The organism is Mycobacterium sp. DL (assembly GCF_039729195.1).
In the GTDB taxonomy this organism is placed as follows: domain Bacteria; phylum Actinomycetota; class Actinomycetes; order Mycobacteriales; family Mycobacteriaceae; genus Mycobacterium; species Mycobacterium hippocampi_A.
In genome coordinates this window covers 5,598,129-5,712,842 of the sequence record NZ_CP155796.1, presented here as the reverse complement: position 1 = coordinate 5,712,842, position 114,714 = coordinate 5,598,129, and the positions used below count along the sequence as shown (strand labels likewise).

At 66.7% G+C, this 114,714-nt stretch carries 102 protein-coding genes, 2 tRNA genes and 2 pseudogenes (1 of these 106 cut by a window edge); 40 read left to right on the top strand and 66 right to left on the bottom strand.

The features are described from left to right. Window positions 1-40 precede the first annotated feature (40 nt). Entirely contained in the window at window positions 41-1,474 is a 1,434-nt protein-coding gene (locus tag ABDC78_RS27155; RefSeq protein ID WP_178356890.1) for a GGDEF domain-containing protein, read from the top strand. A 54-nt stretch (window positions 1,475-1,528) separates the two neighbouring features. On the opposite strand, the gene ABDC78_RS27150 is transcribed toward ABDC78_RS27155, so the two are convergent. The 4 genes from ABDC78_RS27150 to ABDC78_RS27135 all read right to left on the bottom strand — a co-directional run bounded on the left by ABDC78_RS27150 (window position 1,529) and on the right by ABDC78_RS27135 (window position 5,915). Beyond that, entirely contained in the window at window positions 1,529-2,257 is a 729-nt protein-coding gene (locus ABDC78_RS27150) for a GntR family transcriptional regulator (protein WP_178356891.1), read from the bottom strand. 67 nt (window positions 2,258-2,324) lie between these two features. After that, on the bottom strand, window positions 2,325-3,758 hold the full coding sequence (locus ABDC78_RS27145; protein WP_178356892.1) for a VWA domain-containing protein: 1,434 nt from the start codon (window positions 3,756-3,758) through the stop codon (window positions 2,325-2,327). After that, window positions 3,758-4,633 carry a MoxR family ATPase gene (locus tag ABDC78_RS27140; protein WP_178356893.1) on the bottom strand — a complete coding sequence of 292 codons (876 nt, stop codon included), beginning with the start codon at window positions 4,631-4,633 and terminating at the stop codon, window positions 3,758-3,760. Before ABDC78_RS27140 ends, ABDC78_RS27145 begins: the two co-directional genes overlap by 1 nt. A 13-nt stretch (window positions 4,634-4,646) precedes the next feature. Further along, window positions 4,647-5,915, bottom strand: coding sequence for a glutamate-5-semialdehyde dehydrogenase (locus ABDC78_RS27135; RefSeq protein WP_178356894.1), 1,269 nt, complete (start codon window positions 5,913-5,915; stop codon window positions 4,647-4,649). A 58-nt stretch (window positions 5,916-5,973) separates the two neighbouring features. On the opposite strand from ABDC78_RS27135, the gene ABDC78_RS27130 reads away from it, so the two are divergent. The 3 genes from ABDC78_RS27130 to ABDC78_RS27120 all read left to right on the top strand — a co-directional run bounded on the left by ABDC78_RS27130 (window position 5,974) and on the right by ABDC78_RS27120 (window position 8,442). Beyond that, entirely contained in the window at window positions 5,974-6,843 is an 870-nt protein-coding gene (locus ABDC78_RS27130) for a ribokinase (RefSeq protein ID WP_178356895.1), read from the top strand. Further along, window positions 6,840-7,661 (top strand): enoyl-CoA hydratase/isomerase family protein, encoded by an 822-nt coding sequence (locus ABDC78_RS27125; protein ID WP_178356896.1) that lies wholly within the window; start codon window positions 6,840-6,842, stop codon window positions 7,659-7,661. The genes ABDC78_RS27130 and ABDC78_RS27125 overlap by 4 nt, the downstream gene beginning before the upstream one ends. Before the next feature lie 88 nt (window positions 7,662-7,749). Continuing rightward, complete coding sequence (locus tag ABDC78_RS27120) at window positions 7,750-8,442, top strand: isoprenylcysteine carboxylmethyltransferase family protein (RefSeq protein WP_178356897.1); 693 nt, start codon at window positions 7,750-7,752, stop codon at window positions 8,440-8,442. Between the two features lie 13 nt (window positions 8,443-8,455). Here the strand turns inward: ABDC78_RS27120 and ABDC78_RS27115 are convergent, their stop codons facing one another. Continuing rightward, window positions 8,456-10,498 (bottom strand): NAD(+) synthase, encoded by a 2,043-nt coding sequence (locus ABDC78_RS27115; protein ID WP_178356898.1) that lies wholly within the window; start codon window positions 10,496-10,498, stop codon window positions 8,456-8,458. Window positions 10,499-10,619: 121 nt separating this feature from the next. On the opposite strand from ABDC78_RS27115, the gene ABDC78_RS27110 reads away from it, so the two are divergent. Beyond that, window positions 10,620-11,147 carry an Hsp20/alpha crystallin family protein gene (locus ABDC78_RS27110; RefSeq protein ID WP_178356899.1) on the top strand — a complete coding sequence of 176 codons (528 nt, stop codon included), beginning with the start codon at window positions 10,620-10,622 and terminating at the stop codon, window positions 11,145-11,147. A gap of 18 nt (window positions 11,148-11,165) precedes the next feature. Next, window positions 11,166-12,008, top strand: coding sequence for an NAD-dependent protein deacetylase (locus tag ABDC78_RS27105; protein ID WP_178356900.1), 843 nt, complete (start codon window positions 11,166-11,168; stop codon window positions 12,006-12,008). Here ABDC78_RS27105 and ABDC78_RS27100 read toward each other — a convergent pair. After that, window positions 11,995-13,275, bottom strand: coding sequence for a cytochrome P450 (locus ABDC78_RS27100; protein ID WP_178356901.1), 1,281 nt, complete (start codon window positions 13,273-13,275; stop codon window positions 11,995-11,997). The two genes, ABDC78_RS27105 and ABDC78_RS27100, sit on opposite strands and share 14 nt — an antisense overlap. Window positions 13,276-13,341: 66 nt before the next feature. Between ABDC78_RS27100 and ABDC78_RS27095 the strand changes: the two genes are divergently transcribed. Next, a complete protein-coding gene (locus ABDC78_RS27095; RefSeq protein WP_178356902.1) occupies window positions 13,342-13,977 on the top strand; it encodes a TetR/AcrR family transcriptional regulator in 636 nt (211 codons plus the stop codon). Here the strand turns inward: ABDC78_RS27095 and proB are convergent. The 12 genes from proB to ABDC78_RS27035 all read right to left on the bottom strand — a co-directional run bounded on the left by proB (window position 13,974) and on the right by ABDC78_RS27035 (window position 29,744). Next, the gene (proB, locus tag ABDC78_RS27090; RefSeq protein WP_178356903.1) at window positions 13,974-15,113 is read right to left on the bottom strand and encodes a glutamate 5-kinase; all 1,140 of its coding nucleotides are present in this window, start codon (window positions 15,111-15,113) and stop codon (window positions 13,974-13,976) included. The two genes, ABDC78_RS27095 and proB, sit on opposite strands and share 4 nt — an antisense overlap. A gap of 18 nt (window positions 15,114-15,131) precedes the next feature. Then, window positions 15,132-16,589: a GTPase ObgE gene (gene obgE, locus ABDC78_RS27085; RefSeq protein WP_178356904.1), complete on the bottom strand. Its 1,458-nt coding sequence runs from the start codon at window positions 16,587-16,589 to the stop codon at window positions 15,132-15,134. A gap of 90 nt (window positions 16,590-16,679) precedes the next feature. Then, on the bottom strand, window positions 16,680-16,946 hold the full coding sequence (gene rpmA / locus ABDC78_RS27080) for a 50S ribosomal protein L27 (protein WP_178356905.1): 267 nt from the start codon (window positions 16,944-16,946) through the stop codon (window positions 16,680-16,682). Between the two features lie 17 nt (window positions 16,947-16,963). Next, the gene (gene rplU / locus ABDC78_RS27075; protein WP_178356906.1) at window positions 16,964-17,287 is read right to left on the bottom strand and encodes a 50S ribosomal protein L21; all 324 of its coding nucleotides are present in this window, start codon (window positions 17,285-17,287) and stop codon (window positions 16,964-16,966) included. Window positions 17,288-17,468: 181 nt separating this feature from the next. Continuing rightward, window positions 17,469-20,345 carry an Rne/Rng family ribonuclease gene (locus ABDC78_RS27070; protein WP_347133545.1) on the bottom strand — a complete coding sequence of 959 codons (2,877 nt, stop codon included), beginning with the start codon at window positions 20,343-20,345 and terminating at the stop codon, window positions 17,469-17,471. 425 nt (window positions 20,346-20,770) lie between these two features. Continuing rightward, the gene (gene ndk, locus ABDC78_RS27065; RefSeq protein ID WP_178356908.1) at window positions 20,771-21,181 is read right to left on the bottom strand and encodes a nucleoside-diphosphate kinase; all 411 of its coding nucleotides are present in this window, start codon (window positions 21,179-21,181) and stop codon (window positions 20,771-20,773) included. Between the two features lie 36 nt (window positions 21,182-21,217). Next, on the bottom strand, window positions 21,218-21,562 hold the full coding sequence (locus ABDC78_RS27060) for a DUF4233 domain-containing protein (protein ID WP_178357207.1): 345 nt from the start codon (window positions 21,560-21,562) through the stop codon (window positions 21,218-21,220). Between the two features lie 47 nt (window positions 21,563-21,609). Next, window positions 21,610-23,025: a Mur ligase family protein gene (locus tag ABDC78_RS27055; protein WP_178356909.1), complete on the bottom strand. Its 1,416-nt coding sequence runs from the start codon at window positions 23,023-23,025 to the stop codon at window positions 21,610-21,612. Window positions 23,026-23,053: 28 nt separating this feature from the next. Then, a complete protein-coding gene (locus ABDC78_RS27050) occupies window positions 23,054-25,675 on the bottom strand; it encodes a valine--tRNA ligase (RefSeq protein WP_218620231.1) in 2,622 nt (873 codons plus the stop codon). Between the two features lie 115 nt (window positions 25,676-25,790). Then, the gene (locus ABDC78_RS27045; RefSeq protein ID WP_178356911.1) at window positions 25,791-26,396 is read right to left on the bottom strand and encodes a DUF937 domain-containing protein; all 606 of its coding nucleotides are present in this window, start codon (window positions 26,394-26,396) and stop codon (window positions 25,791-25,793) included. A gap of 76 nt (window positions 26,397-26,472) precedes the next feature. Beyond that, window positions 26,473-27,729 carry a saccharopine dehydrogenase NADP-binding domain-containing protein gene (locus ABDC78_RS27040; protein WP_178356912.1) on the bottom strand — a complete coding sequence of 419 codons (1,257 nt, stop codon included), beginning with the start codon at window positions 27,727-27,729 and terminating at the stop codon, window positions 26,473-26,475. Between the two features lie 11 nt (window positions 27,730-27,740). Next, window positions 27,741-29,744: a prolyl oligopeptidase family serine peptidase gene (locus ABDC78_RS27035; protein ID WP_178356913.1), complete on the bottom strand. Its 2,004-nt coding sequence runs from the start codon at window positions 29,742-29,744 to the stop codon at window positions 27,741-27,743. A 184-nt stretch (window positions 29,745-29,928) separates the two neighbouring features. Between ABDC78_RS27035 and ABDC78_RS27030 the strand changes: the two genes are divergently transcribed. Together ABDC78_RS27030 and ABDC78_RS27025 are read left to right on the top strand one after the other, a co-directional pair. Beyond that, window positions 29,929-31,266 carry an ammonium transporter gene (locus tag ABDC78_RS27030; RefSeq protein WP_178356914.1) on the top strand — a complete coding sequence of 446 codons (1,338 nt, stop codon included), beginning with the start codon at window positions 29,929-29,931 and terminating at the stop codon, window positions 31,264-31,266. After that, complete coding sequence (locus tag ABDC78_RS27025) at window positions 31,267-31,485, top strand: hypothetical protein (RefSeq protein WP_178356915.1); 219 nt, start codon at window positions 31,267-31,269, stop codon at window positions 31,483-31,485. It begins immediately after the preceding gene. Between the two features lie 64 nt (window positions 31,486-31,549). Here the strand turns inward: ABDC78_RS27025 and ABDC78_RS27020 are convergent, their stop codons facing one another. The 3 genes from ABDC78_RS27020 to ABDC78_RS27010 are packed head-to-tail and all read right to left on the bottom strand — an operon-like array spanning window position 31,550 to window position 34,048. Continuing rightward, window positions 31,550-32,527: a DUF3445 domain-containing protein gene (locus ABDC78_RS27020; protein WP_178357208.1), complete on the bottom strand. Its 978-nt coding sequence runs from the start codon at window positions 32,525-32,527 to the stop codon at window positions 31,550-31,552. Between the two features lie 28 nt (window positions 32,528-32,555). Further along, window positions 32,556-33,509 (bottom strand): PDR/VanB family oxidoreductase, encoded by a 954-nt coding sequence (locus tag ABDC78_RS27015; RefSeq protein ID WP_347133245.1) that lies wholly within the window; start codon window positions 33,507-33,509, stop codon window positions 32,556-32,558. Further along, window positions 33,506-34,048, bottom strand: a complete 543-nt coding sequence (locus tag ABDC78_RS27010) for a dimethylamine monooxygenase subunit DmmA family protein (protein WP_178356916.1) — start codon at window positions 34,046-34,048, stop codon at window positions 33,506-33,508. Before ABDC78_RS27010 ends, ABDC78_RS27015 begins: the two co-directional genes overlap by 4 nt. A 149-nt stretch (window positions 34,049-34,197) precedes the next feature. On the opposite strand from ABDC78_RS27010, the gene ABDC78_RS27005 reads away from it, so the two are divergent. Next, on the top strand, window positions 34,198-35,364 hold the full coding sequence (locus ABDC78_RS27005; protein WP_178356917.1) for an FAD-dependent oxidoreductase: 1,167 nt from the start codon (window positions 34,198-34,200) through the stop codon (window positions 35,362-35,364). Window positions 35,365-35,541: 177 nt separating this feature from the next. Here ABDC78_RS27005 and ABDC78_RS27000 read toward each other — a convergent pair. The 8 genes and pseudogenes from ABDC78_RS27000 to ABDC78_RS26965 form a co-directional block, all read right to left on the bottom strand. Beyond that, window positions 35,542-35,772, bottom strand: a pseudogene (locus tag ABDC78_RS27000) (transglycosylase family protein); the annotation flags it as partial. A gap of 350 nt (window positions 35,773-36,122) precedes the next feature. Continuing rightward, window positions 36,123-36,350 (bottom strand): annotated as a pseudogene (locus ABDC78_RS26995) (transglycosylase family protein); the annotation flags it as partial. Between the two features lie 957 nt (window positions 36,351-37,307). After that, on the bottom strand, window positions 37,308-37,442 hold the full coding sequence (locus ABDC78_RS26990) for a hypothetical protein (RefSeq protein ID WP_256735832.1): 135 nt from the start codon (window positions 37,440-37,442) through the stop codon (window positions 37,308-37,310). Between the two features lie 12 nt (window positions 37,443-37,454). Continuing rightward, on the bottom strand, window positions 37,455-38,057 hold the full coding sequence (gene mobA, locus ABDC78_RS26985) for a molybdenum cofactor guanylyltransferase (RefSeq protein WP_347133244.1): 603 nt from the start codon (window positions 38,055-38,057) through the stop codon (window positions 37,455-37,457). A 19-nt stretch (window positions 38,058-38,076) separates the two neighbouring features. Beyond that, window positions 38,077-39,159, bottom strand: coding sequence for a 2-oxoacid:ferredoxin oxidoreductase subunit beta (locus tag ABDC78_RS26980; protein ID WP_178356920.1), 1,083 nt, complete (start codon window positions 39,157-39,159; stop codon window positions 38,077-38,079). Continuing rightward, window positions 39,156-41,114 carry a 2-oxoacid:acceptor oxidoreductase subunit alpha gene (locus ABDC78_RS26975; protein ID WP_178356921.1) on the bottom strand — a complete coding sequence of 653 codons (1,959 nt, stop codon included), beginning with the start codon at window positions 41,112-41,114 and terminating at the stop codon, window positions 39,156-39,158. Before ABDC78_RS26975 ends, ABDC78_RS26980 begins: the two co-directional genes overlap by 4 nt. Window positions 41,115-41,434: 320 nt before the next feature. After that, entirely contained in the window at window positions 41,435-42,280 is an 846-nt protein-coding gene (locus ABDC78_RS26970) for a PfkB family carbohydrate kinase (RefSeq protein WP_178357211.1), read from the bottom strand. A gap of 112 nt (window positions 42,281-42,392) precedes the next feature. Continuing rightward, window positions 42,393-43,397 (bottom strand): LacI family DNA-binding transcriptional regulator, encoded by a 1,005-nt coding sequence (locus tag ABDC78_RS26965; protein ID WP_178356922.1) that lies wholly within the window; start codon window positions 43,395-43,397, stop codon window positions 42,393-42,395. Window positions 43,398-43,471: 74 nt separating this feature from the next. Between ABDC78_RS26965 and ABDC78_RS26960 the strand changes: the two genes are divergently transcribed. Genes ABDC78_RS26960 through ABDC78_RS26945 form a run of 4 tightly spaced genes read left to right on the top strand, consistent with a single transcriptional unit; the run spans window position 43,472 to window position 47,479 of the window. Then, window positions 43,472-44,635, top strand: coding sequence for a phytanoyl-CoA dioxygenase family protein (locus tag ABDC78_RS26960; protein ID WP_178356923.1), 1,164 nt, complete (start codon window positions 43,472-43,474; stop codon window positions 44,633-44,635). Next, complete coding sequence (locus ABDC78_RS26955; RefSeq protein WP_178356924.1) at window positions 44,632-45,636, top strand: Gfo/Idh/MocA family oxidoreductase; 1,005 nt, start codon at window positions 44,632-44,634, stop codon at window positions 45,634-45,636. The genes ABDC78_RS26960 and ABDC78_RS26955 overlap by 4 nt, the downstream gene beginning before the upstream one ends. Next, window positions 45,633-46,505 (top strand): sugar phosphate isomerase/epimerase, encoded by an 873-nt coding sequence (locus ABDC78_RS26950; RefSeq protein ID WP_347133243.1) that lies wholly within the window; start codon window positions 45,633-45,635, stop codon window positions 46,503-46,505. Before ABDC78_RS26955 ends, ABDC78_RS26950 begins: the two co-directional genes overlap by 4 nt. Beyond that, window positions 46,502-47,479 (top strand): Gfo/Idh/MocA family oxidoreductase, encoded by a 978-nt coding sequence (locus ABDC78_RS26945; protein ID WP_178356925.1) that lies wholly within the window; start codon window positions 46,502-46,504, stop codon window positions 47,477-47,479. Before ABDC78_RS26950 ends, ABDC78_RS26945 begins: the two co-directional genes overlap by 4 nt. Here ABDC78_RS26945 and ABDC78_RS26940 read toward each other — a convergent pair. Then, window positions 47,476-48,654 (bottom strand): LuxR C-terminal-related transcriptional regulator, encoded by a 1,179-nt coding sequence (locus tag ABDC78_RS26940; RefSeq protein WP_178356926.1) that lies wholly within the window; start codon window positions 48,652-48,654, stop codon window positions 47,476-47,478. The genes ABDC78_RS26945 and ABDC78_RS26940 overlap by 4 nt on opposite strands. 136 nt (window positions 48,655-48,790) lie before the next feature. On the opposite strand from ABDC78_RS26940, the gene ABDC78_RS26935 reads away from it, so the two are divergent. From ABDC78_RS26935 to ABDC78_RS26925, 3 genes are read left to right on the top strand one after another with little or no spacing between them, the layout of a single operon-like run. After that, window positions 48,791-50,026, top strand: a complete 1,236-nt coding sequence (locus ABDC78_RS26935; RefSeq protein ID WP_178356927.1) for a cytochrome P450 — start codon at window positions 48,791-48,793, stop codon at window positions 50,024-50,026. Continuing rightward, window positions 50,023-50,436, top strand: coding sequence for a nuclear transport factor 2 family protein (locus ABDC78_RS26930; RefSeq protein WP_178356928.1), 414 nt, complete (start codon window positions 50,023-50,025; stop codon window positions 50,434-50,436). Before ABDC78_RS26935 ends, ABDC78_RS26930 begins: the two co-directional genes overlap by 4 nt. Continuing rightward, window positions 50,433-50,627, top strand: coding sequence for a (4Fe-4S)-binding protein (locus ABDC78_RS26925; protein ID WP_178356929.1), 195 nt, complete (start codon window positions 50,433-50,435; stop codon window positions 50,625-50,627). Before ABDC78_RS26930 ends, ABDC78_RS26925 begins: the two co-directional genes overlap by 4 nt. Here ABDC78_RS26925 and ABDC78_RS26920 read toward each other — a convergent pair whose 3' ends face one another. From ABDC78_RS26920 to ABDC78_RS26855, 14 genes are all read right to left on the bottom strand, one after another. Next, window positions 50,628-52,058: an MlaD family protein gene (locus tag ABDC78_RS26920; RefSeq protein WP_178356930.1), complete on the bottom strand. Its 1,431-nt coding sequence runs from the start codon at window positions 52,056-52,058 to the stop codon at window positions 50,628-50,630. Beyond that, window positions 52,059-53,201 (bottom strand): MCE family protein, encoded by a 1,143-nt coding sequence (locus ABDC78_RS26915; RefSeq protein WP_178356931.1) that lies wholly within the window; start codon window positions 53,199-53,201, stop codon window positions 52,059-52,061. Beyond that, window positions 53,198-54,472 (bottom strand): MCE family protein, encoded by a 1,275-nt coding sequence (locus ABDC78_RS26910; protein WP_178356932.1) that lies wholly within the window; start codon window positions 54,470-54,472, stop codon window positions 53,198-53,200. The genes ABDC78_RS26915 and ABDC78_RS26910 overlap by 4 nt, the downstream gene beginning before the upstream one ends. Next, window positions 54,469-55,701, bottom strand: a complete 1,233-nt coding sequence (locus ABDC78_RS26905; RefSeq protein WP_178357213.1) for an MCE family protein — start codon at window positions 55,699-55,701, stop codon at window positions 54,469-54,471. Before ABDC78_RS26905 ends, ABDC78_RS26910 begins: the two co-directional genes overlap by 4 nt. Next, window positions 55,698-56,726: an MCE family protein gene (locus ABDC78_RS26900; RefSeq protein ID WP_178356933.1), complete on the bottom strand. Its 1,029-nt coding sequence runs from the start codon at window positions 56,724-56,726 to the stop codon at window positions 55,698-55,700. The genes ABDC78_RS26905 and ABDC78_RS26900 overlap by 4 nt, the downstream gene beginning before the upstream one ends. A 31-nt stretch (window positions 56,727-56,757) precedes the next feature. Beyond that, on the bottom strand, window positions 56,758-58,029 hold the full coding sequence (locus ABDC78_RS26895) for an MCE family protein (RefSeq protein ID WP_178356934.1): 1,272 nt from the start codon (window positions 58,027-58,029) through the stop codon (window positions 56,758-56,760). A gap of 1 nt (window position 58,030) precedes the next feature. After that, window positions 58,031-58,885, bottom strand: a complete 855-nt coding sequence (locus ABDC78_RS26890; protein WP_178356935.1) for an ABC transporter permease — start codon at window positions 58,883-58,885, stop codon at window positions 58,031-58,033. Window positions 58,886-58,894: 9 nt separating this feature from the next. Then, on the bottom strand, window positions 58,895-59,608 hold the full coding sequence (locus tag ABDC78_RS26885) for an ABC transporter permease (protein WP_178357214.1): 714 nt from the start codon (window positions 59,606-59,608) through the stop codon (window positions 58,895-58,897). A gap of 258 nt (window positions 59,609-59,866) precedes the next feature. After that, window positions 59,867-60,004: a hypothetical protein gene (locus tag ABDC78_RS26880; protein WP_178356936.1), complete on the bottom strand. Its 138-nt coding sequence runs from the start codon at window positions 60,002-60,004 to the stop codon at window positions 59,867-59,869. Window positions 60,005-60,099: 95 nt separating this feature from the next. Next, window positions 60,100-60,573 carry an SRPBCC family protein gene (locus ABDC78_RS26875; RefSeq protein ID WP_178356937.1) on the bottom strand — a complete coding sequence of 158 codons (474 nt, stop codon included), beginning with the start codon at window positions 60,571-60,573 and terminating at the stop codon, window positions 60,100-60,102. A gap of 62 nt (window positions 60,574-60,635) precedes the next feature. Next, window positions 60,636-61,460 (bottom strand): ATP-binding cassette domain-containing protein, encoded by an 825-nt coding sequence (locus ABDC78_RS26870; protein ID WP_178356938.1) that lies wholly within the window; start codon window positions 61,458-61,460, stop codon window positions 60,636-60,638. Between the two features lie 4 nt (window positions 61,461-61,464). After that, window positions 61,465-62,523, bottom strand: coding sequence for an ABC transporter permease (locus tag ABDC78_RS26865; RefSeq protein ID WP_178356939.1), 1,059 nt, complete (start codon window positions 62,521-62,523; stop codon window positions 61,465-61,467). Between the two features lie 19 nt (window positions 62,524-62,542). Beyond that, a complete protein-coding gene (locus ABDC78_RS26860; protein ID WP_178356940.1) occupies window positions 62,543-63,532 on the bottom strand; it encodes a substrate-binding domain-containing protein in 990 nt (329 codons plus the stop codon). 164 nt (window positions 63,533-63,696) lie between these two features. Then, on the bottom strand, window positions 63,697-64,686 hold the full coding sequence (locus ABDC78_RS26855; protein ID WP_178356941.1) for a LacI family DNA-binding transcriptional regulator: 990 nt from the start codon (window positions 64,684-64,686) through the stop codon (window positions 63,697-63,699). Between the two features lie 96 nt (window positions 64,687-64,782). Between ABDC78_RS26855 and ABDC78_RS26850 the strand changes: the two genes are divergently transcribed. Continuing rightward, complete coding sequence (locus ABDC78_RS26850) at window positions 64,783-65,556, top strand: TIM barrel protein (protein WP_178356942.1); 774 nt, start codon at window positions 64,783-64,785, stop codon at window positions 65,554-65,556. An 86-nt stretch (window positions 65,557-65,642) separates the two neighbouring features. Here ABDC78_RS26850 and ABDC78_RS26845 read toward each other — a convergent pair whose 3' ends face one another. Beyond that, window positions 65,643-66,374: a GntR family transcriptional regulator gene (locus ABDC78_RS26845; protein WP_178356943.1), complete on the bottom strand. Its 732-nt coding sequence runs from the start codon at window positions 66,372-66,374 to the stop codon at window positions 65,643-65,645. Between the two features lie 154 nt (window positions 66,375-66,528). Between ABDC78_RS26845 and iolC the strand changes: the two genes are divergently transcribed. Genes iolC through ABDC78_RS26810 form a run of 7 tightly spaced genes read left to right on the top strand, consistent with a single transcriptional unit; the run spans window position 66,529 to window position 74,644 of the window. Further along, a complete protein-coding gene (iolC, locus tag ABDC78_RS26840) occupies window positions 66,529-67,512 on the top strand; it encodes a 5-dehydro-2-deoxygluconokinase (RefSeq protein WP_178356944.1) in 984 nt (327 codons plus the stop codon). Continuing rightward, window positions 67,505-68,389 carry an aldolase gene (locus ABDC78_RS26835; RefSeq protein WP_178356945.1) on the top strand — a complete coding sequence of 295 codons (885 nt, stop codon included), beginning with the start codon at window positions 67,505-67,507 and terminating at the stop codon, window positions 68,387-68,389. Before iolC ends, ABDC78_RS26835 begins: the two co-directional genes overlap by 8 nt. A 2-nt stretch (window positions 68,390-68,391) precedes the next feature. Then, the gene (iolB, locus tag ABDC78_RS26830) at window positions 68,392-69,282 is read left to right on the top strand and encodes a 5-deoxy-glucuronate isomerase (protein ID WP_178356946.1); all 891 of its coding nucleotides are present in this window, start codon (window positions 68,392-68,394) and stop codon (window positions 69,280-69,282) included. Between the two features lie 3 nt (window positions 69,283-69,285). Further along, entirely contained in the window at window positions 69,286-71,235 is a 1,950-nt protein-coding gene (gene iolD, locus ABDC78_RS26825; protein WP_178356947.1) for a 3D-(3,5/4)-trihydroxycyclohexane-1,2-dione acylhydrolase (decyclizing), read from the top strand. Window positions 71,236-71,243: 8 nt separating this feature from the next. Continuing rightward, entirely contained in the window at window positions 71,244-72,257 is a 1,014-nt protein-coding gene (locus ABDC78_RS26820) for a Gfo/Idh/MocA family oxidoreductase (RefSeq protein WP_178356948.1), read from the top strand. A 27-nt stretch (window positions 72,258-72,284) separates the two neighbouring features. Further along, on the top strand, window positions 72,285-73,778 hold the full coding sequence (locus ABDC78_RS26815; RefSeq protein WP_178356949.1) for a CoA-acylating methylmalonate-semialdehyde dehydrogenase: 1,494 nt from the start codon (window positions 72,285-72,287) through the stop codon (window positions 73,776-73,778). 23 nt (window positions 73,779-73,801) lie between these two features. Then, window positions 73,802-74,644, top strand: coding sequence for a TIM barrel protein (locus ABDC78_RS26810; protein ID WP_178356950.1), 843 nt, complete (start codon window positions 73,802-73,804; stop codon window positions 74,642-74,644). Window positions 74,645-74,677: 33 nt separating this feature from the next. On the opposite strand, the gene ABDC78_RS26805 is transcribed toward ABDC78_RS26810, so the two are convergent. Next, entirely contained in the window at window positions 74,678-75,148 is a 471-nt protein-coding gene (locus ABDC78_RS26805) for a hypothetical protein (RefSeq protein ID WP_256735833.1), read from the bottom strand. Window positions 75,149-75,283: 135 nt separating this feature from the next. On the opposite strand from ABDC78_RS26805, the gene ABDC78_RS26800 reads away from it, so the two are divergent. Further along, complete coding sequence (locus ABDC78_RS26800; RefSeq protein WP_178356951.1) at window positions 75,284-76,372, top strand: YncE family protein; 1,089 nt, start codon at window positions 75,284-75,286, stop codon at window positions 76,370-76,372. Between the two features lie 93 nt (window positions 76,373-76,465). Here ABDC78_RS26800 and ABDC78_RS26795 read toward each other — a convergent pair whose 3' ends face one another. Further along, window positions 76,466-78,640, bottom strand: coding sequence for a glutamine synthetase III (locus tag ABDC78_RS26795; protein ID WP_178356952.1), 2,175 nt, complete (start codon window positions 78,638-78,640; stop codon window positions 76,466-76,468). A gap of 349 nt (window positions 78,641-78,989) precedes the next feature. Between ABDC78_RS26795 and ABDC78_RS26790 the strand changes: the two genes are divergently transcribed. From ABDC78_RS26790 to ABDC78_RS26775, 4 genes are all read left to right on the top strand, one after another. Further along, window positions 78,990-80,633: an HNH endonuclease signature motif containing protein gene (locus ABDC78_RS26790; protein ID WP_178356953.1), complete on the top strand. Its 1,644-nt coding sequence runs from the start codon at window positions 78,990-78,992 to the stop codon at window positions 80,631-80,633. A gap of 157 nt (window positions 80,634-80,790) precedes the next feature. Continuing rightward, a complete protein-coding gene (locus ABDC78_RS26785; protein WP_178356954.1) occupies window positions 80,791-83,109 on the top strand; it encodes an FdhF/YdeP family oxidoreductase in 2,319 nt (772 codons plus the stop codon). Continuing rightward, window positions 83,110-83,946: a formate dehydrogenase accessory sulfurtransferase FdhD gene (gene fdhD, locus ABDC78_RS26780; RefSeq protein ID WP_178356955.1), complete on the top strand. Its 837-nt coding sequence runs from the start codon at window positions 83,110-83,112 to the stop codon at window positions 83,944-83,946. Between the two features lie 84 nt (window positions 83,947-84,030). Beyond that, a complete protein-coding gene (locus ABDC78_RS26775) occupies window positions 84,031-85,335 on the top strand; it encodes a glycosyltransferase (RefSeq protein WP_178356956.1) in 1,305 nt (434 codons plus the stop codon). Window positions 85,336-85,350: 15 nt separating this feature from the next. On the opposite strand, the gene clpX is transcribed toward ABDC78_RS26775, so the two are convergent. Next, window positions 85,351-86,631 carry an ATP-dependent Clp protease ATP-binding subunit ClpX gene (clpX, locus tag ABDC78_RS26770; RefSeq protein WP_178356957.1) on the bottom strand — a complete coding sequence of 427 codons (1,281 nt, stop codon included), beginning with the start codon at window positions 86,629-86,631 and terminating at the stop codon, window positions 85,351-85,353. A 316-nt stretch (window positions 86,632-86,947) separates the two neighbouring features. Further along, window positions 86,948-87,286, bottom strand: a complete 339-nt coding sequence (locus tag ABDC78_RS26765; protein ID WP_347133242.1) for a hypothetical protein — start codon at window positions 87,284-87,286, stop codon at window positions 86,948-86,950. Between the two features lie 132 nt (window positions 87,287-87,418). Here ABDC78_RS26765 and ABDC78_RS26760 point away from each other — a divergent pair, with 132 nt between their 5' ends. After that, entirely contained in the window at window positions 87,419-87,859 is a 441-nt protein-coding gene (locus ABDC78_RS26760; RefSeq protein WP_178356958.1) for a TIGR03618 family F420-dependent PPOX class oxidoreductase, read from the top strand. A 2-nt stretch (window positions 87,860-87,861) separates the two neighbouring features. Here ABDC78_RS26760 and ABDC78_RS26755 read toward each other — a convergent pair whose 3' ends face one another. The 4 genes from ABDC78_RS26755 to ABDC78_RS26740 form a co-directional block, all read right to left on the bottom strand. Next, window positions 87,862-88,518, bottom strand: coding sequence for an ATP-dependent Clp protease proteolytic subunit (locus tag ABDC78_RS26755; RefSeq protein ID WP_178356959.1), 657 nt, complete (start codon window positions 88,516-88,518; stop codon window positions 87,862-87,864). Continuing rightward, window positions 88,515-89,099: an ATP-dependent Clp protease proteolytic subunit gene (locus ABDC78_RS26750; protein WP_178357217.1), complete on the bottom strand. Its 585-nt coding sequence runs from the start codon at window positions 89,097-89,099 to the stop codon at window positions 88,515-88,517. Before ABDC78_RS26750 ends, ABDC78_RS26755 begins: the two co-directional genes overlap by 4 nt. 124 nt (window positions 89,100-89,223) lie before the next feature. Beyond that, window positions 89,224-90,702, bottom strand: coding sequence for a trigger factor (tig, locus tag ABDC78_RS26745; RefSeq protein ID WP_178356960.1), 1,479 nt, complete (start codon window positions 90,700-90,702; stop codon window positions 89,224-89,226). A 38-nt stretch (window positions 90,703-90,740) separates the two neighbouring features. After that, window positions 90,741-90,817, bottom strand: a tRNA-Pro gene (locus ABDC78_RS26740). Between the two features lie 142 nt (window positions 90,818-90,959). Here ABDC78_RS26740 and ABDC78_RS26735 point away from each other — a divergent pair. From ABDC78_RS26735 to ABDC78_RS26710, 6 genes are all read left to right on the top strand, one after another. Then, window positions 90,960-91,033: transfer RNA gene (locus ABDC78_RS26735), tRNA-Gly, on the top strand. Between the two features lie 615 nt (window positions 91,034-91,648). Then, window positions 91,649-92,878 (top strand): hypothetical protein, encoded by a 1,230-nt coding sequence (locus ABDC78_RS26730; protein WP_178356961.1) that lies wholly within the window; start codon window positions 91,649-91,651, stop codon window positions 92,876-92,878. A 186-nt stretch (window positions 92,879-93,064) separates the two neighbouring features. Then, window positions 93,065-94,321: an NRAMP family divalent metal transporter gene (locus ABDC78_RS26725; protein ID WP_178356962.1), complete on the top strand. Its 1,257-nt coding sequence runs from the start codon at window positions 93,065-93,067 to the stop codon at window positions 94,319-94,321. Window positions 94,322-94,333: 12 nt separating this feature from the next. Continuing rightward, window positions 94,334-95,134: a putative hydro-lyase gene (locus tag ABDC78_RS26720; RefSeq protein ID WP_178356963.1), complete on the top strand. Its 801-nt coding sequence runs from the start codon at window positions 94,334-94,336 to the stop codon at window positions 95,132-95,134. A 61-nt stretch (window positions 95,135-95,195) separates the two neighbouring features. Continuing rightward, complete coding sequence (locus tag ABDC78_RS26715) at window positions 95,196-95,507, top strand: hypothetical protein (protein ID WP_178356964.1); 312 nt, start codon at window positions 95,196-95,198, stop codon at window positions 95,505-95,507. Window positions 95,508-95,595: 88 nt separating this feature from the next. After that, window positions 95,596-96,390 carry a DUF1542 domain-containing protein gene (locus ABDC78_RS26710; protein WP_178356965.1) on the top strand — a complete coding sequence of 265 codons (795 nt, stop codon included), beginning with the start codon at window positions 95,596-95,598 and terminating at the stop codon, window positions 96,388-96,390. Between the two features lie 81 nt (window positions 96,391-96,471). Here the strand turns inward: ABDC78_RS26710 and ABDC78_RS26705 are convergent, their stop codons facing one another. The 4 genes from ABDC78_RS26705 to ABDC78_RS26690 form a co-directional block, all read right to left on the bottom strand. Further along, window positions 96,472-97,266, bottom strand: a complete 795-nt coding sequence (locus ABDC78_RS26705) for an Fpg/Nei family DNA glycosylase (RefSeq protein ID WP_178356966.1) — start codon at window positions 97,264-97,266, stop codon at window positions 96,472-96,474. A 2-nt stretch (window positions 97,267-97,268) separates the two neighbouring features. Continuing rightward, window positions 97,269-97,742 (bottom strand): ribose-5-phosphate isomerase, encoded by a 474-nt coding sequence (locus ABDC78_RS26700; RefSeq protein ID WP_178356967.1) that lies wholly within the window; start codon window positions 97,740-97,742, stop codon window positions 97,269-97,271. 49 nt (window positions 97,743-97,791) lie between these two features. Then, on the bottom strand, window positions 97,792-98,235 hold the full coding sequence (locus ABDC78_RS26695; protein ID WP_178356968.1) for a nucleoside deaminase: 444 nt from the start codon (window positions 98,233-98,235) through the stop codon (window positions 97,792-97,794). An 81-nt stretch (window positions 98,236-98,316) separates the two neighbouring features. Further along, on the bottom strand, window positions 98,317-98,925 hold the full coding sequence (locus ABDC78_RS26690; RefSeq protein ID WP_178356969.1) for a DsbA family protein: 609 nt from the start codon (window positions 98,923-98,925) through the stop codon (window positions 98,317-98,319). A 91-nt stretch (window positions 98,926-99,016) separates the two neighbouring features. Between ABDC78_RS26690 and pepN the strand changes: the two genes are divergently transcribed. Continuing rightward, window positions 99,017-101,602, top strand: a complete 2,586-nt coding sequence (gene pepN, locus ABDC78_RS26685; protein WP_178356970.1) for an aminopeptidase N — start codon at window positions 99,017-99,019, stop codon at window positions 101,600-101,602. Window positions 101,603-101,734: 132 nt separating this feature from the next. Here pepN and ABDC78_RS26680 read toward each other — a convergent pair whose 3' ends face one another. From ABDC78_RS26680 to ABDC78_RS26670, 3 genes are read right to left on the bottom strand one after another with little or no spacing between them, the layout of a single operon-like run. Beyond that, window positions 101,735-102,211, bottom strand: a complete 477-nt coding sequence (locus ABDC78_RS26680; protein ID WP_178356971.1) for a DUF5130 domain-containing protein — start codon at window positions 102,209-102,211, stop codon at window positions 101,735-101,737. Continuing rightward, window positions 102,198-102,428 (bottom strand): hypothetical protein, encoded by a 231-nt coding sequence (locus ABDC78_RS26675; protein WP_347133239.1) that lies wholly within the window; start codon window positions 102,426-102,428, stop codon window positions 102,198-102,200. Before ABDC78_RS26675 ends, ABDC78_RS26680 begins: the two co-directional genes overlap by 14 nt. A 25-nt stretch (window positions 102,429-102,453) precedes the next feature. After that, on the bottom strand, window positions 102,454-103,116 hold the full coding sequence (locus tag ABDC78_RS26670; protein ID WP_178356972.1) for an HNH endonuclease: 663 nt from the start codon (window positions 103,114-103,116) through the stop codon (window positions 102,454-102,456). A 258-nt stretch (window positions 103,117-103,374) separates the two neighbouring features. On the opposite strand from ABDC78_RS26670, the gene ABDC78_RS26665 reads away from it, so the two are divergent. Then, the gene (locus tag ABDC78_RS26665; RefSeq protein ID WP_347133544.1) at window positions 103,375-103,767 is read left to right on the top strand and encodes a globin; all 393 of its coding nucleotides are present in this window, start codon (window positions 103,375-103,377) and stop codon (window positions 103,765-103,767) included. Window positions 103,768-103,789: 22 nt separating this feature from the next. Here ABDC78_RS26665 and ABDC78_RS26660 read toward each other — a convergent pair whose 3' ends face one another. The 5 genes from ABDC78_RS26660 to ABDC78_RS26640 all read right to left on the bottom strand — a co-directional run bounded on the left by ABDC78_RS26660 (window position 103,790) and on the right by ABDC78_RS26640 (window position 112,097). Further along, window positions 103,790-104,470, bottom strand: a complete 681-nt coding sequence (locus ABDC78_RS26660) for a hypothetical protein (RefSeq protein ID WP_178356974.1) — start codon at window positions 104,468-104,470, stop codon at window positions 103,790-103,792. After that, window positions 104,467-104,829 carry a thioesterase family protein gene (locus tag ABDC78_RS26655; protein ID WP_347133543.1) on the bottom strand — a complete coding sequence of 121 codons (363 nt, stop codon included), beginning with the start codon at window positions 104,827-104,829 and terminating at the stop codon, window positions 104,467-104,469. The genes ABDC78_RS26660 and ABDC78_RS26655 overlap by 4 nt, the downstream gene beginning before the upstream one ends. Window positions 104,830-104,882: 53 nt before the next feature. Then, window positions 104,883-109,760 (bottom strand): NAD-glutamate dehydrogenase, encoded by a 4,878-nt coding sequence (locus tag ABDC78_RS26650; RefSeq protein WP_178356976.1) that lies wholly within the window; start codon window positions 109,758-109,760, stop codon window positions 104,883-104,885. Between the two features lie 88 nt (window positions 109,761-109,848). Continuing rightward, the gene (gene ettA, locus ABDC78_RS26645) at window positions 109,849-111,522 is read right to left on the bottom strand and encodes an energy-dependent translational throttle protein EttA (protein WP_178356977.1); all 1,674 of its coding nucleotides are present in this window, start codon (window positions 111,520-111,522) and stop codon (window positions 109,849-109,851) included. A 95-nt stretch (window positions 111,523-111,617) separates the two neighbouring features. Further along, window positions 111,618-112,097: a single-stranded DNA-binding protein gene (locus tag ABDC78_RS26640; RefSeq protein ID WP_178356978.1), complete on the bottom strand. Its 480-nt coding sequence runs from the start codon at window positions 112,095-112,097 to the stop codon at window positions 111,618-111,620. 169 nt (window positions 112,098-112,266) lie between these two features. Between ABDC78_RS26640 and ABDC78_RS26635 the strand changes: the two genes are divergently transcribed. Further along, window positions 112,267-113,322, top strand: a complete 1,056-nt coding sequence (locus ABDC78_RS26635) for a hypothetical protein (RefSeq protein ID WP_178356979.1) — start codon at window positions 112,267-112,269, stop codon at window positions 113,320-113,322. On the opposite strand, the gene ABDC78_RS26630 is transcribed toward ABDC78_RS26635, so the two are convergent. Then, window positions 113,319-114,714, bottom strand: the 3' portion of a protein-coding gene (locus tag ABDC78_RS26630; protein ID WP_178356980.1) for a cytochrome c oxidase assembly protein. 626 nt of this gene lie beyond the right edge of the window; 1,396 of the gene's 2,022 nt are visible here — the last part of the coding sequence; its start codon lies off the right edge, out of view; the stop codon is at window positions 113,319-113,321. The genes ABDC78_RS26635 and ABDC78_RS26630 overlap by 4 nt on opposite strands.

The window sequence follows — 114,714 nt, the reverse complement described above, 5'->3', positions numbered from 1 at the left end:
CAACGGAGCACACTCGAATCACACTGGCAACATCACTAAGATGCGCTGGCAAGCCCGGATAGCAGCCGGTGCCGCAATCTGGGCAGTGGTCTTGGTCGCGAGCCTCGTCGGAATCTACAGCCGAATGCCGGGCACGTTGGCGACGTTCTGGCTGTCCAACGCATTGCTGTTGGGTCTGCTGCTTCGCAATCCCCAGATCGCCGGCGCCCTCACTTGGCTGGCGGCCGGCACCGGTTATCTCACTGCCGACATCCTCACCGGTGGGGAGTGGCTGTCGGCCGCGTTGCTCAACTCGGCCAACTTGATGGGCGTACTCGCCGGTTTCTACGCCTTCCGTCGCTTCCGACCGGTCGAGCTGACGCTACGGCAGGCACGATCCGTGGCCTGGCTGTCGGCGCTGGCCGTTGTGGCTTCGGCCACCGCGGCCCTGCTCGGGGGCATCGTCGAGGTGGTCATGTTCGATGGTGACTGGGCGGGCGGAGCACTGAGTTGGTTTGCCATCGAACTCTTCAACTACGCGGTGATCCTCCCCCTGGTGCTGGCATTCCCTGTCGACTGCATCTCCTCGGCGGTTTCTCACCGCTCACTGTCCGGCGTTCGCCGCTCTCTGGATATCCAGTGGCGCCGACTCGCTGTGCCAGGCGTCCTGCTTCTCATCGTGTTGCTGCCGTCCTGGTACCTCGGCGGGTTGGGCGCGCTGGTGTTCACGACGCCGGCATTGATCGCCGCTGCCCTGCTCACCGACGTGTTCACCACCGCAGTCTTCGTCGCCGCCTCGACGACGTGGGCACTGGTGCTCATCGTCACCGAGCGGGCCAGCGTGATCGACGCCGCAGGCATCCCCTTGGCGCCGTCGACCATGATCGGCCTCGCATTGCTCGCCGTGGGACCTCTCGCGATCGCCAGCACGATTTCGGAACGCGAGCAGGTATCCGAGGCACTGCGGCTTGCAATGACTCAGGACGACCTCACCCGGGCGTTCCGGCGCCAGGAGTTCGTCCGCCGCGCTGATTCGGCACTCGCGACCGCCGCCCGCGATGGACAGCCCACGTCACTGCTCATGATGGACCTGGACCGGTTCAAGAAGCTCAACGACAATTGCGGTCACCAGGCCGGCGACCGCGCGTTGGTCGCCTTCGCCGACGTTGTCCGCCGGTTGGCGAACGCGCACGACGTATTCGCCCGTCTCGGCGGCGAGGAGTTCGCGCTGCTGGTCATCGGGCAGGACCTTGCAGCGTCCAGGGCCCTCGCCGAAGAGATCCGACGACACCAGAAGAACACTGCCGACGAGTTCGGCGAATGGGGATCCACGGTCAGCATCGGGTTGGCCTGCGCGGCGACCTCGGACGTGACCTTGGATGAGCTGATGGCTGATGCGGACGGCGCACTGTACTGCGCCAAGACCCGGCGGAACCATGTGGTCGCGGCGCAGCACCCGAGAACCTGCAGAACCATTACGAATACCTCTGCGTAGGTCATCGAAGAAAAAGCGCGTCGCTCGCTACAGACTGGATGACGCCGAGATCGCTCAAACGCCCGACAGCCGGGGCGATGCGAGATATTCGGTGACCTCGAACGCGGCGCGGTCGGCGCGATAGAAGTCGTGGCCGTACTCCACGCACCGCCCGCCGGCATCCTCGGTGCGGCGGGTGAGCAGGGTTCCCGCCGATCCCGCACGCACACCCAACTGCACGCTGGTCACGTCGTCGAGCACGATCGACTCCAGCACCGCCGTCGAGCGCGCCAGTTCGATCCCATACCGGGTGCGCAGGGCCGCCCACAACGACCCCTGCTCGGGCTCGTCGAGGATCCTCGGTGTCAGGTCCGCCGGCAGGTACGTCGTCTCCAGGACGAACGGCACCTCGTCCACGGTGCGCAACCGGTGGAAGACGTGCACCGAGGCGGCATCGGGTAGCCCGAGCGCGAGCGCCACCGCCGGCGTCGCGAGCTGGCGGTCGGCCCACAATTGCCTGGCGGACGGCCGACGGCCCATCCGGGTGACCTCCTCGGAGAAGCTACCGACACGGAAGCGCACCCTGGGTTCTGCGACGAACGTGCCGCGCGGCGGATTCCGGTACACCAGTCCTTCGCTTTCCAGCAGCGACAACGCCATCCGCGCAGTCATCCTGCTGACGCCGTGCACTTCCGCCATCTCTCGTTCGGACGGCAACAGGGTGTGCGGCGCCAGCTGCTCGGTGGCGATCCGGTCGCGGACATCAGCCGCGATGGTCATGTACAGCGGCGTGCCGGGCGGCATCCGTGGAGAGTAGCCGGGGGTGATGCCGCGCACGCCGAAATCGCGGGCCGACTTCGCACCCGCCGGGCTAGACGGGAAGCAGTGCGTCGATCACGGTGGCCAACTGCTTGGCCGATCGGCATTCGTGCATCGTGATGACGTCCTCGTAGCGGGGCACTGCCGAATCGCCGCTGCCCCAGAGGTGCCTGGGCTCCGGGTTGAGCCAGTGCGCATGCCTGCTCGCGTTGACCATGTGGGCGAGCAGGTCGGTCTCGGGGTTGCGGTAGTTGTTGCGGCCGTCGCCGAGGACCAGCAGCGCGCTGCGCGGCGAGAGCACGTTCGGGTACTTGTCCAGGAACGACACGAACGCGTGGCCGTAGTCGGAGTGCCCGTCGCGGGTGTACACCCCCGCCTCGCGGGTGATCCGCTGCACGGCGACCGCGAGGTCGGAGTCGGGTCCGAACAGCTGGGTGACCTCATCGGTGGTGTCTATGAAGGCAAAGACGCGGACTCTACTGAACTGCTGGCGCAGCGCGTGCACCAGCAGCAGGGTGAAGTGGCTGAAGCCGGCGACCGAACCCGACACATCGCACAGCACCACCAGCTCGGGGCGGGCCGGGTGCGGCTTCTTGAGCACCACGTCGATCGGCACGCCCCCGGTGGACATGGACTTGCGCAGCGTCTTGCGCAGGTCGATCTCCCCGGAGCGGGACCGTCGCCGGCGTGCGGCCAGCCGGGTGGCCAGCGTGCGCGCCAAGGGTTGCACGACCCGGCGCATCTGCCGCAGCTGCTCACCTGAGGCCCGGAGGAACTCGACGTTCTCGGCGAGCTGCGGCACTCCGTACATCTGCACGTGGTCGCGACCCAACTGCTCGGCGGTGCGTCGTTTGGTCTCCGATTCCACCATCCGGCGCAGCTGGGCGACACGTTGCGCGGCAAGGGCTTTGGCGATCTGCTCCTGGGTCGGTGTGGGTTCCTCGCCGTAGGGCGCCAGCAACCCGGCCAGCAGCCGGCCCTCCAGATCGTCGAGGCTCATCGCCTTGAGCGCCTGGTACGACGAATAGGACGGGCCACGACTGGAGTTGTATCGGCCGTACGCCTCGACGATCTGGGCGATCATCGCCGCCAGCCGTTCGTCGAGGTTGGCAAGCTCCTCGTTCTCGGTCAGCATGTCGACCAACGCGCTGCGCAGCGCCTCGATGTCCTCCGGGGGCAGACCCTGCTCGTCGGCGTCGTCGTCGAGCACGGTCCTGGCACCGAGCGCCGCGGGGAAGTACAGATCGAACAGCGCATCGTAGGTCTCGCGATGATCCGGACGCCGCAGCACCGCGCAGGCGATGCCCTCGCGCAGCACCTTGCGGTCACCGAGGCCCAACGTCGACATCACCAGACCGGCGTCGACCGTCTCCGACGGGCCCACCGAAATCCCCTGCCCGCGTAGCGCTTCCACGAACTCCACCAGGTGGCCGGGGATTCCGTGGGGCGCCAGCGGCTGTGGCGGGCGGGTGCGTCGGACCGCCATCAGTTGAGCCTCAGCTCCCCCGAGGCCTTCACCTGATCGGACTGGTGCTTGAGCACGACACCCATCGTCGCCGCGATCAACTCGTCGTCGATGGTGTCGAATCCCAGAGCCAGCACGGTGCGTCCCCAGTCGATCGTCTCGGCGACCGACGGCACCTTCTTGAGTTGCATACCGCGAAGCACGCCGATGATGCGCACCAACTCCTCCGCGAGGTGCACCGGCAACTCGGGCACCCGGGAGAGCAGGATCCGGCGCTCGAGGTCCGGATCGGGGAAGTCGATGTGCAGGAACAGGCAGCGCCGTTTGAGCGCTTCGGACAGTTCCCGGGTCGCGTTGGAGGTGAGAACGACCAGCGGCTTACGGGTGGCGGTGATGGTCCCCAGTTCCGGCACCGTCACTGCAAAGTCGCTGAGCACCTCCAGCAGCAGGCCTTCGATCTCGATGTCGGCTTTGTCGGTCTCGTCGATCAGCAACACCGTGGGCTCGGTGCGTTTGATCGCGGTCAGCAGTGGGCGGGTGAGCAAAAACTCCTCGGAGAAGACATCCGTCTTCGTCTGCTCCCAGTCCCCGTGCCCCGCCTGGATGCGCAGGATCTGCTTGGCGTGGTTCCACTCGTAGAGTGCCCGGGCCTCGTCGACACCCTCGTAGCACTGCAGACGCACCAGTTCCGCGCCGGTGGCCTGGGCGACGGCCCGGGCAAGTTCGGTCTTGCCGACCCCCGCGGGGCCCTCCACCAGCAGCGGCTTTCCCAGCCGGTCGGCGAGGAACACCGCGGTGGCTGTCGCGGTGTCAGGCAGGTAGCCGGTCTCGGCCAACCGCCGCGCGACATCGTCGATGTCGGCGAACATCGGCACCGGGCGTGCGGGGACGCTCATGTGGTCTCCTGAATCAGGCGGGGCGGGTGTGGCCGGTCACGGGCGAGCCCCACACGATCCACTTGGTCGACGTCAGTTCTGGCAGGCCCATCGGGCCTCTGGCATGCAGCTTCTGGGTGGAGATTCCGATCTCGTCGCCGAAACCGAACTGCTCTCCGTCGGTGAATGCGGTTGACGCGTTCACCATCACCGCTGCGGCGTCCACCCGTTCGGTGAACCGTTGGGCAGCGGCAAGATCGGCGGTCACGATGGCCTCGGAGTGGCCTGTGCCGTACTCGTTGACGTGTGCGATGGCGGCATCGACACCATCGACGATCGCCAGCGCGATGTCCATCGAGAGGAACTCCGCGCGCAGCTCCTCCTCGGACGGGTCGACGTGCACCGTCACACCCGCGTCCTGAAGAGCTGCGACCAACCTGGGCACGGCGACACCGGCGATTGCGGAATCGATCAACAGCGACTCCGCGGCGTTGCACACACTGGGCCGGCGGGTCTTGGCGTTGAGGACGATCCGTTCGGCCATCTCGAGGTCAGCCGATTCATGAACGTAGACATGGCAATTGCCGACGCCCGTCTCGATGGTCGGCACCTGGGCGTCGCGGACCACTGCGTCGATCAGACCCGCACCTCCGCGCGGAATCACCACATCGACCAGTCCGCGGGCCTGGATCAGGTGCGTGACACTGGCCCGGTCGGCGCTGGGCAGCAACTGCACGGCGTCACTGTCGAGACCCTCGACCGCCAGCGCCGCGCGCAGCGCAGTGACCAACGCGGCGTTGGACTTCGCCGCCGACGAACTCCCGCGGAGCAGCACGGCGTTCCCCGACTTCAGGGTCAACCCGAAGGCATCGACGGTGACATTGGGGCGACCTTCGTAGACGATGCCGATCACGCCGAGCGGTACCCGCTGCTGGCGCAGTTGGAGGCCGTTGGGCAGCGTGCGGCCCCGCAAGACCTCACCGATCGGATCCGGCAGCGCGGCAACCTGCCGCAGGCCGTCGGCGATGCTCTCGATGCGGGTCGGGGTCAACGCCAGCCGGTCGAGCATCGCCGCCGCGGTCCCGGCGGCGCGGGCTACCTCGAGATCGGCCTCGTTGGCCTCCATGATCGCCCGGGTGTGGATCAGTACATGATCGGCCGCCGTGTGAAGCGCCCGGTTCTTGTCCTCGGTGCTCAGCGTCGCCAACCCGCGGGCCGCGACACGCGATCTCCGGGCGGCACCGTGCACCTGCTCGCGGAGGCTGTCTGTCGCCTCACTGCGCTCGGGGGCGTGCAGACTCATTAGCGCAGCTTATCGGACCTGCCCCCCCACGTTCGTGTCGGGAACTAGCGTTGACGCCATGGCAGCGCGGGTTTGTGTGGTGGGCAGTGTCAACACCGACCTCACCTTCACCGTGGATGCGCTGCCGCGGCCCGGCCAGACTGTGCTCGCGTCGGGGTTGTCGAGTTCGCCGGGCGGAAAAGGAGCCAATCAGGCGGTCGCCGCCGCACGGGCCGGTGCATCCGTGCAACTCGTCGCCGCTCTGGGCACCGATGCGGCGGCCGAACAACTGCGTAGCCACCTCGACGTCAACGGGGTCGGACTGGCTGGGATCGCCGCGGTACCGGGCCCCAGCGGATCGGCGGCGATCATCGTCGACTCCGGCGCCGAGAACTGCATCGTGGTGGCGCCGGGCGCCAACACGCATCTCGCCATCAGCTCAGCGGCGATCCGGTCCGCCATCGCCGACAGCGACGTCGTGTTGATCCAGCTGGAGATCCCGCTCGACACCGCTGCGACCGCCGCCCGGGTCGGTCGAGAGGCGGGCGCGGTCGTCGTCGTCAACGCCTCGCCCGCTCCTCACCCCGACGACGTCGCAGCGCTGGCCGAACTCGCCGACGTCGTCGTGGTCAACGAAACCGAAGCGAGCGATTGGCTGACCGAAGGGTGCCCTCCGGTAACGCATCTGGTCATCACGCGCGGTTCGCGCGGCGCAAGCGTCACCGTCGACGGCGCACAGATCGACGTGCCGGCGCCCGCCGTGGAAGCGATCGACACCACGGGAGCCGGCGATGTGTTCGCCGGCGTGCTGGCGGCCACCTGGCCGGACGGCCTGGAGTACGCACTGCGGCGGGCGTGCGCGGCCGGGGCGTTGGCGACGCTGGTGGCTGGAGCCGGGGACTGTGCCCCTTACAGTGAGGCTATCGAGGACATCCTGGAGGCTTCATGACCGCAACCACGCCACCTCGCCCCCCGGAGGGCGACTGGCTCGGCACGCCGTATCTGCACTTCGACCGGGAGGGCGCATTCGGGGTCTGCACGCTGGACCGTCCCGAGGCCCGCAACGCGATGACCCCGGCGATGTACTTCGGCATCAAGTACGCCGTCAAACACGTCGACTCCGATCCCGACCTGGCCGGTTTGCTGCTCACCGGCACCGGCGACGTCTTCGCCCCCGGCGGCGACATGGGCGGCGGTGGAGCCGACAACTGGCTGACGTTCGGTTCGGCGCTGGGCATGGACGCACTGCCGTTCGACACGCTGCGCCAGTCCTCGAAGCCCGTGGTCGCCGCCGTGAACGGGCTGTGTCAGGGCGGCGGGTTGCAGATCGCGCTGTGCGCCGACATGGCGGTGGTCAGCGACCGGGCGACATTCCGGGTGCCCGAGTTGTACCGCGGGATCGCCGACACGTACTACAGCCACATGCTGGCCCGGTTGATCGGCCCGGTGCGAACCCGCGATCTGATGTTCACCGGCCGCACCCTGTCGGCGGCCGAGGCGCTCGACTGGGGCATGGTGGCCCGGATGGTTCCGCATGAGGACCTTCACGACGCGGCGCGCGAAGTGCTCGCCCAGTGTTGCCGCACGGCCCCGGGAGCGCGGGCCGCCATCAAGTCGAGCCTGGACAACTACATCGGTCTCTATGACCGAATCGGTATGCAGTCGAGCCTGGGCGCACCCGAATCCATCGAGGGGTTCATGGCGTTCAAGGAGCGCCGCTCGCCGGAGTGGGTGCATCCGGATCTGCGCATCGACGGCCGGCTCTGACGACTCTGCGCCGAGACTGCGACCGCGGTGACGACACGCCGGTTCGCCGCGCCATGAGTGCAGTCTCGACCGCGGGATAGTCTGCGGCATGCCGGTTGTCGCGCTCTCCTTCCTGGCGGTCTACGCAGCGCTGGGATTCGGTTGGCGCAGTTGGCTGCAACGGCGACACACGGGGTCGATGGGTTTCAACGGGATCAGTGGAGGAACGGGATCGGTCGAGTGGCTCGCCGGTGTCGGATTCGCTGTTGCTGTCGCGGGGATCATCCTCGCCCCGACCCTGCAGTTGCTCGACGTCCTCACGCCTGTGCCCGTGTTCCTCTCCATGTGGATCCAGACGCTCGGTGTCGTCAGCGCACTGTTCGGCATTGCAGGCACGCTCTACGCACAGCTGGGGATGGGTGACTCGTGGCGAATCGGGGTCGACCACACCGAAACCACGACGTTGGTCAACACCGGCGCATTCGCGGTGGCCCGCAACCCGGTGTTCACCGCGATGCTCGTCCTCGCGTTCGGCATCACGCTGATGACCCCGAATGTGCTCGCATTCATCGGGTTCGCAATGCTGTTCGCAAGCATCGAACTGCAGGTCCGCGCTGTCGAGGAGCCCTATCTGGAAGCGGTACACGGCGACGCCTACCGCGACTACGCCTCGACGGTCGGCCGCTTCGTCCCCCGCGCCGGGCGGCGCCGCACCGGACCACCTCGCGCCGAGGGGCCGGGCCCCGGACGTCGCCGCCGTCGCCCGCGGCGGCGCCGCCCGCGCCCGCGTCGCCGTCGCTGAGGTTCCCGACGCCTCAGTCCTGAGGAATCGCCCGTTCGATCTCGTCGAGCCACGTGCGCGCCGACATGTCCGACGGTGCACGCCAATCGCCTCTGGGCGACAGTGAGCCGCCATGAGACACCTTGGGGCCGTTGGGCATCGCCGACCGTTTGAACTGCGAGAACGAGTAGAAGCGCTGCGCGAAGACCTGCAACCAGTGCCGGATCTCGCCGAGGCTGTACGACGGGCGCTTGTCGTCGGGGAAACCCGGCGGCCACTGGCCACGGGAGGGATCGCTCCACGCATGCCAGGCCAGAAACGCGACCTTCGACGGCCGGAACCCGTAGCGCAGCACCTGGAACAACGAGAAGTCCTGCAGCGCATAAGGACCGACCTTGGCCTCGCTGCTCTGGATCTCCTCGTCCTCTCCGGTGGGGACGAGTTCGGGGGTGATCTCGGTGTCGAGCACCGACTGCAGAACCTCGTCGACCGCCGCATCGAACTGGTTGGACGAGATGGCCCAGCGGATCAGGTGCTGGATCAGCGTTTTGGGCACCCCGGAGTTGACGTTGTAGTGCGACATCTGGTCACCGACCCCGTAGGTGGACCAGCCCAGCGCCAGCTCGGACAGATCCCCGGTGCCCAGCACGATCCCGCCGCGCTGATTGGCCAGGCGGAACAGGTAATCGGTGCGCAATCCGGCCTGGACGTTCTCGAAGGTGATGTCGTAGATCTTCTCACCGCGGGCGAACGGGTGTCCGATCTCGTTGAGCATCAGCTCCGCGGTGGACCGGATGTCGATCTCGGAGAAGGTCACCTCCAGCGTCTCGCCCAACCGGATGGCGTTGCCCTTGGTGCGTTCTCCGGTCGCGAACCCGGGGAGTGTGAAGGCGAGGATGTCGCTGCGCGGCCGGCCCAGCCGGTCCATCGCCTTGGCGGCCACGATCAGCGCGTGGGTCGAGTCCAGTCCGCCGGAGACGCCGATGACGAGCTTCGGGGCGCCGAGTGCACGTATCCGCTGCTCCAGCCCGGACACCTGGATGTTGTAGGCCTCGTAACAATCCTGTTGCAGCCGTGAGGGATCCGCGGGCACGAACGGGAACCGCTCGACCTTGCGCACCAGGCCGATGTCCCCGGGCGGCGGATCGAGCAGGAACTCGACTCGGCGGTATCGCTCAGCGGTGATGCCGTGATGGACCCGGTTGTCGTCGAACGTGCCCATCCGCAGCCGCTCCGAACGCAGCAGTTCGAGGTCGACGTCGGCGGTCGAGCGGCGCACGCCGGCGGGGAAGCGCTCCGAGGAGGCCAGACACTCCCCGTTCTCCCAGATCATCGTCTGTCCGTCCCAGGCCAGATCGGTAGTGGACTCGCCCTCCCCCGCGGCGGCGTAGACGTAGGCGGCCAGGCAGCGGGCCGAGGCCGACCGGGCGAGCAGCGCACGGTCCTCGGCGCGGCCGATCGTGATGGGGCTTCCCGACAGATTCGCCAGCACCGTCGCCCCCGCCAGAGCGGCCTGCGCGCTGGGCGGAATCGGCACGAACATGTCCTCGCAGATCTCGACGTGCAGCACGAAGCCGGGCAGGTCCGCCGCGGCGAACAGCAGGTCGGGACCGAAAGGCGCGTCGACATCGCCGATCCGCAGCACACCACGCACGTCGTCGCCGGCAGCCATCTGGCGCCGCTCGTAGAACTCGCGGTAGGTCGGCAGGTAGGACTTCGGCACCACCCCGAGCACCCGGCCCCGATGGATGACGACCGCACAGTTGTAGATCCGGTGCCCGAAGCGAAGAGGGGCGCCGACCACCAGCACCGGCATCAGGTCCGCCGATCCGGCGACCACCTCGAGCAGCGCCTCGTGCACGGCTTCGAGGAGCGCATCCTGCATCAGGATGTCCTCGAGCGAGTATCCCGACAGGGTGAGCTCCGGGAAAACCGCCAGAGCGACACTGTCGGCATCGCAGTCCCGCGCCACCGCCAGCACCGACTCGGCGTTGGCCGCCGGGTCACCGATCGCCGTGTGGTGCGTGCACGCGGCGACGCGGGCGAACCCCTGGTGGTAGGCCGAGTAGAAGTCCATCTCCTCCATTGTCGCCCGCCGGCACCCCGAATTCGGGCAGGGGGTCGGTGTTGGCCTGTCGTTCGCCGGGCCGCATCACGCCCGATCCGTCGATTTCTCCTGCGGCGCGCATGCTGAACGCGTGAATAAGGTTGCCACTCAACGCCAGTCACGTCCGCTACTCACGGATCTGGCCGGCCTGCTCGACACTTTCCCGACGTTTGCAGCACTTCGTCCACTGTTCGACACCCGAGCGATCCGCGTCGAGGACGAACTGCACGACGACGTCTATGAGATTCGCGCCGAACTGCCCGGGGTGGACCCCGACGAAGACATCGAAGTGACCGTCTGCGACGGCCGGCTGACGATAACCGCAGAGCGGGCCCGACCCAGCGAGAACTGTGGCCGCGCGGAGTTCACCTACGGGTCCTTGACCAGAACCCTCGTCCTACCCGATGGCGCGGACCAGGACGACGTCAATGCCACCTACGACCGCGGCATCCTCACCGTGTCGGTGCCACTGGCCGACGAACACCGGATGGAGAAGCACATCGAGGTGGTCGAGATCGTCAGCATCGACGAGGACGACCTCCATGCCGACGCCGACAGTGATCACGACGACGCCAACGAAGAGAGCGCTGACCAGCACATATCCTCCGAACAAGGCTGATCGCCTACATTCGAATGCGTGGAAGCACCCGAACTGGTCGACCTTCTCCGGGGCAGACGTCTGGCGGTGCTCACCGGCGCCGGGATGTCCACCGATTCGGGCATACCCGACTACCGGGGACCGGATTCCCCGCCCAGCAACCCGATGACGATCCGCCAGTTCACCACTGATCCGGAGTTCCGGCAGCGCTACTGGGCGCGCAACCACGTCGGCTGGCGGCACATGCACGCGACAAGGCCCAACGGCGGGCACCGGGCGCTCGCCGAGTTGGAACGGTCCGGCGTGGTCGCCGGACTGATCACCCAGAACGTCGATCTGCTGCACACCAAAGCGGGCAGCCGGGCGGTGGTGAACCTCCACGGCACCTACGCGCAGGTGGTGTGCCTGGCGTGCGGCCACGTGATGACCCGTGAGCACCTTGCCGACGAGCTGGAACGACTCAACCCGGGATTCACCGAGCGCGCCGAAGCCGTCGGCGGGATCGCCGTCGCGCCCGACGCCGACGCGATGGTCACCGAGACGGCGTCCTTCCGCTTCCTCGACTGCCCCCGCTGCTCGGGCATGCTCAAACCCAATATCGTCTACTTCGGGGAAAGCGTGCCCAAAGAGATTGTCGAGCAAGCTTATTCGGTCGTCGACGGCGCGGATGCATTGCTGGTCGCCGGATCGTCGTTGACCGTCTACTCCGGCTACAGGTTCGTCCGCCACGCCGCCGCGAAAGGCATGCCCGTCGCGATCATCAACAGGGGGCCGACCCGCGGCGACGATCTCGCCACGGTCAAGATCGACAACGGTTGCTCACCGATGCTGGCGCTGCTCGCCGACGAACTCCCCGCGCCGGGCGCCGTCATCTCCACGTGACGGGCATCCTCCGCACGGCGTGGATGAAATTGCCTGCTACGTAGGATGGCTCACCGGCCTCGAGATCGGGAAGCTGGGTCATCAGTTCGCCGATGATCGCGCGCAACTGCGCACGCGCCATGTGTGCGCCGAGGCAGAAGTGTCGGCCCCCGCCGCCGAAACCGAGGTGCGGATTCGGGTCTCTGCTCAGATCCAAGCGATCGGGGCGGTCGAATACTTCGGTGTCCTGGTTTCCCGAGGAGTAGAACATCACGACCTTCTCACCCGCCGAGATCTGCTTTCCACCGAGTTCGTAATCCGTTGCGGCCGTGCGTCGGAAGGTCATCACCGGGCTCGCCCAGCGGATGAACTCATCCACCGCGCCGCCGATGCGATCGTCGAATGCCGTCGTCAGCCACGCCCGCTGCTCCGGGTAGTCGGTCAGCGCTTTCACCGCATGACTGGTCGTCTGACGGGTGGTGTCATTGCCGGCCACCGCCAACAGCACAAAAAATGCCGCGATCTCCTGATCGGTGAGCCGCGCCCCTTCCACTTCTGCGTGCACCAGTGCTGTGAAGAGATCGTCGCCCGGTGTGCTGCGGCGTTCGGCGGCCAGTGCCAACGCCACCTGGTGCAGGTACATCTGGCTGCCGACCAACACCTCCAACGGGTTTCGGCCGTCGAGATACTCCGGGTCGCCCCAACTCACCATCGCATCGGCCGCGTCGGCCACCTGGTGGCGCTCCGAATCGGGGATGCCGACCATGTCCGACAGGGTGCGCACCGGTAGCTCTTTCGCACAGTGGCTCACGAAATCGACCCCACTGCCCGCGGTTCGCAGTTCGGACACGATGTCGCGGGCGTTCGCTTTGATCGAATCCTCGATACGGCGAACCTGCCGGGGAGTGAAAGCGGCGTGAACCACCTTGCGGAGCAGGGTATGCCGCGGCGGGTCCATCGCCAGGAAAGACTGGGATGCTTCGAGCAGTTCTTCGGGGACATTTTCGAACAGCACACCCTTGCCCGACAGGAAGACCTCGCTGTTGCGACTGACCGCCACGATGTCGGCGTGCCGCGTCACAGCCCAATAGCCGAGATCGCCGGGATCGGGCATCAGCGCGTCTTCGACCGGCGGGTGCCAACTCACCGGTCGATCCCGTCGGAGTTCGGCGAACGACTGCTCCCTTGCTTCTGCTGTGGTGGACCAGAACGCCCGCGAGGACAGGTCGATCGGGTCGTGATCGCGGGTTGGTCGGCCATTCGTGGATGTGGGAGACGTCACAGTCATAGTCCCGACACTACGACTAGACACCATGTCTAGTCAATATGCCGATTGCTCCGATAAGCTGCAGCGATGCCGTCAGTTACCCGAAAGCCCCCGGTCGGTCGACAGGAGCGGCGCGCGCAGATCGAACATCGGCTGCTCGAGGCCACCGAGCGATTGATGGGTGAGGGCGCGAGCTTCACCGAACTCAGCGTCGACCGACTGGCCACCGAAGCCGGCATCTCCCGGGCGAGTTTCTACATCTACTTCGAGGACAAGGGCGATCTGCTTCGCCGACTTGCCACCCAGGTCTTCGACGACCTCACCCGCGGAGCACAACGCTGGTGGTCGGTGTCGGACCGCCGCGATCCCGCCGACGTACACGCGGCGATGTCCGGCATCATCGCCATCTACCGGCAACACCAACCCGTCCTGGTCGCACTCAACGAGATGGCGGCTTACGACGCAGCGGTCGGCGATACCTACCGCGAACTGCTGGCCGGGGTGATCGAGAGTTTCACGGCTGTTGTCGCCGGCGGTCAGGCGGCGGGCACGATTCGGTCGCAGCTGCCACCGGAAACGACAGCGAGCGCCCTCGTGTGGATGGTCGAGCGGACCTGCCACCAGAATCTGCCTGTCAAACCCGCAACCTTTGATGCCGAGCTCGCGGACGTGCTGACCGAAATAGCCTGGGGCGCACTGTATCTGACGCCGATTCCACGCTAGACAGCGACGAGGTCGTCGGCGTGCACGGCAGGACGACGCATCTCGGTGGGTAGATCCGACGTGGACCGGCCCAGTATGGTCGCCAGCTCGGCTGCGTCGTAGGCGACCACGCCGCGCGCCACCACCGTTGAATCCTGTGCCCGCAGCTCGACGACATCGCCGCCGTAGAACCGACCGGAGAGCGCCGTGATGCCTGCGGCGAGCAGTGAACGTCGTTGCCGGACCACGGCGTTGACCGCGCCGTCGTCGAGTGTCAATGTCCCGGCGACCTCCGCGGCGTAGCGCACCCAGAACCTGCGCGCCGACATACGTGTGGCGCGCGGCGCGAAGACCGTGCCCACGGACGCGTCGGCCAGCGCGGTCTCCGCATCCGCCGCGGCGGCCAGCAGCACCGGCACGCCGGCATCGGCGGCCAACAGGGCTGACGAGAGCTTCGACACCATGCCACCGGTACCCAGGTGGCTGCCACGTCCGGCCGTCACCCCAGCCAGGTCGGCGGGACCGTCGACCTCCGGGATGAAGCGCGCCGGATTGTCGGGGGACGCTTTGCGCGGATCGCCGTCGTAGAGTCCGTCGATATCACTGAGCAGTACCAGCGCATCCGCGCCCACCAGGTGGGCCACCAGCGCCGAGAGTCGGTCATTGTCACCGAATCTGATCTCGTTGGTGGCCACGGTGTCGTTCTCGTTGACGATGCCCACCGCGTGCAGCGCCCGAAGCCGATCCAGGGTGCGTTGAGCGTTGGTGTGCTGCACACGCAACGAGATGTCGTGCGCTGTCAGCAGCACCTGCCCCACCGTGCGGTTGTAGCGCCCGAATGCCGCGCTCCAGGAGTTGACCAGAGCGACCTGTCCGACGCTGGCCGCCGCCTGCTTGGTGGCCAGATCTGTCGGCCGCCTGCTCAACCCCAGTGGCTCGATGCCCGCGGCGATCGCGCCGGACGACACGATCACCACGTCGGATCCGGATTGCATTCGCGCCTCGATCGCGTCGGCGAGGATCTGCAATCGGCTCGCATCGAACTCGCCTGACGGGGTGGTCAGCGCCGTGGTGCCGATCTTGACGACGACCGAACGTGCGGAGCGAACAGCTTCTCGATGAACGGAGTCCGCCCATTCGGCTCGGTCGGTACTCACGGCAGTCTGCTCTTCGCGCTAGCGCTCATCGCTTCCGTCTTCTCCGGTTTCCCGTCGCGCCTTGCGTGCTGCCTTGCGCTCGTCGGCCGACACCCGGTCGGTCTGCTCGAGCCGGATATCGGTGCCGCGACCGGACATCTGCATGTCCACGCCCGCCGGGGTCTGGGGCTCCCAGTCGAACGTCATGTCGCCGATGGTCACAGCACACCCGGGCCGGGCGCCGAGCTTCAGCAACTGGTCTTCGACACCGAGGCGCGCAAGTCGGTCCCCCAGGTAGCCGACCGCCTCGTCGTTGTCGAAGTTGGTCTGCGCCACCCACCGTTGCGGCCGGGTGCCGCGCACGACGAACCCGCCCATACCGTCCGCCTCGACGGTGAACCCGCTGTCGTCGACGGCCACCGGCCGGATCACCGGGCGGCGAGGGACCACCTCGGGTTGGGAAGCGCGGTAGGCAGACACCATCTCCCACAGCGCAAAAGTCAGGGGCCGCAGACCCTCCCGGGCTACTGTCGACACCTCGTAGACGGGCCAGCCGAACTTGCCGGAGACATCCTCGCGGACGAAGTCGGCGAGTTCGCGTGCCTCGGGAACGTCGATCTTGTTGAGCACCACGGCCCGCGGACGTTCGGCGAGATCACCCAGCGTCGAATCCCCTTGCAATGTCGGGGTGTACGCCGCGAGTTCGGCCTCGAGCGCCTCGATGTCGGAGACGGGGTCGCGGCCGGGTTCGAGCGTCGCACAATCCACGACGTGCACCAGGACCGCGCACCGCTCGAGGTGACGAAGGAAGTCCAGTCCCAGCCCGCGCCCCTCGGAAGCGCCGGGAATGAGCCCGGGAACATCAGCGACGGTGAAGGTGTGATCTCCCGCGGAAACCACGCCGAGGTTCGGCGCCAACGTCGTGAACGGGTAGTCGGCGATCTTCGGCTTCGCCGCCGAGATGGCCGACACCAGCGACGACTTGCCCGCCGATGGGAAACCGACCAGGCCGACATCGGCCACGGTCTTGAGTTCCAGGGTCAGATCGCGGATCTCACCCTTCTCGCCGAGGAGTGCGAAGCCGGGGGCCTTACGCGCACGCGACGCCAGCGCTGCGTTGCCCAGACCGCCCCGGCCTCCGGTGGCGGCGTCGAACCGTGTTCCTGCGCCGACCAGATCGGCCAGCATGCGGCCGCGCTCGTCGAGGACGACGGTGCCGTCGGGCACCATCACCTCCAGGTCGGCACCCGCGGCTCCGTCGCGATTGTTGCCCGCGCCCTGTTTTCCCGACGGGGCGACCACGTGGGGGTGGAAGTGGAAGTCCAGCAAGGTGTGGACCTGCGGATCGACGACGAACACGATGCTGCCGCCACGTCCGCCGTTGCCACCGTCGGGGCCACCGAGCGGCTTGAACTTCTCACGGTGGACCGAGGCGCAGCCGTTTCCGCCGTTGCCTGCCCGCGCGTGAACGACGACGCGGTCGATGAACCGGGTCATCGGACTTCCTTTCCATCACGAAACCTACGTTTTGCCTACGAAGCGCCAGAGCCCCTCTGCAAAACGTCGATCTCGACGGTGGAGAGGAACCTACGCGTCGACGCGTGCGACCCGGACGACGTTGACGAACTTGCGTCCGCGCTTCTTGCCGAACTCCACGGCGCCGGGCGCCGTGGCGAACAGCGTGTCGTCACCACCACGACCGACGTTGTCGCCGGGGTGGAAGTGAGTGCCGCGCTGCCGGACCAGGATCTCGCCGGCCTTGACGACCTGCCCGCCGAATCGCTTGACTCCCAGACGCTGCGCGTTGGAGTCGCGACCGTTGCGTGAGCTGGAAGCGCCCTTCTTGTGTGCCATGTCTGCCGCTCCCGTCGTTACTTGATGCCGGTGACCTTGAGCACCGTCAGCTGCTGACGGTGGCCTTGGCGCTTGTGATAACCGGTCTTGTTCTTGAACTTGTGGATCCGGATCTTCGGGCCCTTGGTGTGCTCGAGGATCTCGCCGGTAACCGCGACCTTCTCCAACGCCTTGGCGTCAGTGGTCACCTTCGAACCTTCGACGACCAGTGCGACCGGCAGCGACACCGTGCCGCCGGGCTCGACGTCGAGCTTCTCCACCTTGACGATGTCACCGGCGGCGACCTTGTACTGCTTGCCACCGGTCTTCACGATCGCGTACGTGGCTGATTCGGCTGCCATCGATGGTCATCCTCTACTTCGCGTGCGGGCGCGCAGCACCTGGGGTGTGCGTGCGGGTCTGGGGCGCAGGTGAACCGAGTACCTGCGCGAACACAGTCTCGGGACTTCCTGCTGTCTCCCGCCGGCCATGGGTAGGCCCTGGAGACAACTGCTCAAGGTTACGTGACCAGCGGGTAGAGGGTCAAACCGCCGGCGGGCCCGCGGGTCGCGCCGCGGCGCGCCGTCGGTGCCTGCCGCTGGGAGCGGCGGCGACAGGCTGCTCAGGCTCGTCGTCCTCGTCTGAATCGTCGTCATCGTCGTCATCGTCGTCATCGTCGTCGTCGTCATCGTCGTCCGACCCGTCGAGGACCTCGATGTCGTCGTCCTCGTCTTCGTCGTCGTCATCGTCGAGGTCGATCTCATCGCTGTCCTCGTCGTCGTCTTCGTCCGAGTCCTCGTCGTCCGAGTCCTCGTCGTCCGAGTCGTCGTCGTCCGAGTCATCGTCCTCGTCGTCCGAGTCATCGTCCTCGTCGGCGTCGTCGATGACGGCGTCGCGGATCGCTTCGGGATCGAATTCGGCGACCTCTTCGACGCCCTCGGTGACGTCCTCGTCGCCCTTGTCGTCGTCGTGCTTGCCGTTCGCCGCGGCCATCGCCTTGAACATCGGGTGCTCACCGGGAGAGTGCGCCGGCACCTTGACGACCGGCACTTCCTGCGCATCTCGTGCACCACGTTTGCCGCGCTTGCTGCGGCGACCGCCTCCGCCGCCTCCACCGCCGTTACCGCCACCTGCGGAATCGGACTTGCGTCCCGCGGTCGATCCGGAGTCGACGGGATCACCGTGCAGCATGATGCCGCGACCGGCGCAGTGCGAGCAGGTGGTCGAGAACGCCTCGATCAGCCCGGTGCCGAGCTTCTTGCGGGTCAGCTGCACCAGCCCCAATGACGTCACTTCCGACACCTGGTGGCGAGTGCGATCACGGGCCAACGCTTCGGTCAGCCTGCGCAGCACCAGGTCCCGGTTGTTCTCCAACACCATGTCGATGAAGTCGATGACGATGATGCCGCCGATGTCACGCAGTCGCAGCTGCCGGACGATCTCCTCGGCTGCTTCGAGGTTGTTGCGGGTGACGGTCTGCTCCAGGTTGCCGCCCGATCCGGTGAACTTGCCGGTGTTGACGTCGACGACCGTCATCGCCTCGGTGCGGTCGATCACCAGCGTGCCGCCCGACGGCAGCCACACCTTGCGGTCCAGCGCCTTGGCGAGCTGTTCGTCGATCCGGTGCACGGCGAAGACATCAGGGCCGTCGGCCGACGCGGGCTCGTACCTCGTCATCCGCGGCAGCAGCTCCGGGGCCACCGCGTTGACGTAATCGGTGATCGTCTTCCACGAATCCTCGCCGGCGACGATCAGCCCGGTGAAGTCCTCGTTGAACAGGTCACGAATGACCTTGACCAGCACGTCGGGCTCTTCGTAGAGCGCGACGGCGGCACCTGCGGCTTTGTTCTTGGTCTCGGTCGCCCGGGCGTCGATCTGATTCCAGCGCTCCTGCAGCCGGTCGACGTCGGTCCGGATGTCCTCTTCCTTGACCCCTTCGGAGGCGGTGCGGATGATGACGCCCGCATCCGAGGGAACCACTTCGCGCAGGATCTCCTTGAGCCGCTGACGTTCGGTGTCGGGCAGCTTTCGGCTGATGCCTGTGGACGACGCGCCGGGCACGTACACGAGGTAGCGGCCGGCCAGCGAGATCTGCGTGGTCAGCCGGGCGCCCTTGTGGCCCACGGGATCCTTGCTGACCTGGACGACGACATAGTCCCCGGGCTTGAGCGCCTGCTCGATCTTGCGCTGCGCGCCGCCGAGGCCGGCGGCCTCCCAGTTCACCTCACCTGCGTACAGCACACCGTTGCGACCGCGACCGATGTCGACGAACGCGGCTTCCATCGACGGCAGCACGTTCTGCACGATGCCGAGGTAGATGTTGCCCACCAGCGACGCCGAGGCCGCTGAGGTGACGAAGTGTTCGACGACGACACCGTCCTCGAGGACGGCGATCTGCGTGTAGCGGGCCCCTTCGTGCGGCGGTTCGGTGCGCACCTTGTCGCGCACGATCATGGTCCGCTCGACGGCCTCGCGGCGAGCCAGGAACTCGGCCTCGCTCAGGATGGGGGGCCGACGGCGGCCGGCGTCGCGGCCGTCTCTGCGCCGCTGCCGCTTGGCCTCCAACCGGGTGGACCCGCTGATCCCCTGGATCTCGTTGTTCGACGAGGAACCATCGCCGCCGCCCTTGGCACGCCGGGGCGGACGTTCGTGCACCACCGTGTTGGGCGGATCGTCGGGCGCGGTGCCGCCCTCGTTGTCGTCACCCGATCCGGACTTGCGGCGCCGGCGCCTGCGTCGGCGGGTCTTGCCGCCGTCGGCACCCGAACCGTCGTCACCGTTGTCGTCGTCGCCGTCACTGTCGTCGTCGGACTCGGCCTGGTCCCCGTCCGCTGACGGGTCGCCCTCGGCGTCGGAACCGGAATCGTCCCCGTTCTGCTCCCCGCGGCCACGGCCACGACCCCGGCGTCCACGCCTGCGGCGCTTGGCGGCCGGGCGATCGGCGTCGTCATCGGAGTCCGAGCCGTCGTCGTCGGAGTCGTCGTCCTCGTCGCTGTCGTCCTCGTCGCTGCTGCTGGTGACTGCTTCCGCGCGCACAGGTTGCGGAGCGACGAACAGCGGCAGGTAGTCGGCCGGCTCGGCGGGGCTCGAGGTCGGCGTCTCCAGGATCAGCCGCGACTCCGGCTCCTCCTCGGCGACGTATTCGGCCTCCGGTGCTGCCTGGACGCTCGGCTCGGGCTGGACGGTGGCCTCGGGCTCGGCGGGCGCGTCAGGTTCGGCAGTCGTCTCCGGCTCCGCGGCGACGGGCTCAGGCTCGGACTGGGGTTCGGCGGCCTCCGGCTCGGCCAGGGCTTCGCGGACCCGATCGGCTTCGTCGCGACCCAGCGTGGAGTGCGCGCTGCGGGTCCGGCCGTCGAGCTCGACCAGGGCTTCGATGATCCGCTTGCTGGTGGTGCCCAGGACTCTGGCCAGCGAATGCACCCTCAGTCGCTCAGGCGACGGTGCAGCCTTCGCTTCACCGGAGGGGTCCGCGACATGCTCGGTCCCTTCCGGGAGGTCGTGGGTCGAAGCTTGCAAGTTCTCATTGTCGGCCACGTATTCTCCTCAAGCCCCCGGGCGCGTCATGTTGCTGACGCGGCCACGCGAGGGCTTCGTTTTTGTGTCCGGGTCAACTACTCCCGGACTTGTTATGGTCTCGCCCCGAGTGATCCACGAGGGAACGGTCTCGGTGCCGGTCTGAATGATGGCTGGACGGTCGGCGCCACGCCGCAGGTTGCGGAGGTCGCACTCGTCGAAGTCTTCATCCGGGTAGCCAACCTTGGGTTGTAAGGCAGGTCACCCGCGCCCAGTATCCCACATCCCGACGGGCGGACCGATCAGGCTGGGTCGAACGGCTTCGCGGCGTCCTACCGGCCGGGGAACCAGAGCTCGATCTCACGGACCGCCGAGTCGGGCGAATCGGAGCCGTGGACGAGGTTGTACTGGGTCTCCAACCCCAGGTCACCGCGGATGGTGCCGGGCGTCGCCTTCTCCACCGGGTCGGTCCCGCCGGCCAGCTGCCGGAACGCCGCGACGGCCCGGGGACCTTCGAGGATCGCCGCCACCACCGGTCCCGAGGTGATGAACTCCAGCAGCGACGGGAAGAACGGCTTGCCCTCATGCTCGGCGTAATGCGCACGGGCCAGCTCGTCGCTGACGTCCTTCAGCTCCAGGGCCGCCACGGTGAGGCCTTTGCCCTCGATTCGGCTGAGGATCTCTCCGATGAGGCGGCGCTCGACACCGTCGGGCTTGATCAATACGAGGGTTCGCTCAGTCACGGCCGACAGCCTATCTGTCCGACGACCGCGCGGCGATCAGGTCTCGTCGCCCTGCGGCTGCTGCCCGGGAAGAAGACCGCGCTTCTGCCGGCGGAGCACCTCCGCGCGCAGATACGCGATGAGCAGCCAGACCACGGTGAACAGAAGGCCGATGAAGCCGACGCCGGGATAGATCACCCATCCGGCGATCAACACCACCTGGACGCCCAGATTGGCCCAGATCGCCCAGGGTCGCCCCTGGATACCGGCCATCAGCACCAGCAGCACCGCGAAACCCACGACAAAGACCGTCGACCCGAGCGACAACCCACCGCCGACGGCGTTCACGACCGGCAGCGCGAGCAACACGACGATGGCTTCCAGAATCAGCGTGCCCGCCATCACCCCGCGGAAGCTCTTCCACGGGTCGGGAGGCTGCGTCGGCTCGGTCACGCCGGGTCCTTTCCGAACAACGTTCGGGCCGCGCCGGCGGTGACGACCGATCCGGTGATCACGACGCCGACCCCGCCCATACCGCCGTCACCCTCGTTGCCGGATTCCTCGACGAGCGCAGTAGCGGTCTCGATGGCATCGGCCAACGTGTTCGTGGTGATGACACGCTCCGGGCCGAACCGTTCCTCGGCCTTCAGCGCCAACGACGGCACGTCCAACGCCCGGGGTGATCCGTTGTGCGTGACGATGATCTGGTCGAGCACCGGTTCGAGCGCGGCCAGGATTCCGTCGGTGTCCTTGTCGGCCATGACGGAGACGACGCCGACGACGAACCGGAAGTCGAACTCCTCTCCCAGCGCCTGGGCCAACGCGGCGGCCCCCGCCGGGTTGTGTGCCGCATCGATGAAAACCGTGGGCGCACTGCGCATCCGCTCCAGCCGGCCGGGCGAGGTGACGGCCGCGAAGCCGGCCCGTACCGCGTCGATGTCGAGTTGGCGATCCGCTCCGGCCCCGAAGAAGGCCTCGACGGCGGCGAGGGCGAGCACGGCGTTGTGGGCCTGATGCTCGCCGTGCAGCGGCAGGAAGACATCGGAGTACACCCCGGCGAGCCCCTGGAGTTCGAGCAGCTGCCCACCGACAGCCACCTGCCTGCCGAGCACCGCGAACTCCGAGTCCTCGCGGGCCACCGCGGCGTCGGCGCGCACTGCCTGCGCCAGGAGCACCTCCATGGCTTCCTGCGGCTGGCGGCCGAGCACGGCGACGGTGTCGGTGGGGACGAGATCATCGGACTGCCTGGTGATGATCCCCGCCTTCTCCCCCGCGATGTCGGTGATGGTCTCGCCGAGGTAGTCGACGTGATCGATGCCGATCGGGGTGATCACCACGACCGGCGCGTTGATCACGTTGGTGGCGTCCCATCGGCCACCGAGGCCGACTTCGACGACCGCCACGTCGATGGGGGCGTCGGCGAAGGCGGCGAACGCCATGGCGGTGACGACCTCGAACTTGCTCATCGCCGGACCGCCGGCTGCCTGCGACTGCTGGTCGACCAGTTCCACGAACGGCTCGATCTCCCGGTACGTGTCGACGTAGGTGGCCGGGCTCACCGGCCTGCCGTCGATGGAGATGCGTTCCACCGCCGACTGCAGGTGCGGGCTGGTGGTGCGGCCGGTGCGCCGGGCGAGTGCGGTCAGCAGCGCGTCGACCATCCTGGCCACCGACGTCTTGCCGTTGGTGCCCCCGATGTGAATCGACGGATAACCGAGTTGAGGCGAACCCAGCATCTCCATCAGCGACGAGATCCTTGCCGTGCTGGGTTCGAGTTTGGTCTCCGGCCAGCGCTGGTCGAGCAGGTGCTCGACCTGAAGCAGCGACGCGATCTCGTCCGGGGTGGGTTCGGGCTCGACGGTCATCTGTGCCCTCGGCTCTTCGCGCAGGCGCTCATCGCTGCAGCGACTCGAGCCTGGCGGTGATGCGCTCCACCTCTTCGCCCGCCAACTTCTGGCGGGCCCGGATCTTGTCGACGACCTCCGCGGGTGCCTTCGCCAGGAACCCCTCGTTGCCGAGCTTGCCCGCGGTGCCTGCGAGTTCCTTGCGTGCAGCGGCCAGGTCCTTCTCCAGCCGACGTCGTTCGGCAGCCACGTCGACGGTGCCCGACGTGTCGAGTTCGACGACCACGGTGCCGGACGACAGTCGGACCTCGAGGGAGGCCGACGGGGCGAAGCCGTCACCCGGCGGGGTCAACCACGCCAGCGCCGTCACCGCCGGAACGTGCGCATCGAGTCCCGCGGCGGTGACGTCGGCGAGCCGGGCAGGCACCTTCTGCCGGTCACCGAGGCCCTGGTCGCTTCGGAACCGACGCACCTCGGTGATGAGCTTCTGCATATCGGCGACCCGTTGTGCGGCAGCATGATCCACGTCGAATCCCGAGGCGGTCGGCCAGTCGGCGATGACGAGCGACTCGCCACCGGTCAGCGTCTTCCACAACACCTCGGTCACGAACGGCATCACCGGGTGCAGCACCTTGAGCAGTGTGTCCAGGACGGCGGCGAGCACCGCTGTGGTATGTGAGATGCCCTCGCCCAGTTGGACTTTGGCGAGTTCGACGTACCAGTCGCAGAACTCGTCCCACGCGAAGTGGTAGAGCGCTTCACATGCCCTGCTGAACTCGTAGCTGTCCAGTGCCGAATCCACCTCGGCACGAACCTCTTCGAGCCGGCCCAGTATCCAGCGGTCGGCGTCGGTGAGCTCGCCGGCGGGCGGCAGCGGCGCCGGGGCAGCCCCGTTCAGTAGCGCGAACCGGGTCGCGTTGAACAGTTTGGTGGCGAAGTTCCGCGATGCCCGGGCGTGGTCCTCGCCGATGGACAGGTCACCACCGGGGCTCGCCCCGCGGGCCAGGGTGAACCGCAGTGCATCCGCACCGAACTGCTCCACCCAGTCGAGCGGGTCGATCCCGTTGCCCTTCGACTTGCTCATCTTGCGGCCGAACTCGTCGCGGATCAGCCCGTGCAGGAACACATTCTTGAAGGGAACCTGCGGTTCACGGGCGCCATCTCCGGTGATCGCAGGATCGTCGGCCACGAAGGTGCCGAACATCATCATCCGGGCCACCCAGAAGAACAGGATGTCGTAGCCGGTCACCAGGACCGTCGTCGGATAGAACTTGGCCAGGTCGTCGGTGTGATCCGGCCAGCCCATCGTGGAGAACGGCCACAGTGCCGAACTGAACCAGGTGTCGAGGACGTCGGGATCCTGCTCCCAGCCCTCCGGCGGCGTCTCGTCCGGTCCGACACACACGGTTTCACCGTTGGGCCCGTGCCAGATCGGGATTCGGTGACCCCACCACAACTGACGCGAGATGCACCAGTCGTGCATGTTGTCGACCCAGCCGAACCAGCGGGGTTCCAGGCTGGCCGGGTGGATCACGGTGTCGCCGTTGCGGACTGCGTCGCCGGCCGCCTCGGCCAGGGATTCGACCTTGACCCACCACTGCAGGCTCAGCCGCGGTTCGATCGGCTCGCCGCTGCGTTCGGAGTGCCCCACACTGTGCAGATAGGGCCGCTTCTCGGCGACGATGCGGCCCTGCTCGGCCAGCGCCTCACGGACCGCCACGCGACCTTCGAACCGGTCCATTCCGTCGAATCGGGTTCCGGTGTCGACGATCCGACCCCTGGTGTCCAGCATCGAGGGCATCGGCAGCTGGTGGCGCATCCCGATCTCGAAGTCGTTGGGGTCGTGGGCGGGTGTGACTTTCACTGCGCCGGTGCCGAACTCGGGATCGACGTGGGCGTCGGCGACAACAATGATGTGACGATTCAAAAACGGGTGCGGCAGCGTCTGGCCGACGAGGTGGCGGTAGCGCTCGTCGTCGGGGTGCACGGCGATCGCGGTGTCGGCGAGCATCGTCTCCAGGCGGGTGGTCGCCACCACGATGTGCGGCTCGCCATCCTCCATCGAGCCGTACCGGAACGACACCAGTTCGCCCTCGACGTCCTCGTACTTGACCTCGAGGTCCGAGATCGCCGTCTCCAGCACCGGTGACCAGTTGACCAGCCGCTCGGCCTGGTAGATCAGCCCGGCGTCGAAGAGCCGTTTGAAGATCGTCCGCACAGCACGCGACAGGCCGTCGTCCATGGTGAACCGGTCACGGCTCCAGTCGACGCCGTCGCCGAGGGCGCGCATCTGCCCGCCGATGGTCCCGCCGGATTCCCGCTTCCACTGCCAGACCCTGTCGATGAACTGCTCTCGGCCGAGGTCCTCCTTGGTCTTGCCGTCGGCCACCAGCTGCTTCTCCACCACCGACTGCGTGGCGATGCCTGCGTGGTCCATCCCCGGCAGCCAGAGAACCTCGTAGCCCTGCATGCGCTTGCGCCGGGTCAGTGCGTCCATCAGCGTGTGGTCGAGCGCGTGCCCCATGTGCAGGTTTCCGGTGACGTTGGGCGGCGGCAACACGATCGAGTAGGGAGGCTTGTCGCTGCGGGGATCGGCACCGAAGTAGCCGGCGTCGACCCACCCCTCGTACAGGGTGCTCTCCACCGCCCCGGGGTCCCACGATTTGGGCAGGGCTTGGAGGCTCGGGGACCCGTCGAGGCCGCTGCGGGCAGTGGGTTGGGAATCGGCGGTCACCGAGCCATTCTAGGAAGACGCCGCGAGCGGCTCACCGCCGCCCGACGCGGCGCTACTTCTTCCCGCCGAGCAGTCCGCCCAGGATGTCGCCGAGGCCACCGCTCTTGTTGCCGCCGAGAACGCTGCCCAGGATGCTGCCCAGCGGATTGTCACCGCCGCCACCAGCTGCGCCACCGCCTCCGCCACCCAGGATGCTGCCGAGGATGTCGCCGATTCCGCCGCCGCCCTGCGCCTGAGGTTCGGCCGCCGCCTTGCCCCCGGTGAGTTGCTTGCCGATGTAGGCGAGCACGATCGGGGCCAGGATCGGCAGCAGCTTCTGAATCAGGTCGCTGTTGCCGGCGCCGCCACCGGCCAACGCCGATGCGACCTGGCCGGTGTCGTTGCCACCGAAGATCTTCGAGATCGCCTTGGAGCCGTCCGCCTCGTCGACCTGATCGACGCTCACCCCACCGTCGAGGAGCCCGCTGGCCGCGTGGTTGTTGGCCGCCGAGGCGATGTTGTTCGCGGCGGCGGGATCATGTGCGTTCTGCTGGAGGCCACCGACCAGGACCGGTACCAGCGTCTTGACCGCGTTATTCACCTCCGCCTCGTCGACGCCGAACCTGCTGGCGATCTGCTGAGTGGGAATCTGAGCGAAGAGTTCGTCGAGCCCGGCCATCACATCCACCTTCATCGCTGGAAACGCATGTCGTGCCTGACACTAAACCCGATCGCGTGCCGTGGCGGGCGTTCGGTCAGGCCAGCGCCGACACGTCCAGCGACACCCCCGCCGCGGGGAACCGGGCGAGCAGCGCGTCACCCATCGCCGCAGCGGGCGTCAGCACTCCGTGCAGATCGGAGAGCGTGTCGCGGTCCATCGCGAGCGCCAGACCGCTCTCCCCCAGCAGCACCGAGGTCGCCTTGTAGCCCGGGTCGCCCCGCTGCGACATCCGGGCCATGTAGCGTGCACCCGTCGTCGTGGTCGTGTAGGTCTCGACGGTGTAATGCCCCTGCTCCCGGGCCTGCTCGCTGGGCCCGCTACCGGCCTTGGGCAGGACCCGCTCGAGCAGACGTTCCGGCACCCGGTCGAGGAATCGGCCGCCGAGTGCGATCGTTGCGACGTTGCCCCCGGTCGCCATCGCCGCGGCCAGCGGCGCGACCACCGATCTGCCCAGGCTCATCTGCTCGGCGTACTCGAACCGCTTGCCGTAGGCGTAGTCGAGCAGCGCATTGCTGCGCCGGACGATGCGGGTGTTGGGAAGCGCCATCGCGAACGCACCGACCCAGTAACCGTCGAGTTCGGGGGCGATGTCGCGGCCGCGTCGCCACCGGGCGTCGGGTTGGCCGCCGAGTTCGGGTTCCGCGGAGCGGTCGGGTGTCAGTGTGTACGGGTCGTTGAGCAGTCGGCGCGCCTCGGGATCTTTGGAGGCCTCCCGGAACAGGTTCGTCATCGACGCGATCGTGCCGCCGGAGAGTCCGCCGGCGAAACGCCGGACCACATAGTTGGTGTCACCGAGCTGTCCGGCACCGTCCTGTTCGGCCCGGCGGTGCAGTGCGAACACGGTCAGATCCGAAGGGATGGAGTCGAACCCGCACGCGTGCACGATGCGCGCACCGGTGTCGGCGGCCTGCTTGTGGTGCAGGTCGATGCATTCGCGGACGAACAGCGGTTCGCCGGTCAGGTCGGCGTAGTCGGTGCCGGCGGCCGCACACGCCGCGACCAGGGGAAGGCCGTAGCGCAGGTAGGGCCCGACCGTGCTGATCACGACCCGGGTGCTGGCCGCCATCGCGTTCAGTGTCGACGGCTGCGACGCGTCGGCGGCGATCAGCGGCCAGGCCTGCGCGGCCTCGCCGAGCGAGTCGCGCACTGCCAGCAATCGGTCGGTGGACCGACCGGCGAGGGCGATGCGCGCGCTGCCACCCGCAGCGGCGAGATACTCGGCGGTGAGCTTGCCGACGAACCCGGTGGCGCCGTACAGGACGATGTCGTACTCGCGTTCGGGTGCGTTCATGAATCCCGACGCTACCCGAGCGTGTCGGGCAGTTCGACGTCCCTTCCGAGCACGTGCCGGGACAGGAAGGCGCTCACCACCTGATACCAGATCTTGGCGTGCTGCGGACTGAGCACCCAGTGGTTCTCGGACGGGAAGTACAGGAAGCGATGCGCGGTGGAACCGTCGTCGGCGGCGGGCAGAGCCGACCGGCTCAGCAGCTCGTACCACAATCTCAGCGCCTCGCCGATCGGCACCCGATAGTCCTTGTCGCCGTGGATGACGAGCATGGGTGTGGCGATCTCGGTGACGAACCGGTGCGGTGAGTTCGCCGCCGCCATCTCCGGGGTCATCTCCCTGGCCCACCAGTAGGCACCGTCGGTGGTAGGGCCGAACTGGTCCAGCGCCCACAGGCTCGCGTGGGTGACGATCGCGGCGAAGCGGTCGGTGTGCCCGGCGATCCAATTGGCCATGTACCCGCCGAAAGAGCCGCCCATCACCGCGGTGCGGGTCTGGTCGACCCCCGGGTGCGCGCACGCGGCGTCGGTCGCCGCCATCAGATCGGAGTACGGCGCGAATCCCCATGCGCCCCAGCCCCGTTGAATGAAGTGCTGGCCGTAGCCGGTCGACAGGGCCGGGTCGGGAAGCAGCACCGCATATCCCTGGGCGACCATCAGCCACGGATTCCACCGCCAGTGCCACGCGTTCCAACTCGCCAGCGGGCCGCCGTGGACCCACAGAAGCAGTGGAGCAGGCGCGTCGTCGTCGCAGCCGTGCGGAAGCGCCAGCCAGGACCGGACAGCCTGACCGTCATCGGCGGTCGCGGTCACCTCGGTCAGCGTGCCGGGCAGGTCGGGTAGCGGCACACACGGCAGCACGGTCACTGATCCGTCGGCATCGATACGCACGGGATGCTGTGGTGTCGCGTAGGAACTGCGAAGCGCGAACAGCACGCCGCCGGGCGCGGTGCGCACATCGGAGTAGGTGAAGTCGTCGGAGACGATCGGGTGCACGGCGCCCGACCGGGGGTCGACGGCAGAAACGGGACCTCGGCCGTGGTCGTCGGCAGTCACGATCAGCGACGAACCGTCGGCAGACCACGTCACCGAATTCGGCCATCTGTCCCACTCTCCGGTCAGTTCCACAGGGTCCGCGCCGAAATGCATGATGCACAGCGTGATTCGCGGCGCCTGCCGGGGTGTGGAGATGGTCTCGCGGGTGAACGCCACCGACCGCCCATCGGGCGAGATGGCCGGGTGCCCCAGATCGGCGTCGGGATCGTCGGCGATGACCGATCGGTCCGCCGTGGCGACGTCGATCCGCACCAGGACGCTGCGAACGGCCGCGCCGGGCACCGGGACCTGCCACGTCGTTACCACGAAGGTGCCGTCGCGGCTCAGATCGAAGTGCGCCTCGCGCAGCGCCGGGCCGGGGTCGGGTGTGAGGTCGCGGCCGTCGGCGCCGAACAGGTGCGTGAGGTCGGGGCCCAGGTCGTGGTCCCAGTACCGGACCGGGTAGCCCGCGTGCAGCACCGCCGACACCTTGCTGTCCTTGCGCACGCTCCTCAGTCGACGATCCTCGTCGACGTCGGTGGCCGACGGAAGCCGCGACGAGGAGACCACGGTGGTGTCCGCCGCAGCGGCTGACACCACGGCGCCGACACCACCGGGGAACGCCACGGCCTCGTGGGCTTCACCTCCGGCGGCGGGAAGCCGCCACAGCGACTTCGGCGGTTTGTCGTCCTCGTCGTTGGGCCGGGCGGCCAGGAAGAGCAGATCGCCGTCGGCCGTGAACTCCGGCGCCGACTCCCCCGCGGCGCCGTGGGTGATCCGGCGCGCAGGCTGTCGTCCGGCTGGATCGAGTTCCCACAGCGAGCTGACGAACTCGGTTCTCTTGTGGTCGAGTTCGCTCACCGTGGTGACGATGCGAGATCCGTCGTGGGACACCGCAAGCCCAGAAACCCTGGGTAGGGCCAGGAATGTGTCGAGATCGCCGAACGGCGTCGGGCAATCCCGGGCGCTGGGAGCAGAAGACATACGGATTTCGTAACACACGCCACGGCATGACTTCACGTGGAATTAACTCGCCTTGACAGGTGGGACACATTCACACAGTTAGCGTCAAGCCTCGTACACCGTCAGTACCTCGCGAACACTGCGGATAAACGCAGTGGTCCGAAAAGCCATTCCCTAGCCCCCTTATCCCGGCGGAGGTCCCCCCTTGACACCCGAAGTCGAGGACGCGATTGCGTCCATGGCCGCAGTCAACAACGAGTTCTTCTACTGGATGTCCATCGCCTTGATGATGCTCATCCACGCAGGCTTCCTCGCCTACGAGATCGGCGCGTCGCGCTCGAAGAACGTTCTGGCAACGGCGATGAAGAACCTGCTGGCCTTCGCCACGATCGTGGCGTCGTTCTTCTTCGTCGGCTGGTTCCTGTACAACGCGATGCCCACCGGATTCATCGAGTTCAACGACGCGGCCAAGGCAGCCCTGCCGTGGAGCGACAACATGGGCCCGAATACCGACGATCCCGCCAGCGGCATCTTCTGGGGCGCGTTCGCCCTTTTCGCGGCGACCACCGGTTCGATCATGTCCGGGGCGGTGCTCGAACGCATCCGCACCAGCGGCTTCCTGGTCCTGACCGTGTTCGTCGGCTCGGTGGTGTGGATCATCGGTGCGTCATGGGGGTGGCACGGCGCCGGCTGGATGCTGACCGAACTCGGTTTCCACGACGTCGGTGCGGCCGGTTGTGTGCACATGATCGCGGGCTTCGCCGCGCTGGGCATCCTGATCAACCTGGGGCCGCGGATCGGCCGGTTCCTGCCCGACGGCACAGCGGTGACCATCCGACCGCACAACCTGCCGTTGACGATGGTCGGACTGTTCCTGATCTTCACCGGGTTCTTCGGCTTCCTGATGGGCTGTGTCATCTACGGTCCGGGCGGCTACGCCACGATCTACGGAAGCCCGACGACGTTGAGCGCCTTCGCCTTCAACACGTTGATGGGTCTGGCCGGCGGCATCATCGGCGCCTACCTGACCTCCCGCGGTGAGCCTTTCTGGACGATCTCCGGCGGGCTCGCGGGTGTCATCGCCGTCGCAGCGGGAATGGATCTCTACCATCCGGCACTGACGTTCGTCATCGCGTTGGTGGGCGGCGGCCTGATCCCGTTCATCGGCAAGCTGCTCGACAAGATGAAGATCGACGACGTGGTGGGCGCGGTCGCCGTGCACGGCGGAATGGGCTTCTACTCGCTGATCATGGCGGGCATCTTCCTCGCCGGCTACCCCAACACCGACGGCAACCCGTCGATCTCGTTCTGGGGTCAGCTGATCGGTGCGGTCACCTTCGCCGCTCTGGGGTTCTTCCCCGCGTACCTGCTGTCGCTGGGCCTGAAGAAGGCCGGCCTGCTGCGGATTCCGCCCGAGGTCGAGTTGCAGGGCCTGGACCTCTCCGAGGTGCCGGCCACGCCCTACCCCGAGGGAATCCCGGTGACCGAGATGCGTGCCAGCAGCGGCACAGCAGTGCTCGTCCTCGGTGAGGAGGTGAAATAAATGTTCAGTCCGATCGACAGCTATGACGTGCCCGGCGTGGTATTCACCTTCGGCGGCAACAGCTTCGGCACGTGGTTGTTCTTCATCCTCGCGGTGGTGCTCTTCGTCGGATTCTTCGTCCGGATGATCCAGCACGAGAACCACGCGTACAAGGCGATCATCGACCACACCCCGGTCGAGAAGGGGCCGGTCGCGGAAGGCGAACCGCCGGCGTACTGACACTCACGCAGGCAGAGACGAAGTCGCACGGATCCATTCGGATCCGTGCGACTTCGTCGTCTGCTCAGCCTGCGTTGCGCAACCAGCGCACCGCATGATCGCGGTAGGCGATGATGCCCTTGTAGTCGGCCATGTCGTCCGGTAACTCGGCAAGCACGGTGGCCGCCCGCTCGCGCCACGGTTCGACGGTCGCGACGTCGGCCAACGGCAGCATGTAGGAGCGGATCAGAAAGCAGATCGCCCCGGATTCGGGCAACCGGATGAGGTGCTGAACCTCGACCCTCAGGTGAACGAGACGCCCGAAGTCGTCGTCGGACGCGGACTGGATCATGGTTCGGTCAGGGCCCCATTCGTGATAGCGCTCCGTCGAGATGTCAAGGCGACGACCGATGGTCAGCGTCCAATTGGTGCGCCGGTAGGTCTCACCGGGCTGCAGTCGCATCAGGAACTCGCGTGCACGGGTGATGACACCCGACGCGCGGAGTCGCGGAACCGGGCCGTGGATCTCCAGGAACGTCATCCCGACGTCGAACCCGAAGGACCAGTCCGCGGCGAAGGTCACCACACCGGCGTCACCGAAGAGGTCGCCGTCACGCTGGTCGAGCAGGACGATGTCCTCCTGCACCTGGCCGGCGATGTAGGCCAGTGGTTCGGCGGGCAAGGTCGCCTCGTCGCCGATCACAAAATCCTGCGACACACCGAGTCTGTCGTTGCGCCAATGCCATCCGGCGTCACGCCGCTGCAACGACATGGTCTCCGGATATGCGGCCGCCATCTCCTGCATCAACGTCAACATCGTGTCCCAGCACGCGGGCCTCATATGAGGCAGCACCGCGTACCGGGTCGGGTCCGCGGCGAGAACAGCGGCGCGCTCGGCGATTTCGTGCTCGTACTCGCTGTCGATGTCGACAACCCGCTCTCCCCAGCGCCCGGCCGGGGTATGAACTGCCGAACCCGCCGGCTCGACGTTGGTGGAGTACCGGTAGGTGTCGGCGGCGAACGGGAACGGGAACGTCTCGATCAGGTCCGGTGCCGACAACAGGTGTTCTACGCTCACGTCGCTTCTCCAATCACAGGGTCAACTCCAGGGTCTGGCCGTCGGCGCGGGACACGCAGGCCATCAACGAATCCCCCGCGTGCTTCTCGGCGTCATTCAGGAACAGGTCGCGGTGCGTGATGGCCCCGCGTGCCACCGGGATCCGGCACTCACCGCACACCCCGCGTCGGCACAGGCTGGCCACGTCGTACCCGCGGCTCTCGAGCGCTTCCAGCAGTGACACCCCGGACTCGACGGTGAACTCCTCACCGGTGGAAGTGACGTGGACGGCGAACGGTTCTCCGGGATCGAGTGCGTCAGATCCGAAGTGCTCCACATGGATCCGGCTCCCCGGCCAGCCCAGCTCGGTGGCGGCCGCTTCGACGGCGGCGATGAACAGACTGGGTCCACAGATGTAGAGGTGTGCGCCGAACGGTTGGTCGGCCAGGCTCGTCGACAGCTCGGCGAGGAATTCGTCGCGGCGGGTGTGGATCGAGGCGTGCCCGGCCAGCGCGCGCACCGTGTCGACGGAGGTATCGCGGCCGGCACGATGGATGTAGAGCACCCGGGTGTCCCTCCCCCACAGACGCGCAGCCCGCAGATGCGACACAATCGGGGTGATCCCGATTCCCGCGGCGACCATCAGATGCCTGCGGGCGCGCAGCACGGGGGCGAACGCACTTCGAGGCAGGCGGGTGACCACGGTGTCACCCGCCGCCAGCTCGTCGTGGATCCAGCGCGAGCCGCCGGATCCGTCATCACATCGCAGTACCGAGATCACGTACTCGTCGGGCGTGATCGCCTCGCCTGTCAGTGAATACGCGTTGGCGTTCCGACCGGATCCACCACATTCGACGACGATGTGGCTGCCGGGGGTGAACGACGGCAGGGCTTCGCCGTCGGGACGGGCGAGCGTCACCGTGCGGATACCCTCGATCGTGTCGTCGATTCGGGTGACGACCAGTTTGAGGGTGCCGTCCGTGCTCACCGGGCCACCTGCTGCTCGGCGTCGACCATGTAGCCGAGGTGCGCGCCCAGCCGGCGGGATACGTGGTAGTGGACCAGCAGGTTGCGTCCGCACCCGCGGCACGGCACCACGTCCTCGAGTTCGACGGGGGCGCAGGTGATCGTTCGGCAGTGCACACACTGCACGGCGCGGGTGTCCACGTCGGTCGACGCCACCGTGATCTCGTCGTCGGCGACATCCAGCTGCACGGCCGCGGCGCGCAGTCTCAGGCACGTGTGGGCCGGGCCGGCCATCATCAGTCGCCATCCGACCCGCGCTTCGGCGAGGTCGGCGACCAGGGCGGCCCGCGCCTGCTCATCACCATCGATCGCGTCGATCTCGTGCAGCCGCACTGCGGATCGGCCGGCGGCGGTGAGCTCGGCGCTCCACGCCCGGGCGATCTCGGACCCGGCAGCTCCGAAGCCGATGACAGTCCAGGATCGGCCGGAGGAGTCGGCAGCGGGGCGGGCGGGGGCGGTCGCCCAGGTGGGCACGCTGGTCAGCTCGAGGGCAGGTCTCATGAAACCTTCCGGGGTACACCTGTGGTTGACATGGTTACCCTTCAGGAAACCAGCCTCGCGTTTCGCCGATGTGACTTGGCTGTCTCGTCTGTTTGACGAGTGCCCCGCCGGAGCCCGGATGACCGGTGAGCGCCGGATAGGGTCTGCCCATGTCCGCGCACATCGCCGTGATCGGCGCCGGCATCGCCGGTTTGGCCACCGCGGTCGCCCTGCGCGGCACCGGCCTCGACGTGACGGTGATCGAACAGCGCACCGACACCGCGACGGGTGCGGGCATCAGCATCTGGCCCAACGCACTGGCCGCGCTCGACGAGATCGGACTGGGCGACGCGGTGCGAAGCGCCGGTGGCCGGGTGACGGGCGGGGCGATCCGCTGGCGCGACGGCACATCGCTTCGCCGTCCGTCGGCCCAGCGCATCGTCGATGCACTCGGCGAACCCCTGGTGGTGGTGCGTCGGTCCACGTTGACCGACATCCTGCGCGGTGCGCTGCCCGCCGGCAGCGTCGAAACCGGGACCACCGCGACCGGACTGGTCCTCGCCGATTCCGCCGTTCGGATCACCCAGGCCGACGGGAAGGTCAGAGACGTCGACGCAGTGGTCGGCGCCGACGGCGTCAACTCCATGGTGGCGCGCACCCTCAACGGCCCGCTGTCCAGCCGGTACGTCGGATACACCGCCTGGCGGGGAGTCGCCGCATATTCACTCGACCCCGCCCTGGCCGGCGAGACCATGGCAGCGGGTGCCGAAGTGGGACACGTGCCGCTGGGCCCCGATCACACCTACTGGTTCGCCACCGAACGCGCCCGGGAAGGAAGTGTTGCCCCAGGGGGCGAGCACGCCTACCTCATGGCACGGCTCGCGACCTGGGCTGATCCGATACCGCAGTTGATCGCCTCGACCGACCCGGCCGATCTGTTGCGCAACGACCTGTACGACCGAGCGCAACCCCGGCGATGGTCCCGGGGACCCGCGGTGATCGTCGGGGACGCCGCCCATCCGATGCGTCCTCACCTCGGGCAGGGTGGCTGCCAGGGACTCGAGGACGCCGCGATTCTGGCCCGTTTCGTCGAACTGTCGCCCGACCTGTCCACCGCCTTCGATCGCTTCGGTGAGTTCCGTCGACGACGGGTCCGCCCGCTGGTGGCGGAATCGGCGATGATCGGCAGGCTCGTCAACCTGCGGCCATCGTTCCTCAGCGGTGCCGCGAGTCGGGCCAGCGGTCTGATCCCGGAGCGCGTGGTGACGTCACACCTGGCCTCGATCGCAGCCACCTCGGCATTCGTGCTGCCCACTGCGGCGGACGCCGCCGGCTGAGTCGGCAACCCGTCAGCGCGCCGCGCGGGGCGTCGTCAGCGCGGTGCACATCTTGCGCAGGTCGAGGATTCCGCCGAAGACCGAGGTGGGCATCGCTGCGCACCCCGTCGCCTTCGCGGGAACCGTGGCCGGTGTGGCAGGTGCGGCGGGCGCGTTGCCCCACACCTGAGCAGCCATGCCCTTGGCGCCGCACTTCGGCCACGCCTTGATCCCCTGGGTCCGCAGCACGTTCTCGGCGACGCGGATCTGCTCGGAGCGTGATGCGGTCGCCGGGCTGCCCACCCCGCCGTTGGAGGCCCAGGTGGCCGGCTTGAACTGCAGGCCGCCGTAGTGGCCGTTGCCGGTGTTGATCGACCAGTTCCCGCCCGATTCGCACTGCGCGATCGCGTCCCAGTTGACGGTGTCGGCATGCGCGGTGGCGGTGCCGCCGTCGAGTGCCATCGGCACGACGGCGAGCGCTCCGGAGATCGCGGTGGCCATCAGGCCTTTGGTGACAACCTTACGAATGTTCATCTCTGCGGTCCTTCCCCGACCGTTGTGACTCAAGGCCCGCGAGTGAAGTGGTGGTGCGCTCTCCGCTGCGGTTATCCGGTCTGTCGGGTGACCCACATCACCTGTTACGGAGGGTGCGAAAGTTTTAGTAGTTGCTTATCTGACGTAAGAGACTCCTGAGAGACGCGGGGCGAGAGCGGTCCCAGACACGCAGAGGCGGTGCCGGCATCTGCCGGCCCCGCCTCTGTCGGGTGCGTCTGGGTGTTCTAGCCGCGTCCACCGCAGGTCGGCCATGCGCCGATGCCCTGCGTCTGCAGCACGTTCTCCGCCACTCGGATCTGCTCCTCGCGGCTGGCGTTGTGGGGCGACCCGTTGCCACCGTGGGACTGCCAGGTGCCCATCGCGAACTGCAGGCCGCCGTAGTAACCGTTACCGGTGTTGATCGACCAGTTGCCGCCCGACTCGCAGGCAGCCACGGCATCCCAGTTGACGCTGTCCGCGTTGGCGGTACCGGTCGCCAGGACCATCGGCGCTACTGCGAGTGCTCCGGCGATGGAGGCCAAACCGAGCGTCTTCCGGATGTTCTTCAACTTCGATCCTTTCGCCAAGCGCACGCCAACGCCGCCCGCGCGGATACGCGGGCACTGCCTGAACTCAGGCCGGATGGTTGGGTCGTCCCGTTTCGGTCGGACACGACAGGGGAGGCGGCAATACACCTCGCCGGGTTCTGCACCCGACGACCGCCGGAGACCGATCGGCCTCCCGCAGACCCCACGCACACAGGTTTCGTGGGTTTTGAATTATTTGCTTCGTTTGAAGCTGATTGGGACCGTACAAACCCGTTCGCCTGATGTCATATCGGTGTAGAACGTGTCGCGAACAGATCACGGAATGATCACGACCCATCGCCGGCGCCGTCCACGCAGGTCAGCAGCGGGTTTTGAGCCACCGCCGAAATCCCAGCCCACAGCGATGAGCGTGAGCCAAATCACGGGTCCTTTGTGAGCTGGGACACCCCCGACGGAGTCGGCAGTGCCGCACCGCGGCGAAATGAGCGTCCACACTGCGATTCTGGGCCGGTTCGGCGCCCGGAGTCACAGGTTCAGGGGAGTTCGCCTTCGCTGAGCCCGCCGCTTGGTCGACAGCTGCGACGGTCGTCAAAAACGCTGCAGGAGAACGCTTCCAGCGGCTCACCTCAGTTGCGCATGGCTGCGCCCCCGCTCCCGATACCGCGAACTTCCAACGGCCGAGACACTCACAGTCGTTGTCGGACAAACACTTTCGGTTGGCAACCTGCCAAGGCCAGTGGCGAACCGATTGTCCGACTCCCCCGAGGGATGCCTATCGCACCACGGCAGTCGATCGCCACCTGGTCATTCAGGCACCCGAGGCGCGAAGAGTGTTCGAATTGGCTGCTTTTCGAGATGGGCGGCCCTCAAAACCACTGGGCATCAGACTATCTCAGGGACATAACGGGCGATATCCGGAAAGAGCGCGCTCAGATAACGTCGTTTATCACGAAATGTATTTGAATAATTGGCTGCACCGAATTGTTTCGCTAGCTGTTCTAACTCAATATCAGCCATTCACTGAGTTTGCTAGGTCAAACGTGGCGGTATGACGGCTTCGAGTTCGGCGGGTGTGTTGACGTTCGCCAGAGCCGCTTGCTCGGGCATCACGATCCGCTGGGTGTCGACGGTGTCCACCAGCGCGCGCATGCTTCGGGCACCGGAGTGCACGAGGTCGGCGATGGTGGCGTGCAGCGCGGTGCGGTAGATGCCGGCGAGATAGTGGTCTCGGCCGTCCCAGGGCAGGACGACGTCGACTCCGAGTCGTCCGGCGGGTCCGGTCAGGGTCTCGATCAGCTCGGTGGTCAGCTCCGGCATGTCCACAGCACAGACGAAGGCGTGCTCGACCCCTGCCTCGGCGGCTGCCCGCAGCCCGCGACCGGTCGCCAGCAGCGGTCCGACCCCGCGGACCTCGTCGCGCAGAACGGACGCCGGCAGATCGGGAAGCGCCTGACCGGGAGCAGCGATGACAAAAACGGGCGCACACCGGCCGACGACCGTCGACACCGTTCGTTCGACCAGCGTCGTCGGACCGTCTGGTGTGTCGATGACCACCGTGGCCTTGTCCCGGCCCATCCGCCGGGACGCGCCGCCCGCCAGCACCACAGCGGCCAACGGCAGGGACGGCGTCACACCGCAGACGTTAGCGCAATCAGGCGACGGTCCACGTGTCCTTGCCACGAAGCAGCGACTGCAACGCATCCGTGTCGTGCGCCTTGGCTTCCCGCGCGGTGACGAGCTGTTGCCGAGCGGCGTCGTCGTACGTCGGCCTGCTCACCTGCCGGAAGATGCCCATCACCATGTGGTCGAGATTCTGCTCGGACAGCCGCGACAGCGCGAACGCATACGCCGGATCCTCGAGCTGGGCGTCATGGACGACGATCTCATCGGCCGACACGTCGGCGGTCTTGGCGACCTCGAGCCCGAATCCGGACTTGACCACGCAGTACTCGCCGTCGGCGCCGAACGTGATCGGCTCGCCGTGGCTGAGGTTGATCAGCCGCTCCTCGGCACCTTCCTTGCGCAGTGCGTCGAACGAACCGTCGTTGAAGATCGGGCAGTCCTGCATGATCTCCACGAGTGCGGCGCCGCGATGCGCGGCGGCACCCCGCAACACCTCGCTCAGACCCTTGCGGTCGGAGTCCAGAGCGCGGCCGACGAACGTCGCTTCGGCGCCCAGGGCCAACGACACCGGGTTGAACGGGTAGTCCAGCGATCCCATCGGGGTGGACTTGGTGACCTTGCCGACCTCGGACGTGGGTGAATACTGCCCCTTGGTCAGGCCGTAGATCCGGTTGTTGAACAGCAGGATCGTCAGGTTGATGTTGCGTCGCAGCGCGTGGATCAGGTGGTTGCCACCGATCGACAGTGCGTCGCCGTCACCGGTGACCACCCATACGGACAGGTCCTCACGCGCCAGAGCGAGGCCGGTCGCGATGGTCGGCGCGCGACCGTGAATGGAGTGGAAGCCGTAGGTCTCCAGGTAGTACGGGAACCGGCTCGAGCAGCCGATGCCGCTGACGAAGGCGATGTTCTCGCGACGCAGCCCCAGTTCCGGCAGAAAGTTGCGGATGGTGTTGAGGATGACGTAGTCACCGCACCCCGGGCACCAACGGACCTCCTGGTCGCTGGTGAAGTCCTTCGACTTCTGCGGCTGGTCCGTCGTCGGAACCAGGCTGGTCTTGGTCAGCCCAGCCGGGCTCAGACCCAGATCGCTTCCTATCAGGTCAGTCATGCGCTCGCTCCCACAGCATTGTCGTCGATGGTGGCCGCGGCCAACCGGGCGAACTTGGCCTTCTCGAGTTCCTTCTCGCCCAGTGTTCCGTCCAGCGCGGAATCGATGATGCTCTCCACTTCGTCGGCCAGGAACGCCATGCCCTCCACCTTGGTCACCGACTGGATGTCGACGAGGAACTTCCCGCGCAGCAACAGAGCCAGCTGGCCGAGGTTCATCTCGGGCAGGACCACGGTGGAGTACTTGTTCAGCACCTCGCCCAGATTAGCCGGGAACGGATTGAGATTGCGTAGCTGCGCGTGGGCGACATTGATGCCCTTGCGGCGCGCCCGCCGGCAGGCCTCGCCGATGGGGCCGTAACTGCTGCCCCAGCCGATCAGCAGAAGTTCGGCCTCACCGCTGGGGTCGTCGACCTCGAGGTCGGGCACCGCGATGCCCTGCACCTTCTCCTGGCGCAAGCGGACCATCAGGTCGTGGTTCTTGGGCTCGTAGGAGATGTTGCCCGAGCCGTTGGCGGCTTCGAGCCCACCGATGCGGTGCTCAAGACCCGGGGTGCCCGGGATTGCGAACTGGCGGGCCAGGGTCTCGGGGTCGCGGGCGTACGGTGCGAACGGTTCGCCGGACTTGGCGAAGGTGTGATTGATCGCCGGATACGAGCTCACGTCGGGGATCTGCCACGGCTCGGAGCCGTTGGCGATGGCGCCGTCGGACAGGATGACCACCGGTGTGTGGTACTTGATCGCAATACGCGCGGCCTCGACGGCGACGTCGAAGCAGTCCGAGGGCGATCGTGGGGCAATCACCGCAACCGGAGATTCGCCGTTGCGTCCGTACAACACCTGCAGCAGGTCGGCCTGCTCGGTCTTGGTGGGCAGACCGGTCGACGGCCCGCCGCGCTGCACGTCGATGACGATGAGCGGCAACTCGGTCATCACGGCGAGACCGATCGCCTCCGACTTCAGCGAGATGCCGGGCCCCGATGTACTGGTGATCCCCAGCGAGCCGCCGTAGGACGCGCCGATCGCAGCGCCGATGCCGGCGATCTCGTCTTCGGCCTGGAAGGTCAACACGTTGAAGTGCTTGTACTTCGACAGCTCGTGGAGGATGTCGGATGCCGGCGTGATCGGGTAGGTGCCGAGGACCAGCTGGATGTCACCGAGATGCCCCGCGGCCACCAGTCCGTAGGACAGAGCGGTGTTACCGGAGATCTGCCGGTATTCACCGGTCTTGAGCTTCGCCGGCGCCACCTCGTAGGTGGTGGCGAACGCCTCGGTGGTCTCGCCGTAGTTCCAGCCGGCCTTCAGCGCGAGCACGTTCGCCTCGGCGACATCGGGCTTGCGGGCGAACTTCTCCCGGATGAACACTTCACTGTGCTCGAGCTCGCGGCCGTACATCCACGACAGCAGGCCGAGCGCGAACATGTTCTTGGCGCGCTGGCCGTCTTTCTTGGTCGCACCGATCGCCTCGACCGCACCGAGGGTCAGCGTCGTCATCGCGACCGCCTGCACGACGTAGTCGGACAGCTCGTCGCCCTCCAGCGGGTTGGCGTCGTAGCCGACCTTCGCGAGGTTGCGCTTGGTGAACTCGTCGGAGTTGGCGATGATCAGGCCGCCGGGGGGCAGATCGGAGACGTTGGCCTTGAGTGCGGCGGGGTTCATCGCCACGAGAACGTCGGGCCGGTCGCCCGCGGTCAGGATGTCAAAATCGGCGATCTGGATCTGGAAGGACGAGACGCCAGGCAGCGTGCCCTGTGGCGCCCGGATCTCGGCGGGGTAATTCGGTTGCGTGGCAAGGTCATTGCCGAAAAGCGCGGCTTCGGTGGTGAACCGGTCACCCGTGAGCTGCATGCCGTCTCCGGAGTCCCCGGCGAATCGGATGACAACCTTTTCGAGCTTCTGCCGCGGGGCGGATTCCGTCGCGGCGCTGTCGCCATTGACTGTGCCGTTTTGACCCACGACCCTGCCTTTCAGATCTAGTCACGCCGCGCCGTTTCCGCTCGCAGTTCGGAGATGCGAGAGCACGGCGGGCCATCGAACCGAGTTCCACCCAATGTTTCTGTCACTGGGAGTACCGATTATTGCACTTCTCTTAGGCTGACCTGACCGGGACGCTGCGGTTACCAGCAGGTAAAGAAGGACCAAAAGGCGAGTTCAGGCGCGCGCAGCCCGGCTACGTAAGACAAATTTGTGGTTTTCGTCACGTTTTGGAGAATGCCATTCTCTAAGACTCGGGTTACTCGTCAGTAGCTGGCAGCTAGCACCCGAGGAGACCCCTGCTACCTACCCGGAGCCAGGTCGGCCGAGAGTGGCTCCGGTCGGACCTGGCGTCGCTTCTCGAGTTCTCCGGCGACGAGCTCACTCGCCAGTTCGGCTGCCTGCCGTGGATCGGCGCCCGCCGCGCGGCCGGCCACGTAACAGGCCGTGAACATGTCCCCGGCGCCGGTGGTCTGCACATCGAGCACGCGCCACGCGGCGGGAACGCGGGTGATGCCGGCCTCGGTGTAGATGTGGCAGCCCTCCGAGCCGTAGGTCACCACGATCTCCGGCACGCCGAGTCGCTCGGCCACCGCCGCGTCGAAGGGTCCGTCCGCGACGACGACCGCTTCGTCCTCCGCCAGCTTCAGAACATCGAGGTGGGTCAACAGGTCGGCCGGGAAGTGACGGTCCTCGACCAGCGGTCCCAGTCGATCGGCTCGAACCAGCCCCTGCCCGTCGTAGGCGATGTGATGGCCGCGGGCGGACAGCAGGGCCAGCGTCTCCGCCGGGAAGTCGGTGCGCAGCAGCGGCGCCAGGTGCACCCAGGTGGTCTGCGGATCGGCGGCCTCGACGTCGGCCGCACTCCAGGATGGGCCGATCGCGTCCACTGACATGTGGCGATGGTCGACGTCGTCGTAGTCCAGGCGGAACGCACTCGTGGCGTTCGAGGGCAGAACACGGACGATGTCACCGAAGCGTTCGAGCAGCGCATCGAACAGTGCGTGGTCCTGCTCGGCGCCCATGGCCACGATCCGACCGGCACCTCCGGACGCTTCCAGCGCCACGCCGGCGAACGACGCGCAGCCGCCGGGGCTCCTGGGCGCACCGTTGATCACATCGATGGCCAGGTTGCCCAGCACGGTCACACCCTCGACGAACACTTGTGGCACCGATCGTTTCCTGGTCTACGTCGGCGCGTTTTCGACACCGTTGGGGCGAAATGGTATCCGGCATCGCCGGGTTTCGACGATTCACCGCTCAGACGGGCACGTTGAAGGGGGTGACGACCTGGATGGGAGCCGGCCGGGCGGGCTCCACCGGAAGCGCGCCGCGCTCCTGGAGGATCAGCCTCAACGCGAGCCGGGCGTCGGCGCGAAGATCGTTGTGCAGCACCACCGAGATGCGGCCCTCCCGGAGCAGCCGCCGGTTGTCGGCGTCGAGGTCATGGGCTATGAACACTCTGCACGGGCGACCCAGTTTCTCGAACGCGGCGACAGTGGCCACGTTCCCGCCGCCGACGGAGTAGACCGCCTCCACCGCGGGGTGGCGCTCGAGGGCGTCGAGCACCAGGCGCTCGTTGGTCGCGTCGATCCCGTCGCTGCCACTGACCTCGACGACGGCGCGGCCCGAACTGCGCAGCGCCGACCGGAAACCGACTTCACGCTCGCCCTCACCACGGAACACCGTGCGGCTGAGGGTGATCAGCACGTCGGACGGTGCCCGCCCCAGCCACTGGTCCACCAGATAGGCAGCCGTCACGCCGGCGCCATGGTTGTCGATGCCGACATAGCCGCAGCGCGAGCTCGTCGGCACGTCGGTCGCGTACGTCACGACCGGGACGCCGGCTTCGGTGAGGCGGTCGACCGCGTCGGCCACCTCGGGCTGATCCTGTGCCTTGAGCACCACCCCGTGGCTGCCCCGGATCCGGCTGAGTGCCTCGACCATCTGCTCGGTCGAGCCGGACTCCCACAGATGGAACCGGGCCCGCAGCATCGCCGGGGCGAACGCGGGCAGTTCGGCTTCGACCGCGGCGCGGAACGCGTCGGAGAACCGCTGCGGGGTCTGCATGACGATGTCGATGAGATAGCGACGCCCGTTCAGGCGCAGTTGGGCGCGCTGTTTGTCCAGGTCGGCGATCGCCTGATTCACCTCGGCGACAGTGTTCTCCCGCACCCCGGGCCGGTGGTGCAGCACCCGATCGACGGTCGCTTCGCTCAGACCCGCCTGCTGGGCGATCTCACGAACCTTGTAGCGGTGCGACATGCCGAACTTCCTGAGGTGTTTTTGATGGATTGATGCGGTTGATTGCGGCCTCGATCACAGCAAGACTAACTGCCATGGCCGCACCTGTGAACACCGCATCGTCGCCGTGGATCAGCGAGTCCGACTGCGATCTCGATCAGTTCCGCGCTCAAGCCGAATGCGACACCGACCTCGCCGACTATCCCCTCGCCGAGGGCGTTCGCAGCAACGTTCTTGTCTACTCCGCGCAATCCGCGGCACGCGCAGATCGGCGCGCGCTGCAGTCCGAACTGATCCACGCACTCGCCGACGGTCCCGGTGTCGTGGTCTTCACCGAAGCGTTCGACGCCGACATCGTCGACCGTGCCAGCGCAGCGTTCTTCGCGATCATCGAGGCGCAGCGCGAAGCCGGGGTGGCCGCCGGCGACCACTTCGGCAAGCCCGGCGCCAACGACCGGATCTGGAACGCCGCCCAGAAACTGGCCCTGCACGACCCGCAGGTGTTCGCCGACTACTACGCCAACGACACGCTCGCCGTGGTCTGCCAGGCCTGGCTCGGCCCGCGCTACCAGGTGACCTCACAGGTAAATGTCGTCAATCCCGGTGGCAAAGCACAAGTTCCGCATCGGGACTATCACCTCGGCTTCGTCCCCGACGAGCACCTCGCCTCCTACCCCGCGCATCTTCACCGGACATCTCCGGTGCTGACGCTTCAGGGCGCGGTGGCCCACTGCGACATGCCGACCGAGACCGGCCCGACGATGCTGCTGCCGCACTCCCAGCGTTTCGCCGGCGGGTATGTCGCCTTCAACCGTCCCGAGTTCGTCGACTACTTCGCCGACCACCACGTCCAGTTGCCGTTGAGCAAGGGTGACGCCGTGTTCTTCAACCCGGCGCTCTATCACGGTGCGGGCTCCAACGTCTCGTCCGACATCCGTCGCATCGCGAACCTGATGCAGATCTCGTCGCCGTTCGGGCGGGCGATGGAGGCGCTGGACCGCACGGCGATGGTGCGGGCGGTCTATCCGGCGCTGCGCGCCATGGCGGCCGCCGGCCGGCCGCACCGCGACCTCGAGAACGTGGTGGTCGCCACCGCCGAGGGCTACGCATTCCCCACCAACCTGGACAGCGATCAGCCGATCGGCAGCCTGGTACCGCCCAGTCAGGTGGACATCGTGCTCGACGCACTGACCAACAGGCTCACTGATGAAGACCTCGACATCGCACTTCGCGATCAGAACGAACGGAGAAACCCATGACCACTCTCGGCCTCATCGGGCTCGGGCGGATCGGTGCCTTCCACACCGAGACGCTGAGCAACATGCCGGAACTGTCCGGCCTGGTGATCACCGACGAACGCCTGGATGTCGTCAAGGAGGTGGCGGCGAAATACGGTGCCACACCGGTTGACTCGGTGGAGAAGCTGCTGTCCTCGGGCATCGACGGGGTGGTGGTCGCGGCGGCCACACCGGCGCACGCGGAGCTGACCCTGGCCGCCGTCGAGCGCGGCCTGCCCACGTTCTGTGAGAAGCCGATCGCATCAACCGCAGCCGAAAGTGCCCGGGTGGCTGACATCATCGCTCGCTCAGGCGTTCCGGTCCAGGTGGGGTACCAACGCCGGTACGACACGGCGTTCGCGGCCGTCAAGCGCGCCGTCGACGGCGGCTCGCTGGGCGCGTTGCACACGGTGCGCAGCACCACGATGGACCCGGCACCCCCGCCGATGGACTACATCAAGGGCTCCGGCGGCATCTTCCGCGACTGCGCGGTTCATGATTTCGACGTGCTGCGCTGGGTCACCGGACAGGAGGCCGTCGAGGTCTATGCGACGGGCAGCGTGCAGGGCGATCCGTTGTTCACCGAGTACGGCGATGTCGACACCGCTGCCATCGTGGTGCGCTTCGACGGCGGTGCGCTCGGCGTGGTGTCGGCCGCGCGCTACAACGGCCGCGGCTACGACTGCCGGTTGGAGGTACACGGGTTCGACGACACCGTCGTCGCCGGCTGGGATCAGGGCGTTCCGGTGCGCAACGGCGATCCCGCGAATGATTTCCCGAGCGGCCAGCCCCACCACTTCTTCATGGACCGGTTCACCGAGGCGTTCCGCACCGAGCTGAGTGAGTTCGTGAAAGTCGTTGAGGGCGGCCCAGTTCGAGGCGCGACCGTTGCCGATGCGGTCGAGGTCGCGTGGATGGCGGAGGCTGCCACGGAATCCCTGCGCCGGGGTGTCCCGGTGCGCATCGAGGAGGTAAAAAAGTGAAGTTCGCAGGTGCACCGATCTCGTGGGGCGTATGCGAGGTGCCGGGCTGGGGCCATCAGTTGCCGCCGGAACTGGTGCTCGCCGAGATGCGCGACGTCGGCCTGTCAGCCACCGAAACGGGCCCGCAGGGATTCCTGCCGTCGGAGCCCGAAGAGATGACCGCACTGCTGGATTCCTACGGGTTGAGCTGTGTCGGATCGTTCGTGCCGACGGTCCTGCACGACGCCGCGCACGATCCGGCCACCGACATCGCTGGGCCACTGGACGCGTTGGTGGCGGGCCGCGCCGACGTCCTGGTACTCGCCGCAGCGACCGGGTCGGAGGGATACGACTCGCGCCCGACGCTCGACGACGCCCAGTGGTCGACCCTGCTCGGCAACCTGGACCGGCTCTCCGAGATCGCCGCCGAGCGCGGCATTCTCGCCGTGCTGCATCCACACGTCGGCACGATGGTGGAGAATCACACCGAGGTGCAGCGCGTGCTGGACGGCTCGTCGATCCAGCTGTGCCTGGACACCGGGCATCTGCTGATCGGCGGGACGGACCCGGTCCAGTTGGCGCGCGATGTGCCGAGCAGGATCGCCCACGCCCACCTCAAGGATGTCGACGCCGCGATGGCCGCGCGGGTGCAGGCCGGCGAGATGACGTACACCGAAGCCGTTCGGGCGGGGATCTACACACCGCTGGGCAGCGGTGATGTGGACATCGCCGGCCTGGTTACGGCGTTGCGCACCAACGGTTACGACGGCTGGTTCGTCATGGAGCAGGACACCATCCTCGATGGTGAACCCACAGACGAGGGTCCCATCCGCGATGTCCGCGCCAGTGTGGCGTTCCTGCAGGACGTGTGCCGCACGGTAGGAGTGTGAGCGAGCGCCTGCGGATCGGGGTGCTCGGCGCCTCCCGCATCGCCGAGTCCGCGATCGTCGTCCCCGCCCGGGAACTGGGCCACCGACTGGTTGCGGTGGCGGCCCGTGACCCGCAGCGCGCCACCGTGTTCGCCGAGAAGTACGGCGTGGAACGAGTGCTTTCGTCGTATCAGGACGTGGTGAGCGACCCGGAAGTCGACGTCGTCTACAACCCGTTGGCCAACTCGCTGCACGCGCCGTGGAACCTCGCCGCGGTGGCGGCGGGCAAACCGGTGTTGACCGAGAAACCGTTCGCGCGCGACCGCGACGAGGCGCAGCGTGTTGCGGACGCGGCTGATTCCGCCGGCGTGACGGTGATGGAGGGATTTCACTATCTCTTCCATCCCGTCACCCGACGTTGCCTCGAGTTGGCCGACGACGGCACCCTGGGCGAACTCAGGCGCATCGAGGTCCGAATGGGTATGCCCGCACCACAGCCCGACGACCCGCGGTGGTCACTGGAGCTGGCCGGCGGCGCCCTGATGGATCTCGGATGTTACGGACTGCATCTCCTGCGCCGGTTCGGGACGCCGACCATCGTGCGGGCAACGGCCGGGCATCGCGACCCGACCGATGTCGACGTGGATGCCTGGTGCGACGTCGATGTCGAGTTCGACTCCGGCGTGACGGGGTTGTCCACCAACTCGATGGTCGCCGGCGAGCACTTCTTCACCCTGAAGGTGATCGGCACCCGCGGAGATGCCTTCGCGCACAACTTCATCAAACCGGCGGAGGACGACAGGATCACCATCCGCACGGACACCGGAACGACGGTCGAGCACCTCGGTCGACGCGCGAGTTACACCTATCAGCTCGAAGCGTTTGCCGCCCATGTCCTGCACGGCGCACCGCTGCCGCTGAACAATGCCGATGCGGTCGCGAACATGGCCCTCATCGACGATGCCTACCGCGCAGCGGGGATGAGTCCGCGCTAGCTCTTGGCCGGGACACTGGCCAATCGCACGTAGGCCGACGCGGCCTCGGCCCGGTTGGTGGCGTTCAGCTTTCGCAGAACTCGCTTGACATGGGATTTCACTGTGCCCGCGGAGATCACGAGTTCGTCGGCGATTTGTTGGTTCGTGCGGCCGGCAGCCATCAGTCGGAGCACTTCGACCTCGCGGCGCGTGAGAATAGACAGCACGCGGGTCTGGACCTCCGCCAACGACTGAGCGGCCGGACTGCGTTCGACCGGTTCGATCTTGCGTAGATCCAGATCGGCGTCCTGCAGCGCGCGCACGGCTTCATCGGCGAAGTTCAACGCGCGCCGGACCTCGGCGTGCTGACGGCGGGTCCTCTCCAGCAGGACCGTGCGTTCGTAGGCGTAGCCGAATCCTTCTGCGAACGCCCACACCGTGTCCCGGTCGATCTCGTCGACCAGGCGGCCCGAGTAGAGCCGGTCGGCGTGTAGGAACCCGATCACCTTTCCCGTCGGCATCACGGGCGCGGCCACATAGGAGTGCGTCATCGAGAAGTCGACGATGGGACGGTTCACGCGCGGGTCGTTGCGGGCATCACGCACGATCGCGGGGGCATGGCGGCGGATCATCTCCGTCTCGAGCAGCATGTGGTTCAGTGGCGGCGCCACCGACTGCGCGAAGGCCACCATCTTCTCCGCACCGTCACTGTCATCACCGAAGTACGCCGACTCCATCATCATCCGGCCTTCGTGCACGCGGAACAGCACGGCGCGGTCGAAGCCGCACGACTCGACCAGTTCGCGCGGCGCGCGGTCGACGATCGTCGCCACGTCGTCGACGACCCGCAGCTTGCTGAGCGCTTCCTGCACCTGCAGTAGCGCGAACGTGCGCCGGCGGGCACCGTCCTCGATCAGTTCGCGCTCCAGCGAGGCCAGGTCGAGCACCGCCTCGAGCGCGTTGAGCGCGTGCTCGTCGCCCAGTTCCTCGAGCGCATTACGCACCACGGTCGCCTTCGCGTCGACCGCCTCGGCCACCACCGTCCTCGGATCGTCGATCGGGCCGACGTCCGAGCTCTCGAACGTCTCGCGATAACGGCGGGCCGCGTGGGATTCGGTCACTTCACGCGATGCCCAACCGGGGTGATCCCCCTCGGCCAGATCGGCGACGGAGGGGGTCTCGGAGATGCCGTTCACCCCATCGACTGTCCTCCGACCGGCGTGCGGTTGCGGTGGGTTTGGGCGACAAGACCACAATTGGCCTCGTACGGGGGCATGAGTCCTCTCCTACGGGGGATCGTTTTGCCGCCTGTGCTGACAGAGGCTGAAGACCATGTCATCCACCACTGTCTCGGCTCTGGATCTGCTGTCCACCGCGCAGGGCATCGCCAACCCGTACCCGCTGTACGAGCAACTACGGCCGCTGTCACCCGTGGCGGGCTATCGCGACTGGCCGCCGGGAACGGTGCCCGGTGCCGATGAGGCCGTCACGGCGTGGGCGCTCTTCCGATACGACCAGATCTTCGAGGCAGCCCGGGACACCGCGACGTTCTCCTCACGCGATCCGCTCCAGGAGGCCTCGTCGGCGCCGAGCCTGATGCTCGTCAACACCGACCCGCCGAAACACGAGGTGGAGCGGAAGCTGGTGAGCCAGGCGTTCTCGCCGCGACGGGTCAAGCGCCTCGAGGGATGGCTCGGCGAGCTGGTACCCCGGCTACTCGACGATCTGGGTGACGGTGACGTCGAGGTGATGGAGTTCGCCGCCGAGATTCCCACCCGCGCGATGGTGCGTCTGCTCGGACTGCCCGACGGTGACCACGTGCGGTTCAAGCAGTGGGCGAACGCGTTCATGCTCTCGTCGTCGCTGACACCGGAAGAACGCATGGCCAGCAACGAGGAGATGGTGACAACGTTCGCGACCCGGCTTGCCGAGCACACCGCCCAGCTGGCCGAACGCCCGCCGACCGGCGACGTCGACGATGCCCAGGATCTCATTTCGGCGCTGCTGCGCGCGGAGATCGACGGTCAACGGCTCACCCCGGAGGAGATCGTCCGGTTCTGCGTCACGCTGGTGGTCGCCGGCAGCGAGACCACGACGTTCCTGATCGGCAACCTGCTGCACGCGATGGCACGACGACCTGAGATCACCGCGCGGTTGCGCGCCGACCGAACGTTGGTGAACGTGTTCGTCGAGGAAGCGATGCGGGTGGACGGACCGCCACAGCGGCTGTTTCGCATCGCCACCCGCGACGTCGAGGTCGGCGGCAAGATGATCCGCAAGGGCGAGTGGGTGGCGCTGTTCTTCGGTTCCGCCAATCGTGACCCCGAGGTGTTCGCCGACCCCGATGTGCTCGACATCGACCGGCCCAACATCCGCCAGCAGCTGTCGATGGGGCACGGCCTGCACTTCTGCCTCGGCGCCTCCCTGGCGCGCCTGGAAGTCGTGGCCGTGGTCAACGCGGTTCTCGACCGGTATCAGACGATCGCGCTGACCGACGATCCGGGCACCAAGCAGACGGCCAGCCTGCTGACCCACGCGTTCGTCCGTCTCCCCCTGCACCTGTCATGACCGCGTCGGTCACTGAGTCGCGCAATATCGAAGCGACGAAGGCGATTTACGCCGCGGTGCCGGCGGGTGACCTCCCGGCTGCGCTCGATCTGATGGACCCCGACGTGCGCATCACCTACTACGGCGTCGACGCGATCCCCTACGCGGGTGACTATCGCGGCATCGACGAAGCCGTGGCGTTCTTCACAAAGGTGGGTGAAACGATCGCCATCACCGAGATGGAGGCGTGGAAGTTCATCGCACAGGGTGACGACCTGGCGGCCTGGGGCCGCCAGCGGTTCCGCCGACTTGCCACGGGTTTCGAGTGGGAATCGGAGTTCGCACACATCATCACGCTGCGTGACGGTCGCTGGCTTCACTTCCGGGACTTCATGAACTCCGCGCTCACGCTGCAGGCGTTCACCCGTTGAGGATCGCCGGTGATCGGGAGATCTGCATGGCCGCAGGCGTTTGTGTGATGACCGCCGATGTGGTCTTCGACCAGGACGAGGACGGCATCGTGGTGCTCCTCGCCGAGCAGGTGCCGCATCAGAGTGAGAACATCGCCCGCAACGCGGTGAGGATGTGCCCGTCCGGTGCGCTTCAGATACTCGCTGACTGATCAGCTCCCCGGCGGTAGCAGCATCGTCTGCCATGTCTGGTTCCCTGCAGTGCCGGGGACCAGGTCTGCCTGGATGTAGGGCCGACCGTCGGGCCCGATGTACCCACCGGTCGCCGGGTCGTACGCGGCCGCAGGCAGCGCAGGACCCGACCCGGTTCCCGGCGGAAGCTGCGGAACCGGCTGCCCCGACGCCGTCGCGTTCGGATCACCCTTCCAGTTGTACCCGTCGTTGAGCGGCACATAGGTCTCGTCGCTCTCGCACATCGCCGCCGTGGGAGCGCGCTTCCCCGGCCGCGTTGCACACGGGATGTTGTGTGCTCCACGGACATTGAGTGACGAATCCTGCGGTACCCGGCAGTACAGGTCGCCAGCAGGACGTTCGGGCGCATCCTCGAACACCGCCGAACGTTGCTGCTGCGCAGGCAGAAAGCCGGTGGTGCACGGCGGCGGCAGGTTGATGTTCAGGTTGAAGCTGAGGTATTGGCCCCGGTAATCCTGTTTGGTGTCGACGTTGGCCACCAGCCCGGCCTGAGCAGCCGACACGACGGCCGGGAACAGCACGAGAAGCTGTTCGATGTTGTCGTGGTAGGTCACCGCCACCTCCCCCACGCTGACCAGGTTGGCCAGCATGAGGGGCAGCGTCGGCGTGATCCGGTCGACGAGTTGGCGCACCGAATCTGCTGTCGCGCCGCCGTCGTCGATGACCCGGGCTACGGTCTGGTCCTGCTCCTGAAGCTGTGTGGTCACCGTGGCCACCTGCGAGGCCCAGGCCTGGATCGCTTCCGAGGTGCGGGTCTGCGAATCCAGAACGGGCTGCGCCTGGTCGATCAAGGTGATCAGCGGGTCGAGGTGCTCGCGTGCCTCGATGGCGAGATCGGTGGAACTGTCGACGATCCGGGACAGTTCCGAGCCGAGCCCACCGACCGCCGTGTAAGACTCGTCGATGACGACCTTCAGATTGTCCCGCGGTATCGCCCTGAGTCCGGCGTTCGCGTCGGCGAGCAGCGTGTTGACGTTGGGCGGCACCGACGTGTCCGCGAGTGTGATGACGTCGCCGTCGCGCAGTGGCCGGGCATCGCCGTTGCGCGGCAACAGCGCAACGTACTGCTCACCGATCGCCGACTGGCTGTGCACCTCGGCCTGCAGGTCGGACGGAACGTCGATACCGGACTTCAGCGACAGCACGGCCTCCACGCCCACCGGGGTCAAACGCACCGCTTCGACCCGTCCCACCTCGGTACCGCGGTAGGTCACATTGCCGCCGCTGTAGAGACCGCCTGTTTGGGCCAGCTGCATCGTGACCGTGTACCGGCCGACACCGAAGAGCTTGGCGGGCAGCTTCATGAAGTGCAGCGCCATCACGCTCATCGCGACCACAGCGACGATCGTGAACAGCACGAGCTGGATCTGCATTCGCCTGTCGAGTCGCATCTAGGGCCCCTGATCCCAGCGGTAGGCAACGGTCAACGGATTGGCGCGGGTGTAGGGGCTGGGGAACTGCCCGATGGTGCGGCCCCATTGCAGTTCGAGCTCGGTCAGATCGCCTTCCCAGCGAGTTCCGGTGAACATGCCCGCATCGATCCGGCTGAGTGTGAGGTCGGCGATCGCGGTCAGGTTGGCGTAGTCACCGCGCTGCCACTTCTCGATCGTCTCGTTCGGGAACGGAAAGGTCAGGATGTAGGAGAGCGCCCGGGTCATGCTGGGACCGGCGTCGGCCAGTTCCGTCAACACCGGGCCGATGTCCTCGAGTTCCCTAACCAGGTTGTCCTTCGTCTTGTTGACGGTGTCAACGGTCAGCGCGCTGAATGTGCCGAATCGGTCGGCGGTGTCGATGAGATCGTCTCGCTCACCGTTGAGCACGGCCAGCGCGTCGGGAATGGTGTCCAGTGCGTGGTCGAGCACCGGTCGCTGCGCGGCGAACTGCCCGACCAGATCGTCGAGACTCTCGGTGGCGGCGATGATGTCGCCGGTTTGGCCGCTGACGTTGCGCGTGAAGGTCTCCAACTGGCCGACCAGGCTGCGCACGTCCTGCTCCCGGCCGCGGAACGCGGTCGAGAACGCCTCGGTGATGTCCTGCACGTGGCCGAGTCCGCCTCCGTTGAGGACCATCGACAGCGCCGCCAGGGTCTGTTCAGTGCTCGGGAACGCGCCGCCACTCGACAGCGGGATCAGCGACCCGTCACGCAGACGCCCGTGCGGCGCAACACCCGTCGGTGGCGACAACTCGATGTGCAGGGACCCCAGCAGACTGGTCAAACCGATTGTCACCATGGAGTTCTCGGGCAGGACCACATCGCCGTTGAGCCGCATGGTCAACAGTGCGTGCCAGCCCTGGCGCTCGATCCCGGTCACCGTGCCGACGTCCACGTCGGCGACCCGGACCCGAGAATTCGGCTGGATGTTGTTCACGTCGGGAAGCTGCGCCCGAATCACGAACGACCCGGGCCCACCGCCCTGCGTGCCGGGCATCGGCAGCGAGTTCAGACCCTGCCAGCCGGCGCAACCGGCGGACGCCATCACCACAGCGACCGTCACAGACGCAACGACGATGCGACGCCAGCACGCGCGGTTCATGAGCCCTCTCCGTCGGCGGGCACCATCATCCCGTGCAGGCCGGAGTCGGGATCGGTCGCTTCTGCGGGCAGCAGTTCGGCAGGAGCAGCGGGCGGTACAGGATCGGGGCGCATCCAATCCTCGCTGTAGGTGACCTCGTTGGGCCTGGCCTGCGCCCCGACGAGCAGGTTCTCCCCGATCGGCGGCAAGTTGTACTGCCGGTTCTTGACGATGGGTGCCAGATACTGCGCACACAGTTTCGCCGACTGCTCGGCGCCGTGCCGCGACGCCGCCTGGATCGCTCCGCAGATGAAGCTGACGGGGTTCGCGAAGTTGTTCACCGCCAGCGCACCCGTCAGCGATCCGTTGGCCGGCTCGAAGATGTTGTGGAAGTTCGCCACCGTGCCGGGAGCGATGTGCAGTGTCTGCTTGAGATCGTCGAGGCTGTCGACCAACACCGTGCTGATGGACGCCAGCTTGTCGGTCGTGGTGCCGATCGCCTCCCTGTTGTCGTCTGCGAACATCTTGACGTCGCCGATCACCCCGGCCAGATCCTGCACTGTGCGCGCGACCCTCTGCGGATCGTCGGCCACGAGCGACGTCACCGCTGCCATGTTCTGATTGAGCTGTTCGAGGAGGTCGGCACTGTCGTGGAGCGCAGAGACCAGGGTCGACAAATTGCGGAAGGTGACGAAGATGTCGTCGCTGTGATCACCGAGAGTCGTCAGCGCCTGGGACAGCTTGACGACCGTCTCACGGATGTTCGCGCCCTGGCCGCGGAGATTGTCGGCGGCGCTGTTGATGAACGAGCCGAGGGTGCTGACTCCGCCGGGTTCGGTCGGCTCGAGAAGTTTGGTCAAGCGCTGCAACTGAACTCGGACGTCGTCCCATTCGACCGGAACCGCGGTCCGCTCCTGCCCGACGACCGTACCTGTCTGCATGACCGGCCCCTCGGTGTAGGCCGGTGTCAGCTGGATGGCCCGACCTGTCACCAACTGGGGAGACAGGATCACCGCTTTGGCGTCGGCCGGGACGGGGTAGCGGTGATCCACCCAGAAGGTGATCCTGGCACGGGTGGGTTCCGGCTCGATCCTGTCGACACGGCCCACGGGCACCCCGAGGATCCGCACGTCGTCACCGGCGAAGATGCCATTGCTGTTCTCAAAATAGGCTGTCACCCAGGTTCTTTCGACCATGTCTGCGGATCTGGCGGCGACCACCACCCCGGCGGCCAGGGTCAGCACCAACACCGCAGCCAACGCCTTGCGCGCTTGCCGCAGCCTCCCCCTCATCGCTGTCCCACCGGTTCGAGCGCGGGTGGCCCCGGCGGCGGTCCGCCAGGTGGCGGCGCGGGCAGTGGTTCGAGGTACGGGTAACGCCCATCAACCGGGTTGCCGGTGATGGCGTCGGGAAGGTGCAGCCTGGGCTCACCGCCCTGGCCCGTGCGCGGGTAGGGCACCGGCAGTGCCGGCGTACCGGGCTGACCGGTCTGGGGGTCGGTCAGCTGCGACGGCGGTAACACGCTCGGGTCCAGCCCGAGATCGGAGAAGGCGGCGTCGACGAACGGCTGCACGAACTGGCCGGGCAGCAGGTTCGCCACATAGGCCTTGAAAAACGGCCCGGAGGACAGCGACTCCCCCAGCGACATCGCGTATTTGTTGAGCAGTGTGATCGCCTCCTGAAGGCGTTCCTTGCGGTTGTCGACGATGGTCAGCACCCCGTTGAGTTTGTCCAGCGCCGGCCGCAGCTGCTCGCGGTTCTCGGCGATGAACGCCTTGAGCTGTTGTGCCGCAGCGGAAATATTGGTCCAGATGCGGCTGACTGCATCACTTTGGGTGCGCAGCTGCGCAAGCAGCGCGTTGGTGTCGGAGATGAGCCGGGCCACCTGATCGCTGCGGTGCGCCAGGACTCCCGTCGCCTTGGCTGCGTTGTCGAGCAGGCTGCGTAACTCGGTGTCTCGTTTGTTGAGTGTCTGGGCGAATCGCGCAATTCCCTGGACCGCATCGCTGAGCTCCTCAGGGGTGTGGGCGAACGCCTCCGACACCGTCGACAGAGAGTCCGACAGTTGGTCGGTGTCGAGTCCACTGATCGTCTCGGCCAGATCGCCGAGGGCGTCGGGCAATTGGTAGGGCGACACCGTCCGGTTCATCGGGATGGGCCCCTCGAGGCGGCCGCCGCCCTGCGGCACGACGGCGAGCATCTTGGTTCCCAGCAGACTCTTCGTCTTGATGCCGGCGTGCGTCGCCTCACCCATGGCGATGTTCTTGTCGACGGTAAAGCGCACCAGCACCGCGGCACCGTCGAGCTCGATGCCCGACACCCTGCCCGCCGGATAGCCGGAAACCTCGACCGTCGCACCGGTGAAGAGCCCTCCAGCATCGGCAAAGTAGGCGGAGTACGTATTGACCTGGTTGACCACGGGCAGGTTCTGGTACTGCAGCGCTCCCACCACCGCCAGGGAAACGACTGCGGCACCGACGATCCCGATCACCAACGGGTTGCGCTCGGCGAAGGATTTCATCTCGGTGCGCACCGCCCCGAGTCCTGCCCGGCGATCTTCACATACACCGGCTGGCCGCCCTTCCCGTTGACCTTCAACACGAGCTCGCAGAGGTAGAAGCTGAAGAAGTCGCCGTACATGCCCTGGCGCCCGAGCGCCCGATATTTGTCCGGCAAGGTGTTGAACAGTCTGTCGAGATACTCGTGGTCAGCCACGGCGATCGCGGCAGAGCGGTCGGTCTGCTGCACCACAGTGGAGAACGGCCGACGAGACTGGGCCAACAGGTCGGCCAGCGATCCCGCGGCGGCATCGATGTAGGCCACGCTGTGGGAGATGTCGACGCGGCGTTCCGCGAGCCCGTGCACCAGTTCCGACAGCGACACCACCGCGATGTCGAGGCGATCGGTTTGGCTACCCAGCGATCCGAGCACCACGCTGAGGTTGTCCACGACCTGTCCGATCAGATCGTCCCGATCGGCCAGGGTGTTGGTCACTATCGCCGCCTGTTCGAGAAAAGACCCGATCGTGGCACCCTGACCCTCGAGTGCCGAGATCAGCTGGCCGCTCAGAGCATTGACCTGACCGGGGTCCAGCGCCCGGAACAACGGCTTGAAGCCGCCGATCACCGAATCCAGATCGAGAGCGGGGTGCGTTCGTGTCACCGGGATGGTCCCACCGGATGGCAGGGCCGGGAGTCCTCCGGGCCCCTCCTCGAGCGCCAGATACCGGCCGCCGATGACGTTGTCGTATCGGACCGCCGCACGCGTGCCATCGGTGACCATGACCGAATCGTCGGCGGAAAACTCCACGCGGACCGTCGAGTCGGGATTGAACGAGATGTCCTGGATAATGCCCACCTCGACCCCCGCGATCCGTACCAGGTCATCGCCCTTGAGCCCGGAGACGTTCGTGAACTCGGCGAAATAGCTTTTGCCGCTACCGAATCGAAACTGGGCGAAGACTGTGAGCAGCGCAAAGGTGGCCAACGCGCACACTGTCAGAAACACCGACAGGCGCCACGCCGCGCCCTTGAAGTCGTCCTTCACGGTATCTCCTCCTGAACTCGGTGCAGTCGCGTCACGGGGCGGGCGCTGACGGGGTGGGCGCCGGGCCCGGCGCAGGCCCGGGCAGGCACTGCCTGATGCTCGGCGGCTCGGGATTGGCGCGTGTCACCGGTAGGTAATTGGCCCAACACGGATGGCCGATACCAGGATTCGGCCGGATGTCCAATCCCGTACCCCAGCCGGTGTTGGTGATGAGCTGGCGAACCGGGAAGTTCTTGGTGGCGTCGGGCAGCGAACCACACCCGGGTCGGCCCCCCGGTCCGCCCTTCGCGGCTATGACGGGCAGATTCTCCGGGTATTTGTATGCGTCGTTGCCGAAGAGCAGGCCGACATCGAGTTGGATGGACCGGCCGTTGCCCCCGCCCCAGGCGTCGTACCCGCCGTTGTCGAGAAACCACGTCGCCCCTTGCAGGAAGCAGGTGTACACCGGGCTGTACTTGTGGAGCAGGCTGGTCGTCGGTTGCAGCGCCCCGACCAAGCCGACGAGACTGTCCTTGCTGGAACCGAGGAGTTCGGTGCCGGCCCTCGACATACCAATGGTGTTGAGCAGCAGGGCGTCCAGCCCGGCGGCATGATCCACAACGGTCGTGCTGGTCGTGCTTGCTCCATCCAGGATCGTGACGATGTCGGAGGCGACCGCGGCGTAGGTGTCGTTGAAGCTCTTGAAAGACCGCCAGTCCTGACGGATGGTTTCGTTGCGCTCGTTGAGCGCGGTCAGGACCACGTTCAGATCAGTGGTCGCCTGCCCCATCTTCTCGCCGCGGCCGCGTACGCCTTCCGCTACGGCGCTGAGCACCGCGTTGAGTTTCGCCGGATCAACCATCTTCAGGAAATCGGACAGGTTCTCGAAGATCGTGTTGACCTCGGTGCTGATGTTGATGGAGCGCAACACCGCACCGGCGGCAAGTCTTTCCGTGCTCGGGTCGGCCGGGTACACCAGGTCGACAAACTTTGCCCCGAAGGCGGTCGTAGCCTGGATCTGGGCCTGCACATTGGCCGGGATGAACTGGATCTGGTCGGGGTAGATATCCAGTTCCAGGCTGGCCCCGGCGTCCGCGCCACCGATGGCGCGGACCCGACCGACCTCGACACCGCGCAATTTGACCTTCGCTCCGGTCTCCATCACCAACCCGGAGCGCTCTGACGTCAAAGTCACTGGTACGTAGGAGCGGAATGTCCCGTTGTAGATTCCGGTGGTGACGAGGAGGAACGCCGCGATAATCACGAGCAGAATCGCGGTCCACCAAGCGTTGTGGAGGCGGGGCCCTCCCGCACGGGGCTGCACGCTAACCCGCCAGGTTGAAGTTGCCGGACTGGCCGTAGACCGCCAGCGAGATCATCACGATCTCCACTGCGGCAACAACCATCGAGGTACGCACCGCGCGACCGACTGCCTCCCCGACACCTGCCGGTCCGCCGGAGGCGGTGAAACCGTAGTACGTGTGCACCAGCATGATGACCACCGTCATCGCCACACACTGGAAGAAGGACCAGATGAGGTCGGTGGGGCTGAGGAAGGTCCCGAAATAGTGATCGTAGACACCGGCACCTTGTCCGTAGATCACCGTGGTGCCGAATCGGGCTGCGAGGAAAGCCATCATCACCGCGACGCAGTACAGCGGGATCACCACGATCACTCCCGCCAGCACGCGGGTGGCGGCAAGGTAGGTGACGCTGCGGATGCCGATCACCTCGAGTGCGTCGATCTCCTCGTTGATCCGCATGGCACCCAGCTGAGCAGTCGCCGCAGCGCCGATCGTGGCGGACAGCGCCACCGACGTGGTGCCCGGGACGATCAGCCGCACGTTGAAGAAGGCGGAGGCGAATCCGGTGAGCGCCTCGAATCCCACCGACGCCAGCTGGTTGTATCCCTGCACCGCAACAAGAGCGCCTGTCGTCATGGTCAGGAAGCCGACGATCGCCACGGTGCCGCCGACCACGACCAGCGCTCCACTGCCGAGCCCCATTTGAGCGATCAGCCGCAACAACTCGGTGCGGTAATGAACGACCGCGTCCGGAATCGCTGCCACCGTCTCGGCGTAGAAACGCACCTGCCCACCGATGCGGTTCCAGCCCGCGGCGAAGTCGTCAACTGCATGGTGGAGTCGACCGAGTGGCTTGCTCGGGACGCCGGCGCTCATCTGATCACCTCAGGACACCGTGAACTGGATACCGACCGCCGTCACGATGACGTTGATCGCGAACAGCACCATGAAGGTGAACACCACGGTCTCGTTGACGGCGTTGCCGACTCCTGCGGGGCCACCCCCGACATAAACCCCCTTGTAGCAGGCGATCAGGCCTGCAGCCAAGCCGAAAAGGGTTGCCTTGATCAGTGAGACGATCACGTCTCCGGCTCCGGTGAGCAGCGTCAGGCCCGAGATGAACGCTCCTGCAGACACATTCTGGATGTAGACGCAGAAGAAGAACGCGCCGGCGAGCCCGACGATGATCACCGATGCGGACAATGCGAGAGCAACGGTGGTGGCCGCGAGGACGCGCGGCACCACCAACGCCTGCACCGGATTGATGCCCATCACTCTCAGCGCGTCGAGTTCGTCACGGATGGTGCGGGCGCCCAGGTCTGCGCACATCGCGGTGGCGCCGGCCCCGGAAACCACCAGCACCGTGACGATCGGTCCGATCTGATTGACGGTGCCGATTGCGGCGCCGGTTCCCGAAAAGTCGGACGCACCAAACTCATTGAGCAGGATGTTGAAGGTGAATACCAGCAGCACTGAATAGGGCATGGTCAGCATCAGCGCGGGGAGTACGGAGACTCGCGCGACGAACCACGTCTGGATGACGTACTCGCGCCACGCGAATGGCCGTTGGAACATCAGCACGAAGGTATCCAGCGACATCGCGAAGAAACCGCCGAGTGCCCGGAAGGGTTTTGCTGCCGTCAGCACACGAACGCCCCGATCGCGTCGGCGCGGGGGCCGCAACGCTGCGCACACCTGGCGTGGGACGGCATGATGTGAACGCTATCGATCGACCGCATCCCTAGCTGCTTCCAGAAAGGGGTATATGCGTCTCCCGTACGAGGCACAGCGAACCTATCGGTGCACTTCAGGCACCATCTGCTGCGTTCTCGGGTGGTGAAGCTCCGCGGCTAGGGGCTACCCGCGGCGGATGCTGACCCGGCGCTCGTGCCAGCGCAGCCGCAACAACAGCAGGCCGCGGTGGGCGCGCCACCCCGCCGACAGCGGGTCACGCCAGGCGGGCATGACCGCGTGTGATTCGAGATCACTGTCCATGACCACCATTGTGCAGCGAAGATCGGCGATCGGCCCGTCGACGTGAACAGCGACACCATGTCGAGACCGTGAACGTTGCGTGAGCGAGATGTCGCCTAGTGCTTGACGTACCGGTCAACCAGGGAGGTCAGCGTCGATTCGATGCCCTTGGCGTTCTGCTTCTGCATCCCCAGCAGCTCGATCATGAACGGCAGCTTCGCCGTCGAGTAGTCGAATGTCTCGGTCACCTTCGTCGTGCCCGGGCTGACCTCGGCCAACTCCCAGCGCCAGCGGTGTCCGAGGGGGTGCTGCCACTCCACGACCCGATTCTCCTCGATCGTCGTGGCGGTCGAGGTGATCTTGTACGGCAACCCGTACTGCGTCATCCCCACCGTGAACTTGTCGCCCTCGCTGAGCCGATGCGGACCCTTGACCTCGATGTCCCGCACGGTGCCCGATCCGTCGATGTCGGAATGGCGGTGCGGATCGACGACCATCGCGAAGATCTCTGCGACCGGCGCCCCCACCTGCACGCTGCGGCTGACGGTGCGCGGGCCGGCATCTTCTGTCTTCAGAGTTGACGTAGTCATGGCGGGGCTATACCCGAGGACCCCGCCGACCAATCGGTCGACGGGGTCCTCGGGCGCGCTTGTCAGTTCTTCGCGGATCGCAACTCGTGCGACAGCGCCTCGAGCTCGTCGCCTCCGGCCATCTGCTGTGTCAGATGCTCCAAGGTGATCTCGTCATATGTGCAGTCCAGCTTCTGCCGGCCACGATTGAGCAGGACGAAGTGATCACCCACCATGTGCGCATGGTGTGGGTTGTGCGTGATGAACACCACGCCGAAGCCAGCTTCCTTGGCCGCAGTGATGTACTTCAGCACCACACCGGACTGCTTGACACCCAGCGCGGCAGTCGGCTCGTCGAGGATCAGCACCCGCGCCCCGAAGAACACTGCGCGCGCGATCGCCACACACTGCTTCTGGCCGCCTGACAACGAGCCGATGGGCACATCGACGTCGGGCAGTTCGATGCCCATCTTCGCCAGCTCGGTCAGGGTGGTGGCGCGCATCGCATTGGCATCAAGGGAGAACGGGAACGACTTCTTCCGCAGTTCCTGGCCGAGGAAGAAGTTCCGCCACACCGGCATCAGCGGCACGACCGCCAGGTTCTGGTACACCGTCGCGATGCCCTTGTCGAGCGCATCGGCCGGCGAACCGAAGGTGGTCGCCTCGCCGTCGACGAGCAACTCCCCCTCGGTCTGCTGGTGCAACCCCGAGATGATCTTGATCAGCGTCGACTTCCCCGCTCCGTTGTCACCGAGGATGCCCGTCACCTCACCGGCGTGCACCCGAAGGCAGATGTCCTTGAGCGCGGTGATGTTGCCGTAGGACTTGCCGACGTTCTTCAGCTCGACCAACGGCACCTTGCCGCCCGAAGGTGCGTCGCTGCTTGGCCTTTCGACTGTTGCGGTCATCGGGTCACCTCTTCGCTGCATAGTTACGGAAGGCACTGTTGGCGATCACCGCGAACAGCAGCATCGCGCCCAGGAAGAACTTGAACCAGTCCGGGTCCCAACCCGCGTAGACGATGCCCTGGTTTGTCATACCGAAGATGAATGCACCGATGGCGGCGCCGATCGCAGTGCCGTAGCCACCCGTCAGAAGGCATCCGCCGATGACCGCGGCGATGATGTAGAAGAACTCGTTGCCGATGCCCTGGCCGGACTGCACGGTGTTGAACGAGAACAGCAGGTGCATGCCGACGAACCAGGCGCAGAACCCGACGAACATGAACAGCCCGATCTTGACCGCGGTGACCGGAACACCCACGGCGCGAGCGCTTTCCGCGTCCCCGCCGACTGCGAAGATCCAGTTGCCGATCTTGGTCTTGAACAGCACCCACGTCGCCACCGCGGTGAAGATCAGCCACCACACCACGGTGATGCGGATGCTGACGCCGAACACCGTGAACGACGAGGCGAACACCGCTTGCGCGGAATCCCAGCCCTGCATGTCGCTGACACTCTGGGTGGCCACCTGGCCGGCAACAAGTTTCGTGACGGCGAGGTTGATGCCTGCCAACATGAAAAACGTGCTCAGCGTGATCAGGAAGCTGGGGATCTTGGTCTTCATCACCAGGAAGCCGTTGAAGAAGCCGACTGCCAGCGCCAGGATGAGTGCCAGTGCCGCACCGACCCACAGGTTGAGGTGCAGGTTGTAGGCGAGCATCGACGCGGCCAGCGAGCTGAACGTCACCGCCACACCGGTCGACAGGTCGAACTCGCCGCCGATCATCAGCACCGCGACACCGCAGGCCATGATGCCGATGGTGGAACTGGCGTAGAGCACGGTGGCCAGTGAGCCGGCCTCGCGGAACGGTTCCGCGACCACGAGGAACAGCACGAAGATGCCGATCGCACCTATCGCGGCGCCTACTTCGGGCCGGATCAGGAGGCGTTGCAGCCGGTTTCGCTCTTTGACACGTTCGTCGCGGACCACCTTGTGGGCGGCGACGTCCGTTTCTGATTGGGTAGTCATGATTCTCTCTCCCGGGCCGCTATCGAGTTCCGCCCCTGGCCAGTTCGGCCACGGCGTCGATGTTGGATGAGTCGATGAAGGACGGTCCGGTGAGTGTCGGCTCACCGCCGCCGATCAGGTTCTTGTTGCTCAGGTACAGCCACAGCGCATCGATGGCGAGGTAACCCTGGAGGTAGGGCTGCTGATCGACCGCCCACTCGACATCGCCGCTCTCGATCGCGTCGACCAGTGCGGCGTTGGTGTCGAAGGTGACGATCGTGGCGTCGCTACCGGCATTGCTCTTCGACTGAACGGCGGTCAGTGCGATCGGCGCGCCCAACGCGACAACATGGCTGACCTCGGGGTCCTGCTGCAGCTTCGCGGTCATCGTGGACTCCACCGACGGCATGTCTCGGCTGTTGACGTTCAGAATTTCGGTCTGCCCCTGAAATCCTTCCGTGACTCCTGCGCAGCGAGATTCGAGTGCGACCTGGCCCTGCTCCTGGATCACACAGAGCACCTTCTGAGCGCCGTCGGCGGTGAGCCTCTCCCCGGCAGCGATTCCGGCGAGCCTCTCGTCCTGCCCGAAGTAACCCTGCACACCCATCTGCTTGAAGTTGTCGAAACCGGAGTTGAACGCCACAACCGGAATGTCGGCCGCCTGCGCCGCTGCGACCGCGGGCGCCATCGCGTCAGGCTTGGCGAGCGTGACGGCAATACCGTCAACGCCGCTGTCCACCGCGCTCTGCACCAGGTTCGCCTGGTTGGGGGCCTCCGGGTCGTTGGAATACCGCAGCTCGATGTTGTCCTTCTGCGCCGCGGCCTCTGCGCCTTTGCGGATCAGATCCCAGAACGAGTCACCGGGTACTTCATGGGTGATCATCGCGATGGTCATTCGGGGGGTGTCGACGGTGCCGCCACCAGAGCCCTCTCCGGACCCCTCGGGTGCTCCTCCTGTCGACGAGCACGACACAATCCCCAACGCCAGCACGCCTGCCCCGGCGAACGCCGCGAGTCGCTTGAACGTCATTGCTTCTCCTTGTCTTCGAGACCGCCGCGACGCCCTCATCGACCCCCGCGGGCCTGTGCCGGGCGACACGCCTCCTAAGTGATGTAATACGGCTCACACCTGAAAGTCAAGACTTTGTCCTGACATTAGGACTGCAAGTCATATGTGCTTCGGATTTGTGCTGTTCAGAGACGCGGGATGGTCGAGCCACGCACCACGAGGGCCGGTTCGCACACGACGTCGACGGCATCCGCCGCCTCGACAGTGCCCTCCAGGCGCTCCATCAGCCTCGCCACCGCCGCGCGGGCCAGAGCGACACAGTCCTGACGGATCGTCGTGAGGCTGATGTGGGTCAGCCCCGCCAGCGGGCTGTCGTCGAAGCCCATGACCGAGACCTGTTGCGGTACAGACACACCCGATCGAATCAAGACGTCCATCACGCCGAGCGCGCAGCGGTCGTTGAAGGCGAAGACCGCGTCCGGAAGCTCGTCGGCCGCGAGCAGGGACGATGCCGCGTCGGCCCCGTCCCGTTCCGTCAGGCCGCCCGTCGCGACCAGTTCGGGTAGGCCCGCGGCCCGGACCGCCCGCCGGTAGCCGCGCAACCTCTCGGCGGCACCGGGCGCCCGACCCCCGTCCAGGTAGACGATCCGGCGGTGCCCCAGGCCCACCAGATGGTCCACACCCAGGACAGCACCGGCCACGTCGTCACTGCGCACAGCATCAACACCGCGCGTTCGACGCGCCACCACCACCACCGGGATCCGCGATGCCAGCTCGGAGAGTCGGCGCGTCGAGATCTGCGGACCGATCAGCACCAGACCTTCGCATCGATCGTCGACCAGCGTCCGGACGGCACGGGCTTCGTCGTGATGCGGCGTGACGGCGCTGAGCACAACGTCGTATCCGAGCGCTTCGGTGGCGACGTAGAGGCTGTCGACGACATCGGCGTGGAATTCCTGCCCCGCGGCGAATGTCACTCCGACGAGCTTCGAGCGATGCCGACGCAACCGCTGGGCATGCGGGTCCGGCCGGTAACCGATCTCGTCGGCCACCTGTTTCACGCGCTCGCGGGTGAGATCACTCGCGCCGACCGCGTCGCGCATCACGATCGACACCAATGCCCTTGAACACCCGGCGCGTTGGGCCACGTCCTCGAGCGTCGGTCTGCGCGTCACTCATCCAGCCTAGATCGTTCTAGCCCTGGCATTGACTATTTTGCGGACCGGCGCTTACCGTCACTAGAACGTTCTAGTTGAAGTGGGAGAACCAAGATGAGCAGCTTCCAGCTCGCCGTGTCGTCGGAGATGGTGTTCACCGACCTGCCGATCCTCGACCGCGTCCGGCGGATCGACGAACTCGGTTTCGCCGTCGAGATCTGGAGTTGGCACGACAAGGACCTGAAGGCGCTGGCCGCCACCGGTGCTACGTTCACGTCGATGACCGGTTACCTGCACGGCGATCTCATCGACCCCGCGAGCGCCGATGAGGTGGTCCGCACTGCCGAACTGAGCATCAAGGCCGCCGAGACGCTGGGGGTGACGCGGCTGAACCTGCACACCGCCGAACTCGTCGAAGGCCAGGCCGCCCGCCCGCGTCAGCGGGCCACCGGTCAGATGTGGCTGACGGCGGCCCACGCGCTCGAACGCATCGGCGAGCTGGGCGCGGCCGCCGGCGTGACCTTCTGCGTGGAGAACCTCAACACCATCGTCGACCATCCCGGCGTGCCGCTGGCCCGCGCCAAGGACACCCTCGCCCTCGTCGAGGGCGTCGGTCACCCGAACGTGAAGATGATGCTCGACCTCTACCACGCCCAGATCGGCGAGGGAAACCTGATCGGGTTGGTGCGCCGCTGCGGGGACGCCATCGGCGAGATCCAGGTGGCAGACGTGCCGGGACGCTGCGAACCGGGCACCGGCGAGATCAACTACGCCGCGATCGCCGCGGCGCTGCGCGCCATGGGGTACACGGGCACCGTCGGGCTGGAGGCGTGGGCGTCAGGCGACAGCGAGGCCGCACTGGCCGCCTTCCGGCACGCCTTCACCTGAGCTCCGCCGAAACTGTATTCCGCGCGCCACTATTGGTGAAAAGACCACGTGGAATACAGTTTCGGCGTCGGCGGGGGCCCGCAGGCTCAGCGGTCGACGAGCGTGGTGTCGAAGTAGTAGCGCGCCGCCCGGTAGCAGTGATTGCCGAACTCGACCGCGGCTCCGGAGTCGTCGAACGCGGTGCGCGTCATCGTCAGCAGCGGTGCATTGAGTTTCTCGTCGAGAAGCTGCGCCTCGGCACGAGTGGCACCTCGGGCACCGATCCGCTGGCGTGCCAACCGGATGTGCACGCCACGGGCCCGCATCGACTGATACAGCCCGTTGCTCTCCAGTTCGTCCGGATCGGGCGCGATCTCGACCGGCAGATGATTGACCATCACCGCCAACGGCTCGCCGTTGGCGCTGCGCAGACGCCGGATGCAGGCGACCTCGCGACCTTCACCCAGGTTCAGCTCGCGCGCCACCTCCTCGTCGGGCGGACCCACCCGGTACTCGAGCAATCGGGTGGTGGGCTCCTGGCCGGCTCGTGCCAGATCCTCGAAAAGGCTTGTCAGTTCCACCCGCCGGTGCACCGGATTCTGGACGACCTGCGTGCCGACGCCGCGCTTGCGCACCAGCATGCCCTTGTCCACGAGCTCCTGGATCGCGCGTCGCGTTGTCGGGCGTGACAGTGCCAGTCGCTTGGCAAGGGCAAGCTCGTTTTCGAATCGATCGCCCGGGGAGAGTTCGCCATCACGGATAGCGGTCTCGATCGCCTGGGCGAGCTGATAGTAGAGGGGAACAGGGCTTGACCTGTCGAGCTCCACTGTCAGGGGCACGTCGGGCTCCGATCTCGGGTAATCCGGCCAAGGGTAGCTGCATACTAACAGTCCATGATTGCAAGTAAGAATGTCAGGACAAACTATTGACACAGCACCGTGATGCGGGGCACAGTCGTATCCAGCCACCCACCTACTCGTCGGAGTGACTTTGATGACCAATCAGCCATTTGACGTTCTCGCCATCGGGCGATCCGGCGTCGACGTATATCCACTCCAGGTCGGTGTCGGCCTGGAGGACGTCGAGACGTTCGGAAAGTTCCTGGGCGGAAGCGCCGCCAACGTCGCGGTCGCCGCCTCGCGGCTCGGCAATCGTGCGGCCCTGATCTCCGGGGTCGGCGACGATCCGTTCGGTCGGTTCGTCCGCGCGGAACTCGCGCGTCTCGGTGTCGACAACCGTTACGTGGCCACCCACGGCGAGTTCCCGACGCCGGTGACGTTCTGCGAGATCTTCCCGCCGGACGACTTTCCGCTCTACTTCTACCGCAAGCCGAGCGCTCCGGACCTTCAGATCGATTCGCAGGACATCGACGCCGACGCGGTCAGCTCGGCACGGCTGTTCTGGGCGACGGTCACCGGGCTGTCCGAAGAGCCAAGTCGCAGCGCGCATTTCGAGGCCTGGGCGGCCCGCTCCGGGGATAGCGGACGCCGTGCGCCGCTCACCGTGCTCGACCTCGACTACCGACCGATGTTCTGGGCTTCGGCGGCGGACGCCACCGAGCAGGTTCAGCGCGCGCTGGCTCACGTCACCGTCGCCGTCGGCAACCGCGAAGAGTGCGAGATCGCGGTCGGCGAGTCCAATCCCCACAGGGCGGCCGACGCCCTACTCGACCTGGGCGTCGAGTTGGCCATCGTCAAACAGGGGCCTCGCGGCGTGCTGGGAAAGAGCCGTCACTCCTCGGTCACCGTGGCACCCAACGAGGTTGACGTCGTCAACGGTCTCGGCGCCGGCGATTCCTTCGGCGGGAGCCTGTGCCACGGCCTGCTCAACGGATGGCCGCTGGAGAAAACCCTGCGTTATGCCAACGCCGCCGGTGCCATCGTCGCCGGCCGACTGGAGTGCTCGACCGCCATGCCCACCGCCGCGGAAGTGGCCGAGTTGGCTGAGCAGACCGCAGTAGGAGCCGTCAATGTCTGATTCACCAGTGTGCGTCGATTACCCGGCCGTCACCGAGATCCGAGCCACGGACCCCGCGGCGGTAGCCCGCGCCTGGCAGCAGCGGTCGACCCGACCGACGTTGCGCGACAACGGAAAACTGATGATCGTCGCCGCCGATCACCCGGCCCGCGGCGCCCTGGCAGTCGGCGCGCGCCCCACCGCGATGAACAGCCGCACCGATCTGCTGGATCGGTTGCGCGCAGCGCTCGCCGATCCGGGCGTCGACGGCGTGCTGGCCACCGCTGACATCCTCGACGACCTCGTGCTCCTGGGCGCGCTCGACGACAAGGTGGTGTTCTCCTCGTTCAATCGGGGCGGACTCGCGGGTTCGTCGTTCGAACTCGACGACCGGATGACCGGCGCCACCGCGGCGTCGACGGCGGCCGCGAAGATGAACGGCGGAAAGATGCTGTGCCGTATCGATCTCGAAGATCAGGGCACGGTGGCCACGCTGGCGTCGTGCGCGCAGGCGGTCGACGAACTCGCCGCGCACGGCCTGATCGCCATGCTGGAACCGTTCATGTCCTCTCGGGTCAACGGCAAGGTCTGTAACGACCTGAGCCCCGACGCGGTGATCAAGTCCGTGCACATCAGCCAGGGCCTGGGCGCCACGTCGGCCTACACCTGGATGAAGCTCCCGGTCGTCGACGAAATGGACCGGGTGATGGATTCCACCACCATGCCGACCCTGCTGCTCGGCGGAGATCCGACCGATCCCGACGAGGCGTTCGCGAGCTGGGAGAAAGCGCTGGCGCTTCCGTCGGTGCGCGGCCTGATCGTGGGCCGCACGCTGCTCTACCCCGCCGACGACGATGTGAGCACTGCGGTCGCCACCGCGGTGGCGCTGGTGCGGTGATCATGCACAGCAAGCTGTACATCCCCGCCAACAGTGGTTCCGCACCGTTCGCCGTCGCCATCACCCCCGAGGACGCCGGATGGTCGGAATCCTCCCTGCATGTCGTCGACCTCGGCGAGGGGCACGAGGTGTCGCTGCAGACCGGCGACACCGAGGTGATGATCCTGCCTCTGGCCGGTGCGGGCACGGTGCACTGTGGCGGCGAGTCCTTCGAATTGTCCCCGCGCGCTTCGGTTTTTGACGGTCCCGCCGACATGGTGTATCTCGGCATCGACCAGGCGTACAGCCTTCAGGGCCGTGGGCGGATCGCCATCTGCGGTGCACGTGCGACGAGTTCGTACCCCAACCGCCGGGTCGCCGCGGCCGACGTTGCCGTTGAGCTCCGTGGCGCGGGCAACTGCAGTCGCCAGGTACACAACTTCGGAACCGCCACCACGTTCGAGGCCGACTCGTTGATCGCCTGCGAGGTGATCACCCCGGGCGGGAACTGGTCCAGTTACCCCGCCCACAAGCATGACGAGAACACCGAGGTCGAGACCCAACTCGAAGAGATCTACTACTTCGAGGTCGACGACAGCCCGGCCGGCACAACGGGATTCGGATATCACCGGGTGTACGGCACCCCGGAGCGTCCGATCGAGGTGCTCGAGGAGGTCCGCACCGGCGACGTCGTGCTGGTGCCGCACGGCTACCACGGTCCGTCCATCGCCGCTCCCGGCCACCACATGTACTACCTGAACGTGATGGCCGGTTCAGGTCCCGACCGCGCATGGCTCATCTGTGACGATCCCAACCACACCTGGTTGCGTGGCAGTTGGGAGCACCAGGAGATCGACCCCCGCCTCCCGTTCACTGCGTTTTCCGAGACCTCCTCCGCATCCAAAGGAGAATGACCCGTGGTTTCCACCGCGCCGAAGTCGACCGACAAGCTCGCCGACACCGAACCGACCGTCCAGCTCACGGTGGCTCAAGCCACGGTGCGGTTCCTAGCCAATCAGTACGTCGAACGTGACGGCGAACGCCACAAGTTCTTCGCCGGGTGCCTGGGCATCTTCGGCCACGGCAACGTCGCGGGCATCGGCCAGGCGCTGCTGCAGGACGAGATCGAGGCAGCCGAGGCGGGGCAGGAACCCGGCCTGAAGTATGTGCTGGGCCGCAACGAGCAGGCCATGGTGCACACCGCGGTGGCCTACGCCCGGCAGCAGGATCGCCTGCAAGCCTGGGCGGTCACAGCAAGCGTCGGTCCCGGTTCGACCAACATGCTCACCGGCGCGGCACTGGCCACCATCAACCGGCTGCCGGTATTGCTGTTGGCCTCAGACACTTTCGCCACTCGTGTGAGCTCGCCGGTGCTGCAGGAGCTGGAACTGCCGTCCAGCGGCGATGTCACCGTCAACGATGCCTTCAAGCCGCTGTCTCGGTACTTCGACCGGGTGTGGCGTCCCGAGCAGTTGCCGGCCGCACTGCTCGGTGCGATGCGGGTGCTGACCGACCCCGCCGAGACCGGTGCGGCGACGATCTCGCTGCCCCAGGACGTCCAGGCCGAGGCGTTCGACTGGCCACAGTCGATGTTCGCCGAACGGACGTGGCACATCGCCCGGCCGATGCCCGAGCGCTCGGTGATCGCCCGCGCCGCCGAGGTGATCCGCGCGGCCACCAAACCGTTGATCGTCGCCGGTGGCGGCGTCATCTACTCCGGCGCCGACACCACGCTGGCCGAGTTCGCCAGTCAGACCGGCATTCCGGTGTGTGAGAGCCAGGCCGGCAAAGGATCGCTGCTGCACGAGCATCCACAGAGTGTCGGTGCTGTCGGCTCCACGGGCACCACGGCCGCCAACGCGCTGGCCGGCGACGCCGACGTGATCATCGGTATCGGCACCCGGTACAGCGATTTCACCTCAGCCTCGCGCACCGCGTTCAACAACCCCGACGTCCGGTTCGTCAACATCAACGTGGCGTCCCTGGATTCGGTCAAACAAGGTGGCATCAGCGTTGTCGCCGACGCGCGCGAAGCACTCGAGGCGTTGAGCGTCGTCGTGGGTGACTACACCGTCAGCGACGACTATCGCGCTCGCACAGCTGAACTGATGAGCGACTGGAACAGCACAGTGTCAGAGGTGTATCGCACCGACGACGGCGCCGCACTGAATCAGAATCAGGTGATCGGCCTCGTCAACACCCTCTCCGATCCTCGTGACGTCGTGGTGTGCGCGGCCGGGTCCATGCCCGGCGACCTGCACAAGCTGTGGCGCCTGCGCGACCGCAAGGGCTATCACGTCGAGTACGGCTACTCCTGCATGGGCTACGAAATCGCCGGCGGCATCGGCGTGCGGATGGCTGCCCCGGACCGGGACGTGTTCATCATGGTCGGCGACGGTTCCTACCTGATGATGGCCACCGAACTGGTGACCGCCGTGCAGGAGGGCGTCAAGGTCATCCCGGTGCTGGTGCAGAATCACGGCTTCGCCTCCATCGGCGGCCTGTCAGAGTCGTTGGGATCGCAGCGATTCGGCACGGCCTACCGGTACCGCGGCGAAGACGGGCGCCTCGACGGCAACACGCTTCCGGTGGATCTGGCGGCCAACGCCGCGAGTCTGGGCGCCGACGTGATCCGGGTGACGACGGCGGCGGAATTCTCGGATGCGGTGAAGGTCGCCAAGGCCGGCGAACGCACCACCGTGATCTATGTCGAGACCGACCCGTTGATCTTCGCCCCCGACAGCCAGTCCTGGTGGGACGTCCCGGTCAGCCAGGTGTCGACGCTGGCCTCGACACAGACCGCCTATGAACGCTATTCGGATTGGAAGAAAGTGCAACGGCCACTGATCAATCCGTCCGATCGCTGAGGCCCGCGATGTCTGACAGCAATGAGTTGCGGGTCGCCGTTCTCGGTGTCGGCGTGATGGGCGCCGATCACGTCACCCGCATCACGTCGCGGATCTCGGGGGCCCGGGTCACCGTCGTCAACGACTACGTCACCGAGAAAGCCGAGCAGATCGCGTCGCAGATCGACGGCTGCCGCGCAATCGTTGATCCGCTCGACGCGATCGCCGACGCCGATGTCGACGCGGTGGTGCTGGCCACGCCGGGAAGCACTCACGAAAAGCAACTGCTCGCCTGCCTCGAACACGGCAAGCCCGTCATGTGCGAAAAGCCGCTGACCACCGACGTCGCCACCTCGCTGGACATCGTCCGGCGGGAAGCCGCGCTGGATCGTCCGCTGATCCAGGTCGGCTTCATGCGTCGCTTCGACGACGAATACATGCGCCTGAAGGCACTGCTGGACGGCGGTGAGCTGGGCCGTCCGCTGGTGATGCACTGCGTGCACCGCAACGCCGGTGTGCCGTCGTACTTCGACAGCTCGTTGATCGTCAAGGACTCCCTCGTCCATGAGGTCGACGTGACGCGGTTCCTGTTCGACGAGGAGATCGCGAGCGTCCAGATCGTTACACCGCTATCGAATCCCGCAGCGCCGGAAGGCGTCATCGATCCTCAGATCGCCATCCTGAGGACCGTCTCGGGAAAGCACGTCGACGTCGAACTCTTCGTCACCACGGGCGTGGCTTACGAAGTTCGCACCGAAGTGGTCGGCGAGCTCGGGAGCGCGATGATCGGCCTCGACGTCAGCCTGATCCGCAAGTCCGCCCCGGGAACGTGGGGTGGCCACATCACCCCGGGTTTCCGTGAGCGTTTCGGCCGCGCCTACGACACCGAGATCCAACGCTGGGTGGACGCCGTCCGGGCGGGCATCAACATCGACGGCCCCTCCGCCTGGGACGGCTATGCGGCAGCGGCGGTGTGTGCTGCCGGCGTCGAATCGCTCCACACCGGCCTGCCCGTCGACGTGCAGCTCGCTGAACGCCCCTAGACCATCACAAGAAGAAACGAGAATCCGATGACCAACACCATTTCTCATTGGGTGAACAACAAAGAGTTCGCGGGAACGAGCAGCGCGACTGCTCCGGTGACGAACCCGGCGACCGGTGAGACCACCGGGCAGGTGGCGTTGGCCACCGTCGCCGACGCGCAGACGGTGATCGACGCCGCCGCGGCGGCGTTCCCCGCCTGGCGCGACACCAGCCTGGCCAAACGCACCCAGGTGCTGTTCAAGTTCCGCGAGCTGCTCAACGAACGCAAAGGCGAACTCGCCGAGATCATCACCGCCGAACACGGCAAAGTCGTCTCCGACGCCCTCGGCGAAGTCTCCCGCGGCCAGGAAGTCGTCGAATTCGCCTGCGGCATCCCCCACCTCTTGAAAGGCGGCTTCACCGAGAACGCCTCCACCAAAGTCGACGTCTACTCGATCCGCCAACCGCTCGGCGTCGTCGGCGTCATCTCCCCGTTCAACTTCCCCGCCATGGTGCCCATGTGGTTCTTCCCCATCGCGATCGCCACCGGCAACACCGTCGTCCTCAAACCCTCGGAAAAAGACCCCACCGCCTCGCTGTGGATCGCCAAACTGTGGGCCGAAGCCGGCCTGCCCGCAGGCGTCTTCAACGTCCTGCAGGGCGACAAAACCGCCGTCGACGAACTGCTGACCAACCCCAAGGTCAAGTCGGTCAGCTTCGTCGGGTCCACCCCGATCGCCCAGTACGTCTACGCCACCGGCACCGCCGCCGGGAAACGCGTCCAAGCCCTCGGCGGCGCCAAGAACCACGCCGTGATCCTGCCCGACGCCGACCTGGACCTGGCCGCCGACGCCATGGTCAACGCCGGCTTCGGCTCCGCCGGTGAACGCTGCATGGCCATCTCGGCCTGCGTCGCGGTCGGCCCCATCGCCGATGACCTCGTCGCCAAGATCGCCGAGCGCACCACACCGCTGAAGATCGGCGACGGCACCCAAGACTCCGACATGGGACCGCTGGTGACCAAGGCCCACCGCGACAAGGTCGCCTCCTACATCGACGCCGGCGAGAACGACGGCGCCAAGATCGTCGTCGACGGCCGCACCGTCATACCCAACGGCGGCGCTGAGGGTTTCTGGCTCGGCCCCACCCTGATCGACCAGGTGACCCCCGAGATGAGCGTCTACACCGACGAAATCTTCGGCCCCGTCCTGTCGGTCGTGCGCGTCGAGACCTACGACGAAGCCCTGGACCTGATCAACGCCAACCCCTACGGCAACGGCACCGCGATCTTCACCAACGACGGCGGCGCCGCCCGACGATTCCAGAACGAAGTCCAGGTCGGCATGATCGGCATCAACGTCCCCATCCCCGTGCCGATGGCCTACTACAGCTTCGGCGGCTGGAAGGCCTCGCTGTTCGGCGACAGCCACGCCCACGGCATGGACGGCGTCCAGTTCTTCACCCGCCAAAAAGCCATCACCAGCCGCTGGCTCGACCCCAGCCACGGCGGCATCAACCTCGGATTCCCCCAAAACGCCTAGCCGGCGCACAGAGAAAGGGACGCATGTCTGGTCTCGTCGCCACGGCATGGACCAGCGCCGGCGACACATCTCCGATGCACACGCCTCCGGTGAGTTCGGTACCCATCACCGAACGGGTCGCGGCGGTGGCGGACGCGGGCTACTGCGGCATGGGCCTTATGGCCGATGACCTCGCCGTCATCCGGGACTCCATCGGCTTTGAAGGTCTGCGCGATCTGCTGTCCGATCACGGACTGATCCACGTCGAGATCGAGCTGATCGAACGCTGGTGGATTCCGAGAGGCGACGCCGGTAACAGCTATGCCGTCCGTGACCTGTTGTTCGACGCCGCCGACGTCCTCGAGCCCGCGTTCATCAAGATCGGCTCGGAGAACGGCCCCCGCACACCGCACCCGGAGACCCTGGTGGCGCCGTTGTGTGAGCTCGCCGATCAGGCCGTCGCCCACGGCACGCGGATCGCGATCGAGACCATGCCCTTCTCGATCATCGCCACCGTTCCCATGGGAGCCGAAATCGTGGCTGCTGCCGGGCATTCCGCGGTCGGTCTACTGGTCGATGCGTGGCATGTCTTCCGCGCCGGCACCTCGCTGTCCGAGCTCGAGGCCGTCCTGCAGCCATGGATGGTCTTCGGTGTGGAGCTCGATGACGCCGCACCCGAGGTCGTCGGCACACTGTTCGAGGACACGGTGCAACGCAGATTGCTGTGCGGTGACGGCTCCTTCGACCTCGGCGGATTGGTCGAGGTGTTGCGCGACAAGGACTTCGACGGACCGTGGGGTGTGGAGATCCTGTCGGAATCCTTCCGCAGGCTGCCGGTGGCCGAGGCACTGCAGCTTGCCGCCGATACCGCACGGAAGGTTCTCTAGCAGCAGGCCTTCGTCCGCGCTCAGGACTCGGCTTCAGTCCCCCGAGGGTGTCCGGCGTCGGCCGGAGCCCGGCAGTCGATCGACGAATCGGCCGAGTCGGACGACCGTGTTGTCGAGGGGATCGACGATCTGGGTCAGTCGCTGCAAAGTGGGCAGGATCGCCACGAGTTCGTCGATGCCCGTGGACAGCTTCTCGGCGTGAGTGTCGATGCCCTGCGCCGCCACGCTCAGGCCGGAGATCTCCTCGGCGATCAGGCCCGCGTTGCGGTCGATGCCCGCCGCGCTGGCGCTCAGCTCGGACAGGCTGTCGGCGATGATCTTGGCGGAGTGTCGCAACTCGGCGATGTCGTCGAGCGCCGAACCGGCCCGGTCTATCAGCGACGCCAACGCCCCGGCGCGCTGCGCGGTGCGGCGGGCATTGGCCTCCGCCCAGCTCAGCACTCCGACAAGTCCCGGCACCGCGTTGACGTCCACCTGCGGCACCTCGTAGCCATTCAGTTGCATGCTCCGATTGTGCGCTACCTCACCCACCGCCAGAAGTTCGCCACCACGAGCCGCTGCACCCCGACCGTGATGTCCGAATTCTGACGGCCCGAGCCGAGCGGGTCTCGAGAGCGACGGCAGGGGTAAACCCGGTACATGACTCTCAGGATGCTGCTCCTCACCCTGGTACTCGTCGTCGCCGGCTGCGGCAGTCAGGACAGCAGCTCCGACCCCCCGGAATCATCGTCGACGGCCGCCGCCACGACACCGACCACGACGGGACTCCTGCCGTCCGGAGTGCCGACCGAGGGCAGCCGCCCACCCGCCGACGACCTGCCGCCGCCGGCCGAACCGCAGCAGGCGCCGCCGCAGAACGGGCAGGTGCCGGGCCGGATCGTGCCTGTCGGTGCGTCACCTGAAGGCATCGTCGTCGACCCGGTGACCCGCACCGTCGCGGTGGCCAAACGCGACCCCGACGAACTCGTCTTGATCAACGCGGACACCGGCGAGATCACCGGACGCACAGCTCTGCCGGGCTTCGTCCGTCACCTGCAACTCGCCGCACCTGGCGGCCCGGTGCTGGTCCCGGTGGAGAGTGCGGACGCCCTGGTGCGGGTGGAACTGCCGGGCGGACGCTCCGAATCACAGATCCTCACAGGAACTTTTCCCCATGACGCCTCACAAGCCCCCAACGGCACCGTGTTCGTCGCCAACGAACTGGGTGGCACCGTCTCCGCAGTCCGTGGTGAGGAGATCGTCAAGGTGTTCACCGACAGCGTGCAGCCGGCGGGGCTCGCTCCGGTCGGCTCCGCGATGGGACTTATCGACGTCCGCAAGAACGACCTGACCATCTATGACAGCGACGACCTCACCATCGTCGGGTCGACGCCCGCCGGTGAGGGTCCGACGCACCTCGTCGCCGACAGACACGGTCGGATGATCGCCACCGACACCCGCGGCGACGCCATCCGGGTCTTCGACACCCAGCCGCGTCAGATCGCGGAAATCGCGCAAGCTGGAGGGCCTTACGGCATCACCTACGACCCCACCAGGGACCTGCTCTGGGTGGCTTCGTCGGGGATCAACGAGGTGATCGGGTACGACATGACCGACCCGATGCCTCGTGAGGTTCAGCGGATCCCGACTGTGCAGAACCCCTACACCGTGGGTGTGGACGCGACGACGGGACGGCTGTTCATCGCCGGCGTGACCGGCGGCGTCGTGCAGATCGTCGACCCGGACTGACGCTGACGTCGCGGTCGCCGACCGCGAGCGTGCGCATTTGTACGCGACACACCGGGTGCCGACGTGCAAACACGCACGCTCGCGGGACTGCGGTCAGAGGATGTACAGCATCTCCTGGTAGGTCGGCAGCGGCCACAGGTCGTCGGCGACAACACCTTCCAGCGTGTCGGCCGCCTCACGCACTGCGTCCATCAGCGGCAGCAGGCTCTGCGCATGGGCAGCTTCCTCGCCCGCCGAGTCGCCACCGTGCACACCCATCGCCGTCTTGAGCGCCGACAGTGCCGCCGTCAGCTCAGCGATCGGGCCGGAAACCGTCGACAGCAGCGTCATGTCCGGCTCCAGGCCGGCCGCCTTCAACGTCGCCACGTTCTGAGCCAGCTCGGTCTGGTAGCGGACCGCCGCAGGCAGCACCACCGTGGAGCCCACCTCCAGCGTCAGCTTGGCCTCGACGGCCACCGTCAGGGCATACATCTCGTACCGGACCTCGACGCGACTCTCCAGCTCGCGCGCACTGAAGACGCCGTACTTCTCGAACACCTCGACCGCCTCGGGCTTCACCAGCTCCGGGATGCAGTCGATGGTGGTCTTGAGGTTCGGCAAGCCGCGTTCGGCTGCTTCGATCTGCCAGTTCTCCGAGTAGCCGTCACCGTTGAACACCACGGCGCCGTGCTCGGTGATGATCTCGGTGAGCAGCTTCTGCACAGCCATGTCGAAGTCGTCGCCCTCGCCGACGGCGTTTTCCAGCACCGTGGCCATGTAGTCGAGCGAGTCGGCCATGATCGTGTTCAGGATGATCATCGGCACGTTGATCGTCTGCCCGGATCCCGGCGCGCGGAACTCGAAACGATTGCCGGTGAACGCGAACGGGCTGGTGCGGTTGCGGTCGCCCGGGTCGGTCGGCAGCACCGGAAGCGTGTCGACACCGATCATCATGCTGCCCTTGCCCTTGGAGGACGTCGCAGCACCCTTGGCGATCTGCTCGAACACATCGGCCAGCTGGTCGCCGAGGAAGATCGAGATGATGGCCGGCGGGGCCTCGTTGGCGCCGAGGCGGTGGTCGTTGGTGGCCGAGGCCACCGACACCCGCAGCAGACCGGAGAACTTGTGCACCGCGCGGATGACGGCCGCGCAGAAGACCAGGAACTGGGCGTTCTCATGCGGGGTGTCACCGGGCACCAGCAGGCTGCCGAACTGCGCGTTGCCGAGCGAGAAGTTGACGTGCTTGCCCGATCCGTTGACTCCCGCGAAGGGCTTCTCGTGGAACAGGCATTCCATGCCGTGCTTCTTGGCGATGGTCTTGAACGTGGTCATCAACAGCTGCTGATGGTCGGCGGCGATGTTGGCACGCTCGAACATCGGGGCGATCTCGAACTGCCCGGGGGCGACCTCGTTGTGCCGGGTCTTGGCCGGGATGCCGAGCTTGAACAGCTCACGCTCGGTGTCCATCATGAAGGCCAGCACCCGGTCGGGGATGGCGCCGAAGTAGTGGTCGTCGAACTCCTGGCCCTTGGGCGGCTTGCAGCCGAACAGGGTGCGACCGGCGTTGATCAGATCCGGACGGGCCAGGAAGAAGTGCCGGTCGACCAGGAAGTACTCCTGCTCGGGACCGCAGAACGACACGATGTTGTCAAAGTCCTTGTGGCCGAACAACTTCAGGATACGTTCCGCCTGAGCGCCCATGGCCTGCTGGCTGCGCAGCAGCGGCGTCTTGTAGTCCAGCGCCTCACCGGTCATCGAGACGAAGACCGTCGGGATGCACAGCGTATTGCCGTTCGGGTTCTCCAGGATGTAGGCCGGGCTGGTGACATCCCAGCCGGTGTAACCGCGGGCCTCGAAGGTGCTGCGCAGGCCGCCGGAGGGGAAGCTCGAGGCATCGGGCTCACCCTGGATCAGGGTCTTGCCGGCGAATTCGGCGAGCGTGGTGCCGTCGCCCACGGGATCGAGGAAGCTGTCGTGCTTCTCGGCGGTCAGTCCCGTCATCGGGTAGAAGACGTGCGCGTAGTGGGTGGCACCCTTCGACAGCGCCCAGTCCTTCATCACCGAGGCGACCGAGTCGGCGATCGCCGGATCCAGCTTGGCGCCCTTCTCCATCGTCGCGACCATGGACTTGTAGACCGACTTGGGCAGGCGCAGCCGCATCTCGGCCAGCGTGAAGACGTTGGCACCGAAGATCTCGCCGGGGGCCTCGCCTGGATCGAAACTGATGGGTGGAGGCACATACGCCTCGACGCTGTTGATCGCCTGGATGCGTACTGAATTTCCGCTCAATGGAGTTCCTATCACTGCTGGTGTCCGCGAATTTCTTGACGGACATTGACCGGCCCACAGTAGGGAGGCCGCGTTCCGGGACTGTTACGTCCGCGTCAACGCGGTGATTCAGCTGGTTGGGGTTCGGACTCACGAATTCGTGCCGCCCGGCGCGTCGACGGCGAGCTGTATCTCCGGTCGGTTGTCCGTCAACCTCCACGTGACCCACGCCTGTGAACCGGCGATGCGCTCCGGCCGAACCGGGGATCGCCGCTGACGCAGGACTTCCCGCCGCCAGCCCGATTCTCCGTAAACCATTGCGTCACTGTGGTTTCAGGAGCCACATCCAGGCGGATTTGTCGGTGGTCGAATGTATGTTCGAATCATGTCCGGGGTGGCCGCACAGGAAGCGATGAGCGCATTGTTGACTGCGTACGACGCGGTGGCCGACTGTGATCTCGGCGCCCTGACCGCGTCAGGGCTTCTGGATTTCATGGACGGACTCGAAACTCTGACCTGTCAGCTGCCCACTCAGTCCCGCCGCGCTCTGGCCAGGCTGCAGGCTGAGACCACGCCGCAGAAACTCGGCGCCAAGTCATGGAAAGACGTGCTGGCGATCCGGTGGCGCATCACTACGAGCGAGGCCCACCGCCGACTCAACGAAGCCGCCGAGATGGGGCCGCGACAAGCGTTGACCGGCGAGCCGTTGGCACCGCTGCTGCCCGCGGCGGCCGCCGCGCAGGCCGGCGGGCTGATCAACGGCGAACACGTCACGGTGCTCCGCAAGGCGATCAAGGCCCTGCCGGCATGGGTCGACGCGACAACCCGTGGGCAGTTCGAAGTCGATTTGGTGCGCGTCGCGGTCGGAGTGGGACCGAAGGAACTCAAAGAGACCGCCGCGCTGAGGTTGTTCCTGCTCGACCAGGACGGACCCGAACCCGACGACACCGAACGCGCCCGCACCCGTGGCCTGTCCAAAGGGAAACAACAACGCAACGGGAACATCCCCGTACGAGGGGAGTTGACCCCCGAAGCGTGGGCGACTCTGGAGGCGATCTTCGCCAAATACGCCGCCCCCGGGATGTGCAACCCCGATGACCCTGAGCCCTGCACCTCGGGCACACCGAGTCAGGCCCAGATCGACAACGACCACCGGTCGCTGGCTCAACGCCAACATGATGCGCTGGTGGTGGTCGGGCGGATCGCGTTGATGAGCGGCCTGGGCGACCTCAACGGGCTCCCGGTGTCGATCATCATCCGCACCACCCTCCAAGACCTCGAAAGCAGAGCCGGGGTCGGTGTCACCGGCGGTGGCACCATCATCCCGATCAAAGACGTGATCCGCCTCGGCGCCCACGCCCACCACAGCCTCGCAGTGTTCGACCGCGCCACCGGATCAGCGCTGGACCTGTTCCGCACCAAACGCATCGCCTCCCCCGCCCAGCGACTCATGCTCATCGCCCGCGACAACGGCTGCACCAAACCGTGCTGCACCGTCGGCGCCTACGGCACCCAAGTCCACCACGTCACCGCCGACTGGGCCCACGGCGGCAACACCAACATCGACGACCTCAGCCTCGCCTGTGGACCCGACAACCGCCTCGTCAACACCCACGGCGGCTGGACCACCCGGATGAACGACCGCCACGAGGTCGAATGGATCCCACCACCGGGACTGGACACCGGCCAAACACGGATCAACTACTACCACCGCCCCGAAGCCCTCCTCCGCCCACCAGAAGACGATTCGGACGCCCAACCAGGCGCCGACAACACCGACCCCGAACCCGAACCGGCACAATCCCTGTGGGACGACGCCATCGCCACGGCTGTTTGTGATGCGGAAAGCGCTGCCGTTCCCGATATGTCTGCCCCGCTGTCACCGATCGAGGCCGATGAGCCCCCACCGAGCGAGCCGAACCAGAACACGAACGCCGATCACGAACCCTTCGACCCCTGGCCTTGCGCCGGCGACGACCAAGCCGGTGGAGGTAAGGGAGTCCGCGGGCCGTAGCGCACACTCGCGGCGGGCGAGTGCTCTACCGACCAGGCAATCGACCGTCCAGCACACCGCGCAGCCGCCCTCCCCGCACCGGCGGTGAATGGCGGCCGCGCTCTCGGCGCCACGGTGCATCCGCGGGCCTGGCTCGCGGCAGGCCTACCCTGGAGGCATGTTCTCGCGCCGCCACCCCGACCGAGACGTTGAAGCCGACGTCGACGAACGCGCACTCACCGTCACCGGCCCGGAACACGAGGCCGCCGGAGTCAAAGCAGTGCTGGTGTCGTTGCAGCGCAGCGTGGAATCGATGGGTGCGGTGCGCACCGCCGCGACGCTGGCCAAGCTCAACCAACGTCACGGATTCGATTGCCCGGGATGCGCGTGGCCCGAGGAACACGGTGGCCGCAAGATCGCCGAGTTCTGCGAGAACGGCGCCAAGGCCGTCGCCGAGGAGGCCACCAAACGCGTCGTCACCGCCGAGTTCTTCGCGCGGCACTCGATCGCCGACCTCGAGGCGCAACCCGAGTACTGGCTGTCTCAGCAGGGCCGCCTCACAGAGCCGATGGTGCTGCGACCCGGCGACGATCACTATCGCCCGATCGGTTGGAGTGAGGCCTTCGAGCTGATCGCCGACGAACTGCGCGCCCTCGACAGCCCGCATCAGGCCGTGTTCTACACCTCGGGGCGAACCAGCAACGAAGCGGCGTTCCTCTACCAGTTGCTGGTCCGCAGTTTCGGCACCAACAACCTGCCGGACTGTTCGAACATGTGCCACGAATCCTCGGGCACCGCACTGACCGACGCCATCGGCATCGGCAAGGGTTCGGTCACCGTGGAGGACCTCGTCCTCGCCGACCTGATCGTCATCGCCGGACAGAACCCCGGCACGAATCACCCACGAATGCTGTCCGTCCTGGAGAAGGCTAAGGCCAACGGCGCCAACATCATCGCGGTGAACCCCCTTCCCGAGGCCGGCCTGATCCGCTTCAAGGATCCGCAGAAGGTGCACGGGGTCATCAGCGACGGGGTGTCCATCGCCGACGAGTTCGTCCAGATCCGTCTCGGCGGTGACATGGCGCTGTTCGCCGGCGTCGGCAAGCTGCTGTTGGACGCCGACGATCGGTCCCCGGGCAGTGTGGTCGACCGCGACTTCGTCGCGAAACACACCGCGGGCTTCGACGCCTACGAGAGTCAGACGCGCACCGTCGATCTCGACACAGTGCTCGAGGCAACCGGAATCGACCGCGAACAGCTCGATCGGGTCGCCGGCATGATGGCGGGCGCGGAGCGCATCGTCGTGTGCTGGGCGATGGGACTGACCCAGCAGAAACACGCTGTCCCCAGCATCGCCGAGATCACCAACGTGCTGTTGATGCGCGGCATGATCGGCAAGCCCGGCGCCGGGCTGTGCCCGGTGCGCGGGCACTCCAACGTGCAGGGTGACCGCACCATGGGGATCTGGGAGAAGATGCCCGAAGCTTTCCTGTCCGCCCTGGACACCCGGTTCGGAATCGAGTCGCCCCGCGAGCACGGTTACGACACCGTCGACGCGATCCGGGCGATGCGCGACGGCAAGGCCAAGGTGTTCCTGGCGATGGGCGGCAACTTCGCTTCGGCGACACCGGACACCGAGGTCACCGAGGCTGCGCTGCGCAAGTGCTCACTGACCGTTCAGGTTTCGACCAAACTCAATCGAAGTCATCTGGTGCATGGAACCACCGCGTTGATCCTGCCGTCGCTGGGCCGCACCGACCGCGATGTCCAGGCAGGCGGCAAGCAGCAGGTGTCGGTCGAGGATTCGATGTCGATGGTGCACCTGTCCCGCGGCAGCCTGCATCCGCCGAGCGACGACGTGCTCAGCGAGGTGTCGATCATCTGCCGGCTGGCTCGCGCGGTCCTCGGGCCCGATCACCCGGTGCCGTGGGAGACGTTCAACGGCGACTACGACACCATCCGCGACGCGATCGCCGCCGTCGTCCCCGGCTGCGGGGACTACAACCACAAAGTGCGTGCCCCGGACGGTTTCCAGCTTCCCCATCCCCCGCGTGACTCCCGCGAATTCCACACCACCACAGGCAAAGCGAACTTCGCGACCAACCCGCTTGAGTGGGTTCGGGTGCCGCCGGGGCGCCTGGTGCTGCAGACACTGCGCAGCCATGACCAGTACAACACCACGATCTACGGCCTCGACGACCGCTACCGTGGCGTCAAGAACGGCCGCCGCGTCGTGTTCGTCAATCCCGCCGACCTGGAGGCCTTCGGACTCTCCGGCGGAGACCGGGTGGATCTGGTCTCCGAGTACACCGGCGCCGACGGCGTGCTCCAGGAGCGGCGCGCGGAGGACTTCGCGGTGGTGGCGTACTCGACGCCGGTGGGCAATGCCGCAGCCTACTACCCCGAGACCAATCCCCTTGTCCCCCTTGATCACACTGCTGCCCGGTCGAACACCCCGGTGTCGAAGGCAATCGTCGTCAGACTGGAGCGCCGCTAAGTGGGCAGGGTGACGGCGCGGCGGCGGGTGCGGCACGTGACAGCGGACGACACGGTCGCCCGGCCCGAGACACTGGTCGTCGAGGAGCCGTTGGAGATCCGCGTCAACGCGGTGCCGCTGACCGTCACCATGCGCACCCCAGGCTCGGACATCGAACTGGCGCAGGGGTTTCTGCTCACCGAGGGCCTCATCGCCCGGCGCGACGACATCCTGTCGGTGCGGTACTGCCGCGGCGCCACCGACGATGGCTCGGGCTTTTCACAGAACTCGTACAACGTCCTCGACGTGACGCTGGCCCCCGACGTGCCGGCACCCGACGTCGATCCCACCCGCAACTTCTACACGACGTCGTCGTGCGGAGTCTGCGGCAAGGCGTCATTGGATGCGGTCCGGCTGATCAGCAAGCACTGCCCGGGTGACGACCCCACCACGGTCAGCGCCGAGACGTTGTCCGCGCTTCCCGGCAAGCTGCGCGACGGGCAGAAGGTGTTCGCCGCCACCGGAGGACTCCACGGCGCCGCGCTTTTTGCCTCCGATGGCACCGTCCTGGTGGTGCGCGAGGACATCGGTCGACACAACGCCGTCGACAAGGTGGTCGGGTGGGCGCTCGAACAGCGCCGGATTCCACTGAGCGGCACCGTGCTGCTGGTGAGCGGGCGGGCGTCCTTCGAGCTCACCCAGAAAGCCGTGATGGCCGGCATCCCGGTGCTCGCCGCGGTCTCGGCGCCGTCGTCTCTGGCCGTGGATCTGGCCAGCCAGTCCGGGCTCACGCTGGTGGCTTTCCTGCGCGGCGATTCGATGAACATCTACACCCGCCCGGACCGCGTGAAGAGCTGAGCAGTAGCCCTCGCCTGCAATCTCCATCTGTTCTCCACACAACCTCCAAGCGTGCCTGCCCGGTGATCGCCGAGCATCGACGACATGCCAGAGATCCTCATCGCCTCCTGCCCTCCCGTCGGACACATCTCGCCGCTGCTGAACGTCGCGCGGGGTCTGGTGGCGCGAGGTGACCGCGTCACCGTCCTCACCAGTGCCCGCCATGCCGACAGGATCCGGGCGGTCGGCGCCGAACCCCGTCCGCTGCCACTCGGCGCGGACTACGACGATTCCGCGTTCGACGAATTGCCCGGCCGCGCCGAGACATCGGGCATCGCGCGGATCAACTTCGACGTCGAGAACGTCTTCGTCCGGCCGCTGCCCTACCAGTTCAGCGCGCTGCAGGAACTGCTGGCCGGCAACCGCTACGACGCCGTCCTCACCGACGCGTTCTTCCTGGGCGTACTGCCACTGTTGTTGAACCGCAACATCTCCCGGCCGCCGATTCTGGCCTACTCCACCATGCCGCTGCTGCTGTCGAGCCGCGACACCGCGCCCGGCGGACCCGGCATCACGCCGATGCCGGGCATAGTCGGCCGGCTACGCAACCGGGTCCTCGCGCTGGTCACCCAGAACATCCTGCTGCGACCGTCGCAGCGCGCCGCCGACCGCATGCTCGACGCACTGGGCCTACCGACGTTGCCGGTCTTCGTCTTCGACTCAGCGGTGCTTGCGGATCGGGTGATCAGCCCGACCATCCCCGAATTCGAGTATCACCGAAGCGACCTGCCCGCCCATGTCAGGTTCGTCGGCGCGGTGCACCCGCTGCCGAGCGACAACTTCGTGCCGCCCCCGTGGTGGGACGCTCTGTACAGCGGCCGGCCCGTCGTGCACGTCACCCAGGGAACCGTCGACAATGCCGACCTCACCCGATTGATCGAACCGACCATCAAAGCGCTGGCCCACGAGGACGTCACCGTCGTGGCCACCACGGGCGGCCGCCTGGTCTCTCAGATCCGGATGCCGCTGCCCGCCAACACCTATGTGGCCGAATACCTGCCGCACGACGTGCTGCTCCCGGTGGTCGATGTGATGGTCACCAACGGTGGGTACGGGGCTGTCCAGCGCGCCCTTTCGAGTGGCGTCCCACTCGTGGTGGCGGGCGACACCGAGGACAAGCCCGAGGTGGCCGCACGGGTCGAATATTTCGGCGCCGGAGTCAACCTGCGCACCGGGACACCGACCGCCTCAGAGGTGCGTCACGCGGTGCGGGAGGTGCTGGACACGCCCGCATTCCGCGACTCAGCCCGCGGGCTGCAGTCGGCCTTTGCCCGCCGTGATGGAATCGCCGAGATCGCGGCGCTGATCGACGAGGTCGTCAACGAGAGCACGTCAGCGCTGCGGCAGTGACTCCGCGTGTCGAAGCTAGGCGCTCTTCTCGCGGCGTTCGTTGCGGGGGGGTTTGCGCGGCACGATCGTCGGAAGCACGTTGTCTTCCACGGTCTCCTTGGTGACAACCACCTTGGCGACGTCGTCGCGGCTGGGGATGTCGTACATCACCGGCAGCAGGACTTCCTCCATGATCGCGCGCAGGCCGCGGGCACCGGTTCCGCGGTGTATGGCTTGATCGGCGATCGCCTCGAGAGCGTCCTCGTTGAACTCCAGCTCGACGCCGTCCATCTCGAACAACCGCGTGTACTGCTTGACCAGAGCGTTCTTCGGCTCGGACAGGATCGTGACGAGGGATTCCTTGTCGAGGTTGGTCACCGAGGCCACCACGGGCAGCCGGCCGATGAACTCGGGGATGAGACCGAACTTGATCAGGTCCTCGGGCATCACCTCGGCGAAGTGATCCTGGGTGTCGATCTCGGCCTTGGAGTGCACCTCGGCGCCGAAGCCCAGGCCGCGTTTGCCGACGCGGTCGGAGACGATCTTCTCCAGGCCTGCGAACGCACCCGCCACGATGAACAGCACGTTGGTGGTGTCGATCTGGATGAACTCCTGATGCGGGTGCTTGCGGCCGCCCTGCGGGGGAACCGACGCCTGCGTTCCCTCGAGGATCTTCAGCAGCGCCTGCTGCACGCCCTCGCCGGAGACGTCGCGGGTGATCGACGGGTTCTCGCTCTTGCGGGCGATCTTGTCGACCTCGTCGATGTAGATGATGCCCGTCTCGGCGCGCTTGACGTCGTAGTCGGCAGCCTGGATCAGCTTGAGCAGGATGTTCTCGACGTCCTCACCGACGTAACCGGCCTCGGTCAGTGCGGTGGCGTCGGCGATGGCGAACGGGACGTTGAGCATCTTCGCCAGCGTCTGCGCCAGGTAGGTCTTGCCGCAGCCGGTGGGTCCCAGCATCAGGATGTTGGACTTCGACAGCTCGACCGGCTCGGCGCGTGAGTCGCGCATCTTCTCGCCCGCCTGGATGCGCTTGTAGTGGTTGTAGACGGCCACGGCCAGCGTGCGCTTGGCGGTGTCTTGGCCGATCACATAACCCTCGAGGAAGTCGCGGATCTCCGCGGGTTTGGGCAGCTCGTCTAGCTTGACGTCGTCAGCGTCGGCGAGTTCCTCTTCGATGATCTCGTTGCACAGGTCGATGCACTCGTCGCAGATGTACACACCCGGACCCGCGATGAGTTTCTTGACCTGCTTCTGGCTCTTGCCGCAGAAAGAGCACTTCAGCAGGTCACCACCGTCTCCAATGCGTGCCATGGTGCTGGGGTCCCACTTCCTGTCGGCAACGATGTTCGAACTGTTCGGCGGGTACTGTCAGGCACCCTCGAGGACTTCTCCCCGACGCTACCCGCATGTTCCGGCGCCGTGCGACCGATAAAGCCGAATAGCGCCGGTGGTATTCACGAGTGGTTGCGTCAACATATCGCCTGATCCGTCCCAGACGGCCGCGAACACAACACCGTGTCTCTGGCGTGTCGCCGCCGTTATCGCTCCGGGAACCGTCCGCAACCAACGTACCCGCCTTCGACCGGGTACCTGCGGTCGGCGGCTGTTGGAACGCTCCGAGCAGGTCTCAGCGTCGACCAGGGCCGACCGGCCCGGGACCAACCGGGCCGGGCCCGACCGGGCCAGGTCCGACGGGACCCACCACTCCCCCGACTCCGATGGGGCCGGCGGGACCGACGATCGGGTTCGGGGGGTTCACGTAGACGTTGACGTCGTAGTACAGACACTGCGCCGTGTAGACGTCCCAGTACATGCCGACCGGGCAGACCACGTCGGCGTGGCTGACCGCCGGCGAACCGACGTGCGACAACCCGAACGCCCCGGCACCGGCCAGTACGACGATCGCGGCGCCCCGAAGTATCCCCACCACCATGATCCGCCCCCTGCCGTGTTGAGCTGCGAGCACCAGACTCCCACGCCTGACGGGGTCGTCAATAGCGTTCGGCGCTATTCGACATCATTGCCCCTCCCTGCCGGTCAACCGCGGAGAGCAAAGACGGCAGCGGGTCGTACGGCCCCTCTGTCGTACTCTCCGTCTATGACCCTCGAGGACGCCTTCGCACTCGCCAAGGACGACAACGGTCTGGCTGTGGTGTCGACCCTGCGCGCAGACCTGACGATTCAGTCGTCGTTGATCAACGCCGGGCCGCTACCGCACCCGCAGACCGGCGCATCGACGTTGGGCTTCGTCACCTACGGCAAGGTCAAGCTGGCCAACCTGCGGGCCCGGCCCCAGATCGCTGTGACCTTCCGGGGCGGGTGGCAATGGGCCACCGTCGAGGGGCATGCCGAACTGGCCGGGCCTGACGACCCGCAACCCTGGCTCGGCTCCGGCGACGCGCTGCCGCAACTGCTCCGGGACATCTTCCGCGCCGCAGGCGGCACCCACGACGACTGGGACGAGTTCGACCGGACGATGCGCGAGCAGCGGCGCACCGCCGTGCTCGTCACCGCGACCAGGGTCTACGGCAACGGCTGAGTTCAGGCCGTCTGCGCGGACAGCTTGCGGTATGCCAGCACCGTGTCGATGATGCCGTAGTCCTTGGCCGCTTCGGCGGTCAGGATCTTGTCGCGGTCGGTGTCCTTGCGGATGACCGCAGCATCCTTACCGGTGTGGCGCGCAAGGGTCTCCTCCATCAGGGTGCGCATCCGCTCGATCTCAGCGGCCTGGATCTCCAGGTCGGAGAACTGGCCCTGGATGACGCCGCCCAGAGAGGGCTGGTGGATCAGGATGCGAGCGTTGGGCAGCGCCAGCCGCTTGCCGGGAGTACCGGCGGCGAGCAGCACAGCGGCCGCCGAAGCGGCCTGGCCCAGACACACCGTCTGGATGTCGGCACGGACGTACTGCATCGTGTCGTAGATCGCCATCAGCGAGGTGAACGAACCACCCGGCGAATTGATGTACATGGTGATGTCGCGATCCGGGTCCAGCGACTCCAGGACCAGCAACTGGGCCATGATGTCGTTGGCCGAGGCGTCGTCAACCTGCACGCCGAGGAAGATGATGCGCTCCTCGAACAGCTTGTTGTAGGGGTTGGACTCCTTGACGCCGAAGCTCGAGTGCTCGATGAACGACGGGAGGATGTAGCGGGCCTGCGGCTGCATGCGGGCATCCGTGGATGGGGTGTGATCGGTCATGACACAACTCCGTTGACGTTGGTGCTGGTGATGATGTGATCGACGAAGCCGTATTCGAGGGCTTCCTGCGCCGTGAACCACCGGTCGCGGTCGGAGTCCGCCTCGATCCGCTCCAGAGTCTGGCCGGTGAACTCCGCGTTGAGGCGGAACATCTCCTTCTTGATGACCGCGAACTGCTCGGCCTGGATCGCGATGTCGGCAGCGCCGCCGGTGATGCCGCCGAGCGGCTGGTGCATCAGGATCCGGGCGTGCGGCAGCGCGTACCGCTTGCCCTTGGTGCCGGCGGCGAGCAGGAACTCGCCCATCGAGGCGGCCATCCCCATCGCGTAGGTCGCCACGTCGCACGGTGCGAGCACCATGGTGTCGTAGATCGCCATTCCGGCGCTGATCGAACCGCCGGGCGAGTTGATGTAGAGGTGGATGTCCTTCGTCGGATCCTCGGCGGACAGCAAGAGGATCTGAGCGCACAGCCGGTTGGCGATGTCGTCGTCGACCTGGGAACCCAGGAAGATGATCCGCTCGGACAGCAACCGCTCATACACCGAGTCGACGAGATTGAGGCCCGCTGAGGCGCCACGCATGTCAGTCACGACTGGATACCTGCTTTCTTTACGTACTTAGGACGCGGTGACTCCGTCTTACGAATGACACTAACCAACACGCGCCGCCGGGGAGTCCCCAGACGGTGCCCGTTCGCTGAGAGCGTCACTTCGTGTCGGCAGCCTCCGCGGCATCATCGGCACTCTCGATCTCGTCGACGACGTCGGATTCAACGGCCTCATCGGCGTCGTCGGACTCATCGTCGCCGGCACTGAGTTCAGCGTCCTCATCGACCTCGCCGCTCGCGGCGGAAGCCTGCTCATCCGAGGGACCGAAGAACTCGGCGGTGTCGATCTCGGTGCCGTCGGTGTCGACGACGGTGCCACCGTGGACGATCGCGGCGACGGTGAGGCCGCGGCGGACGTCGGCGAACATCGCCGGCAACTGGTTGTTCTGCTGCAGCATCTGCAGCAACTGCTGGGGCTCCAGTCCGTACTGACGAGACATCAGGACCAGCCGCTCGGTGAGATCACCCTGGCCGACCTGGATGTCGAGCTTGTCGGCGATCGCATCCATCAGGAGCTGGGTCTTGATGGCCTTCTCGGCATTGGTGCGGTTGTCGGCGTCGAATTCCTCGCGGCTACTGCCCTGCTCTTTGAGCGTCTCCTCGAACTTCGACTCGTCGTGGTCGAGTCCGTGGATGGCGTTGTGCAGCGTGTCGTCGACCTGGGCCTGGACCACCTTCTCCGGCAGCGGGACCTCGACCTGCTCCAACAACTCCTCGATCGCCTTGTCGCGGATCTGCTCGGCCTGCTGCACTCGCTTGACGCGGGTGACCTGCTCGCTGAGGCTGCTGCGCAGTTCCTCGATGGTGTCGAATTCACTTGCCAGCTGGGCGAATTCATCGTCCAACTCCGGCAGCTCGCGCACCTTGATCGACTTGACCGTGACATTCACCTGAGCCTCCTGGCCAGCGTGCTCACCGGCGACCAGGGTGGTGGTGAAATCCTTGCTCTCGCCCTCGCTGAGACCGACGATCGCGTCGTCCAGACCCTCGATCAGCTCACCGGAACCGACCTCATGGGACAGGCCTTCGGTCCTGGCCTCGGGAACGTCCTCACCGTCGACGGTGGCCGACAGGTCGATCGACACGAAGTCGCCGGACTCGGCGGCACGCTCGACACCGGTCAGGGTGCCGAACCGCTTCTGCAGGTTCTCGAGCTCGGTGGCGACATCCTCGTCGCTGACAGAGATCGGGTCGACGGTGATCTTCAGCTCCGCCAGATCGGGCAGGTCGATCTCAGGACGGATGTCGACCTCGGCGGTGAACACCAGCTCCTCGTTGTCCTCGAGCTTGGTGATCTCGATCTCGGGCTGACCGATCGGCTGCAGAGACTCTGCGGTGACGGCCTCGCTGTAGCGACCGGGCAGCGCGTCGTTGACGACCTGCTCGAGCACCGAGGCTCGGCCCACGCGGGCTTCGAGCAGCTTGCGGGGCGCCTTGCCGGGCCGGAAGCCGGGCAGCCGGATCTGCTTGGCCAGCTGCTTGAACGCTTTGTCGATGTCGGGTTCGAGCTCGGTGAAGGGCACCTCCACGTTGATGCGAACCCGCGTCGGGCTCAACTTCTCGACGGTGCTCTTCACGTTGCGTACTCCTCTATTGCGGTTCTGGTGGGTGTTTCTGGTCGGGGTGACAGGATTTGAACCTGCGGCCTTCCGCTCCCAAAGCGGATGCGCTACCAAGCTGCGCTACACCCCGGTCGTCGCTGCTTCAACACAGCGCCGGACCACCGGCGATACTACGGCCTGACCACCGCGGGACCACATCGGACCTCATCGGGACTCAATTGGATTTGAGCCAGGCGGGGCCGGTACAGTCTGCTCAGCTTGTGCAGCACATTGCGGGCGTAGCTCAATGGTAGAGCCCTAGTCTTCCAAACTAGCTACGCGGGTTCGATTCCCGTCGCCCGCTCCACCGAACCGCCCCATCAGGCGGTTTTCAGATGCTGGGATTTTCAGGCCTCGGCTTGCTCCCGCGTGCAGCCTCGTCGCTACCGGACGAGGCGCAGGCCGTTCTTTGCTGCATTAGCGCTCGCTATCGCCCCCGGTGCGGCCGTGTCGCCGCTCCGCTGTCGGGTGTAGGTAGATGCCGCGAGAACGTTCGCGTGTCATGGCGATCCGGGGTCTGGCGCTACCAGTCCTGTCGCAGCGTGCGCCGTCGACGTCGACATGCTCCTCGAGCATCTGAGCTGGACGCCCAATAACGCTGCGCCGGCGGCGCGGCTGCAGATCACTCGACCCGCCAACAATGGCAATTAGCTTGTGTCACAACACTTTTGAGGAGTCGCCCTCGGTGACGGAGTCGGTATGTCGATGTTGGTTAGTCGCGCTGATTGTCTTCGCGCCCGGCAACGAACCGATCCGGCCAGCGGTCCGTCTGCTACGGGGCTCGTCGGTGGTCGGTTGGTTGCGGGCACGTCGCGATTGTGGGGTCCGCGATTTCGTCTCCAGGCGCGTAGTTCGGCACTAGAATCTGTTCAGCGCCCATGCCCGCGGCGGTCACGAGGCGCAGCGGGAAGGAAGTCCGGCAATGAAGGCCTTCGCAAACCGAATGGCGACAACCGGCATCGCGCTAGCCAGCCTGGGTGCACTGGTGGTCGCGCCCGCGGTTCAGCCGCCACCGCCGCCGACCGACCCGGTAGTCCGACCTACGGCGGCTGTTTTTCGCCCGGTGGTGCAACCGTTGGCGCAGCAGGCTTTGGTGCAGCAACCGTTAGCCCAGCAACCGTTGGCCCAGCAACCGTTGGCGCAGCAGGCATTGGTAGAGCAGACCAACGTCCTCGGGTCGTTGTTGAGCCTGGACCTGGGCAGGTTCATCATCCCGCCCAGCCTGGGTCAGCCGTTTCCCACACCGGATTTGCCTGGGCCCTCCCCGACGCCCAACGAATTCGAAGACGCCATCATCAACACCTATTTCGTCATCGAGCCGTGGGTGCGCTACGGGTTCGAGGTGGCCACCTACGCTGTCGGCTGGGTTCCCTGGGTGGGCTGGCTCTCGCCTCAGATCATGATCTTCTACAACTTCGGGGAACGCATCGTCGAAAGCCTTGTGGTCAATTCGGCCAACTGGCTCTGGGGTCCGCTGCCCTTCGGAGAGGGCTTGGGGAACATTGCCCGGGACAGCTGGGATGCCCTCGTCCAACTGGGGATCGATGAATGGAACTTCTGGCTGCCGCCGCTGCCGCCGCTGCCGTTCGATGCCCAGCAGACGCAGTCGGCAACCACGGAAGTGCTGGACCCGTCGGTCGCGCCGCCGCCACTATCACCCGAGCTACTCCCCGCGCTTCGCCCTTCGCTCGCGGACGCCGACCCCCTCGCATCGAGCGACGGCGACCTACCCGTCGACGAGTTCGCCTCCGTTCCCGCGCACGGCGTGGTCGCCCCCGCTGATCCGGTGGACGAAGTGCAGGTTCAAGCAGACGTTTCGCAAACCGACGTCACGTCGATTGGTCACGATGAGACGAACCCGTCGGCCGGCACGTCGGATCTGTCCGGCATCACACCGAAGGTCGTCCCGTCGCAGCCGCTGCCCCGTGAGCTCGAACCGTCAAGCAGAAACGCGGAGCCGAACTCCGAGCCGTCCGAACTGTCTACTACAACGTCGAGTGAATCTGTCGGGGAGCCGAGATCTTCGGACAGGTCTTCCGACGACGGCGCGGTCAAGCCCCGCGAACCCAAGAAACGCTCCGACAACCCCAGGGAGCACCGCGCCGCCGATTCGTCTGACGGCACCGCGGAGAGTTCGCAAGGCGCGGCATAGGGCGTAGGTAATCGCTCCGCCGACGTCCGGAGAAAGCGGGCTGACTCGACGTTTCCCGCAGTCCGTCGCCCAACTCCGAGGGTTCATCGGCGCGCCGCTCGGGTAGACGGCAACCAGACGACGGGGTCCTCGACGTGCGACGCACGTGCACCACCAACAATGCCGGTTCGGATCAGGGGAAACGACATGGCGACACCCGAACGCTCCACGCCTGACGCGGCGACAGCGCCCGAGAAGGAACAGACGAACCAGGCGCCTTCCCAAGCGACGAGAACCGCGCTCCTGGGAGCAATGTTCCTGATGGCGACCAGCGCCGTCGGGCCGGGGTTCATCACCCAGACCACCGACTTCACCGTCAGACTCGGCGCGGCGTTTGCGTTCGCCATCGTCGCGTCGATCCTCATCGACTTCGCCGTCCAGTTGAACGTGTGGCGGGTCATCGGGGTGTCCGGGATCCGGGCCCACGAACTGGGCAACCGCGTGTTACCCGGCGTCGGGTACGCACTGGCTGCGATGGTGGTCGTGGGCGGCCTGGTGTTCAACATCGGCAACACCAGCGGCGCCGGCCTCGGCACCGACGCGATGTTCGGCCTCGATCCGCGCATCGGCGGCGCGGTCTCGGCGCTCATCGCCATCGGGGTGTTCCTGAGCAAGCGGGCCGGAGTCGGACTCGACCGCATCGTGGTGGTGCTCGGCGCCGCGATGATCGCCATGACCGCATACACCGCGATCGTGTCGCGGCCACCGCTCGGTGAGGCACTGCGCAACGCAGTACTGCCCGAGTCGATCAACTTCCTGGCGATCACGACCATCGTCGGCGGGACGGTGGGTGGCTACATCACCTATGCAGGCGCACACCGTCTCCTCGACACCGGCGTCACCGGACCCGACAACGTCGGCCGGATCACCAGCACATCGCTGTACGGCATCCTCGTCACCGGCGTCATGCGCACGCTGTTGTTCCTGGCCATCCTCGGTGTGACGGCAGGCGGCGCCGCCCTGTCCGACGACAACCCCACCGCGTCGGCATTCGAGGCCGCGCTCGGTACCGCCGGCGGTGTTTTCTTCGGCGTCATCCTCTGGGCCGCATCCATCACCTCGGTGATCGGCGCCGCGTACACCTCGGTGTCGTTCCTGACGACGTCGAGAACCACGCGCCGCCGCCAGAACATCCTGACGGTCGGCTTCATCGCGATCAGCGCGGCGCTGTTCGTGATCCTCGGAGCGGCGCCGGTGACGCTGCTGATCTTCGCCGGTGCCTTCAACGGGCTGATCCTGCCCATCGGGTTCACGGTGGTGCTGTGGGTGGCGTGGATGCGCCGGGATCTGTTGCGCGGCTATCACTATCCGATGTGGCTGAAGTTGGTAGGCCTCGCGGTGTGGCTGCTGACGCTCTACCTGGGCTGGATGTCGTTGAGCGGCCTGTCCGAGTTGTGGAGCTGAATCGGGGCGACGATGGATCAGACCATTCCCGCCGACCCGGCCGCTGTGCCACCCGCGGACGCCCGTCGCCGGTTCCGGGAGGGGCTGGTGACACCGACGGCGGGATGGTCGGCCGGCTACACCCAGGCCAACCTGATGGCCGTGCCGCGCGAGTACGCCTTCGACCTGATGCTGTTCGCCCAGCGCAACCCGAAGCCGTGTCCGGTGCTGGACGTGCTGGAGCCCGGCGAGTTCTCCGGTCCGCTGCTTCGCGGCGGCGACATCCGCTCCGACATTCCCCTCTATCGCGTCTACGTCGACGGTGAGATGGTCGCCGAGACCACGGATGCGTCCGATCACTGGACCGACGACCTGGTCGCGTTCGTCATCGGCTGCAGCTTCAGTTTCGAAGCGGCGCTGCGGGAATCAGGTGTGCCGGTACGGCACCTCGACGAAGGCACCAACGTGCCGATGTACCGGACGAATCGGATGTGCCGCTCGGCCGGCCGGATCGGTGGACCGATGGTGGTGTCCATGCGACCGATACCGGCTCACCAGATCGCGGACGCCGTCCGCATCACCTCCCGGTACCCGTCGGTGCACGGCGCCCCGGTGCACGTCGGCGATCCCGCGGCGCTGGGCATCGCTGACCTTTCCCGTCCGGACTTCGGGGACGCGGTGACCGCGAACCCCGGTGAAATACCGGTCTTCTGGGCCTGTGGGGTCACCCCACAGGCGGCTGTCATGCAGTCCCGTCCGCCGCTGGCGATCGGTCATGCACCCGGCCACATGTTGATCACCGACCTGAGGGACAGCGAGCTGGTGGTGCCGTAATCGGCGGCCCACCCCGCGGTGAACCACAGGGCTCGTTCCGGGATCTCCACACGATCTCCACGTGAACTCCAAGCCCGCGCGTGTGGTGTGCAAGACGCTGGTGGACATGAACGACTACACCGAAACCCTGTCCAGGCCTGCCCATACGCCCGTCGGCACGGCGATCCCCGACGAGCCCGTGTTCATCGGTGTCGCCGAAGTGCTGCTCGGCAGCGCCGCCGCCGGTTCGACAGTGGGCACTCGTCGGGCCCGCTCCCTACACAACTGGTGGATACACCACGTCGAACGCCGGGCACATCGGCAACGTGCGGTGCGACGCCGGCCGGACTACTTCGAGCAAGCAGCGATGGCGCGGGAGATGCTCCGTCTGTGACAACGGACGCGTTCCTGGAACCACCCCGGCGGCGGTGCGTCCGGTCGATCGCCAAGGCACCGTCCCACCTGTCGGTACGCTGTGAGCCATGGAAGGCGCACTGCTCATTCTCATCCTCTTGGTCGTCGGAGCCATCGGCTTCGCGGTGTACGCCTCGGCGAAGGCCTCGGGCAAGCGCAGCGCGGCCACCCTCGCCGACGCGAAGGCCGACGCCCGCCGCGTCATCGAACGACTCGGCGGCCAGGTGTTCGCCCTCTCCGGCAGCGACGAAGCCTCCAAACAGGCCCTCGCCGACGCATCCGAGCGCTACACCGCGGCGTCGTCACAGATCGACCAGGCCACCACCGCGCGGCAGGCCGAACTGGCCAAGGAGAGCGCCGTGGAAGGGCTCTACTACGTTCGCGCGGCGCGTACCGCGATGGGAATGGATCCGGGACCTGAGCTGGAATTGCTGCAGGGCCAGAAGACCGCAGGCACGGTCACCGAGGACCGTCGGGTCGAGTTCGAGGGGCGCGAGATCGAGGCTTCCCCGATGCCGTCCGAGCGCACCCCCAACTACTACCCCGGCGGGCGCGTCGCCGGGCGGCCAGTGCCCGCGGGCTGGTACTCCGAACCCTGGTGGAAGCCCGCGCTGGTGGCCGGCGCATGGGGTGTGGGTTCGGTGCTGCTGTTCAGCACGCTGTTCTCCGGCATGGGCGGAATCGGGTATGACGCACAGGCATTCGAGAACGGTTACGGAGACGGCTTTCAGGACGGAATGGATCAGGGCGAACTCGGCGGCGGCGGTTTCGAAGGCGACGGCGGCGGTGGCTTCGATGGCGGCTGGGACGGCGGCGGCGGCGGGGACTTCGGCGGCGGCGACTTCGGCGGGTTCGACTTCTAGCGACCCCGCCGGCGCATCGACACTGCGTCGGCGGCGCATCTCACGAACGATTGTCCGCCGGCAGCGCAGCCTGAATGCCGGTCAGGTCTGACAGGTGGGGCACCAGAACAGGTTTCGCCCCTCAAGCACGGTCGTTCGGATCGCGGTCCCACACACCCGGCACGGTTCGCTCGCCCGCCGGTAGACATAGGTTCGCGGACGGCCCCGCCCGTAGGACGGTGTCCCGTGGTCGTCCTCGGGTCGGATGGTGATGATCTTTCCCCGCCGCACACCCACCTTCATCAACGTGACGAGGTCGGTCCACATGGCATCGAACTCGTCGGCGGTGATGGCGGTCCCTGGCCGGAACGGGTCGATGCGGTGCCGATAGAGAAGCTCGCTGCGGTACACGTTGCCCACTCCGGCCATGACGGCCTGGTCCATGAGTAGTGCGCCGATTGTTCTGCGGGACTTGGTGATTCGCCTCCACGCCAGACCCGGGTCGGCGTCCGGACGCAGCGGATCGGGCCCGAGCTTGGCGATCACGTCGGCGATCTCGGGCTCCTCGAGCACCTCGCAGACCGTCGGGCCGCGCAGATCGGTACCGTACTCGTCGCCGAGCATCCGCATCCGAACCTGACCCACAGGCAACGGCAACGGAACGGGCTTCTCGGTGAACTTTCCGTACAGCCCGAGGTGCACATGCACGACGCGGCCACCCTCGTAGTGGTGGAACAGGTGCTTGCCCCAGGCGGTCGCCTTCTTCAGGACCCGTCCGCTCACCATGGCGGCGCCGGCTTCGAACCGCCCCTGCGGACTCGACACGAACACGGGCGCGCGGCCGAACCGACGCTGATGCTGGCGGGCGAGCCGGTGCAGCGTGTGCCCCTCGGGCATGTCTAGGCGCCGGGCACCGGCGGTGCGACGTGAGTGCGCTCGTACTCGGCGAGGATGTCGATCCGGCGCTGGTGGCGCGGTGCTTCTGACCACTTGGCGGCCAGGAAGGCGTCAACGATCGCCAGCGCCTCCTCAGTGGTGTGCATGCGGCCGCCGATGCCGACCACCTGTGCGTTGTTGTGCTCGCGGGCGAGCGAGGCGGTCTCGGTGCTCCACGCCAGCGCACATCGGGCGCCGGGCACCTTGTTGGCCGCGATCTGTTCACCGTTACCGGAGCCGCCGAGCACGATGCCCAGACTCCCCGGATCGGCGACGGTTTTCTCGGCGGCGGCGATGCAGAACGCCGGGTAGTCGTCTTCGGCGTCGTAGCTGAAGGCGCCGCAGTCGACGGGTTCGTGCCCGGCGGCCTTCAGGTGCTCGATGATGGCCTGTTTCAGCTCTAAACCGGCGTGGTCGGCCCCGAGGTAGACGCGCATGCGGACACCCTACATTTCCACGTTCCCCGCGAGCGCGCGTCAGCCTGACCTACTCACCGATGTCCTCCGCCCACAGGTCCGGGTTGGCCGCGATGAACTCACGCATCATCGTCACGCATCGCTGGTCGTCGAGAAGTGTGACCGACACCCCGTTCTCGGCCAGCCAGTCGTGTCCGCCGGTGAAGGTCTGACTCTCGCCGATGACCACGGCGCCGATGTTGAACTGCCGAACCAGCCCGCTGCAGTACCAACAGGGCGAGAGTGTGGTCACCATGGTCGTCGAGCGGTAGCCGCGCTGGCGCCCGGCGTTGCGGAACGCGTCGGTCTCGGCGTGAATCGACGGGTCGTCGAGCTGCACCCGCCGGTTGTGCCCGCTGCCCAACAGCGATCCATCGGCCGAGAACAGGGCCGCCCCGATCGGGATACCGCCCTCCGCCAAACCTTTTCGCGCCTCTTCGACCGCAACATCGAGCATCTCCAGCGGCGATCTCATTCCGTCTCGGCGGCGACCTTCGAGCGACACAGAGCCAAGTATGCGGCCCCGGCGAGCAGGAATCCGACAAAGAACCTGAACCTAGTCGAAGGTGGGCGCCTCGGTCCGGGTGCGCTTGAGTTCCCAGAAGTGCGGATAGGACGCGAAGATCACCGAGGCGTCCCAGAGCTTGCCCGCATCCTCACCGCGCGGGATCCGGGAGAGCACCGGGCCGAAGAACGCCACGCCGTTGACGTGGATCGTCGGGGTGCCGACATCCTCCCCGACCGCGTCCATGCCGGCGTGGTGGCTGTCACGCAGCGCCTGGTCGTAGAACTCGGAGTTCGCCGCCTCGGCCAGTTCCGCGGGCAGCCCGACCTCTTCGAGGGACTCCTTGATGACGACATCGAAGTCCTTGACATCGTTGTTGTGGATCCGGGTGCCCATCGCCGTGTACAGCGGGCCGAGGATCTCGGCGCCTTTGGCCTGCTCGGCGGCGATCGCGACCCGTACCGGGCCCCACGCCTTCTTCATCATCTCCAGGTACTCCTCGGGCAGATCCCTGCCCTCGTTGAGCACCGCCAGACTCATCACGTGGAAGGCGACCTCGACGTCGCGGACCTTCTCGACTTCGAGAATCCAGCGAGAGGTGATCCAGCACCACGGGCACAGCGGATCGAACCAGAAATCGGCGCGGGACTTCTCGGACATAACGTTCCTCTCCTCGAACCTGTGACAGACGTCCTTGGAGACAACCACCGAGGCCGGTGGCGTCTTCCCGGTGAGGCTAGTGTTGACGAGCGTGGCCCTTCCTAATCTGACCCGCGACCAGGCTGCCGAGCGCGCCGCACTCGTCACCGTCGACAGCTATCACATCGCCTTGAACCTCACCGACGGCGACGGCAAGCCCGGTGAACAGACGTTTCGCTCGCTGACGACCGTCGAGTTCGACGCGCTCACCGGCGCCGACACCTACATCGATCTGGCGGCCGCCACGGTGCGAAGCGCCACCCTCAACGGGGTCGAAATCGACGTGTCGGGGTATGACGAATCCACCGGCATCCCGCTGACCGGCCTGGCGGCACGCAACGTGTTGGTCGTCGACGCGGACTGCCGCTACTCGAACACCGGCGAGGGTCTGCACCGCTTCGTCGACCCCGTCGACGACGAGGTGTATCTGTACTCGCAGTTCGAAACCGCTGACGCCAAGCGGATGTTCGCCTGCTTCGACCAGCCCGACCTCAAAGCGGCGTTCGACATCACCGTCACCGCGGCCGGGCACTGGGAGGTCATCTCCAACGGCGCCACCATCAGCGCCCAGCAGATGGGTGAGACCAAACGTCACACGTTCAAGTCCACCCCCCGGATGAGCACCTACCTGGTCGCGTTGATCGCCGGACCGTACGCACGCTGGGACGACGTGTACTCCGACGACCACGGCGACATCCCGCTGGGGATCTTCTGCCGTAAGTCGCTGGCCGAGTACATGGACCAGGATCGGCTCTTCACCGAGACCAAGCAGGGATTCGCTTTCTACCACAACAACTTCGGCCACCCCTACGCCTTCGGCAAGTACGACCAGCTGTTCGTCCCGGAGTTCAACGCCGGCGCGATGGAGAACGCCGGCGCGGTGACGTTCCTCGAAGATTACGTCTTCCGGTCCAAGGTGACCCGGGCGTCCTACGAACGTCGCGCCGAGACGGTGCTGCACGAGATGGCGCACATGTGGTTCGGTGACCTGGTCACGATGCAGTGGTGGGACGACCTGTGGCTCAACGAGTCCTTCGCGACGTTCGCCTCAGTGCTGTGCCAGGCCGAGGCCACCGAGTACACGCAGGCATGGACGACGTTCGCCAACGTCGAGAAGTCATGGGCGTACCGGCAGGATCAGCTGCCGTCCACCCATCCCGTCGCCGCCGACATCCCCGACCTGCACGCCGTCGAGGTGAACTTCGACGGCATCACCTACGCCAAAGGTGCCAGCGTCCTCAAGCAGCTGGTGGCCTATGTCGGCCTCGAAGCGTTCCTCGCCGGTCTGCGCGACTACTTCCGCGACCACGCCTTCGGCAACGCCACCTTCGGCGATCTGCTCGGCGCCCTGGAGAAGTCCTCGGGCCGTGACCTGTCCGGTTGGGGTCGGCAGTGGCTCAAGACCACCGGCCTGAACACACTGCGGCCGGACTTCGACGTCGATACCGACGGCAAGTTCACCCGATTCGCGATCGATCAGGGCGGCGCCAAGCCGGGCGCAGACGAGACCCGGGTCCATCGGTTGGCCGTCGGCATCTACGACGACGACGGATCCGGCAAGTTGGTGCGGGTGCATCGCGAAGAACTCGACGTCGACGGATCGACGACCGAAGTGCCTGCGCTGCAGGGAACCCCACGCGGAAAGCTGATCCTCGTCAACGACGACGACCTGACCTACTGCTCGCTGCGGTTGGATCCCGATTCGCTGCACACGGTGCTGACCCGCATCGCCGACATCGCCGAACCGCTCCCCCGCACCCTTGCGTGGTCTGCGGCGTGGGAGATGACCCGCGACGCCGAACTGCGCGCCCGCGACTTCGTCGCGCTGGTGATGAGCGGTCTGCACGCCGAGTCCGAAGTCGGCGTGGCGCAACGCCTGGTGCTGCAGGCGCAGACCGCGCTGGGCTCCTACGCCGATCCCGGCTGGGGGTCGGAGAACGGCTGGCCGGCATTCGGCGATGCGCTGCTGGACCTGGCGCGGGAAGCTGCCCCCGGATCGGACCACCAGCTGGCGTTCGTCAACGCGCTGTGCAGCTCGGTGCTCGCACCGAACCATGTGGCGGTGCTGTCGACGCTGCTGGACAACGAGCCCGCAGCGGTGAACATGGCGGGCCTGGTCATCGACACCGACCTGCGCTGGCGCATCGTCACCGCGCTGGCCGCCAGCGGAAACCTCGATGCCGACGGTCTGGAGACACCCTTCATCGACGCCGAGGCGGACAACGACCGCACCGCCGCGGGACGACGTGCGGCCGCCGCCGCAGCGGCGGCACGGCCGCAGGAATCGGTCAAGGAAGCAGCGTGGCAGCAGGTCGTCGAGGACGACACGCTGGCGAACATCACCGCGCGATCGATCATCGGCGGCTTCGTGCGGCCCGGCCAAGGTGAGCTGCTCGCACCGTTCCGGGATCGGTACTTCGGTGCCATCTCCGGTGTGTGGGAACGACGTTCGAGCGAGGTCGCGCAGACGGTGGTCATCGGGCTGTACCCGTCGTGGGACATCAGCCAGGCGGCACTGGACGCAGCTGATGAGTTCCTCGCCGACTCCTCGGTGCCTCCGGCGCTGCGCAGGTTGGTGCTCGAGGGACGGGCCGGTGTCGAACGTGCGCTGCAGGCACGGGAGTTCGACGCCGGGTAGCAGACCCGCTTGGAGCGCGGCTGCCGGTCACTGACCGGCGGCCGACGCGTCGCCCGACGTGAAGCCAGGGTCGTGGTCGATGGACGAATCACGACCGGGAACGCTATTCCGCGGGGAAACCAGGCAACAAGGTCAGCGCGGCGAAACGCCGGCGGCGAGCACCCGCACGCCGCTGATCAACCCGTCGATCAGGTTGCCTTCTTTGAACGACGCAGCCGCCGCGGACACTCCGAGCGGAGCGGACTCCTCGATGCCGCGGCCCTTGACCTCCGACCCGTAGACCACCTCGATGGCCTTCTGGTCCGGCGATACGGCCAGCAGCACCGCGTTGTCGGGGGTCGGCACCTTGGCAAGCAGCTCCCGTGCAGTGGCAGCGGTGTCTGCGCCGAGGTCGCCGACGTAGACCGCGAAGCGGGCCTTGGCAGCGCGCGAACCGAACTTCAGCGCGTTGTCGAGGACCACCAGGTCCATCTTCGGGAACGGGTAGTGCACCGAGAGCTCACCGGGCTCGGTGACACCCGAGATCCGCCCGCTGGAAGTGACGGCATAGCCGTAGGGCAGTTCGGCCAGTGCGCCCGAACCGACGGTTGCGACTTCACCACTTGCCACTTGCGCCACCTCCCACTGTCAGATGCGAGCCGTGTCCGCCATGGCCGTGATCGGCAGGTTCCTCCGAGGCCCAGAGGATCGGCTCATGCGTCCACTTCTCCGCCATGTCGAAGGTCGCGGGGTGCGGCCCCTTCTTGGTGAAGATGAACAGGGACAGAAACAACGCTAACGCCAGCGGTACCAGCACGAAGCTGGCGTGAATCAGTACGGAGTTCACAGAGAAACCGTAACCCACGGCCCGGTCAGGCCGCGCCCTCACCCAGATATCTGACCCAGGCCGGGTCGAGTTCCTTGATGCTCGACAGCAATCGCCAGTGCTGCCCCTTGGGAGGGAGCGGCGTCGTGTGCAGAGCCCAGCCCAGTTCGGTCAGCAGTCGATCGGCCTTGCGGTGATTGCACGCCGAGCAGGCGGCGACGCAGTTCTCCCACGAGTGGGCACCGCCACGACTGCGGGGAATGACGTGGTCGACGGTGTCGGCCTTGGCCCCGCAGTACGCGCAGCGGAACCTGTCGCGGTGCATCAACGCCGCCCGCGTCATCGGCACGCGCGCCCGGTAAGGCACCCGGACGAACGTCCTCAGCCGGATCACCGACGGGACGACGACGGTCCGGGTCGCCGAGTGCACCACCGGCCCCTGAGGGTCGTCGTGCACCACGTCGGCTTTGCCGCACATCAGCATGACCACCGCGCGCCGCATCGGCAGTGCGGTGAGCGGTTCGTAGGTCGAGTTGAGCAGCAGCACGCGCCTGCGGCCCCAGATCGACGCCTCCGGCGGCGCGGCCGAGTGGGATTCGACACCCTGGACGACGCTGTGCAGCGCGCGCGTGGCAGTACTCGCTGTGGCCCCTGATGAGCCCGTTGCGGACCGGTGCCGGTGGCCGCGACCGTTCTTGCGCTGCGCCATACGTCCTCCGACGGACAGTCCACCACGGATCACCCCAGATCGCACGGCAATTCTCGACGTGTTCGCTGGTCAGTCGGTGAACATCGGGTGACCGTCGACCCCGGGTGGCGCTCGGCGGCGGCGGAAACCGCAGCGTAGCCAATATGCGAACCGGAACAGGAGTTCATCACCCGTACATCGACGGCCGGTCCGTCCGCGTGCGGGGCCGGTGGCGGCGATGGCCCACAATGGACGGTGATGGGTGTGCCAGAGGATTCAATCGACAAGCAGCAGTCGTTCTACGACGCGGTGGGCGGTCACGCGACGTTCCGCACCCTCGTGGGGCGGTTCTACGAGTTGGTGCGCGAGGACGAGATCCTGCGGCCGCTCTATCCCGAGGACGACCTCGACGGTGCCGAGGAGCGACTGCGGATGTTCCTCGAGCAGTACTGGGGCGGTCCACGCACCTACTCCGACCAGCGTGGCCATCCGCGACTGCGGATGCGTCATGCACCGTTTCGGATCGGCTATCTCGAGCGCGACGCATGGCTGCGTTGCATGCACACCGCCGTCGCCGAAATCGACGCGCAGACGCTTGACGACGCCCATCGCCAGGAACTGATCGGCTATCTGGAGATGGCCGCCCAGTCGATGGTCAACGCGCCGTTCTGAGGCCGCCGCCTCTGCCGGAAGCTCAGCGCAGGACCACCGCGGGGTCGCCGCGTCGCCGGTAGACGGTGCCGAACCGCGCGTCGATCCGCAGCCACGCCGGCAGGGTCCGCACCCGCACCACTTCGTCGGCGCTCACCGACTCGGGCGCGAAGTCGTCGCCGCCCTGCGATTGCCCCAGGAACCCCATCGCGGTCAGCGCGAACACACACCGCATCGGGATGCCGACGCTGTCGCCCGCCGCGCTGACCGCGACGACCTCCTGCTCCAGCAGTGAGGCGGGCGGGCCGTGCGCGCTGGAATGCTCCTTGGCCAGGCTGAGTCCCCGCTGCGCCAGATCCAGCACGTCCCGTGCCGGAACATCGTCGAGGTGGACGAACCCGGTGTCCGGAGGCAGGGCGCTGCCCCACGCGGAGTCCATGCCGAAACCGGGGTCGACGTACCCGTCCGCCGCCATCGCCGAAAGACCCGACAGGAGCGAGTCGGCACCCGCGCACAGATCGGCGGGCCGAACCCGGCCTCTGACGACCCTGCTGGCCAGCACGTCGAACCCGGTGGCGACCCACGCGACGATCGTCCCGTCCGGTCGTTGACGCAACCGCACGACGGCTGCCTCGTCCATGCGCTGCGCCCGTTCGGTGAACAGCGACAGGTCGTCCCGGTGGTCGGTGTCGTCGAGCCACACACCGCGCTCGGAGGCAATCATCGTGTCCAGCGGCGGAGATACTCTTGCTGAGCGCCCGAAAGCCGTTGCAGCCGTTGCTCCTCGATGTGGACCGCGGCCAGCTGCGTGTCCGCGATGACCGCGGGTCTGGAGTCCGGCGGCGCACCGACCGAACGCACCTCGTAGCCCACCGTGAAGTCCACCGCCCGAACCCGTTTCGACCACATCGTGACCTGCAACGGTGAATCGACCAGCCGCAACTGGGCCTTGTAGGCGATGTTCACCTCGGCGATCAGCAACCCGATGGTCGTGATCTCGTCGCCGAACGGCTCAGTCAGGAAAGGGATTCTGGCCTCTTCGAGGATCGTCACCATCGTCGCGTGGTTGATGTGCTGGTACATGTCGATATCCGACCAGCGCACGTGTACCGGCGCGGTGAACCCGTTCCGGTCCGTCACCCGGTCGATCCCGTTCCACTCGTCCTCGTCATGCTGCGGATCTGGCGTGCGGCCACCGACAGCGTCGCCAGGTCGTGCTCGCCGCTCTCGTAGAGTTCGGTCAGCGTGCGGCGCGCCCGGCTGACACGGGAACTGTTGGTCAGCTCCCACTCCGCGATCTTCTCCTGGCCGTTCTCGTCGGGCTCACCGGCGGCGAGCACGTCGAAGCACAGCGCCCGCAGCGACCCGTAGATGTCGTCACGAATCGCCAGGCGCGCCAACGAATGCCAGCGATCGTCCCGCGACAGCCGCGACACCGCAGTGAGCAGTCCGTCGGTACCGAGGTGGTCCATCAGCGCAAAATAGGTGTCGGCCACTTCGGCGGCGTCGCGGTCGACGATGTCGGCGATGTCGATCACGTCGAGAAGGCTGAACTGGTAGAGGCCGGTGGCGACCGAGTAGGCCAGATCCTCCGGCACGCCCTGCGAGGTGAAATCCCCCGCCTCGTTGGCGACGATCGCCGCATCGTCACCGCGCAGCCACTCGGGCATCCGCGGGGTGAGCGCGGCGACCTTGTCGGCGAATCGGTTGATCTCGGCACCCACCGCCAACGGTTGTGGCCGGTAGTTGAGCAGCCACCGAGTCGCGCGGTCGATCAGCCGCCGCAGATCGAGGGTCATCCGGTCGGTCACCGCCACCGAAACCCCGGCCGCTCCCGCTTCGCGGATCTGGCGCCACACCCGGCCGAGCCCGAAGATCGCGTCGGCGGCGACGAAGCTGCGCACCGCGTCGATCGGTGCCACGCCGACGTCCTCGGTGACACGGAAGGCATACGAGATGCCCGCGGTGTCGACCAGGTCGTTGACCAGCATGGTGGCCACGATCTCCCGACGGAGTTGGTGCGCCCGGATCTCGCCGCTGAACTGCTCACGCAGGGTCGACGGGAAGTACCACGGCAGCCTGGCGGCGAACACCTCCTGATCGGGCAGGTCCCCGGAGAGAAGGTCGTCCTTGAGCAACAGCTTGACGTGCGCCATCAGGGTCGCCAGCTCCGGCGACGTCAGCCCGATACCGGCTTCGGTACGCCGCCCGATCTCCTTCTCCGACGGCAGCGCCTCGAGTTCGCGGTTGAGCCCGCGATGCTCGACGAACTCCCTGATCATCCGGGAGTGCACCGACAGCAGGCTCGCGGCGTTCGCGCGGCTGGTGCCCATCAGGTCGTTCTGACTCTCGTTGTCGGCCAGCACAAGTCGGCCGACCTCGTCGGTCATCGACAGCAGCAGCTCGGTCCGGTCGTCGGCCTTGATCTTGCCGGTCGTTACCAGGGAGTCGATCAGGATCTTGATGTTGACCTCGTGGTCGGAGCAGTCCACCCCGGCGGAGTTGTCCATCGCGTCGGTATTGACCCGTCCGCCGATGAGGTCGAACTCGATGCGTCCCAGCGACGTCACACCCAGGTTGCCGCCTTCACCGATCACCTTGGCGCGCAACTGGTTCCCGTTCACCCGAACGGCGTCGTTGGCTCGGTCCCCGACGTCGGCGTCCGCCTCGGTCTCGGATTTGACGTAGGTTCCGATGCCGCCGTTGAAGAGCAGATCGGCGGGCGCCTTGAGGATCGCCTTCATCAGAGCCGGCGGCGTCAGGTCCGAGACCTCGTCGTCGATGCCGAGCACCGCGCGGGCTTCTGAGCTGATCGGGATGGACTTCTGCTGGCGGCTGTACACCCCGCCGCCCGCGCTGATCAGCGAGCTGTCGTAGTCTTCCCAGCTCGACCGCGGCAGTTCGAAGAGACGCTTGCGCTCCTGCCATGACGACGCCGCGTCGGGATTCGGGTCGATGAAGATGTGGCGATGGTCGAAGGCGGCGAGCAGCCGGATGTGCTTCGAGAGCAGCATCCCGTTGCCGAACACGTCACCGCTCATGTCTCCGACACCGACGACGGTGAAGTCCTCGGATTGAGTGTCCACTCCCATCTCCCGGAAGTGCCGCTTGACCGACTCCCACGCTCCCTTGGCGGTGATGCCCATCGCCTTGTGGTCGTATCCGACCGACCCGCCCGAGGCGAACGCATCTCCCAGCCAGAAGCCGTAGGACTTGGCGACATCGTTGGCGATGTCGGAGAACGTCGCGGTGCCCTTGTCCGCAGCGACCACGAGGTAGGCGTCGTCGCCGTCGCGCCGGATGACCTGCTGCGGCGTGACGATGGCCCCGGTGGCCATGTCGACGTTGTCGGTGACGTCGAGCAGGCCGGCGATGAACAGCCGGTAGCAGGCGACACCGGCTTCCCGGGTGGCCTCGCGGTCGACCGCCGGGTCACCGGTGGGGGCGGGTGGCTGCTTCACCACGAAACCGCCCTTGGCGCCGACGGGCACGATGACGGCGTTCTTGACCGCCTGCGCCTTGACCAGACCCAGGATCTCGGTGCGGAAATCCTCGCGCCGATCCGACCACCGCAGGCCACCGCGGGCGACGAAGCCGAAGCGCAGATGCACCCCCTCGACCTGCGGCGAGTACACGAAGATCTCGAACTTCGGCCGCGGCAGCGGGAGTTCGTCGATCAGTTGTGGATTCAGCTTGAAAGACAGCACATTCTGCGCGCGCGCCGAAGACTGCCCGGTGACGAAGTAGTTGGTGCGCAGGGTGGCCTGGATCATCGACGCGAACGCCCGCAGCACCCGGTCGGTGTCCAGACTGACCAGGGCGTCGATGTCGGCCGACACCGCGGCGACGGCCGCCTGCGCATCGCGGTTGGCGGCACCCTCGGCCTGCTCGGCGGGATAGAAGAGCGCTTCGAACAGGGCGACAAGCGACCGCGCGGTGCCGGCGTTGTCGTTGAGGACCGTGCCGATGTGGGACTGGCTGTACGGAAAGCCGGCTTGGCGCAGGTACTTCGCGTAGGCGCGCAGGATGATCACCTGCTGCCAGGTCAGTCCGGCCCGCAGCACGAGTTCGTTGAAGCGGTCGATCTCGGCCTGCCCGTGCCAGATCGCGGTGACCGCGTCGGCGAAGCGTTGCGCGGCGGCCTCACGCTCCGGCCCGGGTGGCGCCTCGGGGATGCCGCGGTGCGGTTTGACCTTGAACTGGTAGATCCAGACCTGCAGGCCGTCCGGGCGCGTCACGGTGAACGGGCGCTCCTCGAGCACCACCACGCCCATGGACTGCAGCATCGGCAGCAACTGGCTCAGCGATGCCGAGCGTCCCCCGAGGTACCAGACGAGGTTCGACACGCCCGTCTCGGCTGTCTCGTCGCTGTCGGCCAGCACCAGCTTGACCGAATTGTCTTCCAGCTCTTCGATGATCGTGATGTCCTCGAGGGCATGCAGGGGCGTGATCGCCTGCTTGTACACCTCGGAGAACGCGGTGGCGTAGTGCTCGGCCGCGGCCTGGTCGATCGAACCGTCCCTGACGGCTCCGAGAAGGCGGTCCGCCCAGGTGCGGGCGGCCTCGGTGAGCAGGTCCTGGATGCGCGCTTCGTTGGGCGCGGACACGTCGAGCGACTGCGGACTGTAGTTCTCCGGCAGTCGGACGGTGAAATGCACCACAGCCCAGGGTGACTCACTGACGCGGGCCGCATAGTCGATGCTGACACCGCCGAGTTCACGCACCAGGATGTCCTGCATCTCCAGCCGCACCGCGGTGGTGTAGCGGTCGCGGGGCAGATACACCAGGCACGAGACGAAGTGGGCGAGCGGGTCGGCCCGCATGAACAGCAGCGCGCGGCGACGCGAGCCCAGTTCGACCACCGCCATCGCCATGTCCAGCAGGGCCCTGGCGCTCAACGCGAACAGCTCCGAGCGCGGGATGGTCTGGATGATGTCGAGCAGCAGCTGCCCAGGATGGCTGGGATCGCGGTGGGCCATCGCCAGCGCGTCGTTGACCCGGCGGGAGATCAGCGGGATCTCCAGCACGTTGGCGTTCATCGCCGCGACCGTGAACAGGCCGACGAACCGGTGCTCGACCGCGGCCGAATCATCGGGGTCCGTTTTCTCGCGAACCACCACGATCTGCGGGTATGCGCCGTATCGCAGGAAGCTCGGAATCGTCGCCTGCGCCAACGCCAACAGGTCATCCTTGGTGGTCAGCTGCGGCAGCACATCCTGACGCATCCGCAGCACCCCGAGGCGACTCGACGCGTCCACCGTCGCCTCACCGTCGCGCACGGGGCAACGCTGGTAGCCCAGCAGGACAAAATGCCCGTCGGCCAGCCAGCGCAGCAGCGCCGCGACGTCCTTGCGGTCCGGGCTGGGGAAGCGGTGGCCGGTGTCGCTGTCGAGTTCGGCGGCCAGACTGCGCAGCATCGCGGCCATGGCGGTCGAGTCGAGCGCCACCTGGCGCGCGTCGGCCAGTACCCGCGGCAACAACTGCTCCACTTCGGCGAGTGCGCGTCGGTCCACCGACCGGGACAGCTGGATGTGCACCCAGGTCTCGTCGGCACCGGCGCCGAATGTCGCATCGGAGGACGGTGCGATGTCGAGGAGCTCACCGGAAGAACCGCGGCGCACCCGGAACACCGGGTTCATGATGGCCTTGTAAGCGACCCCGATGCGGTGCAGCAGCACGGTGACCGAATCCATCAGCATCGTGGCGTTGTCGGTGACGATCTGCAGTGCCGGCCCGAAGCCCCCGGGATCGTCCGCGGTGTACACCGCGACGCTGGTGGCGCCCGGGGAGCGTTGACTGCTCAGCCGGTACTGCGCTTCCACCAACGCCGGCGTCGCCAGCTTGCTGTCCGTGGCCGCACGCGGCATCGGCCCGGTGACCGAAGCCTCCGGCCCGGGAGCGCCGCCCTGGGGTCCGCGGTACGTCTCCAGATAGGCGGGGACAAGGCGCTCGATGACCTCGGAAGGTACCGATGCGCCCACTGTGCCGCTAATGGCACCTGGGTTCAACGACATTCGCCGCTCCTACTCGCACGTGCGGACCGACCCTCGTTGGCTGTCACCGACGCCCGCGGGTGCCGGTGACGTGGTCCGCACGACGAGACTATCCCCGCGTGAGCTTCCGATGGGTCACCCTGTGCGGACGGGCCGCTTCGGCACCGAGTCGCTCCACCTTGTTCTCCTCGTAGCCACCGAAGTTGCCCTCGAACCAGAACCACTTGGCCTCGTTGTCGCTGTCGCCCTCCCACGCCAGGATGTGGGTGCAGGTGCGGTCGAGGAACCACCGGTCGTGGCTGATGACCACTGCGCAGCCGGGGAACTTCTCGAGGGCGTTCTCCAGCGAACTCAGCGTCTCGACGTCGAGATCGTTGGTCGGCTCGTCGAGGAGGATCAGGTTCCCGCCCTCTTTGAGGGTCAGCGCCAGGTTCAACCGGTTGCGCTCACCGCCGGACAGCACGCCGGCCGGCTTCTGCTGGTCGGGACCTTTGAAGCCGAACGCCGACACGTAAGCCCGGGACGGCACCTCGTTCTGACCGACCTCGATGTAGTCCAGCCCGTCGGAAACGACTTCCCAGACGTTCTTCTTCGGGTCGATCCCGCCGCGGTTCTGGTCGACGTAGCTGAGTTTGACCGTCTCGCCGACCTTGACCGTGCCGCTGTCGGGCTCCTCGAGACCGACGATGGTCTTGAACAACGTGGTCTTGCCGACGCCGTTGGGGCCGATGACCCCGACGATGCCGTTTCGCGGCAGGGTGAAGGACAGATCCTTGATCAAGATCCGGCCGTCGAAGCCCTTGTCGAGGTGACTGACCTCGACGACCTGGTTGCCCAGTCGCGGGCCGGTCGGGATCTGGATCTCCTCGAAGTCGAGCTTGCGGGTCTTCTCCGCCTCGGCTGCCATCTCCTCGTAGCGTCCGAGGCGGGCCTTGTTCTTGGCCTGACGGGCCTTGGCGCCCGACCGGACCCAGGCGAGTTCCTCCTGCAGCCGCTTGTGCAGCTTCTGGTCCTTGCGGCCCTGGATGGCGACGCGCTCCGCCTTCTTCTCCAGATAGGTCGAGTAGTTGCCCTCGTAGGGGTACGCGCGACCCCGGTCGAGCTCGAGGATCCACTCGGCGACGTTGTCCAGGAAGTACCGGTCGTGGGTGACGGCCAGGATCGCGCCCTTGTATTCGGCGAGATGCTTCTCCAGCCACAGCACGCTCTCGGCGTCGAGGTGGTTGGTCGGCTCGTCGAGCAGCAGCAGGTCGGGCTCGGACAGCAGCAGCCTGCACAGTGCCACGCGGCGCTTCTCACCACCGGAGAGGTGGGTCACCGGCTCGTCGGGCGGCGGGCACCGCAGCGCATCCATCGCCTGTTCGAGCTTCGAGTCCAGATCCCAGGCGTCGGCCGCGTCCAGTTCCTCCTGGAGCTGACCCATCTCCTCCATGAGTTCGTCGGTGTAGTCGGTGGCCATCAGCTCGGCGACCTCGTTGTACCGGTTGAGCTTCGCCTTGATCGGAACGCCCTGCTCGACGTTCTCCCTGACGGTCTTGTCCTCGTCCAGCTGCGGCTCCTGCATGAGGATGCCCACGCTGGCGCCGGGTGCCAGGAACGCGTCGCCGTTGTTCGCCTGGTCCAGCCCGGCCATGATCCGCAAGACGCTCGACTTGCCGGCCCCGTTGGGGCCGACGACGCCGATCTTCGCGCCCGGAAGGAAGTTCAGGGTGACGTCGTCAAGGATGACCTTGTCGCCGTGCGCCTTGCGGACCTTCCGCATCGTGTAGATGAATTCGGCCATTGCCGTGGTGTCGCCTTTCTTGATCTTCGCGATCTAGAGGATCGTGCGATAGTCGGGCCCCATCCTAGGCGTGGCCGCACGGGCGGCGTTGGCCGCTACGCGCTCAGCGGCAGCCTCTTCTCCTCGACCTCGGACTCACCCTCGCCGTTGTCGGCGTCGGTCTCCACGCCCCCGTGGTGCTCGCCGTCGATCCCTGCGGCCGCCGGGGTGGTTTCAGGGTGCCTGCGCTTGTCGATGCGCACGATGCATCGCGCCAGATCCGGCCCCACGGAGGTGGCCCGGATCTCCAGGGAGGAACGACGGTTGCCGTCCCGGTCCTCGTATTCGCTGGTGTACACGGTGCCGACGACGATCACCGCGTCACCCTTCCCGAGGCCGGCGCCCACACCGGTGACCAGCCGGCCCCAGCAGTTGACCGTGGCGTACAGCGAGTTGCCCGGCTCCCAGGTTCCCTCGGCCGTACGCCTGCGCGAATTGCTGGCGACCCGGAACTTGAAGAGCTCCTGGTCGCCGACCCAGCGGCGCTCCGGGGCTGTGACGATCGTGCCTACGACGGTGATGGGTGTCTCGAACATGGTGTCCTTCTCTCTTCCTTCGGCAGCGGGCCCGGCACGTGCCTGACCCGTCGATGACACCCCCATTGACCGCCGCGCCGCCGACATCATCCGCGGTGCGGCGCCACGGACGGGGACGCGCTGTGGATGAATTGCGCGTTGGGGATGGCCGGGACATAGGTTGATCGGCATGACGGCGGACGGCGACGCGGGCCTCGGCGTCCTGGCGGGGATCCGCGTCGCGGTCGCCGAGTCGTTCGACGACGCCACGATCGCCGAGTTGGGCTCCGCAGGCGCCGTCGTCACCGCACCGGGTTCTTCGGACCGCGACGTCGCCGTCACGACGGACCTCCCGCCGGAACCGCGCGGTGATGGTGTCCTCGTCGTTCCCACCGCCGCCGCGATGGGGTGCCGCTGCTACGTCACCGCGCCTGACCTCGACACGGCCAACCGCGTGCTGACCGTGCTGGCCTCGGCGGCCGCACAGCGGTGGCCCGCGGACGTTCGTTTCGCCGCACCCGACAGTGCGGTCATCGGTGTCGCGGAGACCGTCCCCGGGGCGGTGCACACCACGCTGTCCGGCGCGGGATGGGCGGTTGACGCCGACCACGGCGACCTCCAGGGAGTCGATGCGGTGATCACCGACGGACCACCGACGGTGCCGGCCGACATGTGTGCGATCGGTGTGGCTGTCGACGGTTGCAACCTGACGGTGCTGAGCAGAGCGTTCGACGACGCCGTTGCGCTGGATGTTGCTGCCGTCCTCACCGGGAGGGACGCCGTCGACGCCGTGTGGTGCCTGAGCGGCGCCGGTCACGTCGAGTTGGTGGTGTTCGGCGCGCACCTGCGTGGCGGGCCGTTGACCCACCAGCTCACCGGTCGCGGCTCCCGCTGGGCCGGCGAGATCACCACGGCCCCCCGCTACCGGATGACGGTCCTGCCGACGTCACCCGCCAAGCCGGCGATCACCCGGGTGCCGGACGACGCACCGGGGGCCGCGCTGTACGGGCACCGATGGTTGATGTCGGCCGCGGCGCTGGGCGAATTCCTGTCAGCGCTGCCCGCCCCGATGCAGTTGGGGAAGGTCGAATTCGCCGACGGCACCTGGCGCACCGGGTTCGGTTGTGACGCTGCAGCGGCCACCGGGCCGGACATCAGCGCCTACGGCAGTTGGCCCGCCGCCGTCGAGGCCGGGGCGGTGTCCTTCTCCCGTCGCTCCGCTCGCCCCGTGCACGACCCGGATTAGCTTCCCTGCTGCGATTCGCGCCGGGCGAGTTCGGCCAGCATCCTGTTGTAGGCCGCGAGATCGGCGTCGTCGTCACGGTCGGCGGCGCGGTCGAGTCGCTTCGCGGTCCGCTGATCAGTGCGACGCCACTGGACGAACAGGGCGATCAGCACCACCACCAGTGGCACTTCGCCTGCAGCCCAGGCAATCCCGCCCCCGAGTCGCTGATCGCCGAGCAGATCGGTGTGCCAGTCCAGTTGCAGCGATCGGTAGAAATCCCCGCCGATCACCGATTTGGTGCCCATCAGGACCACACCGAAGAACGCGTGCAACGGCAGTGACGCGAACACCATCGCCAGCTTGGCGATATGCGGTATCGGCCGCGGCGTCGGATCGACGCCGATGACGACCCAGTAGAAGAGGTAGCCACTGAGCAGGAAGTGCAGGTTCATCGCCAGGTGGGCACCGTGGCTGTCGACGGCGGCGTCGAAGATCCCGCCGAAGTACAGGCCGTAGAACCCGACGATGAACAACGCGGTCGCGACGAACGGGTTGGTCAGTACCTGCGACACCCGCGAATGCAGCGCGGCGAGCACCCACTCGCGCGGGCCGGGCGGCTCGCCACGACCGGCCGTGGGCAGCGCCCGCAGCACCAGCGTCACCGGCGCGCCCAGCACCAGCAGGATCGGCACCAGCATCGACAGCAGCATGTGGGCGATCATGTGCATGCTGAACATCGCAGGCATGTACCGGCCGAGTCCCGACGACGTCGTGACCAACAGCAGCAGGCATCCGAGCACCCACGCCACCACCCTGCCGGTGGGCCAGGCATCGCCGCGGCGTCTGAGCCGCCGCACACCGCTCAGATACACGATCGCGAGCACGATGGCCGCGGTGCCGAACAGCAGGTCGAAGCGCCAGTCGAACAGGATTCTGCCCACGGTGGGTGGCCCCGCCAGGTCGTAGCCGATCTCGACCGCGGGAATCGACGGGTTCAGATTCGTCGGCGGCGGCGGCGGTGTCCGGCCCAGAGCGACCGCCGCCCCGAAAGTCAGCCCGAAGATGACCGCTTCGACCAGCGCCAGGCGGATCAGCGGGCCGCGCGCCTCGCCGTCGCCGCGCAGCGCCGCCACCCCCTTACCGCGCTGCTGCCACCCGAGATAGCCGAGCGCACACAACGCCGTGGCCTTCGCGATGAGCAGCCAGCCGTAGCTGGTGTGCAGCAGGTCTTCCGGGCGCACCCGCACGAGCGCGTTGATCACCCCGCTGAGCGCCATCGCCACAAAACACCACAGAGCGATCACCGAGAATCGCCGCGCCGCCAGGTACGCGTGCTCGCCCCCGCGCAGCGCGTGGACCAGCAGTGCCAGCAGCCCGCCGGCCCACAGCGCGCCGGCCACCAGGTGGATCAGC

What these genes read in the sequence shown, in the direction of transcription:
- ABDC78_RS27155 (WP_178356890.1), top strand. Translation starts at nt 41, where the DNA reads ATGCGCTGGCAAGCCCGGATAGCAGCCGGTGCCGCAATCTGGGCAGTG.
- ABDC78_RS27150 (WP_178356891.1), bottom strand. Translation starts at nt 2,257, where the DNA reads ATGCCGCCCGGCACGCCGCTGTACATGACCATCGCGGCTGATGTCCGC.
- ABDC78_RS27045 (WP_178356911.1), bottom strand. Translation starts at nt 26,396, where the DNA reads ATGGCCGGGCTCGACGAACTCTTCGCTCAGATTCCCACTCAGCAGATC.
- ABDC78_RS26965 (WP_178356922.1), bottom strand. Translation starts at nt 43,397, where the DNA reads ATGTCGCACCGCTACAAGGTTCGTGAGATCGCCCAGCAGGCGGGTCTG.
- ABDC78_RS26865 (WP_178356939.1), bottom strand. Translation starts at nt 62,523, where the DNA reads ATGACTACCCAATCAGAAACGGACGTCGCCGCCCACAAGGTGGTCCGC.
- ABDC78_RS26820 (WP_178356948.1), top strand. Translation starts at nt 71,244, where the DNA reads ATGTCTGACAGCAATGAGTTGCGGGTCGCCGTTCTCGGTGTCGGCGTG.
- ABDC78_RS27130 (WP_178356895.1), top strand. Translation starts at nt 5,974, where the DNA reads ATGGCAGCGCGGGTTTGTGTGGTGGGCAGTGTCAACACCGACCTCACC.
- ABDC78_RS26875 (WP_178356937.1), bottom strand. Translation starts at nt 60,573, where the DNA reads ATGACTACGTCAACTCTGAAGACAGAAGATGCCGGCCCGCGCACCGTC.
- ABDC78_RS27115 (WP_178356898.1), bottom strand. Translation starts at nt 10,498, where the DNA reads ATGGACTTCTACTCGGCCTACCACCAGGGGTTCGCCCGCGTCGCCGCG.
- ABDC78_RS26725 (WP_178356962.1), top strand. Translation starts at nt 93,065, where the DNA reads ATGGCGACACCCGAACGCTCCACGCCTGACGCGGCGACAGCGCCCGAG.
- ABDC78_RS26815 (WP_178356949.1), top strand. Translation starts at nt 72,285, where the DNA reads ATGACCAACACCATTTCTCATTGGGTGAACAACAAAGAGTTCGCGGGA.
- ABDC78_RS26915 (WP_178356931.1), bottom strand. Translation starts at nt 53,201, where the DNA reads ATGAACCGCGCGTGCTGGCGTCGCATCGTCGTTGCGTCTGTGACGGTC.
- ABDC78_RS26800 (WP_178356951.1), top strand. Translation starts at nt 75,284, where the DNA reads ATGACTCTCAGGATGCTGCTCCTCACCCTGGTACTCGTCGTCGCCGGC.
- ABDC78_RS26655 (WP_347133543.1), bottom strand. Translation starts at nt 104,829, where the DNA reads ATGTACCAGCACATCAACCACGCGACGATGGTGACGATCCTCGAAGAG.
- ABDC78_RS26885 (WP_178357214.1), bottom strand. Translation starts at nt 59,608, where the DNA reads ATGTCGCTGGATACCTTCGTGCTGATGTTCCAACGGCCATTCGCGTGG.
- ABDC78_RS26690 (WP_178356969.1), bottom strand. Translation starts at nt 98,925, where the DNA reads ATGTCCGAGAAGTCCCGCGCCGATTTCTGGTTCGATCCGCTGTGCCCG.
- ABDC78_RS26955 (WP_178356924.1), top strand. Translation starts at nt 44,632, where the DNA reads ATGACCACTCTCGGCCTCATCGGGCTCGGGCGGATCGGTGCCTTCCAC.
- ABDC78_RS26650 (WP_178356976.1), bottom strand. Translation starts at nt 109,760, where the DNA reads ATGTCGTTGAACCCAGGTGCCATTAGCGGCACAGTGGGCGCATCGGTA.
- clpX (WP_178356957.1), bottom strand. Translation starts at nt 86,631, where the DNA reads ATGGCACGCATTGGAGACGGTGGTGACCTGCTGAAGTGCTCTTTCTGC.
- ABDC78_RS26835 (WP_178356945.1), top strand. Translation starts at nt 67,505, where the DNA reads ATGTCTGATTCACCAGTGTGCGTCGATTACCCGGCCGTCACCGAGATC.
- ABDC78_RS26870 (WP_178356938.1), bottom strand. Translation starts at nt 61,460, where the DNA reads ATGACCGCAACAGTCGAAAGGCCAAGCAGCGACGCACCTTCGGGCGGC.
- ABDC78_RS27025 (WP_178356915.1), top strand. Translation starts at nt 31,267, where the DNA reads ATGTTCAGTCCGATCGACAGCTATGACGTGCCCGGCGTGGTATTCACC.
- ABDC78_RS26730 (WP_178356961.1), top strand. Translation starts at nt 91,649, where the DNA reads ATGAAGGCCTTCGCAAACCGAATGGCGACAACCGGCATCGCGCTAGCC.
- ABDC78_RS27140 (WP_178356893.1), bottom strand. Translation starts at nt 4,633, where the DNA reads ATGAGCGTCCCCGCACGCCCGGTGCCGATGTTCGCCGACATCGACGAT.
- ABDC78_RS26905 (WP_178357213.1), bottom strand. Translation starts at nt 55,701, where the DNA reads ATGAAATCCTTCGCCGAGCGCAACCCGTTGGTGATCGGGATCGTCGGT.
- obgE (WP_178356904.1), bottom strand. Translation starts at nt 16,589, where the DNA reads ATGACCCGGTTCATCGACCGCGTCGTCGTTCACGCGCGGGCAGGCAAC.
- ABDC78_RS26695 (WP_178356968.1), bottom strand. Translation starts at nt 98,235, where the DNA reads ATGAGATCGCCGCTGGAGATGCTCGATGTTGCGGTCGAAGAGGCGCGA.
- ABDC78_RS27040 (WP_178356912.1), bottom strand. Translation starts at nt 27,729, where the DNA reads ATGAACGCACCCGAACGCGAGTACGACATCGTCCTGTACGGCGCCACC.
- ABDC78_RS26660 (WP_178356974.1), bottom strand. Translation starts at nt 104,470, where the DNA reads ATGATTGCCTCCGAGCGCGGTGTGTGGCTCGACGACACCGACCACCGG.
- ABDC78_RS26850 (WP_178356942.1), top strand. Translation starts at nt 64,783, where the DNA reads ATGAGCAGCTTCCAGCTCGCCGTGTCGTCGGAGATGGTGTTCACCGAC.
- ABDC78_RS26710 (WP_178356965.1), top strand. Translation starts at nt 95,596, where the DNA reads ATGGAAGGCGCACTGCTCATTCTCATCCTCTTGGTCGTCGGAGCCATC.
- ABDC78_RS26670 (WP_178356972.1), bottom strand. Translation starts at nt 103,116, where the DNA reads ATGGCGCAGCGCAAGAACGGTCGCGGCCACCGGCACCGGTCCGCAACG.
- ABDC78_RS26935 (WP_178356927.1), top strand. Translation starts at nt 48,791, where the DNA reads ATGTCATCCACCACTGTCTCGGCTCTGGATCTGCTGTCCACCGCGCAG.
- ABDC78_RS26785 (WP_178356954.1), top strand. Translation starts at nt 80,791, where the DNA reads ATGTTCTCGCGCCGCCACCCCGACCGAGACGTTGAAGCCGACGTCGAC.
- ABDC78_RS26760 (WP_178356958.1), top strand. Translation starts at nt 87,419, where the DNA reads ATGACCCTCGAGGACGCCTTCGCACTCGCCAAGGACGACAACGGTCTG.
- ABDC78_RS26890 (WP_178356935.1), bottom strand. Translation starts at nt 58,885, where the DNA reads ATGAGCGCCGGCGTCCCGAGCAAGCCACTCGGTCGACTCCACCATGCA.
- ABDC78_RS27035 (WP_178356913.1), bottom strand. Translation starts at nt 29,744, where the DNA reads ATGTCTTCTGCTCCCAGCGCCCGGGATTGCCCGACGCCGTTCGGCGAT.
- ABDC78_RS27120 (WP_178356897.1), top strand. Translation starts at nt 7,750, where the DNA reads ATGCCGGTTGTCGCGCTCTCCTTCCTGGCGGTCTACGCAGCGCTGGGA.
- ABDC78_RS26980 (WP_178356920.1), bottom strand. Translation starts at nt 39,159, where the DNA reads ATGACTGACCTGATAGGAAGCGATCTGGGTCTGAGCCCGGCTGGGCTG.
- rpmA (WP_178356905.1), bottom strand. Translation starts at nt 16,946, where the DNA reads ATGGCACACAAGAAGGGCGCTTCCAGCTCACGCAACGGTCGCGACTCC.
- ABDC78_RS27125 (WP_178356896.1), top strand. Translation starts at nt 6,840, where the DNA reads ATGACCGCAACCACGCCACCTCGCCCCCCGGAGGGCGACTGGCTCGGC.
- ABDC78_RS26860 (WP_178356940.1), bottom strand. Translation starts at nt 63,532, where the DNA reads ATGACGTTCAAGCGACTCGCGGCGTTCGCCGGGGCAGGCGTGCTGGCG.
- ABDC78_RS26930 (WP_178356928.1), top strand. Translation starts at nt 50,023, where the DNA reads ATGACCGCGTCGGTCACTGAGTCGCGCAATATCGAAGCGACGAAGGCG.
- ABDC78_RS26810 (WP_178356950.1), top strand. Translation starts at nt 73,802, where the DNA reads ATGTCTGGTCTCGTCGCCACGGCATGGACCAGCGCCGGCGACACATCT.
- ABDC78_RS26755 (WP_178356959.1), bottom strand. Translation starts at nt 88,518, where the DNA reads ATGACCGATCACACCCCATCCACGGATGCCCGCATGCAGCCGCAGGCC.
- ABDC78_RS26775 (WP_178356956.1), top strand. Translation starts at nt 84,031, where the DNA reads ATGCCAGAGATCCTCATCGCCTCCTGCCCTCCCGTCGGACACATCTCG.
- ABDC78_RS26635 (WP_178356979.1), top strand. Translation starts at nt 112,267, where the DNA reads ATGACGGCGGACGGCGACGCGGGCCTCGGCGTCCTGGCGGGGATCCGC.
- ABDC78_RS26805 (WP_256735833.1), bottom strand. Translation starts at nt 75,148, where the DNA reads ATGCAACTGAATGGCTACGAGGTGCCGCAGGTGGACGTCAACGCGGTG.
- ABDC78_RS27145 (WP_178356892.1), bottom strand. Translation starts at nt 3,758, where the DNA reads ATGGCGGTCCGACGCACCCGCCCGCCACAGCCGCTGGCGCCCCACGGA.
- ABDC78_RS27060 (WP_178357207.1), bottom strand. Translation starts at nt 21,562, where the DNA reads ATGGCGGGCACGCTGATTCTGGAAGCCATCGTCGTGTTGCTCGCGCTG.
- ABDC78_RS26920 (WP_178356930.1), bottom strand. Translation starts at nt 52,058, where the DNA reads ATGCGACTCGACAGGCGAATGCAGATCCAGCTCGTGCTGTTCACGATC.
- iolB (WP_178356946.1), top strand. Translation starts at nt 68,392, where the DNA reads ATGCACAGCAAGCTGTACATCCCCGCCAACAGTGGTTCCGCACCGTTC.
- ABDC78_RS27010 (WP_178356916.1), bottom strand. Translation starts at nt 34,048, where the DNA reads ATGAGACCTGCCCTCGAGCTGACCAGCGTGCCCACCTGGGCGACCGCC.
- ABDC78_RS26790 (WP_178356953.1), top strand. Translation starts at nt 78,990, where the DNA reads ATGTATGTTCGAATCATGTCCGGGGTGGCCGCACAGGAAGCGATGAGC.
- ABDC78_RS27135 (WP_178356894.1), bottom strand. Translation starts at nt 5,915, where the DNA reads ATGAGTCTGCACGCCCCCGAGCGCAGTGAGGCGACAGACAGCCTCCGC.
- ABDC78_RS27100 (WP_178356901.1), bottom strand. Translation starts at nt 13,275, where the DNA reads ATGACTGTGACGTCTCCCACATCCACGAATGGCCGACCAACCCGCGAT.
- ettA (WP_178356977.1), bottom strand. Translation starts at nt 111,522, where the DNA reads ATGGCCGAATTCATCTACACGATGCGGAAGGTCCGCAAGGCGCACGGC.
- ABDC78_RS26720 (WP_178356963.1), top strand. Translation starts at nt 94,334, where the DNA reads ATGGATCAGACCATTCCCGCCGACCCGGCCGCTGTGCCACCCGCGGAC.
- ABDC78_RS27005 (WP_178356917.1), top strand. Translation starts at nt 34,198, where the DNA reads ATGTCCGCGCACATCGCCGTGATCGGCGCCGGCATCGCCGGTTTGGCC.
- ABDC78_RS27055 (WP_178356909.1), bottom strand. Translation starts at nt 23,025, where the DNA reads ATGACCGTCGAGCCCGAACCCACCCCGGACGAGATCGCGTCGCTGCTT.
- ABDC78_RS26700 (WP_178356967.1), bottom strand. Translation starts at nt 97,742, where the DNA reads ATGCGCGTCTACCTCGGGGCCGACCACGCCGGTTTAGAGCTGAAACAG.
- ABDC78_RS27095 (WP_178356902.1), top strand. Translation starts at nt 13,342, where the DNA reads ATGCCGTCAGTTACCCGAAAGCCCCCGGTCGGTCGACAGGAGCGGCGC.
- ABDC78_RS26910 (WP_178356932.1), bottom strand. Translation starts at nt 54,472, where the DNA reads ATGAGGGGGAGGCTGCGGCAAGCGCGCAAGGCGTTGGCTGCGGTGTTG.
- ABDC78_RS26990 (WP_256735832.1), bottom strand. Translation starts at nt 37,442, where the DNA reads ATGGCTGATATTGAGTTAGAACAGCTAGCGAAACAATTCGGTGCAGCC.
- ABDC78_RS26880 (WP_178356936.1), bottom strand. Translation starts at nt 60,004, where the DNA reads ATGGACAGTGATCTCGAATCACACGCGGTCATGCCCGCCTGGCGTGAC.
- ABDC78_RS26640 (WP_178356978.1), bottom strand. Translation starts at nt 112,097, where the DNA reads ATGTTCGAGACACCCATCACCGTCGTAGGCACGATCGTCACAGCCCCG.
- ABDC78_RS26960 (WP_178356923.1), top strand. Translation starts at nt 43,472, where the DNA reads ATGGCCGCACCTGTGAACACCGCATCGTCGCCGTGGATCAGCGAGTCC.
- ABDC78_RS26705 (WP_178356966.1), bottom strand. Translation starts at nt 97,266, where the DNA reads ATGCCCGAGGGGCACACGCTGCACCGGCTCGCCCGCCAGCATCAGCGT.
- iolC (WP_178356944.1), top strand. Translation starts at nt 66,529, where the DNA reads ATGACCAATCAGCCATTTGACGTTCTCGCCATCGGGCGATCCGGCGTC.
- rplU (WP_178356906.1), bottom strand. Translation starts at nt 17,287, where the DNA reads ATGGCAGCCGAATCAGCCACGTACGCGATCGTGAAGACCGGTGGCAAG.
- ABDC78_RS26750 (WP_178357217.1), bottom strand. Translation starts at nt 89,099, where the DNA reads ATGCGTGGCGCCTCAGCGGGCCTCAATCTCGTCGACTCGGTGTATGAG.